This is a genomic window from Mesorhizobium sp. P3_A2, assembly GCF_056403115.1.
In genome coordinates this window covers 391,142-501,801 of the sequence record NZ_JBFUGC010000004.1, presented here as the reverse complement: position 1 = coordinate 501,801, position 110,660 = coordinate 391,142, and the positions used below count along the sequence as shown (strand labels likewise).

The window sequence follows — 110,660 nt, the reverse complement described above, 5'->3', positions numbered from 1 at the left end:
GCGGCGATGGTTGATCTCGACCACGAGCTGGTAGGTGAGCCCCTCATAGCCCTTGGAGATGACCTTCAGGCCCGGCACTTTCGAGATGCGGTCGAGGTCGGCCAGTGGCACCGCGGAGAAGGCGGCAAGCTGGATCTCTTCGGCCTCGAGCGCGGCCGCGGCCGACGTGCGGTCGGGCAGCACCTGGTAAATGATCTCGTCGAGATAGGGCTCGTCCTTGGCCCAGTAGTCCGCGTTCTTCGTCAGCTTGTAATACTGGCCGGCCTTGTACTCCCCGAACTTGAATGGGCCGGTGCCGATGGGCGCATTGTTCGCCGGGTTTTCCTCGATCTTGCCGACCTCATAGATGTGCTTCGGTACCACGCTCGACAGCGCCGGCAAGGCGTTGCGGATCAGCTGGAACGGCGTCGGCTTGGCGAATTTGAACACGGCGGTGAGATCGTCCGGGGTGTCGACGGCGGCTAGGTCCTTGAACACGGTGCGGCCGAGATTCTGCAGCGGCTTCCAGATCTGCAGCGCCGAGAAGGCGACGTCGGCCGAGGTGAACGGCTTGCCGTCATGCCATTTGACGCCGTCGCGCAGTTTGAACGTCACGGAGAGCCCATCGGCGGCGCCTTCCCAGGAGAGCGCCAGACGCGGCTCGAGCCCATCCTTGCCGTCAAACGAGGCTTCGGCCAGCGTCTCGACGATCTTGCTGGAGATGAAGAAGACGCCATTGGAGGCGACGATCGCCGGATTGAGATTGCGCGGTTCGGAATCAGCAGCGAGCACGAGGCGGCCGCCCTTCTTCGGCGTCTGCGCCCAGCCAATCGCCGGCATGGCCGTGGAGGCCAGCAGCAAGGCCGACCCCGAAAGCAGCGTGCGTCTGGAAATATCTGACATGATCAACCCTCCGTCCTCTCCGCGACCCTGCCGGGCGCGCCAATCTCCCTCGGATACCAGCGGGTCCGCCGGCCTCCTTGTAGCGCCGATTATGGGCCTTGTGCGGGGTTTCGCCAGAGACGGATTTGGCGCATCGTTGCTTGGCTTTGAAATTTTCGTCCGCTGGACCAGTTAGAAGCGGTGGCCCCAACCGATCATCCTGGTAGGACCAGATAGGCTGGGTAGTCGACGAATGACGGCTTGGTGACTGGCCCGGTACGCCATTTCCCTGTTTCTGGCTGGACCAGAGTGAGCAAAATGGTGCAGATTTGATCGACAGCCAAGGGATCGGGCGCAACGCGACCGACGATCCCAAGCAATCAGGGAGAGAGAGAGATGAACATTGCCCCGGGCAAAACTGCCGTCAGCAATATCCCGTTCGACCAAGCACGGGTCGACCGGCTGATGGAGGAAGCCGGCATCGATGTGCTGCTGGCGACGTCCAAGCACAACACGCAATATCTGCTCGGCGGCTACAAGTTCATCTTCTTCGCCGCCATGGATGCGATCGGCCACAGCCGCTATCTGCCCGTTGTCGTCTACGAAAAGGGCGGGCCGGAGCATGCCGCCTATATAGGCAACCGCATGGAGGGTGCGGAACACCAGAACAACCCGTTCTGGACGCCGACGCTGCATGTCGCCTGCTGGGGCACGCTCGATGCCGCCAATCTTGCGGTGGAGCATATCGGCAAGATCGGCAAGGCGGGCGCGCGCATCGGCATCGAGCCGGCCTTCCTGCCATCGGACGCCTATGCGCTGATCCGCAAGGCGTTGCCGGACGCCAAGCTGATCGACGCGACCGACATGCTGGAGCGCATGCGTGCCGTCAAGACAGAGGCCGAGCTGGAGAAGCTGCGCATCGCCTCCGAGCTGATCACCGATTCCATGCTGGCAACCATCCAATGGGCGCGCGAAGGCACCACCAAGGCCGATATTATCGAACATCTGCGGCGCGAGGAAACCAATCGCGGCGCGCATTTCGAATATTGCCTGCTGACGCTCGGCTCCAGCCACAATCGGGCGGCGTCACCGCAGGCGTGGAAGAAGGGCGAGGTGCTGTCGATCGATTCCGGCGGCAATTACCATGGCTATATTGGCGATCTCTGCCGCATGGGCATTCTCGGTGAACCCGATGCCGAACTGGAAGATCTGTTGGCCGAGGTCGAGACGGTGCAGCAGGCGGCCTTCTCCAAGGTCAAGGCAGGCACCATCGGCGGCGACATGATTTCGCATGCGGAGGCCGTGCTGAAGAAATCAAAGGTCGCGCCCTACACGGATTTCTTCGCACACGGCATGGGATTGATCACGCATGAGGCGCCGTTCCTGATGACCAACCATCCGGTCACCTATGAAGGCACCTATGCGGCCAAGCCGCTGGAGACGAACATGGTGCTCTCGGTGGAGACGACCATGCTCCACCCGACGCGGGGGTTCATCAAGCTGGAGGATACGCTGGCGGTGACGGACACCGGTTACGTGATGTTCGGGGATAGGGCGCGGGGATGGAATAGGGGTGGGATTTCACAGGGCCGAAAGTAGGCGCCGCTCCTCATCCGCCTGCCGGCACCTTCTCCCCGTAGAACGGGGAGAAGAGAGCAGCTTTGGCGATTTGCGAAATCGTTGATGAAGGCATCTTTCTCCCCGTTCTACGGGGAGAAATGTCCGGCAGGACAATGAGGGGCTGCGCAACCCTATAAGAAGTTCATCACTGCCCCGCCGGAATCAGCCTGAAATCCGGCAGCTCCCGCAGCACCAGCTCCGGCCCGGCCGGCGAATAGACGACGAACAGTTGCATCGGGCCGTCACCGGTGTTCAGCGTCGAATGGAAACGGCTCTCCGGCACATAGATGGTGCAGCCGGGGCCGACCTTGGCGACGACCGGGTTGCCGCTCTCGTCCTCGACCATCTGCTCGCCATTCCCCGAAATGACAAAGATGATCTCCTCCGCGCCGGGATGGTTGTGGCGGGTGTGGCCCTTGCCTGAGGGCAGGTCGACGACGCCGCCGGAAAAACGCTCGGCACCATTCACTTCAGGTGCGACCGTCAGCGCCAGCTTGCCCCAGTCGAAGCCGAAGGCGCTGACGTCCTTCGGGTAGACAAACACCTTGCTCTTGTCGGTCATCTCTCATCCCTTCTTTTTCTTCTGGTCGTGCAGCGTCACGGCCTTGAAATCCGCCGTCTGCCTGGCAATCGCGGCTTCGGCCGGCAGCCGTTCCATCGAGCTTGCGCCATAGAAGCCGTGCAGGCCTTTGCAGCGGTCGAGTATGTAGCGGGCGTCGTCCGGCATCGAGATCGGGCCGCCGTGGCAAAGCAGGATGACATCCTTGCGTGCCGAGCGGGCGGCATTGGCGATGGCGTCGATCTGGACCACGCAGTCGTCCAGCGACTTCGCAGACGTCGCGCCGATCGAGCCGCCGGTCGTCACGCCCATATGGGCGACGATGATGTCGGCGCCGGCTCGTGTCATGGCGCGGGCCTCGTCCGGGTTGAAGACGTAGGGCGTGGTCAACAGGTCGAGCTTGTGCGCCTCGGCGATCATGTCGACCTCAAGGCCGAAGCCCATGCCGGTTTCTTCAAAACTTTGCCGCATGCTGCCATCGAACAGGCCGATCGTTGGAAAATTCTGCACGCCGGAAAAACCCATCGTCTTCAGCTCGGTGAGAAGCAGCGGCATGATGACGAAGGGATCGGTGCCGTTGACGCCGGCCAGCACCGGCGTCTTCTTCACCACCGGCAGCACCTCATAGGCCATTTCCTTGACGATCTCGTTGGCATTGCCGTAGGCGAGCAGGCCGGCGGCCGAGCCGCGTCCCGCCATGCGGTAACGTCCGGAATTGTAGATGATGATGAGGTCGATGCCGCCGGCTTCCTCGGCCTTGGCCGACAGGCCGGTGCCGGCGCCGCCGCCGACGATGGGCACGCCGTCGGCGATCATCGCCTTAAACTTCTTCAGTATGTCCTTGCGCGGTATGGCGGCCATGTCTGGGCTCTCACTGTCTGGCGATGTCGAGGAAGGCCACCGTCGCGGCCTTGGCAAATTCCGGGTCGTTGATGTGCAGCGGCAGCCGTGTCACGCGGCGCGTGGCGTTCGGCTTGATGGTGCGCTCGATGGCGTCGAACAGGACGGCGTCGGCTTCAGGATCGAAAAACGCGCCGCCCTCGATGTCGAGCGCCGAGACGCCTTTCTCCGGGATCAGGAAATGCACGGGACCGTCGCAACGGCTGAGCCTCTCGCCGATCCATTCGCCGATGCTGCGGCATTCGTCGGCTGTGGTGCGCATCAGCGTGACGTTGGGATTGTGCTCGTAAAACAGCCGGCCCCGATATTTCTCGGGAATGGTCGGCGGTGCCCAGAAATTGACCATGTCGAGCGCGCCGACAGAACCGACATAGGGGAGCTTGGTGCGAGCAATGGCGCCGAAGCGATCCTCGGTTGCCGGCAGCACGCCGCCGAACAGCAGGTCGCAGACCTCCGTCGTGGTGATGTCGATGACACCGGCGAGCAGGCCACTGTCGGCGAGCTTCTCCATCGAGCGGCCGCCGGTGCCGGTGGCGTGGAAAACCATGCAGTCGTAATTCGCGCGCAGCTGGTCGGCGATGGCTGTCACGCAAGACGTGGTGACGCCGAACATGGTGAGCCCGAGCGCCGGTTTGCCGGTGGCAGTCGGCGCCGGTTTCGCCGCCATGCCGGCGATGGCCTGCGCCGCATTGTGCAGCACCGTGCGGGAGAGCCGGTTCAGTCCCGCCATATCGGTCACCGAGGGCATCATGACGATGTCGGAGACGTCGACATAGGGTGCGGTGTCACCGGAGGCCAGCGTCGAGACCATGATCTTCGGGACGCCCAGCGGCAGTGCGCGCATGCCTGAGGTGACGATCGAGGTACCGCCGCCGCCACCGATGCCGATCACGCCGGATATGTCGTCGCGCGACTGGATGAAGTTGCTAAAGGCGACGCCCATGCCGGCCACTGCCGTACCGCGATCGTCGATGCCGAGCACGGCGCCGGCTCCGCCCGGGTGATGCGCGGCGACCTCGCTGGCTGGAACATCGACCGGCACGGTGGCGCCGCGCGTGCCGATGTCGACGCGGGCAACCGAACTGCCGGTGGCGGCAATCGTGTCGGCCAGGAAGGCAAGTTCCTCGCCCTTGGTGTCGGCGGTGCCCACCACATAGATGCGCTTCATCGCGTTCCCCGTCTTCGGTGTGCTGGGTCTGGCCGCGAAGGCCATTGCAATTTTTTGAGACGCGCGTATCGTATTGACATGGATGTCTCACGTCAACAAGCTGCAGCAGGCGACGACGCCAAAGAGGCTGCCGAACGCGGCCCGCGCGCCCGCACGAGACGGCTGATGCTGGAGACGGCGACGCGGCTGATGCAGGCGGGCGTCACGCCCTCGGTCAGCGAGGTCGCGGAGGCAGCTGAAGTCTCGCGCGCCACCGCTTATCGCTATTTCCCGAGCCAGGCAGCCTTGGTGCATGCCGTGGTCGACGAGGGGCTCGGGCCGATCCTGACCTGGCAATCGGCTTCGAAAGATCCGCAACGCCGCGTCGCCGAATTGTTCGACACGGCCATGCCGCGCATCGAGGCTTTCGAGGCAACCTTCAAGGCAGCGTTGAAACTGTCGCTCGACCAGTGGGCGCAGCGCCAGGCGGGCACGCTGGGAGGCGAGCCGCAGTTCACCCGAGGCCATCGCGTCCAGCTGTTGAAGGATGCTATCGCTCCGCTCAAGGGCCAGTTGCCGCCGCGCGAATTCAAGCGCCTGGCGCAGGCGCTGTCGATGATGTTCGGCGTCGAAGTGCTGATTGTGCTGAAGGACATATGGGGGCTCGACAGCCGCGGCATGCGGTCGGTAGCGCAATGGGCGTCGGGCGCCCTGGTGCGCGCCGCGATATCGGAATCGATGACAGAAGCGGATGCGGTTCGGCCGGCGGCAGCGGCGAAATAGCGCCAATCTGGTTCGACCAGATTTGGGCAACTATTGGTGATGTTAACCAGGATGTGGGTACCGAAACAAGGCTCTCCTATATCAAGGAGTAGGAAAATTAAGGGAAAACAGTCAGATACATGAGAAATCCGGTTATGCAAGCTCCGGCAGTGGTCCAAGAAAGAGCTTGACGGCTATCCAAAATTGGTAATACCAGATCAAGACAGAAAAAGCGGATCGAAAGTGAGTGCTGCGGTCCATTTTCCGGCAAAGCGAGGAGGCTTGAAACCGGAAAGGTGCGATCTCGGGAGGAACTACCAGGGTCGGCCCCGTTGCCGGCTCGCATGATACGGTAGAATGCGCACAAGGGAGGAAACATTATGCGCAAGACAATGACCAGCCTGCTTGCTGGTATCGGCTTAGTGCTTGCCTGCGGAACGTCCGTTTACGCGCAGGATAAATCGCTCACCATCTTCTGGGCGGAATGGGATCCGGCCAATTACCTGCAGGAACTCGGCAACGAGTACGAGAAGGAAACCGGGGTCAAGATCACGGTGGAAACCACGCCATGGTCCGACTTCCAGACCAAGGCCTTCACCGAGTTCAACGCCCATGGCGATGCCTACGATATGGTCGTCGGCGACTCGCAATGGCTCGGCGCCGGCTCCACCGGCGGCCACTATGTCGACCTGACCGACTTCTTCAACAAGCACAAGCTCGGCGAAGTGATGGCACCGGCGACGGTGAAGTACTATGCCGAATATCCGGGCGGTAGCAGCAAATACTGGGCGATCCCGCTCGAAGGCGACGCGGTCGGCTGGTCCTATCGCAAGGACTGGTTCGAGGACCCCAAGGAGAAAGAAGCCTTCAAAGCCAAGTATGGCTATGATCTCGACGTGCCGAAGGATTTCAAGGCGCTGCGCGACATCGCCGAATTCTTCTACCGGCCCGACCAGAAGAAGTATGGCATCGCCATCTACACCGACAATTCCTATGACGCGATGGCGATGGGCTTCGAGAACGCGCTGTTCTCGTATGGCGGGGAACTGGGTGACTATTCGACCTACAAGGTCGATGGCCACATCAATTCCGACAAGGCGATCGCCGCGCTCGATGCCTATCGCGAACTCTACACGTTCACGCCTCCGGGTTGGGCCAAGTCGTTCTTCGTCGAGGACAACCAGGCCATCACCGAGAACCTGGCGGCGATGAGCATGAACTACTTCGCGTTCTTCCCCTCGCTGATCAACGAGGCGTCGAACCCGAACGCCAAGAATACCGGCTTCTTCGCCAACCCCCCGGGCCCGAACGGCGATCAGTTCGCCGCACTCGGCGGCCAGGGTATCTCCATCGTCTCCTACTCGCAGAAGCAGGACGAGGCGGTGAAATTCCTTGAATGGTTCATCAAGGACGAGACCCAGAAGAAGTGGGCAGCCCTCGGCGGCTACACCTGCAGCGCCGCGGTGCTGAAGTCGCCCGAGTTCCAGAACGCCACGCCCTACAACAAGGCCTTCTATGAGACCATGTTCAAGGTGAAGGACTTCTGGGCGGTGCCCGAATATGCCGAACTGCTGCAGCAGCTCAACCAGCGCATCTATCCCTATGTGATCGGTGGTCCCGGCACCGCCAAGGAGACGCTGGACGCGCTTGCCGGCGACTGGAACGCGACCTTCAAGAAATACGGCCGCGGGCAGTAATCGACTTCTTCACGGAGGGGGCGATTGGTGCCTCCTCCGTTTTCTTTTTCAGAACCGGGAGCAGGGTCTTGGCGACCACGATGATCACCACGCTGGACAGGTCCTCGCGAGCCGCCGCACGCGGCCTCAGCGACATTTCGATCCGCAATCTCTTCATCATTCCGACGATCCTGTTCCTGATCGTCTTCAATATTTTCCCGCTGATCTATTCGCTGGGTTATTCCTTCACCGATTTTCGCGCCTCGACCAATGCGCCGGCGAATTTCGTCGGGCTGCAGAATTATCGCGACCTGCTCAACGATCCCTATGTCTGGTCGAATTTCGCCATCACGGCCAAATACGTCATTGTCTCGGTCACCGGCCAGCTGCTGGTCGGCTTCGGCGTGGCGATGCTGCTCAACCGGGATATCCCGCTCAAGGGCCTGATCACCACGCTCCTGCTGCTGCCGATGATGCTGTCGATGGCCGTTGTCGGCCTGTTCTGGAAGCTGCTCTACGACCCATCATGGGGCGTCATCAACTATGCGCTCGGGCTCGGCAATTTCGAGTGGCTGGCAGATCCCAAGATGGCACTCTACGCCGTAGCGCTGACCGACATCTGGATGTGGTCGCCCTTCGTCATGCTGTTGTCGCTGGCCGGCCTGTCGGCGGTGCCGAAGCATCTTTATGAGGCCGCCGCGATCGACCGCGCCGGACCGTTCTACACCTTCTTCCGCATCACCCTGCCGCTGGTGGCGCCGATCCTGATGATCGCGGTCATCTTCCGCACCATGGAAGCGTTCAAGACGTTCGACCTCGCCTACATCCTGACCAGCCAGCCGACGGCCGAGCTGATCTCGATCCGGCTCTACAAGATGGCCTTCCAGGAATGGCAGACCGGGCGCTCCTGCGCGATGGCCTACATCGTGCTGATCATGGTGCTGGCAATCACCAACATCTACGTCAAGTATCTGAACAAAGTGAAGGAGCGCTGAGATGGCAGCTGTGCGCACTTCTTCCGAAGTCGCCTTCAACCGCGCCGCAATCGTCGTTGTGCTGGTGGTGACGATCATCTTCCTGGCGCCGATTTACTGGATCGCCTCGACGGCCTTCAAGCCGCGCAATCTCGCCACCACGATCCCGCCGACCGTGGTCTTCCAGCCGGAGATATCGCCCTTCGTCAAGCTGTTCACCAAGCGCTCGCAGCTGCGCACGCCACCGACGCCCGAAGAATACGCAGCCGCCCCGTGGTGGGAGCGGGTCGTCTTCGACGGCGGCGAAAAGATCGTACGTGACGGCAAGGGCCAGGTGCAGTGGTCGGGCTATCCGAACCGCTTCATGAACTCGCTGATCATCGCCATCACGTCGACGGTGCTGGCGGTCGGTATGGGCACCTTCACCGCCTACGGCTTCTCGCGCTTCAAGGTGAAGGGGGAGGCGGACCTGCTCTTCTTCATCCTGTCGACGCGCATGCTGCCGCCGGTCGTCGTCGCCATTCCAATGTTCCTGATGTACCGCGCAGTTGGCCTCAACGATTCCCATGTCGGCCTGATCATCCTCTACACCGCCTTCAACCTCTCCTTCTCGGTCTGGCTGATGAAAGGCTTCATGGACGAAATCCCGAAGGAGTATGAGGAAGCAGCCCTCGTCGACGGCTACACCCGCATGGAAGCCTTCTTCAAGATCGTGCTGCCCGAGGCCGCCACCGGCATCGCCGCAACGGCCGTGTTCTGCTTCATCACGGCGTGGAACGAATATGCCTTCGCGCTGATCATGACCAACCGCCGCGCCCAGACGGCGCCGCCCTTCATCCCCAGCCAGGTCGGCTCCGGCCTGCCGGACTGGACGGTGATTGCAGCGGGAACCTTCCTGTTCCTGCTGCCGGTCGCGATCTTCACCTTCCTGCTCCGCAATCATTTGTTGCGCGGCATGTCGTTCGGAGCGATCCGCAAATGAGCTTTCGCGCCATCAACCAGAAATATCTCGAACCCGGCTCGCAGATCCTGATGGTGCTCGGCATCATCGCGCTTTGCCAGCCCTGGAACATGCTGTTGCATAGTTATGGCGTGACCATCATCCTGATCGGCCTGATCGGCTTCAACATCACTTCGAAGATCGCGCCGGAAGAGGAAGCCGGCACAGGCCATGGCGCGGACGAGCCGACGCGAAATCCGGGAGCACCGCATTGACCCAGATCGAGCTTCGCGGCGTCCAGAAATTCTTCGGCGCCGTCCAGGTCATCAAGGACCTCAACCTCAAAATCGATGACAACGAATTCATCGTGCTGCTCGGCCAGTCCGGCTGCGGCAAGACGACGACGCTGCGCGCCATTGCCGGGCTGGAGACGATCGATGGCGGCGATATCCTGATCGACGGCAAGCCGGTGCAGCACCTCAAGGCCGCCGACCGCGACATCGCCATGGTGTTCCAGTCATTCTCGCTCTATCCGCATATGAGCGTCTACGAGAATGTTGCTTTCCCCTTGAGGGCAACGCGCAAGAGCAAGGCTGAGATCGACCAGGAAGTGCGCTCGGTCGCCAAGACGCTGCAGATCACCGACCTCCTGGCCAAGAAGCCGTCGGCGCTGTCGGGCGGCGACATGCAGCGCGTCGCCATCGGAAGGGCGCTGGTGCGGCGCCCCAAGGCGATGCTGATGGACGAACCGATCGGCGCGCTCGACGCCAAATTGCGCGAGGAGATGCGGGCCGAGATCAAGCGGCTGCACATCAAGCAGGGCTCGACCACCATCTATGTCACGCATGACCAGATCGAGGCGATGAGCCTCGCCGACCGCATCGTCATCATGCATGAGGGCGTGTTGCAGCAGGTCGGCTCGCCAGACGAGGTCTATTCGCATCCGGCCAATCTGTTCGTGGCGCAGTTCGTCGGCAGCCCGGTGATGAATGTCGCCGATGCGTCGGTCGCAGAAACAGCGTCCTCGGCCTCGGTCACCGTCGGTGGTGCTGCCGCCGGCTTCGAATTCCCGCGGGCGCTTTTGTCCAAGCTCAATGGCCATGCCGGCGGCCAGCTGGCGCTCGGCATACGGCCCGAAGGCGTGCTGGTGCGCCATGAAGCGGCGGAGGGCTTCCTGCCGGTCGAGACGCAGATCGTCGAGCCGCTCGGTTCCTTCGACATTGTCGACCTCAAGGTCGGCTCCGAGATGCTGCGCGCCCGCACCAAGAGCGGCTTTGTCGGCGGCCCCGGCGAAAAGGTCTTCGCCAGGATCGATCCGACGCAGGCGCATTTCTTCGACACGGCAAGCGGCAAGTCGCTCGAGGTGAGGCTCTGATGGCGCATATCCAGCTCAAGAATATATCCAAGAGCTTCGGCAACCATACCGCGCTGACCGGGCTCAATCTCGAGATCGCCGATGGCGAGTTCTTCGTGCTGCTCGGCGAGACGGGAGCCGGCAAGACGACGACGCTGCGCATGGTCGCCGGCCTCGAAAAGCCGACGGAAGGCCAGGTGTTCATCGACGGCGTCGATGTCGCCGACTGGGGTGCGGCCGAGCGCGACGTGGCGCTGGTGCTGCAGCAGTATTCGCTCTACCCGCGCTATACCGTGCGCGAGAACCTCGAATTCCCGCTGAAGCCGAAGATCCGCCGGCTGCCGGATGCCGAGATCAAGGATCGCGTTGCTCGGGCGGCCAAGACACTGCGGATCGAGCATCTTCTCGACCGCAAGACCGATCGCCTTTCGGGCGGCGAGATGCAGCGCGTCTCGATCGGCCGCGCCATCGTGCGCAAGCCGCGCGTGTTCCTGATGGACGAGCCACTTTCGGCGCTCGACGCCAAATTGCGCGAGGCGCTACGGACGGAGCTGAAGAACCTGCAGATACAGCTCGGCGCCACCTTCCTGTTCGTCACCCACGACCAGATCGAGGCGATGTCGATGGGCGACAAGGTCGGCGTGTTGAACCACGGCCGCATCGTCCAGACCGGCACGCCGCACGAGATCTATAACAATCCGCGCGATACCTATGTGGCGAGCTTCGTCGGCTCGCCGCCGATGAACCTCATCGACGGCCGGCTGGTGGATAATCGCGCGGTGATGGCGCCGATGAATTTCGAGCTGCCGCTTTCAGGGGGAGCCAAGACGGGCAGTGCGACCGACGGACGCCCGCTCGTCTTCGGCATCCGTCCGGAAGACGTCTATCTGGAGAGTGGTGCACCGGTCGAGGCGCGCGTCCACGATGTCGAGAACCATGGCGTGGAAAAGATCCTGACCCTGCGGGTCGGCGACACGACGCTACGCGCCACCGTGCCGGCCAGGACCGATGTGGCGATCGAGCAATCGGTGCGTTTCGCCTGGAATGCAGACAAGGTCGTGCTGTTCGACAAGGGCAGCGGCGTAAGCCTGCGGCACGCCAGCTAGGTTCTCCTGCAGACTTAAGCCGGCGCTAATCCGCTGGCGGAAATCTGCAGGCGCCTTCTATTTCTGGAAATAGGTCTCGTAGGGCGTGTCGTTGATCAGCAGGATCACGCACTCCGTCTCCGACAGGCAGGCGTCGTCGTGCATCTCATTGGTCTTTTGGGTCCAGTTGGACCCTGGCGGCAGTTCGACCTTGGTCGCTTCGCCGCCCTCCATCTGCCAATGCGCCCACAGTCCCTTGATGACCACCGCGCGGTAGTCGGCGGTGTGCGCATGGACCGGCGCGCGCCAGTTGCCGGGAACTTTCAGCAACGTGCCCGCCGGGCCTTTGGCCCGCTCGCCCCATAATGGGCCAAGGCGATGCGGCTGGCTGGCAGCGGCCCGACGGTCATCACGGTTGTCGGGCCGTTGTTGTGATGAGAGGTAACCCACTGTTCAGACCGAGCGGCCGTCGAAGTCGAAGATCGACAGGGAGGATGGGTCGATATCGGCGACGCAGTTGATGTTGATATAGGCACTGCGTTCACTGCCTTCGCGAAGATCCTCGGCAAAGGGATGAATGCCGCAGGTGCGGCAGAAGCGATGCGCCATTGCGTGATTGCCGAATGTATAGGTGCCGAGATCGTCGCCCCACGCCAGCACCGTCAGGCTGTCATGCGGGATGGCGGCCAACAGCGCACCCTTGCGCGAGCAGATCGAGCAATTGCACCGCACCGCGCCGGTCAGCTCCGCCTTGAATTCGAACGCCACCTTGCCGCAGTGGCAGCTGCCTTTGTACAGCATCAGTCTCTTCCTATCGCTGGCAGGTGCAAAGGCACGCTGGCCGGGTTATCCCTTCCGCAGGCCTAACCGGCCGCTTGAACTCTCTGTGCTTGCTTTAAAGACGTTGCATCCTGGCGGAGTCCGACATCGACATGCAATCAATCCGCGATCATCTCGACATCATCCTGTCACGTCTTGCCAATCGCGCGGCAGACGAGAGGGTCTACACCAAAGTCTATGCCGAGGCGGCTCGGGCGGCGGCCGATGCCAGCGATGCGCGCAAACGGGCCGGTGTGAGCCTCGGGCCGCTCGATGGCACCATTGTCTCGATCAAAGATCTGTTCGATGTCGCGGGCGAGCCGACCACGGCCGGTTCGCTGATGCTGAAGAATGCGGCACCTCCCCTGTGGGACGCGGCAATCGTCAGCCGGCTGCGGCAGGCCGGCGCTATCATCATCGGCAAGACCAATATGACCGAATTCGCCTTCACCGCGATCGGCGACAACCTGCACTACGGCACACCCGGCAATGCGGCCGACGCCAGCCGCATTCCCGGCGGTTCGTCATCTGGCGCCGGCGTCTCCGTGGCCGAGGGCACGTGCGACATCGCCATCGGCTCCGACACCGGCGGCTCGGTGCGCATACCGGCATCGCTGAATGGCGTCGTCGGCTTCAAGCCGACGGCGCGGCGCGTGCCGCTGACCGGCGCCTATCCCCTGTCCGCGACGCTGGATTCGATCGGGCCGCTCGCGCTGAGCGTCGCCGCCTGCGTGGTCGCCGATGCCGTCATGTCCGGGGACGAACTCCCGCCGCTGCATCTGCCGCTGTCACTTGCCGGGCTCCGCGTTGGCGTCCCGCGCGGTGTGCTGTTCGACGAGACGGAGCCGGAGGTCGCGGCAGGCTTCGAGCGATGCTTGCGTGCGCTGGAGCAAAGCGGCGTGCGCGTCGTCGACCTGCCGATCGACGATCTTATTGCCGAGATGCGCACGGCGACCAAACGCGCCTCGATCGCGTCGATGGAAGGTGCCGAGGTTCATGCCGACTGGCTGTCCATCGGTGCATCGGTGCCGGTGGACCCGCATGTCAGCGGACCGCTTTCGCGGGCACTCGCCATTCCTGCCTCAGTCTATATCAGGACCATCCGCCGCCGTGGCGAACTCGCCGCTGCCATGGCTGAACGGCTGGCGTCGATCGATGTCCTTGCCCTGCCGACCGTGCCGATTGTCGCGCCCTTGATCGCCACCATGGCCGGCGACGAAGCGTTGCGCAACAAGGCCGAAGGCCTGCTGTTGCGCAACACCCAGGTCGCCAACCAGTTCGACCTCTGCGCCATCTCGCTGCCGATGCCTGATATGACGTTGCCGGCCGGGCTGATGCTGGTGGCGCCCGGCCATGACCATCATTTGCTGCGCATCGCGGCTGAGGTCGAAAGGCTGCTCGGGTCGTGACTGGCGTCAGCGCGCCGCGCAGCGCTTGCGCTCGGTTTTCCTGGAAGCGCGTTCGATGTTGGTAGCGACCAGCATCGGCAGATCGTTCGCCTCACCGCGATGCTGGATCGATCCTCGAACGACGAGCTTTCCTGCATGGAGCTTGTCCGAGAGGTCAGGTGCCGATCTGTCCAGTGGCGGCAATTCGGTGGTGTTGAGAGAAACGCCTTTAATGATCTTGCCGGTGGTCAGATCGAGCGCATTGCCCGACGGGCAGGGCGCCATCATGCAGACGATCCTATTGCTGCAATAGACATAACTGCTGTCGGCCCGAGCGATCGACGGCAATGCCGTGATCGAAGATGTGACGATAGCGAGGAGGGTGGGGCGAAGACTGGACATGGTTCAACGTCGCGGAGAATTGGGGCGAAAGCGCGATACGGTTCACGTGTCGGCCGGAAACCGCCTGCGGTAGTGCTCGACCACGTCGGGATTGCGTAGATTGACCGGCAGCCGGTTGGCCAGCACCAGCAGCGTTTCGCCGGCAGCACCAACGCCCATGCGCATCATCGACTGCTCGGTAATGCCCGCCATATGCGGGGTGACGATGACATTGTCGAAGCCGAAATAGGGGTGATTTGCCGGCAGCGGCTGCGTGGCAAAGACGTCGAGCGCGGCGCCGCCAATGCGGTCCTTGCGCAAGGCCTCGATCAGCGCGTCGTCATCGATCACGGGCCCGCGCGAAATGTTGATCAGCAGCGCATCCGGCTTCATGCGGGCGATGCGTTCGCGGTTGATCAGACCGCGCGTTTCCGGCGTCAGCGGGCAGCACAACACGATGATATCGCTCTGTTCGACCAGCGCGTCGATCGACAGGAAGCCGATCCTGTCGGGGGCCGGCTGCATGCTGCGCGTCGTCGCCACCACGTTGAGACCGAAGCCGTGCGCGGCGATATGGCCGACCGCCTGGCCGATGGCGCCGAAGCCGATAATGCCGATGGTCTTGCCGGCGAGTTCGCTGGCATGGCTGGCGTGGTCGCGGCCGGCATTCCAGCCTTTGGCGCGCAAGTCGCGGTCGACCGAACGGAAGCGGCGAAGCAAAGCAAGCGCCGCGAACATCACATATTCGGCGACCGAGCGCGCATTGACCGCCGGCACATTGGCGACCAGCACGCCGGCCGCGGCGGCGGCCTCCATCGGCACCATGTCGAGGCCGGCGCCGTGACGGACTGCCGCCCGAAGTTTGGTCGCGTTTTCGAACAGCGCCGGCGGCAGTGGCGCGCGCACGATGATGACGTCGGCGTTCTTCGCTTCCGCGGTCAGTGTTTCGGCGTCAAGCGCGGAGGCGACGACGAGTTCGCCGGCGCCGACCAGCATGGCGGAGGCACGCGGATGCAGCGTGTGCGTCGACAGGATTCTGGGCATGGAGCTCTCGTTCTTAGTCGCAATTCCCAAGGGAAAGCGCTGCCCGCTTTTCCCGGGAAAACCGTTTCACACTTTTCCTGGAATTGCTCTAGACCTTTTCGAGCGTGGAGTTTTTCTGCTCCACGCCGCGGCCCTCGATGATCCCCTTCCAGTAGCTTTCCGCGCCTTGCAGATGGGCGCTCATCAGCGCCTGGGCGAGATTGCCGTCGCGGCGCAGCAGCGCCTCGTAGATCTGGATGTGCTCGGCATGCGAGCGCACTGAGCGCTCGGGGTCGTTGAAGTAGATCGGCAGGCGCAACTCGCCCATCAGATAGTAGACGCTGCAGATGTTGTGGAAGACGCCGTTCTTGGTTGCCCGCACGATTTCGAGATGGAATTCACGGTCCTCCTTGGCGAGACCCTCGCCGGCGGCGATGCGCTCCTCCGAGGCTTTCAGGATCTCGCGCAGGCGTTCGAAATTCTCCTCTGTGGCGCGCGAACAGGCGAGTTCGGCGGCCTTGATCTCGTGGATCTTGCGCAGTTCGACGGTCTCGTAGATCTGCACCGGATCGAGCGGCAAGCCCGCGCGGGCGAAAAGGGCCAAGGCTTCTACGCTGGCCTGCCTGGTGTCGACATAGATGCCGGATTTGGCGCGGCGCTCGACGATGCGCATGGCTTCGAGAATGGCCAGCGCCTCGCGGATCTGGCCGCGGCTGACGCTGAAATGCTCCGCCAGTTCGCGCTCCGAGGGCGTGCGGCCGGTCTCCTTGTCCGAATGGGAGAACAGATAGGCGGCGAGTTCGGCGAGAAGGTTCTTTTCTTTCATCGTCAACTGCGTTGCGCGTGCGCCTCCAGGAACCGCTCCGAAATGGTGAATCCCAGACCCGGCTTTTCAGGGATCGCTATCATACCGTCTTTTGCTTCGACAGTCTCTTCGACAAGATCGTGGATCATCGGGTTGGCGCCGAGCGAATATTCGACGGTGAAGCTAGCCGGCGAAGCAGCGCAGACATGCAGGCCGGCAAAGAAGCAGGGCGCGCCGGCCCACAGATGCGGGGCAAAGCGCAGATTGAAGGCGCTGGCGATGGTGCCGATCTTCATCGCCTCGCTGATGCCGCCGCAAAAGGCCGGATCGGGCTGGAAGATGTCGGCCGATTTCAGCACGGCGAGATCGCGGAAGGCGTAGCGTGTCGCCTCGCTTTCGCCGGTGGCGATCGGGATCGAACCCGAAGCGCGCACCTCGGCCATGCCTGCTTTGTCGTCCGCGATGACCGGCTCCTCGAACCAGGCGAGATCGAGATCGCTGGCGAGGTGGATGAACCGCTTGGCTTCGGCCACCGTATAAGTGCCGTGCGCATCGACCATCAGTTCGACATCCGGGCCGAGCGCTTGTCTGGCGGCACGGACACGGGCAGCCGAGATATGCGGGGCGCCGTCCATGGCGCCGACGCGCATCTTCAGCGCCTTGAAGCCACCCTTGGCGATGTACGATTTGAGCTGCTCGCCGATGGCGTCAGCCGCGGCCCAGCCGCCGGAGGCGTAGGCCTGCATGCGATCGAGCTTGCGGCCGCCGATAAGCCGCCACACGGGCTGTCCGAGCGACTTGCCGAGGATATCCCACAGCGCAATGTCGACGGCGCTGATTGCCGCCACGCTCATGCCGCGCCGCGCCAGTTGCGGCATGGCGTGGCCGGCATGCGCGGCTGTCTCGTGGCGCACGCCGTTGTAGAGCATCTCCCAGATGATACCGATGTCGGCGGGGTCGCGGCCGATCAGCTGCGGCCCGACCTCATGATTCAGCATGTGGACCAGCGCACCATAGCTGCCGGCGCTGCCGGCGGCGTTCTTGCCTTCGCCCCAGCCGACCAGCCCGTCATCGGTCTCGATGCGCAGGATGGCGGCGTCGAAAGTCGTCACCTGGCCGAAGTCGCTGCGATGCTGCTTCGCGACTTCGATCGGTATGCGGACCCACCAGGCCTGGACATTTCTGATGCGCATGGTCATCCCCGGCCCCGCCGCCGGCAGGCGGAAGGGCGCCTCCAAATCGGATCGGCTACTTGATCAGCGGCAACAGCGTTTCGGCGGTGATGCGCATCTGGTCGGTGTAGAATTTCTCCGTCAGCACGCTGGAGCCGTGATCCTGGATGAACTTCAGCTGTTCGGGAGAAATGTCGACCGGGTGGCGCTCGACCATGTCGGGATAGGGCGCGGCCGGCGTGCGGTCGACTGGCGCGACGAACTCGTTGGTCAGCGCGCCGTCATAGCCGACTTCCTTCAGCGTCTGCACGATCCGTGGCCAGTCGATCTGGCCGAGGCCGGCGGCGAAGCGGTTGTTGTCGGCGACGTGGAAATCGAACAGGCGCTTGCCGACCTGGCGGATGGCGTCATAGACGTTAAATTCTTCCATGTGGATGTGGTAGGCGTCGAGGCAGACGCCACATTCGGGGCTCACCGCATCGGCCAGGGCGAGGGCCTGCGCGCCGCGGTTGAACAGATAGGTCTCGAAGCGGTTGAGCGGCTCGACGGCTATCTTGACGCCGACTTTCTTGGCATGGGTGAAGCATTCGCGGGTGGCGTCGACCACCCACTTCCACTCCTCTTCCTCTGTGCCGTCCGGCACCACCTTGCCGACGGTGGCGGGCACAAGCGTAATGATCTCGCCGTCGAGCTCGCTGATCATGGTCAGCACGTCCTTGACGTACTGCACCGAGCGTTCGCGCTGACCCTGGTCCCTGGCGGCCAGGTTGCGTTCGCCAAGCATCAGCGTCACAGCACCCCAGCAGCGGATGCCGTGTTCTTTCAGCAGCGCGCGGGTCTCGTTGGTCTTGTACTGCTCGGGCTCGCCGGAAATCTCGATCGACTCGTAGCCGAATTTCTTGATGCGCTTCAGCGTCACCTCCAACGGCTCCGCGCGCATCCAGTTGTGCGTCGAAAGATGCATGGTCTATCCTTCCCAGAATTCGTCTGTGCCAGTTCGCCTGCGACGCGCCTTGCCGAAGCGCGTCTCATGATTCCTCCCCAAGGCGCTCCAGCATTTTTATGCAAACTGGTTCGACCAATTGGGCCTGAATGGAGGTCTACAGCAATTTTTGTCACGCGGCAAGAACTGCCGCTGTGCGATCGCGACATCCATTTACTGTATTGATTATGCTTGCATATGTTCCCCATTTTGGGGTGCGTCGGCTGCTGCTCTTGCGAGTCAAATGGCTTGACCCATTTCCGGTATTTGGTAATACCAGAATGGCAAGTCGAGAATGCACATCACAAAAGACCAAAGAGGCTGGCCCTGCTTTCATCAGGCGCTATGCTTGGTCCCTGGAAAAATGAATTGGGAGGATGCCGATGCCGTCGACAATGAAGGGTCCGGGGCTGTTTCTGGCGCAGTTCGCGGGCGATGCCGCGCCATTCAATTCGCTGGCTTCGATCACCAAATGGGCGGCCGGTCTCGGCTACAAGGGCGTGCAGATCCCGACCTGGGACGCACGCCTGTTCGACCTCAAGAAGGCGGCGTCTTCCAAGGCCTATTGCGACGAGGTGAAAGGCATCTGCGCTGACGCTGGCGTCGAGATCACCGAGCTGTCGACGCATCTTCAGGGACAGTTGGTGGCGGTTCATCCCGCCTATGACGCGCAGTTCGACGGCTTCGCGCCGGCCTCGGTGCACAACAACCCGAAGGCGCGGCAGAAATGGGCGGTCGAGCAGATGGAGTTCGGCGCCAAGGCGTCGAAGAATCTGGGCCTCAAGGCCTCGGTGACATTTTCCGGGGCGCTGGCCTTCCCTTACCTTTACCCGTGGCCACAGCGGCCGGCCGGGTTGATCGAGGAGGCCTTCGCCGAACTTGGCAAGCGCTGGAAGCCGATCCTCGACGTCTATGACGAGAATGGCGTCGATGTCGGATACGAGATCCATCCGGGTGAAGATATCTTCGACGGCGCGACCTTCGAGATGTTCCTCGACGCGGTCGGCGGCCACAAGCGCTGCAACATCAATTACGACCCGTCGCACTTCCTTTTGCAGCAGCTCGACTATCTCGAATTCATCGACATCTATCACGAGCGGATCAAGGCGTTCCACGCCAAGGACGCCGAGTTCAATCCGACGGGGCGGCAAGGCGTCTATTCCGGCTACCAGAGCTGGACCAACCGCGCCGGCCGCTTCCGCTCACTGGGCGACGGACAGGTCGATTTTAGCGGCATATTCTCCAAGCTCACCCAGTATGGCTACGATTCCTGGGCGGTGTTGGAATGGGAATGCTGCCTCAAGCATCCGGAAGACGGCGCGGCCGAAGGTGCGCCCTTCATCCAGCACCACATCATCCGCGTGACGGAAAAGGCATTCGACGATTTCGCCGGCGGCACAACCGACAAGAAGATGCTGCGTGCGATGATGGGAATCTGACCGGCTTCGCCGGCAGTGGCAGACGCCAAAAGCAGAACGCACAAGACGAGGGAGACGATCATGGTCGGCGCATCGAAAGCTGAAACGGGAGGCGGCCCGATCCGCTATGGCATGGTCGGTGGCGGCCAGGGCGCCTTCATCGGCGCGGTGCATCGGATCGCGGCGCGCATGGACAATGACTTCGTGCTGGTGGCCGGCGCACTGTCGGCCAATCCCGAGCGCGCCAAGGCATCGGCCGCCGAACTCGGTCTCGACCCGGCGCGTTCTTATGCGTCCTATGCCGAGATGGCCAAGGCCGAGGCAAAGCGTCCCGACGGCATCGAGGCGGTGGCGATCGTCACCCCCAACAATGTGCACGTGCCGGCGGCGAAAGCTTTCCTCGAAGCCGGCATCCACGTGATCTGCGACAAGCCGTTGGCGACGACTTTGGCTGAGGCCAAGAAGCTTGCCGCGCTGGTCGAAAAGACCGGCAAGGTGTTCGTGCTGACGCACAATTACACCGCCTATCCGATGATCCGGCAGGCGCGCGAGATGGTGGCCAAGGGCCAGCTTGGCGATATCCGCATCGTGCAGTCGGAATATCCGCAGGATTGGCTGACCGAAGACCTTGCCGCCACCGGCCAGAAGCAGGCGGCGTGGCGCTCCGATCCCAAGCAGGCAGGGGCGGGCGGCGCGCTCGGCGACATCGGCACCCATGCCTACAATCTCGCCCGCTTCGTCTCGGGGCTGGAACTCGATTCCTTGTCGGCCGATCTCGATGCCTTTGTGCCGGGGCGGCAGCTCGACGACAATGTCAACGTCATGCTGCGCTTCAAACCGGTCGGCAAGATGCACCCGGCCAAGGGCATGATCTGGGCAAGCCAGGTGGCGCCCGGCCATGAGAATGGGCTGAAGTTGCGCATCTATGGCTCGAAGGGCGGGCTGGAATGGGTTCAGGCCGACCCGAACTATCTCTGGTACACGCCGTTCGGCCAGCCCAAGCAGCTGCTGACCCGCAATGGCGCCGGCGCGCTGCCGGTCGCCGGCCGCGTCAGCCGCGTGCCGTCGGGGCATCCGGAAGGCTATCTCGAAGGCTTCGCCAACATCTACCAGGAAGCCGCGCGGGCGATCCGGGCTGCACGCAAGAAGGGCGGCAAGCCGGGCAAGGATGTGGTGTTCCCGACCATCGAGGACGGCGTCGAAGGCATGGCGTTTATCGAAGCCTGCGTGAAGTCGTCGAAGAAGAATGGGGCGTGGACGAAACTTTAGGCGGCGCCTCCCCCTCACCCGGATTGCCAGCCGAATCGCAAAGGGCAATTCGGGGCAATCCGACCTCTCCCCGAGGGGAGAGGAGGAGGTGGCGCCGACGCCAAGTCTCTTCTCCCCTAGGGGAGAAGGTGGCCGCGAAGCGGCCGGATGAGGGGCAAGGCGAAGCTGGACGAGTGAGACCAGCGCGCCGTCACATGGGGAGGGAATGTCGATGAAAATCGGCATGTGTATGTTCTTGTGGACGACCACCGTCTCGAAGAAGCATGAGGCGCTGCTCAGGGACATCAAGGCGACAGGCTTCGACGGCGTCGAAATCCCGGTCTTTGCCGGTGTGCCTGACGACTACAAGAAGCTTGGCGATTTGCTCGACCGCATCGGGCTGGAACGCACGGCTGTCACGGCGATGGGCGATCCGGCGATGAATCTGATCTCGCCGGACGCGGCGACCCGCAAGGCTGGCATCGACTACATGAAATGGGCGATCGACTGCAGCGTGGCACTCGGTTCCGACAAGCTGAGCGGACCGCTGCATTCGACGCTCGGCGCCTTTTCCGGCAGTGGGCCGACCGCCGCGGAGAAAAAACGCTCTGTCGCCTCGCAGCGCGCCATCGGTGACCATGCCGGCAAGAGGAACGTCACCATCGGGCTGGAGGCGCTCAACCGTTTCGAGTGCTACCTGCTCAACACGATGGCCGACCTGTCAGAGCACATCGACGCCATCGACCGGCCGCACATAAAGGCGATGTACGATACCTTCCACGCCAATATCGAGGAGGCCGACCCGATCGGCGCCTATACCAAGCACCGGCGGAACGTCGTGCATATCCATATTTCGGAGAACGATCGCGGCGTACCGGGGCGCGGCAACATTCCCTGGGCCGAGACGTTTTCGGCGATCCGCAAGAGCGGCTATGACGACTGGCTGACGATCGAGGCGTTCGGGCGTTCGCTGAAGGATCTCGCGGCGGCGACCAAGGTGTGGCGGGATTTTTCGGAGAGCCCGGAAGCGGTGTATCGCGAGGGGTACAGGCATATCCGGGATGGGTGGAGGAAGGCGGCGTAGGGTGTGCCGATATTCAGGTGAGGCCGGCCTGCAAATGGCGGCTTCCTGCGCTTCCGGTGCTCACGTACTTTGAGTACGCTCCGCTCCGGTTCTCGGAAGCCACCATTTTCGACTCGGCCTGACCTGAATCTCAACACACCCTGAGGCGCTGCACCGATCAACCCTGATCGGCCTGGATCCTGTTGTAATCATGGATCGTCCGGCTGAGCCTGCGGCGCAGGAAGTTCGAGATGTTGTCGAAGACGAAGACGACGAACAGCGTCAACAGCACCATGTAGAAGACGTTGGCCCAGTTGGAATTGGTGCGCATCGCTTCCCACAGTTTCAGGCCGATGCCGCCGGCGCCGACGGCGCCGATGATGGTGGCGCCTCTTGTGTTGGATTCCCACTGGTAGAGCGTCTGGCTGATGAAGACCGGGATCACTTCCGGCATGACGCCGTAGCGCTGCACCAGCAGGCCATTGGCGCCGGTCGACTTGATGCCTTCGCGCGGCTTGTCGTCGATGTTTTCCAGGCTTTCCGAATAGGTTTTGCCGAGCGTGCCGATCTCGGTGAAGAAGATCGCGGCGCTGCCGGCGAGCGGGCCGGGGCCGAAGGCGCGAGTAAAGAACAGCGCCCAGATCAGCATGTCGACCGAGCGCATGAAGTCGAAGAAACGTTTGAGCACCTGGCTGAGCAGCCCGCTCGGCGTGATGTTGCGTGCGGCGAAGAAGGCCAGCGGAAAGGCGACGAAAGCGCCGAGCAAGGTGCCGAGAAACGCCATGACGATGGTCTGCAGCAGTTTCGTCCAGACGTCGCCGTGCTGCCACTGCGCATTGTTCCAGATGTTGTCGCCCGCCAGAGCGAGGTTCGAGGTGCCGGGCTTCAGTTCGGGTCCCGACCAGATCAGCGAGATCACTTCACCGGCCGATTTGCCGAAGAAGGGCGAGCGCGTGTCGAAGACGAAATTCGCCCAGCCGAGGAAGCGCTTGCGCACCTTCACGCGATCGACGGTGACGCGCACCTCGCCGACAAAGCCCATCTTGGCGACGATCTCGTCGTCATGCGCGGTGATCCAGTCGGGCACCGGCCCCGAAATCACCGGCTTGCCGCTGGTCAGCGCGACCGGCACCGTCTGGCCATTGGCGACAATCGTCGCCCTGGTTTTGTCGAAGGTGACGGATTTGGCCCGGCCGTCGATCAGGACCGTGAAGGTGCCGTCCGCATTCCGGACGACCCAGTCGGGATTGGGGTTGTCGCCAAGGGCGGAAAAGCGCGGATATTTCGGCGTGATCACGGGCTGGTCGAGTCGGAATTCCGGCTGCAGATCGTAGCTGATCCATTGCGACAGGAAGAGCGGCAGGCGCTCCCAATGCGATTCCCGCATCACTTGCGGCAGGTTGAAGAACCACAAGGCGTAAATGAGGTAAAGCACGGTGCCGGCGACCAGGAACAGCGGCCAGAAGCGCTGGTGGAACGGGCGATGGAACACGTGCGGATAGCGATCCTCGATGGCTTTGATCTCGTCGACAGTCATCGCCATAGTCAGGCCCCGCCCATCAAAAAGGCTTGCTCGCCAACCAGCTTGCGGCGCAACCAGGCGGAAAACTGGTCGATGATGAAGATGGTCGTGAACAGGAGCAGCACCAGCGCCAGCGTCTTGGCGCCGAAGCCGCGCGAGATGGAGAGCTTCAATTCCTCGCCGATGCCGCCGCCGCCGACGGCGCCGATGATGGTCGAGGCTCGTACGTTAATTTCGACGCGCAGCAGCGTGTAGGACATGAAATTGGGCAGCACCTGCGGCAGGTCGGCGAAACGCACCCGCTCGAACCAGTTGGCGCCGACCGCTTTCAGGCCTTCCTCGGCGCGCATGTCGATGTTCTCGTTGATTTCGTAGAACAGCTTGCCGAGCGCGCCGATCGAGTGCAGGCCGATGGCGATGATGGCGGCGATCGGCCCGGTCGAGACGATGGCCGCGAACAGGCCGGCAATGACGATCTCCGGAAAGGCGCGCAGCAATTCCATGAAGCGCTTGACGACGAGCCGCAGCACGGGATGCGGCGTCAGGTTGCGCGCGGCGATGAAAGAAAACGGCACCGCGAAGATGAAGCCGATGAAGGTCGAGACCAGCGCCACGTTGACCGTGGTCAGCATCAGCTCGAAATATTCGGGGATGTAGAAGCCGCCCCAGATGTAGACGCGACCGAGCGGGAAGTTGAATTCCTGGGTGCCGGTGTCATGTGGGGAGGCAATGTCGAACAGCGCCCGCCAGACGTCGTTCCAGTCCTTGGGGATCAGCCAGCTGAGGAAATCGAGGATGTGCGGCAGCCGGTCCCAGAAGTGGCCGGCGTTGGCCTCGTCGGCGAACCACATGCTGGAAAGCATCGCGGCAAGCAGCAGGCCGACGCCGAGCACGGTGTAGAGCCGGCGCAGCGATGTCTGGCGTCGCCAGGCATCGGCCGTCTGGTGAGGGGCGCCGGAGGGGGCTGTCACGGAAAGGGTCATGATCGGAGATGCAAAAAGGGCGGTGCTTTGAGCACCGCCCTTTCGATTTCGCCGTTAGCCGCCGATGGCTGCCTTACGGGCTTCGACGATGACGCTGTAGAAGTCAGGCTTGACCGGGACGTAGCCGGTGAAATCGCCGCCCTCGACGCCTTCGAAGCAGGCCTTGTCCTTCATCGGCAGGTCGGTGAAGAACGCGGTCAGCTTGGCGGTCATGTCGTCACCGAGTGCGGTGCGCACGACCAGCGGGCCGTTCGGGATCAGGCCCGAGCGCCAGACTTCGACGAAGTCGTTGGGGTCGACGGCGCCCTTGGCGACTTCCTTGTGGAAGGTGCCGGAGGTGTAGCCGTTCTTGAAGTCGCCGATGCCCGAGGAATCGTCCACCGCCACGTCGACCTTGCCGTCGCGGACAGCGAGGATGTTGTTCTCATGGCCGCCATTGAACTGGGTCGAGGCGAAGAAGGTTTCGTTCGAGGCGCCGGTGTCCTTCGGGATCTGGGTCAGCGGGATCAGGTAGCCCGAGGTCGAATCCGGATCGGCGTAACCGAGCTTCTTGCCCTTGGCCGACTTGATGTCGGTGATGCCGGAGGACTTCAGCGCCAAGCCGATCGAATAATAGCCAGTGGCGCCGTCGGTCTGCTGGGTGGTGAGGATCGGGGTGACCGCCTTCGGGTCCTTGATGTAGACGCTGGCGTAACCGGAAGCGCCGAGTTCGGCGAAGTCGAGCGTGCCGCCGAGCAGGCCCTGGATGACGCCGTCATAGTCGGCGGCCGGGAACAGCGACACTTTTTCGAAGCCGAATTCGGTCTTCAGGTGGTCGGCCAGGCACTGGTAGTTGCGCAGACGGTCGGTTTCGTTTTCACCGCCGAGGATGCCGACGCGGAATTCCTTGAGGTCGGCCGCGTGGGCCATGCTGGTTGCCATGGCGAGCACCGATACGGCGCTGAATACCATCTTCCTGAACATTTTATCTCTCCTGTAAGTTCCGGCCCCGCGCCGGCAGCGTTCTTAATTTTTGCAGGTGCCCTTGACGCGGGCTGACGATCCCAGTCGCTCAGTTCTTGTCCATGATCTTTTCCGAAAACCGGTATCCACTTTTCGGGATCATGGATCAGTACCCGGGGAATGCCGGCTCGAGCGGGCTGGCGGATGCTTCGATCTTTTGCTTGTAGGCGATGCTGGTCGAGGTGATGGCCTCGGAGATTTCAGCGCCATTGCTGTCGGCGCCATAGACCTGGCGCACCGCTTCGCGGTTGAGCTCTTCCGGCGCGCCGTCGAAGACGACCTTGCCGGCGGCCATGCCGATGATGCGGTTGCAATAGGCCCGCGCAGTGTCCAGCGTGTGCAGGTTGGTGACGACGGTGATGCCCTCGCGCAGATTGATGTCCTGCAACGAGTCCATCACCACCTTGGCGTTGAGCGGGTCGAGCGAAGCGATCGGCTCGTCGGCGAGCAGCACCTTCGGTTGCTGCATCATGGCGCGGGCAATGGCGACACGCTGCTGCTGGCCGCCGGACAGCGTGCCGGCGGGCTGAAGTGCGGTGCGGGCGATGTCGAGGCGCTCGAGCGCTGCGACCGCCTCGGCGCATTCGGCGCGGGTAAACATGCCCAGCAGGTTGGAGACGGTCGAGCGGTGATTGAGCCGGCCGAGCAGAACGTTGGTCAGGACGTCAAGGCGCGGCACAAGGTTGAACTGCTGGAAGATCATGGCGCAATCGCGCTGCCAGCGCCTGAGCGGCGAGCCGCGCAGCCGGGAAACCTCGGCGCCGTCAAAAAAAATCGACCCCTGGCTGGGGTCGATGAGACGGTTGATCATGCGAAGAAGAGTGGACTTGCCGGCGCCGGAGCGACCGATGATGCCGACCATCTGGCCCTGCGGGATCGACAGGTCGATGGCGCTGACGGCGGTGTTCTTGCCAAATCGGCGGGACACGCCGCAGATTTCGAGCGTTGCTGACATGGCTTAACTTTCAGTCCGGTCGCAGTTTGAAGGTCTGTTAACCCTCGCTAGCGCAGCCGCATGAACCTGCGGTGTCGGATTGATGTCAGTTTTGTTACCGCCCACAGACCCGTGCGCCGGTGGTGCTGCCGCTGGTCAGCCAAGCACCAGCAACTCCTCGAAATGGTTCATGTCCTTGAAGTTGCAGAAGGCCGGCGGCTGCAACTCGATCATCGGCGCCTTGCGGGCGAACTCGGCGAGACTGTCGTCGAAGAAGTCCTGCCAAGCGGTGGCCCTGTCGTCGGCGAGGCGCTGGGTCGGGTAGGCAAAGGTGATGTGGAAGGCGTAAGTGTCGTGATCGGGGTGGCGGTAGCCGAACGGTACTGACAGCGCGTCGCGCCAGGCGCTCATGACGCGCCGGTCCTCCTCGGTCGCGCCGGCAACGGTGAGTCCGGTCGGCACGACCTCGATGACTTCGACCTTGAACGGGCCGCGGCTCCGGAAGCCCTTCAAGCGCTCCAGATAGAGGCTGGTCATGGCGTCGATGCTGGTGTCGAGCGGCACGTCCTGCGGCCAGTAAGGCAGGCGGCGGCGATATTCGATTATGCCCTGGAACAGCGTCATGTGCAGGCTGGAGATGGGCGTGAAGGCGAGCCGGTCGGCATCCGGCATGGCGCGCATGCGCTCGCGCACCTCGATGACCACCGCTTCGGAAGGCGACCCCTTCACGAGATGGCTGACCACCGTGTTGCCGGGTTCGAGGAGGAAGTTGCCCGATGTGTCGTAACGGGTGCCGAGATGCACCGGTGGCGCCGGATTGGTGCCTTCGAAGAATCCGGCAAGCGAGGGTTTGACTGTGGCGAGCATGAGCGATCTCCTTGGGGAGATGGCGTCCTGTCCGAGTCATGTGTCAAGGGTATGAAACCCGCACACCTCTACTACAGCATGCGGTGCATCACGAAAGCGTCGACATATCCCAGCCGCGGATGGTCGAATGTTTGCGGTATCGTTCCGACAATGTCGAAGCCCAGCCGACGCCACAGCTTCACAGCGCGCTCGTTGCTGCTGATGACGAAGTTGAACTGAATGGCGCGGAAGCCGCGCTCGGCAGCCTGCTGCAACGAATGCAGGCACATCGCCGTGGCGACGCCTCGACCGCTCGAAGCCGCCGACGTGACGTAGCCGCAATTGGCGACGTGTGCGCCGCCGCCGCGCTGGTTGGCGTGGAGATAGTAGCAGCCAATCACGTCGCCGGCTTCCTCCGCGACGAACACATCGTGCCCATCGGAAAACCAGTAGCCCAGCGCTTGGTCGCGGTTCCAGTCGCGGGGCAGTGCATAAGTTTCGCCGGCCCGCAGGACGGGTTCGAGAATGGACCAGATCGCATCAGCGTCTGCCGGTGTTGCGGGACGAATGGTTGGCACGGTCAAGAACCCGTGTGGGATGGATCAAAGCCAGGTTGCGGCTAGGATGCCGAAAAAGATCAGAACAACAAAGGCTGTCACGATTCCGGGCTGCATGCCAGAGGCCGGAGGTGCGGGAATGTCCCTTCGCAAGGGCTGCATGAAACCCTCAAACATCCCGTATATTAGCATTGGCGCTTTTTCCTGAACACCGGCGAAAACGCGCGAAGGGTCGGCGCTAACCGCCGTATTTTTCCAGGAACGCCTCAGCCTCTAGCTCGCGAAAATCGTCGAGCGCGGCGCGCAGCCTGGCATGGTCCCAATCCCACCAGGCGAGTGCCTGGTAGCGCTCCGCCGTGCGGCGGTCGAAGCGCTCGCGGATCGGCTTTGCCGGCACGCCGCCGACGATGGTGTAGGGCGCGACATCCTTCGACACCACTGCACCGGCGCCGACCGCCGCGCCATCGCCGACCGTCACGCCGGGCAGGATGGTCGAGCCGTGGCCGAGCCAGGTGTCGTGGCCGATGGTGACGCGCTTGGCACGCCGCTGGGCGAAGAATTCGCTCTCATGCTCAGCGTCGTCCCAATAGTCGGAGGCGCGGTAGGTGAAGTGATGCAGCGTCGGGCGCCAGGTCGGGTGGTTGGTGGCGTTGATGCGCACGCTTGCTGCAATGTTGGAAAACTTGCCGATCGTCGCGCACCAGACGGCGCAGTCCTGCATCATGTAGGAATAGTCGCCGAGGATGCTCTCGGACACCCGGCTGCGGTCGGCAATCTCGGTCCAGCGTCCCAGTGTCGAGTTCTCGACCTGGGCTGTTGCGTGGATCAGCGGCGCCTCCGACAATTTCCTGCTCATGCGGCGATTTTTCCGGCGGCGAAAGAGGTGACGTCGATGATGCGATCGGCGACCGCGTCACGCACATCCAGGTCGTGGAAGATGCCGAGCAAAGCGACGCCCGCCGCCTTTTTGGCGGCGATGAGCGCAACAACGACATCGCGGTTTTTGGCATCGAGCGAAGCGGTCGGCTCGTCGAGCAGCAGCACCGGATGCTCGGTGATGAAACCGCGCGCGATGTTAACGCGCTGCTGTTCGCCGCCGGAGAAGGTCGCCGGCGGCAGCGCCCAGAGTTTTTCTGGCAGATTGAGCTGCGCCAAAAGCGACCGCGCCTTCGTCCGCGCGACCTCGCGCTCCTCGCCGCGCTCGACCAGTGGCTCCGCCACGACGTCCAGCGCCGAGACGCGCGGTACTGTGCGCAGGAACTGGCTGACATAGCCGATCGTCTGGCGGCGTACCGAGAGCACCGTGCGCGGGCTGGCCGTGGCGAGATCGATCAGGCCGCCCTCGTGCTGGACGATGATCTGGCCTTCATCGACGGCATAGTTGCCATAGAGCATTTTCAGGATCGAACTCTTTCCGGCGCCCGAGGGGCCGCCGAGCACGGCGCATTCGCCGGCCCTGATCGAGAACGAGACCCCGGCGACAACCGGCAGCTTGATGCCGTCGCGCAGATGCATGGTGAAGCTCTTGGCGACGTCGGAGACAACGAGGGGCGTCGGCATGGTCACACCTGGAGGATCGAGGAAACGAGAAGCTGGGTGTAGGGCGCGCGCGGGTCGTCGAGGACGCGGTCGGTGAGACCGCTTTCGACGACGCGGCCGTCCTTCATCACCATCATGCGCTGCGACAGAAGCCGGGCCACGGCGAGGTCATGGGTGACGACGATGGCCGCCAGGCCGAGATCGGTGACCAGGCCGCGCAACAGGTCGAGCAGGCGCGCCTGCACGGAGACATCGAGGCCGCCGGTCGGCTCGTCCATGAACACCAGGCGCGGGCCGGTGACGAGGTTGCGGGCGATCTGCAGGCGCTGACGCATGCCGCCGGAAAAGGCGCGCGGCTCATCGTCGATACGGTCCTCGTCGATCTCGACCCGAGACAGCCAGTCGACAGCGGTGGCGCGGATCATGCCGTAATGGCGGTCGCCGACCGCCATCAGCCGCTCGCCGACATTGGCGCCGGCCGACACCGTCATGCGCAATCCGTCGGCCGGGTTCTGATGGACGAAGCCCCAGTCGGTGCGCATCAGGAAGCGGCGCTCGGCCTCGCTCATGCGGTAGAGCTCACGGAACTGGCCGTCACGCATGCGGTAGCTGGCGGTGCCGGAAGAGGGCAACAGCCGCGTCGACAGGCAGTTAAGCAGCGTCGTCTTGCCGGAGCCGGACTCACCGACGACAGCCAGCACTTCACCCGGCCACAGGTCGAAGGTGACGTTCTCGCAGCCGACGCGCGAGCCGTAGAATTTGGACAGCGCCGAGACGCGCAGCAGCGGTTCGTCGGTCATTGCACCGGCTCCATGGTTTCCGAGGCGAGATGGGTGTCAGGGGCAAGGTGGCCGCGATGGCCATCAGCGCGCCGCTTCTCGCAATGGTCGGTGTCGGAGCAGACGAACATGTGGCCGCCATGGTCGTCGAGGATGACCTCGTCGAGATAGACATTCTCGGCCGCGCACAGCGCACAGGGCTGGTCGAAGGTCTGCACCTCGAACGGATGGTCCTCGAAGTCGAGGCTGACGACATCGGTGAAGGGCGGCACCGCGTAGATGCGCTTTTCACGGCCGGCGCCGAACAATTGCAAGGCCGGCGAGCGGTGCATCTTGGGATTGTCGAATTTCGGCGTCGGCGACGGGTCCATGACATAGCGGCCCTCGACCTTGACCGGATAGGCATAGGTGGTGGCGATGCGGCCGTGCTTTGCGATGTCCTCGTAGAGTTTCACATGCATGAGGCCGTACTCCTCCAGCGCATGCATCTTGCGGGTCTCGGTCTCACGCGGCTCGAGGAAGCGCAGCGGCTCGGGGATCGGCACCTGATAGACCAGAACCTGCACGGCGCTCAGAGGGTGTTCGGGGATGCGGTGGCGGGTCTGGATGATGGAGGCGCTGGCAGTATCGGTAGTGACAGCGACATTGGCGACCTTCTTGAAGAAGGCACGGATCGAGACGGCATTGGTGGTGTCGTCGGCGCCCTGGTCGATGACCTTCAGCACATCGTCGGGGCCGATGATCGAGGCGGTGACCTGGACGCCGCCAGTGCCCCAGCCATAGGGCATCGGCATTTCGCGCGAGGCGAACGGCACCTGATAGCCGGGGATGGCGATGCCCTTGAGGATCGCCCGGCGGATCATCCGTTTGGTCTGCTCGTCGAGATAGGCGAAGTTGTAGGTGGCGATGTCGGTCATGGCGATCACATCCACATTGTGCTATCGGATTGGCGTCCAGGACGCGGAAACAGCGGCGAAATCGGATGACCCAGACCGGTTGGATACATCTCGGAATTCTGTTGCTGGCGTTCGTTGGCGTGGTTGCCTTTGTCCTTCGGCGTGCGATCTTTCCGGTGGCAAGCGAAGGTTCCGACAATTCCGCCAACTGGTATGGCGGCGGTGGCTACGATGGACATAGTGGACACCACGATGGGAGTGGGCACGCGGGGCACGGCAGCGGAGACAGCTGAAATCATTCGGCGGCCTCCTTCTTTTCGTCCACGATGCCCGGGTTTTCACGCGCCTCGTATTCGGCGCGCATGCGGCGCACGAGGTCGAGTTCGGCCTGGAAGTCGACATAATGCGGCAGCTTCAGGTGCTCGACGAATCCGGTCGCCTGGACATTGTCGGAGTGCGAGATAACAAATTCCTCGTCCTGCGCGGCCGCGACAACATCCTCACCGAGTTCGGTGGCACGAAGCGCGCGGTCGCAGAGCGCCATGGCCATCGCCTTGCGCTCGCTCTGGCCGAACACCAGGCCGTAGCCGCGGGTGAATTGCGGCGGCGCCTTGGCCGAGCCCTTGAACTGATTGACCATCTGGCATTCGGTGACGCGAACACGGCCGAGCGGCACGGCGAAAGGCAGTTCCGGCACGTCGAGCTCCAACTCGACCTCGCCGATGCGGATCTCGCCGACAAAGGGATGGTTGCGGGCATAGCCGCGCTGGGTGGAATAGCCGAGCGCCAGCAGGAAACCTTCATCGCCACGCGACAGCGCCTGCAGCCGGATGTCGCGCGCCATCGGGAATTCCAGCGGCTCACGGGTGATGTCGCCGGGAACATGGTCCTGCGGCATCTCGCCGTCCGGCTCGATCAGGCCTTCGCGGGCAAGGATCGCCGAAACGCGCGGCATCGCCTCCGCTTCACCAACGCGCTGCAACGGCTCGGCGACATCGGCGCCGGCGGCAAGCTCGGGGTCGAGCAGCCGGTGGGTGTAGTCGAAGGTCGGCCCAAGCAACTGGCCGCCGGGCAAATCCTTGTAGGTCGCCGACACGCGCCGCTCGACCAGCATGGCGCCGGTGTCGATAGGATTGCTGTAGCCGAAGCGCGGCAGCGTCGTGCGATAGGCGCGCACCAGGAAGATCGCCTCGATCATGTCACCGCGCGCCTGGACGATGGCGAGCGCGGCCAGTTCGCGGTCATAGAGCGAGCCTTCGCTCATCACCCGGTCGACGCCGAGCGCCAGCTGTTCGACGATCTGGTCGAGGCGCAGTGCCGGCACCGAACGGTCGCCGCGCCGGCGGTCGGCGAGCAGGCTGTGGGCATTGGCAATGGCAGCTTCGCCGCCTTTTACCGCGACATACATCTACGCCTCCATCGTCTTGATGCGCGTCGTGCGCGGCAGGCAGGCGACACCGTCGGGCGCCGCCAGGACGATGTCGACGCCGCGCGGAAAGCGCTGGCCGTTCTGCTTCCACTGTTCGACGAAATGCCGCGGCATCTGCGCCGGCGCGATGGTCGCCGTCTTTTCGATGCCGGGGCCTTCGAGCAGCAGCGGCGCGCCAGAGACGAGATTGCCGACCTGCAGGATCAGCGTCGTCGAGCGATCGGGGTAGTCCTGCGTGCCTTGCGAAAAACCGTCGAGCGCCGCCATCTCTGCCGGGTTGGCGATCAAGGCGAAATGCGCATCGGCCGGCGTGTTGGCAAGTGGCGCACCCGTGTGGAAGCCGAGCCAGGATTTGACCGCCGCGGACGCCTGCAGAGCGGGGTCGAGCCAGAGCGGCGTGTCGTTGTCGCACAGCGCCAGCGCGATGGCGCCGGCGGTGGCCGACAGCGGCGCCGGCGGGCGCGCGAAGACCGGCAGAGGCTGCACGCTGCCAGGCCGCGCCATGGCGTCCATGACGGCGCGGAAGACGGTCTGGGCGTTGAACACCGGATCGGCGAAACCGCCGTCGATTGCTTGTGTTGCGATGTCCATCAGTCCTCTCCGCGCACCATGGTGAAGAAATCCACTTTCGTTGCCGCCGTCTCGGCGCGGCGCTTTTCGCGCGCTTCGCCTTGGGCGGCCCGCAATGGCGCCACCAGCGCGGTCTCGACCGTCCGGCGCTGGGCTGGGTCTTGCCAGAGCGCGTCGGCGATCGCCGCCAGCTTCGCCTTCTTCCGGTCGCGGCCGAGCATGTAACTGTGGCCGACCTGCCCGGTCGGCAGCCGCACGGTGGCGCGGGTGACCGTGGTCTCGCCGACATTGAAGGGCGCGCCGCCGCCGCCGATGCGGCCGCGTACGGTGACCAGGCCGGTTTCCGGCCCGCGCAAAAGCTCGGCTTCCGAGATCAGGCCGGCTTCGTTCCAGAGCCGGACGATGTCGTCGCCGCTCGCCTGCGCCAGCGTCGCCATGACGGCTTTGCGCTCGGCCTGGTCGCGGGCTTCCTGTCCTCGCATGCAGCAACTCCCTGAATGTGTAAAATTTATATAGTGATATAGACAACTATACAAATTATACCTATTATCTAACCTGTGTCCATGACGGGTGGATGACAGGGGCGTGATCGGGCAAAAATGGCCGGGCAGCAGATGGCGAGCAGCATTGAACGGCGTAGCGGCGTCTCATTGTGGCGGCAGATCGCCGACCAGATCCTGCACTCGATCGCCGCCGGCGATTTTGCCGAGAATGCCGCGCTGCCGCCAGAGGTGGCGCTGGCCGAACGCTACGGCGTCAACCGCCACACGGTTCGCAGCGCCATATCGGCGCTGGTTCAGGAAGGCGTGCTGCGAGCCGAACAGGGGCGCGGCACCTTCGTCTTGTCGCGCAAGCGGCTGTCCTACCCGATCGGCGCCCGCACACGGTTTTCGACGGGCCTGCAAGGGCAGACATCGGAACGGCATATCGTGCTGCTCACATCAGCGGTCGAACCGGCCAGCCAGCGCGTCGCCGACGGGCTTGGGCTTGTGAGGGGCACTGAGGTGATCCGGCTGGAGACGCGCGGCGAAGCCGACGGACGGCCGGTGTCGCGCGCCGCCAGCTGGTACGAGGCCAGGCGTTTCGCAGGCATCGATTCCGTGATAGCGGAGACCGGTTCGATCACCGCCTCGCTCCGGCGTTTCGGCGTGGATGATTATCTCAGGCAATCGACGGTGCTGTCGGCACGCCATGCCGATGCCGCCGACCTTGCCGACCTCAACCTGCAGCCGGGGGCCATCGTGCTGGTCGCCGTCGCCGTCAACGTCACGCCGGATGGCCGACCGGTCCAGTTCTCCGAAACGCGGTTTCCGGCGGAGCGGGTGGAACTGAAACTTTCAGCCCTGTAAGCCGCCTGCTGGCCTTATGCGATCTCTATCACAGCTTTGATCAGCCCGGATTTCTCGTGCGCCCAGCGGGCGAGATCGTGCGGCGTGCCGGCCAGCGTGGTGCGATGGGTGACGAGTTTCGGCAGCGGCACGGCGCCGTTGCGGATGGAGGCGGCGACGTGGTCGAAGTCGGCCTTGAGCGCATTGCGGCTGCCGACCAAGGTCATCTCGCGCTTGTGGAATTCGGGATCGGAAAAGACGATGTCGTCCTTGACGACGCTGACCAGAACCAGCGTGCCGCCATGCGCGACATGGGCGAAGGCCGATTGCACCGAGGCGGTGTTGCCGGTGGCGTCGAAGACGACGTCGAAGCCTTCGGTGCCGGTTGCATCGCGCACCAGTTCGGCTGCCGCCTTTTGCGAGCCGTCGAGCGTGGCGAAGCCGAGTTCGCCTTTGGCAAAATCCAGCCGCTCCGTGCTCATGTCGAGCAGGCTGACATCGAGCCCGGCAATGCGGGCGAAGATCGCCGTGCCAAGCCCGATCGGCCCTGCGCCGATGACCAGCGTGCGGGCGCCTGGTTCAGCGCGGGCACGGCGCACGGCATGGGCGCCGATGGCCAGGAATTCGACCGCCGCGGCGTCGGCCAGCGACAGGCCGTTTGCCGGATAAAGATTTTGCGCCGGCACCAGGATCTGCTCGGCCATGGCGCCGTCGCGATGGACGCCGAGCACTTCGATCCGCACACAACAATTCGGCTTGCCCTGCCGGCAGGCGATGCATTTGCCGCAAGCGAGATAGGGGTTGATGATGACGGGCTCGCCGACGGCGAGTTCGACGCCTTCACCGGCCTCGACGATGGTGCCCGACACTTCGTGGCCCATGATGCGGGGATAGGCGAGGAAGGGGTGCTTGCCCTCGAAGATGTGGTAGTCGGTACCGCATATGCCGACATGGCTGACCGCGACCAGCGCCCAGCCGGCAGGCGGTGCGCCTGGTGCGGCGCGGTCTTCCAGGACAAGGTCGCCGGGCGAGCGGCAAACGACGGCTTTCATTCAGCAATTCCAGTGTTCAAAAAAGGCGCCGGTCCGTCGAGCGGGCCGGCGAAAAGGTCAGGGAGGATTATTTGCCGCGACGGCGCAGGCCGTCGAAATAGACGATGATGATGATCAGCGCGCCGGTGATGATGCGCTGCCAGAACGAGTTGACGTTGAGCAGATTGGCGCCGTTGTTGATGGTGGCCAGGATGAAGGCGCCGAGCAGCGGTCCATGCACCGAGCCGACGGCGCCGAACAGCGAGGTGCCGCCGATCACCGACGAGGCGATGGCCTGCAGTTCCCAGCCCTCGGCCTGGGTCGGATTGCCGATGCCGATGCGAGCGGCGAGCAGCACGCCGACGAAGGCCGCGCACAGGCCGGACAGCGTATAGGCCATGTAGATGGTGCGCTGGACATTGACGCCGGACAGGCGCGAGGCCTCGGCATTGGAGCCGACCGAGAAGAGATAGCGGCCCCATCGGCTGTGGTGCAGGAAGATGTAGGCCGGGATGCCGACCAGGATCACCATCCAGAACAGATTGGGGATGCCGATAAAGGAATTGCGTGAGAACGCCGTGAAGGTATCGCTTTTGATGTTGATCGAATTGCCGTTGGTCATCAGCAGGCCGATACCGCGTAGCGAGGTCAACGTCGCCAGCGTGATGATGAACGGCGGCAAGCCCATCTTGACGATGCCGAAGCCGTGGAAAAGGCCAATGGCGACGCCGACCAGCAAGGTCACCAGAATGGCGATCCAGATGGGAAAGCCGGCATTGATCATCATGGCGACGATGACGGTGGCGAAGCCGACGACGGCGCCGACCGAGAGGTCGATACCGCCAGTGATAATGACGAAGGTCTGGCCGACCGCCATAATGGCGATCATCGAGCCCTGCCGCAGGAGGTTAGAGATGTTGTTGGCGGAGGCGAAGCTCGTTGTCGAAACGGAAAGCAAGATCCAGAGCACAACCAGCAACGCCAGAAGCGTCAGTCCGAACAGGACATTGTAGTTGCGTTTCGGTTTCTCGGCAGCAATCGCCTCGGTGCTCATATCTGTCCTCCCAGCTTTTCTTGTTTCTCGGCGAGGGCCTGCGTGAGAATGTCCTCATGATTGGCGGTGCGGAACCCATGCGTGGCTACCAGCTTGCCGCGCCGGAACACATGAAGCGTGTCGGCCAGTTCGTAGACTTCCGGCAGATAGGATGAGATCAGGATGATCCCGGCGCCCTTGGACAACAGCGCACCGAACAGGCGGTAGATCTCGGCCTTGGTGCCGACATCGACGCCGACCGTCGGCTCGTCGAAGATGAACAGCTTGGCGCCGTGCGCCAGCCATTTGCCGATGACGATCTTCTGCTGGTTGCCGCCAGACAGGCTGGAGGCCAGCGCACCACGCGTCGGCGTCTTGATCCGGAGGCCGGCGATCTGCCGATCGGCCTCGGCCTTCTCCTTCGCGCCGGAAATCAGCAGATTGCTGGAGATGCGCTTGTAGATCGGCAGGTTGAGATTGAGGGCGACCGGCAAATTGAGGCACAGGCCCTGATCGCGACGGCTTTCCGGCGCCAGCGCCATGCCGAGCTTGATCGCGTCGTGCTCGGAGTTGATCAGGACCGGCTTGCCCTCCCACAGGATCTGGCCGGCCGATTTGCGATGGCGGCCATAGAGCGTGGTGACGAATTCGCTGCGCCCGGCGCCGATCAGGCCGTAGAGGCCCACGATCTCTCCCGCGCGGACACTCATCGAAACGTTCTCGAACCCTTTGCCGGAGAGGTTCTTCGTTTCGACGATGGTCGCACCCGGCGTGAAATGCTCCTTGTGATAGACCTGCTCGATCGAGCGGTTGATCATCAACTTGACCAGTTCGGCGTCGTTGGTCTCGGCAATGTTGCGGGTGCCGACCAGCGTGCCGTCGCGCAACACCGAGACCCGGTCGGCGAGTTCGAACACCTCTTCCATGCGATGGCTGATGTAGATGATGGTGACGCCTTCGCCCTTGAGCCTTCGGATCAGCGTGAACAGCTGGTCGGCCTCCTTGCGGGTGAGATAGGCTGTCGGTTCGTCGAAGATCAGGAATTTGGTGCCGCGCACGGTGGCGCGGGCCGCGGCGATCAATTGCTGTTGGCCGATGGTGAGATCGCCCAGCGTGACATGCGCCGGCAGGTCGAAGCCGAGATCGTCGATGATCTTCTGCGCTTCCTTGACCATGGCGCGCTGCTGCAGGATGCCGAAGCGCGAATTCTCCTCGCCGAGGAACATGTTGGCGGCGACGGTAAGATGGCGGCAAAGCACCACTTCCTGGTGCACGGCATTGATGCCGAGCGCCATCGCCTCGTGCGGGGTGGCGAGTGCCGCCGGCTTGCCTTCCCAGATGACATCGCCGGAGGTGCGCGGCATGACGCCGGTCAGAAGCTTAATGAGGGTCGATTTGCCGGCGCCGTTCTCGCCGACGATGGCGTGGATCTCACCGGCCTTGAAGGCGAGATTCACCGGCTTCAGGGCATGCGTGCCAGGATAGCGCTTTTCCAGACCGTGCAGTTCGAGGATCGTCCTGCCGGGCTCCAGCGTTGGGTGCGGATGCAGTTCCTGCGCCGTCGACGTCATGACAATCCTCCCAGATTGGCCTCCTAGATCGGCCTTACGATTGTTTCCGGGGCAACGAGGCCCCGGAAACACTGCGCCTGTGACGATGCTCAGTCGAGCTTCGGGTTGAGCAGCGCGTCGATCTTCGGATCCTTCATGTTGGCCTTGGTGACCAGGTTGGCGCCGGTGTCGACATTGGCTTCGACCTTCTCGCCCTTCGAGGCGGCGAGTGCGGTCTTGATGCCGTCATAGCCCATCCGGTAGGGATCCTGGACGACGAGCGCGGAGATGACGCCGTCGTTGAGGAACTTGATCAGATTCTCGTCGCTGTCGAAGCCGACCAGCGCCAGCTTGCCGCCAAGGTTGTTTTCGGCGACAGCCTGACCAACGCCTTGCGCCATGATCAGGTTGGACGCGAAGATGCCCTTGAGGTTCGGGTTGGCGGTGATCAGGTCGGTGGCGATGTTGAGACCGGTCGTTGCCTGGCCGTCGGCATATTTGTCGGCGACGAGCTTGAGGCCCGGATATTTTGCGGCCAGCTGCTCGGTGAAGCCCTGCTTGCGCTGCTCCAGCGAACCGGCGCCCGGCGCGTTGGTGATCAGGGCGACGTCGCCCTCGATCTTGCCGCCATTGGCGGCGCCGATGGCTGCTGCGAGACCGTCGGCGGCGACGCGTCCGCCCTGCACGTTGTCGGTGGTCAGGAACGAGGTGAAGGCCTTGGAGTCGGCGCCGGAGTCGATGCCGATGACCTTGACCTTGCTGGCTGCTTCATCGATCGGCTTGCCGAGCGCCTTGAATTCGGTCGGGGCGATGACGATCGCGGCCGGGTTGCCGGCGACGGCGTTCTCGAGGATGGAGACCTGGCCGTTGACGTCGGTTTCAGCCTGGGCGCCGAGTTCCGGCACATTGACGCCGAGATCCTTGCCGGCCTTGCGGGCGCCGGCCAGAACGATCTGCCAGTAGAAGGACGTGGTGTCCTTGACGATGATCGGAATGGTCACATCCGCCGCCGAAGCCGGCGCCGTGTGCAGCGCGCCGGCAAGCATCGAGGCGGCAGCGAGCGCGACGAGTGAGCGGCGGTTGAGAATGCTGGTCATGAATTTCATTAGGAATCCTCCCTAGATCGCCCGGTGAAGGTTACGGAAGCTCCATTCGGATAGGCGCGGCCCAAACAGAACTTTATCAATAAAAAACAGTTGCCGCTTTTTGATAGTGCATCGATCCAGCCGACGCAAGCGGTGTTTCATATCGGCCTGCACATGGCTCGGCGGAGAAGCCTCCTTGCCGATCCTCAATGCCACGTCCAGAAGCTCCCGATCCTCCTTGATTGCGATGGAATATTAATTCCACCATCTAGTCAATATGGAATGTTCATTCTTTCTTGAGAATCACGTGATCGTCGTCATCCGAGTTCCTGAACGACGGTGTAAGGAGCATATTTTGCGAATTCCGTTTGCGGCACCTCGACGTCGAACAGGTCGAGATTGCGTGTCAGATTGGCGGCTTTGGCTGTTCCGGTCAGTACGCTGGCCACGACCGGTTCGTGCAACGGGAACTGCAGCGCGGCCGCCGCCAGCGGATAGCCACCCTCGGTGGCGATTTTCTCCATCGCGCCGACGCGCTCCAAGATGTCCTCCGTCGCCGGCAGATAGTCGAAATGCGCGCCATGTACGGGGCCGGTCGCCAGGATGCCGGAGTTGAAGACGCCGCCGATGATCAGCGAAGTCTGCCGCTGCCTGCAGAGCGGCAAAAGATCGGCCTCGGCCGAGCGATCGAGCAGCGAATAGCGGCTGGCGAGCAGGATGCAGTCGAGCGGGGCTTCGCGCAGCACGTCGAGGCAGATTTGCACCTCGTTGACGCCGAGCCCATAGGCTGAAATGACGCCGGACGATTTCAGCTCTTCCAGAGCCTTCAAGCCGCCATCCATCAACTGGCGAAAGTGCACTTTCGTCTTCTCGACACCATGCGTGTAGGTGCCGATGTCGTGAACAAACAGGATGTCTATCCGGTTTAGCCCGAGCCGCGCATAGGAGAACTCGACCGAGCGCATGATGCCGTCATAGGAATAGTCGTAGTCGAGCGCGAAAGGCAGCGGGTCGACATAGGAATGATCGGGAACCTGATCTTCCGGCACGGGGCGAAACAGGCGCCCGACCTTGGTCGACAGCACATAGGAGTCTCGCGGCTTGTAGCGCAGGAAATCACCGGTCCGCCGTTCCGACAGCCCGAAGCCATAGAAGGGCGCGGTGTCGAAATAGCGCAGGCCGGCTTCCCAGGCGGTCTGCAGCGTCTCCATCGCCGCCTCGCGCGGGCAGGCCCGGTAGAGGCCGCCGATCGCCGCGCCGCCGAAGCTTATCTCAGTGACCTCGAGCGCAGTCGTGCCGATGCGGCGTTTGTCCATCCAAAGCCTCCCCTTGCGGACTCACTTTTGCAGCCCGTAGTTTTTTGGTCAGTGTTTTAGAGCGTTGCGCCGAGGTGCCACGGCACGAACTCGTTGTCGCCGTAGCCGAACGCCTCGCTCTTGGTCTTGCGGCCCGACGCCGTCTCGACGATCAGTTCGAACAGCTCACGGCCCATGCCGGCGATGGTCTTTTCGCCGGAGGCGATGACGCCGCAATTGACGTCCATGTCCTCTTCCATCTGGTGGTACATGGTCGAGTTGGTGGCGACCTTGATCGACGGCGTCGGCCGGCAGCCAAAGCAGGAGCCGCGGCCGGTGGTGAAGACTATGATGTTGGCACCGCCTGCCACCTGGCCGGTCGCCGAGACCGGGTCGTAGCCGGGCGTGTCCATGAACACCAGGCCACTGCCGGTGACCTTCTCGGCATAGCCGAAGACGCCGTTGAGCGGCGTCTGTCCACCCTTGGCAACGGCGCCCAGCGACTTCTCCAAAATGGTGGTCAGGCCGCCGCGCTTGTTGCCGGGCGAAGGGTTGTTGTCGATCGAGGCGCCATGCTTGGCGACATGGTCCTCCCACCACTTGACGAAACCGTCGAGCTTCTTGGCGATCTCCGGCGTCGCCGCGCGATAGGCGAGCAGATGCTCGGCGCCATAGATCTCCGTCGTCTCGGACAGAATGCCGATGCCGCCGACGCCGGCCAGGATGTCGACGGCTGCACCCAGCGCCGGGTTGGCCGTGATGCCCGACATGCCGTCGGAGCCGCCGCATTGCAGGCCGACGACGATCTCGCTGACCGGGATCGGCTCACGCTGCAACTGGCCGACTTCCTCGGCGATCTCGGCGAGCACGCCCATCGCCTTCTCCACCGATTTGCGCGAACCACCGGCGTCCTGGATGTTGAAATGGCGTTTTCCGGCGGCCGCACCCTTTTGGCCATAAAGGGTGAGCTGATTGACCTCGCAGCCGAGGCCGACCATCAGCACGCCGCCGAAATTCGGGTGGCGGGTATAGCCGGCGAGAGTGCGGTGCAGCACCATCATGCCGTCGCCGGTGCCGCTCATGCCGCAGCCCTGGCCGTGGACGATCGGTACGAAGCCGTCGATCCCCGGATATTTCGGCAACAGCACGCGGTTGGCCTCGTCGGCAATGGCGTGGCAGACGGTGGCCGAACAATTAACGCTGGCAATGATGCCGACGAAGTTGCGGGTGCCGGCACGGCCGTCGGCGCGGCGGTAGCCCATGAAGGTGCGGGCGCGGTCGGCTTCCGTCGCGTGCTCGGCCTCACTCGGCGGCACCACCGGCAGGCGGCCGCTCTCGAAAACCAGATTGTGCGAATGGACGTGCTCGCCGGGCGCGATGTCCTGCGTGGCGCGGCCGATCGCCTGCGCATACTTGACCACCGCCTCGCCGGCGGCGATAGGCTTGATCGCCACCTTGTGGCCGGGCTCGATCAAGGCCGTGGCGACGGCGCCGCCGGGCAGGGCGGTGCCGATCTCGATGCGGCCATTGGCGACCGCGACATTGTCGGCGGGAGACAGAAGAATGCTGTTCGAGGCGTTCACGGGCAGTTTCCTGGGTCTGTTCCTGGGGGATGCGCGGATTGACACGCGTCTGTTTCCATATAATGTCTTTTATCGGGAAAAAACATTTGTGCGTCAATTGTTTTTTCAGGAGGAGACCATGCATCCGATGGACGCGTGGGTTGTAGGGAGCCGCGTCTGACACGCAAAGCGTTTTGCTTTGCCGGGTCATGCGCTAGGAAACATCTGTGATATCGCGCTTCAAGCCAGCCACAGCAAGCGCCGGCGCGCAACGGGGCAGGGATGTCGAAGAGCAACAACGTCTACAAGGACGCTTACAACAGGGGTCTGCGGCTGCTCGATGAAACACAGAGCCTGCCGTCGGAGCCGGAGCTTGGCACTCTGCTCGGCGTCAGCCGCACCACGGTGCGCACCATTCTGGCGCGTATGGAAGAGACCGGGCTTATCGCCTGGAATAAGCGCAGCAAGACCGTGCTCAGGGCGCCGAAGCCTGACGATTTCTTCCCCGAAGAGGAGACCGACACGCTGGCGCAGATCATCGAGCGCTCGTTCATGCGCAGGTTGCTCGCCGGCGGCGCCGAGGCCGGCATGCAGATCAACGAGCTCGAACTGGCGCGCGAGATCGGCGTCGGCACCACCAGCGTGCGCGAATTCCTGATCCGATTCTCCCGCTTCGGCCTGATCGAGAAGCGGCGCAACAGCCACTGGGTGCTGAAGGGTTTTACGCGCGCCTTTGCGCTGGAACTCACCGAGATCCGCGAGATGTTCGAGATACGCTCTGCGGCAGCCTTTGCCGCCTTGCCGCAGGACAGCCCGGTGTGGGCCGATCTCGACCGCCTGGAGGACGAGCACCGGCTACTGGCCAGCGAGATCGCCACCCGCTTCAACGAATTCTCCGAGCTGGACGAGCGCTTCCACCGGCTGATCCACCGCGCCTCGCACAATCGCTTCATTGTCGATTTCTACGACGTCATCGCCATGATCTTCCACTACCACTACCAGTGGAACAAGGCGCAGGAGCGCGAGCGCAACGAAGTCGCGGTTGGCGAGCATCTCGCCTATATCGCAGCGCTGAAATCGCGCGATCTCGGCAAGGTCGATGTCGCCTGCCGCAAACATCTGAAGTCGGCGCGCAACACGCTGCTGACCTCGATTCCGGAAACCGGTCGGATCGCTTCATTAACGCGCGCCGCGTTGCCGCAGCGATGATTTGGCGATTTTCCGGCTGCCTGCCGCGTGCTAGACATCTGCCGTTGCTGCGTGAAGAGGCAGGTTTTTGAACATCCGGCGCCAAAGATGGAGCATAACGGCCGCGTTTGTCGCGGCTTGTGTATTGCTGCTCCAGTCGACGCTCGGCGCCTTTGCTTTCGGCACGGCGCAGAATGCCTCGCAGCTCGACGCATTCGGCAACGTTATCTGCACCCATGAGGGAGCGGTCCAGCTTCCCGGAGGCGATCCGCACCAGCAGCACATGCCGGCATGCTGCATGCTTGGCTGCAGCATGGCCTCGGTTGCCTATGCGCCGCCGCCCGGTGTCGGCATAGGGCCGGTCAGCCTGTCCTTCGAGACCGTCGCCTTCGTGCTTGCCTCTGTCAGGCATCCCGATGTCACGCGCGAGCGTTCTCCGGCCAATCCGCGCGCGCCGCCGGTTACGGCCTGAAACTGCGGCATCTCGCGTAACCTGCGCGAGCGCCAATCATCCAATCACCGACATCGTTTGCGACCGGCAACGGCGCGACCTCACTTTCATGGAGCTTCCCCATGTCCCGTTTACTTCGTGCCGCCGCGTTGCGCCGCAGCACGCCTTTCTTCCGCACGATCGAGCAGCGTCTCGGCAGCGTGGTCTTCGCCTTCGCGCTGTTGTTCGTCGGCGCCCATTCTGTCCTTGCGCATGAGTTCAAGGCCGGCGACATCGAGATCGAGCATCCCTGGTCGCGCGCCACGCCGGCCGGCGCCAAGGTCGCCGGTGGCTATTTCACCATCGTCAACAAGGGCAGCGCGCCGGACCGGCTGCTGTCGATTGCCTCCGACATTTCGGGCAAGGCCGAACTGCACGAAATGGGGGTGAAGGATGGTGTCATGACCATGCGCCCGGTCGACGGCGGCCTGGACATCCCGGCGGGCGGCAAGGTGACGCTGGGACCCGGCGCCTACCACATAATGTTCATGGATCTGAAGCAGCCGCCCAAAGAGGGCCAGATGTTTGCCGCCACGCTGACCTTCGAAAAGGCCGGAGCGGTGACTGTCGAGTTCGCCGTGCAAGCCAAAGGCAGCGCACCGCCTCAGGAAGACAACGACTGACCAATTATTGCCAACCGATTTTTCGGAGAGAGAGCATCATGAACAAGTATCTTTTGCCGGTCGCTGTATTCCTTGTCCTGGGGACAAATGCCGCCTTCGCCCATATCACGCTCGAGACACAGGAGGCCGCGGTCGGCTCGACCTACAAGGCCGTGCTGCGGGTGCCGCACGGCTGCGACGGCAAGGCGACGATTGCCGTGCGCGTGCAGATCCCGGAAGGGGTGATAGGGGTGAAGCCGATGCCCAAGCCCGGCTGGACGCTGCAGGTCAAGAACGGCAAATACGAGAAATCCTACCAGCTCTATGACGAGGCGGTGACCTCGGGCGTCAAGGAAGTCGACTGGAGTGGCGGCAGCCTGCCGGACGAATTCTACGACGAGTTCGTCTTCCGCGGCACGCTGGCCGCCGATCTGCCGGCCGGTCAGAAGATCTATTTTCCGGTGGTGCAGGAATGCGATGGCGCCACGACGCGTTGGATAGAGATTCCGGCTGCTGGCCAGGATGAGGACGCGCTGGAAGATCCGGCGCCCGGCCTCAACCTGCTGCCCAAGAAGTGATGCATTGGCGGCGCGCTGCTTCGAAGCGGCGCGCCACTGTTTTGGTGGATGGCATGAGCGCGGCCTGTTTCCAGCGGATAGAACGGACAGTCGGCAGGTGCTTTGGCCTGCTGGCCACGATCCTGTTGCTTGCCGTCCTCGCCACGCCAAACGTGGCCTTTGCCCATGCGGCGCTGATCAAGGCCGACCCGGCCGACGGCGTTGTGCTGGCGCAAACGCCTACTCAATTTTCGCTGACCTTCAGCGAGCCGGTGTCGCCGCTGGTGCTGACGCTGGTGCGGCCCGACGGTACGCCTGTCGCGCTGACCTCTTTCCGGCTCAGCGACCAGACGGTCGAGATCGACAATCCGCAAAAGCTTGGGCCGGGCACGCATGTCTTGAGCTGGCGGGTGATTTCCGCCGACGGCCATCCGGTCGGCGGCTCGGTGCTGTTTTCCGTCGGCGCGCCAAGCGCGGCGCCGGCGGTGGCGGAAGCCGCCGACATGGATTTGCGGTCGGCGATCTGGACCGGCAAGGTTCTTCTCTACATCGGCCTTTTCCTCGGCGTCGGCGGCGCCTTCGCGCTGACGTGGCTGGCGCAAGGCCAGCGCCGGGGCCAGCGTTTCGTCATTGCCGCAATCCTGTGCGGTCTGGCAGCCGCCCCACTGTCGCTCGGGTTCCAGGGGCTGGATGCGCTGGGCGCGCCGCTCGCCCGGCTGGGGCAACCGGTGGTCTGGCGGACCGGGCTCGCCCCCAGTTTCGGCTGGACGGTGCTGATCGCACTGGTGGCGCTTGGGCTTGGCCTTTTGTCGCTGGCCGGGTCGCGCACCGGTGCCAGGCCGCTGGCGCTTGCCGGACTTGTGGGTGTCGGCGCCGCCCTTGCGGCCAGCGGCCATGCGAGTGCTGCCGAGCCGCAATGGCTGACGCGGCCGATGGTTTTCCTGCATGGCGCCGGCATCGCCTTCTGGGCCGGAGCGCTGCTGCCGCTCGGCCTGGCGCTGAACAGCCAATCGGCGGAGGCGAGTTTATTCCTGCGGCGGTTTTCACGCACGATCATGCCTGTGGTGGCGGTGCTTGCAGCCGCGGGCATCGTGCTCGCAATCATCCAGGTGCAGACGCCGGCGGCACTCGTCAACACCGCCTATGGCCGGCTGCTGCTGATCAAGCTGGCGCTGTTGGTGTTTCTGTTCACGCTGGCAGCGGTCAATCGCTGGCGGCTTACCGCCTTGGCCGAGGCCGGAGCGACGGAGGTGCGGCGCCGGCTCAGCCGCTCGATATCAGTCGAAATGCTGATCGTGCTCCTGATCTTCGGCGTTGCCGCTGGCTGGCGCTTCACGCCGCCGCCACGGGCGCTGGCCATCGCCGCGGCACAGCCAGCGTCGATCCACATCCACACGCTGAAGGCAATGGCCGACATCGACATCACGCCCGGCCACACCGGGGAGGTCACCGCCTCCATCGTCATCATGACAGGCGATTTCGGACCGCTCGACGCCAAGGAGGTGACGCTGGTGCTGTCGAAGCCCGATTCCGGCATCGAACCGATCAAGCGTCCGGCGACCAAGCCCGGCGACGGCACCTGGCGCGTCGACAATCTCGTCATCCCGATACCCGGCCGCTGGACGGCGCGGCTCGATATCCTGGTTTCGGACTTCGACATTGTGAAGATAGAGGCGCCGATCGATATCCGCGCTGAGTAATACCTGCGCTCAGCCGAGTTCCTGGGCTAGTCCGATGAGATGCCCTTCAGGCCCACGGATGTAGCAGAGCCGATACACGTCCTTGTACTGCACGACTTCACCGACAAGCTGCGCGCCGCGCTTGTGGAGCCTTTCAAGCGTGTCGTCGATGTCATCCACGGTAAACATGACGCGAAGGTAGCCCAGCGCGGTCACCGGGGCGTTGCGGTGATCGGCGACGACAGGCGGCGTAAGGAAGCGGGAGAGCTCGAGCCGGCTGTGGCCATCCGGCGTGCGCATCATGGCAATCTCGACGCGCTGATCGCCCAGTCCAGTGACACGTCCGGCCCATTCTCCTTCGATCGTCGCCCGCCCTTCGAGCTCGAGGCCGAGTTCGCGAAAGAAGGCAACCGTCTCTTCGAGGTCCTCGACGACGATTCCTACATTGTCCATCCGTTTGACTGCCATACGTCCAATCTACCGCCCCATGTCCAATCGACAAGGCGTTGCCGGATCTGTCTACAGACCTTCCTGACTCGGCCTGACCTGAATCTCACACAGCGTGGACGCAACACAATTCGGCGAGGCGGTTGACGCGGCGCGAAAGGCCCGTCAATCATCTCGCCGAAAAATGGGCATCCCGAAAAACGCGGCCTCAACAAAATTCGAAAGCAGGGAAGAAACGATGGAAAAAGCCGAAATCGGCCTGATCGGCCTTGGCACGATGGGCTCCAACCTGGCGCTCAACATTGCCGAGCACGGGCACCGCATCGCCGTCTTCAACCGCACCAAGGCGCGCACCGATGCCTTCCTCGAAAGCGCCGGTGCGCTACGCGACAGGGTGGTGCCTTGCTATAGCCTGGAGGAGCTCGCCGAAGCCATCCGGCCGCCGCGGCCGATCATCATCATGGTGCTGGCCGGCAAGCCGGTCGACGAGCAGATCGAAGCGCTGCGCGGCGTGCTGTCGGCCAACGACATCGTCATCGATGCCGGCAACGCCAATTTCCGCGACACAATGCGGCGCTTTTCCGAGCTGTCGGGCTCGGGCCTCACCTTCATTGGCATGGGTGTGTCCGGTGGCGAGGAGGGGGCGCGCCACGGGCCGTCGATCATGGTCGGTGGCACCGAAGAGTCCTGGAAGCGCGTCGAAAGCGTGCTGACCGCTATCTCGGCCAAGTTCAAGGACGAACCGTGCGCTGCCTGGCTCGGCACCGACGGCGCCGGGCATTTCGTGAAGACCATTCACAACGGCATCGAATATGCCGACATGCAGATGATCGCCGAGATCTACGGCATCCTGCGTGACGGTCTCGGCATGGGGCCGAAGGAGATCGGCAAGGTCTTCGAAGACTGGAACAAGGGCCGGCTCGATTCGTACCTGATCGAGATCACCGCCAAGGTGCTGGCCGCCGACGATCCGAAGACCAGCAAGCCGGTGGTCGATATCATCCTCGACCGCGCCGGCCAGAAAGGCACGGGCAAATGGTCGGTCATCGAGGCGCAGCAGCTCGGCATTCCGGCGACGGCGATCGAGGCGGCAGTGGCGGCACGTGTGCTGTCGTCGATCAAGGATGAGCGCCAGGCGGCGGAAAAGGCCTATGGCAATATGGGCGTGACCAAGATTTCCGGCGACAAGGCGGCACTTCTGAAAGACCTGGAGCTGGCGCTGCTCGCCGGCAAGATCGCTGCCTATGCGCAAGGTTTCGCGGTAATGAGCGGCGCCTCGAAGGAGTTCAACTGGAACCTGCCGATGCCGACCATCGCCAAGATCTGGCGCGCCGGCTGCATCATCCGCTCGCAAATGCTGGACACGATGGCGGAAGCCTTCGGCTCCGGCGGCGCCTCCACCAACCTTTTGATGGCGCCGGCCTTCATCGCCATGATGCAGGAGGCGCATCCGTCGCTCCGGCGCATCGTCGCCAAGGCATCGGAAGCGGGATCGCCGGTGCCGGCGCTGGCGTCGGCACTCGCCTATTTCGACAGCTATCGCCAGGGCCGCGGCACCTCGAACCTGATCCAGGCGCAGCGCGATTTCTTCGGCGCGCATGGCTTCGAGCGCATCGGCGAGCAGGGGGCTTTCCACGGCCCATGGGGCAGCGGCGCGGCCGTCTAGAGACAGGTGAGGCCGGCCTGCAAATGGCTGATACCTGCGCTTCCGGTGCTCACGTACAAAAAGTACGCTCCGCTCCGGTTCTCGGTATCAGTCATGTTCGACTCGGCCTGACCTGCCTCTCAGGTAGCGCCAGTCAGCCTCGATAAGCGACCACGTCGCCCGGCTTGACCACGGTCTGCAGGGAGCCGGGTGCCGCGCCCCCTATCCAGCCCAGCACGGCGCGGGCAAGCTCGGTGCCTGCCAGGCGGAAGTCTTCGTTGACGATCAGCAACTCCCGGCGGAACAAATGCAGCAGTTCCGACGACTGTTTCGAAACCACATCGACGTCGCGGCCGAGTTTCAGGCCGGCATCCTCGATGCCGGCGACGACGGCCAGCGTTGCCGCGGCGGCGCTGCTGACGAACCCGTCCGGCCTGACCTCGCGGCGCATCAGCTGCGCAGTCCGCGTCCTGATCTGATCGATCGACTGGTCGATTGAAACGGTGTTGAACGGCACTTCGCTGGCGTCGACCTCGCCCAGCGCATCGACAAAGCCGTTCACCGTGTGGCCGTAATAGGTGAGCCCCACAGGCGGTGTCACCAGCGCCAGCCGGCGCCGGCCGATGCCGGCCAGATGGCGCACCGCCTCGGCGGCGAAGGCGTAATTGTCGAAGTCATGATAGGGGTGGACGAGCCCCATATCGGTGCGGCCATGCGTGGCAAAGGGAATTCCGCGCTCCAGCATGTAGCGGGCGCGTGGGTCATTGGGCTGAGTGCGCGAAATGATGACGCCGTCGGCCGATCCCGTCTCGACCAGATACTTCACCGGATCCAGCGGATCCTGCGAGCGCGAATAGGGCGTGACGATCAGGTGATAGGGCGTGTCGGCAATGACCTCCGAGACACCGTAGATGATGTCCGAGACAAAGCTCATGATCTCGCGCTCGGTGTTGAGCACGAGGCTGATGACATTGGTCTTGCCGGTCCGCAGGCGCACGCCGGCACGGTTTGGCCGGTAGCCGATCTGCCTGGCGACGAGCTGGACGCGCCGCCTGGTCTCGGCGCCGATCTCGGGCGCATCCTTCAACGCACGCGAGACGGTGGTGACGCCGAGCCCGGTCATGAAGGCAAGCGTCTTCAACGTCGGGCGCTCATGCGCCGACGCGTCGTCGTCCTTGTCCGTCTGGTCCCTGTCCATTCGTCCCGCCCCGTCAGGCGCATAGCAGCCGCCGGCTCTGCCGACAATCGCTTCCATGACGATGTGGCACGGCAGTTCACTCGTTGAGCGTCAGTATACTGAAACGTTACAGATTGCCAATATTGCCACCGCACGCCGCCTAATTCATGGTTCTGGCCGGGATTTCAGGCCAGGACCAAGTCGCGCGAGAAACGAGGCTCGAAGTGGATTTCTTGCACTGCAGCATGAATTCGCAGCGCAACAACCGCTTTTGCACAGAGTTTGCCGGCTTGCACGCAAGGAATTTGTTCGCGCCTCGAAAAAATATTGAACCGCTTTTCTCCGAGGGGTTGCGCGCATCGCACAATTGCCGTATCGAAAATCTGTAACGTTTCAGATTCTGGGAGGAACCGAAATGCGCTATAAACTTTTGACCGCTGCTTTTGCCGCGACTGCCGCTCTGCAGTTTGCCGGCCCGGCAGCCGCGACCGACCTGGAAGTCACCCATTGGTGGACGTCGGGCGGCGAGGCGGCAGCGGTTGCAGAATTCGCCAAGGCGTTCGATGCCACCGGCAACCACTGGGTCGACGGCGCCATCGCCGGGTCCGGCGGCACGGCGCGGCCAATCATGATCAGTCGCATCACCGGCGGCGATCCGATGGGCGCCACCCAGTTCAATCACGGCCGGCAGGCGGAAGAACTGGTGCAGGCCGGCCTGATGCGCGACCTCACCGATGTCGCCACCAAGGGCAAGTGGACGGAAATCGTGCGGCCGAAGAGCCTGCTCGACAGCTGCACCATCGACGGCAAGATCTATTGCGTACCGGTCAACATCCATTCCTGGCAGTGGCTGTGGCTGTCGAACGAGGCCTTCGAAAAGGCCGGCGTGCCACTGCCGAAGGACTGGAATGAATTCGTCGCGGCGGCGCCCGCGCTGGAAAAGGCCGGCATCATTCCGCTCGCCGTCGGCGGACAGGCATGGCAATCCTCCGGCGCCTTCGACGTGCTGCTGGCGGCCGTGGGCGGCACGGACGCGTTCCTCAAGGTCTACAAGGACAAGGACGCCAAATTCGCCGCCGGACCCGAGATCGCCAAGGTCTTCAAGGCCGCCGACGATGCCCGCAAGATGGCCAAGAACACCAATGTCCAGGACTGGAACCAGGCGACCAATCTGGTCATCACCGGCAAGGCCGGCGGCCAGATCATGGGCGACTGGGCGCAGGGCGAATTCCAGGTTGCCGGCAAGGTCGCCGGCAAGGACTACACCTGCCTGCCGGGCCTCGGCCTGAACGAAGTCATCGCCACCGGCGGCGACGCTTTCTACTTCCCGCTGCTCAAGGATGCCGACAAGTCCAAGGCACAGGAAGTGCTGGCCGAAACGCTGCTCGATCCCAAGACGCAGGTCGCCTTCAACCTCAAGAAGGGTTCGCTGCCGGTACGCGGCGACGTCGACTTGAACGCCGCCAATGACTGCATGAAGAAGGGCCTCGCCATCCTCGCCAAGGGTGCCGTCATCCCATGGACGGACCAGTTGATGTCGCAGGACACCCAGAAGCAGAAGGAAGATCTCTTCGCCGAATTCTTCGCCAAGCCGGACATGACGGTGGAAGAGGCGCAGAAGCGCTTCGCCGACCTCATCGCGGCGGCAGACTGACGTTGGAGGCAATTCCCCTCGCTCCCGGCCCTGCCGCAAGCAGGGCCGGGACTGTACCGCCCTTACCCAGCCGGCTGACGAGATGAGCAAGAGCGAACGCCCCAACCCGCTGTTCCGCAACCTCAATGCGAAGGTCGCCTCGATCCCGATGATCCTCACCGCGTCGGTGGTCTTCGTTGGCGGCACGTTGTGGACGGTGCTCTATTCCTTCACCAATTCGAAGCTCTTGCCGCGGCTGAATTTCGTCGGGCTCGATCAGTATTACCGGCTGTGGTCGACGCCGCGCTGGCTGATCTCGATCGAGAATCTGTTGATCTACGGCGCGATCTCGCTGGTGTTTTCGCTGGTCATCGGCTTCCTGCTTGCCGCACTTCTCGATCAGAAGATCCGCTTCGAGGACACGTTCCGCACCATCTTCCTCTATCCGTTCGCGCTCTCCTTCATCGTCACCGGCCTGGTCTGGCAGTGGCTGCTCAATCCGGATTTCGGCATCCAGCATGTGGTGCGGGACCTCGGCTGGACGAGCTTCAGCTTCGACCCGCTCTATAATTCCAGCATCGTCATCTACGGCATTTCGATCGCGGCGCTGTGGCAAGGCACCGGTCTCATCATGTGTCTGATGCTGGCCGGCCTGCGCGGCATTGATGAGGACATATGGAAGGCTGCGCGCGTCGACGGGATCCCGATGTGGAAGACCTATCTGTTCATCGTCATTCCGATGATGCGTCCGGTCTTCATCACCACGCTGGTCATCATCGCCTCGGGCATCGTCAAGGTCTACGACCTCGTCGTCGCCCAGACCAGCGGCGGCCCGGGCATCGCCTCCGAAGTGCCGGCGAAGTACGTCTATGACTACATGTTCTTCGCCCAGAATCTTGGCCAGGGCTTTGCCGCCTCGACCATGATGCTGCTCTCGGTGGTGATCGTCGTCGTGCCGTGGGCCTATCTCGAATTCGGAGGCCGGAAGCGTGGCTGACCAGGTCGTCTCCTTGCCCGCCGGCGCGGGCGCCGTCGGGCGCGAAGCCTTGGGGCCGAGCGGACCAAAGCCGCGGCATGTCTTCTCGCGCCGCAACATCTTCCTCTATGGCACGCTGTTCGTGATGGCGGTCTACTATTTGCTGCCGCTCTACGTGATGGTTGTCACCTCGCTCAAAGGCATGCCCGAGATAAGGCTCGGCAACATTTTCTCGCCGCCGCTCGAAATCACCTTCGAGCCGTGGGTCAAGGCGTGGGCGACGGCCTGCACCGGCCTCAATTGCGACGGGCTTTCGCGCGGCTTCTGGAATTCGGTGCGCATCACCGTGCCGTCGGTGCTGCTGTCGATCGCGATTGCCTCGGTCAACGGCTATGCGCTCGCCAACTGGCGCTTCAAGGGCGCCGACACATTCTTCGTCATCCTGATCGTCGGCGCCTTCATCCCCTACCAGGTGATGATCTATCCGATCGTCATCATTCTGCGCGAGATCGGCCTCTATGGCAGCCTGAGCGGTCTGGTGATCGTCCATTCCATTTTCGGCATGCCGATCCTGACGCTTCTGTTCCGCAACTATTTCGCCTCGATGCCGGAAGAACTGTTCCGGGCGGCGCGCGTCGACGGCGCCGGCTTCTGGGGCATCTTCCTGCGCATCATGGCGCCGATGTCGCTGCCGATCTTCGTCGTCGCCATCATCCTGCAGGTCACCGGCATCTGGAACGACTTCCTGTTCGGCGTCGTCTACACCCGCCCCGACACCTATCCGATGACGGTGCAGCTCAACAACATCGTCAATTCGGTGCAAGGCGTGAAGGAGTACAACGTCAACATGGCCGCAACCATCCTGACCGGCCTCGTGCCACTCATCGTCTACTTCATCTCCGGCAAGCTTTTCGTGCGCGGCATCGCCGCCGGCGCGGTGAAAGGGTGATGGCGATGACGGCAGCCAACGGCACCAGCGTTTCGATTCAGGACCTGTCGCTCAATTTCGGCTCTGTGTCGGTGCTGCAGACGCTCAACCTCGATGTCGCCGAGGGCGAGTTCATCGTGCTGCTCGGTCCCTCGGGCTGCGGCAAGTCGACCTTGCTCAACTGCATCGCCGGCCTGCTCGACATTTCCGATGGCCGCATCTTCATCAAGGGCAAGAACGTCACCTGGGAGGAGCCAAAGGACCGCGGCATCGGCATGGTGTTCCAGTCCTACGCGCTCTACCCGCAAATGACGGTGGAGAAGAACCTGTCCTTCGGCCTGCGCGTTGCCGGCGTGCCAAAGGACGAGATCGCCAAGCGCATCGCGCGCGCGGCCGAGATCCTGCAGATCGAGCCGCTCTTGCAGCGCAAGCCGGCCGCCTTGTCCGGCGGTCAGCGCCAGCGCGTGGCGATCGGGCGGGCGCTGGTGCGCGACGTCGACGTCTTCCTGTTCGACGAGCCGCTGTCCAATCTCGATGCCAAGCTGCGCGCCGAGCTGCGGGTCGAGATCAAGCTTCTGCACCGCAATCTGCAGAACACCATGATCTACGTCACCCACGACCAGATCGAGGCAATGACGCTGGCCGATCGCATTGCGGTGATGAAAGGCGGCGTCATCCAGCAGCTCGACGCGCCGCAGACGATCTACAACCGGCCGGTCAACCGCTTCGTCGCCGGCTTCCTCGGCTCCCCGGCGATGAATTTCCTTGAAGGGGAACTGGAGGCCGGTCCGACGTTCAAGACGGACGGTGTTTCGGTGCCGCTTGAGCGCTACGCCTTTGACGGCACGGAGCGTCCCACCGGCGCCTGCGTGCTCGGCATCCGGCCCGAACATATCGCGTTCGGTGACGCGGCGAAGTCGATGCCGTTTTCCGCCAGCGGTTCCGTCGAGATCGTCGAGCCGATGGGGTCCGACACGCTGGTATGGACCAAGCTCGGCGGCCATAACCTTTCATTCCGCGTCGAGGCGGAACGGACGCTGCGCAGCGGCGACCCGGTCCAGTTCGGTTTCGATCCGGCGCGCGCCTCGTTGTTCGATGCCGCCACCGGCAACCGCCTGTAATTTTTGAAAATCATTCCAATCACACCTCGAGAACGATCCCCCAAGACCCACCACCCAAGAAACGGACAAAGACGATGAACTGGTCATTCCAACTCTACAGCGCCCGCAATTTTCTGCCCTGGGACGGCATCCTCAAAATGCTGGGCAAGGTCGGCTACAAGGAAGTCGAAGGCTTCGGCGGCGTCTATGAGGACCCCAAGGCGTTCCGTGCCGAACTCGACAAGAACGGGCTTGCTATGCCGACCGGGCATTTCTCGATCGATGCGCTGGAGAACGACTTCGACGGCGTGCGTAAAACAGCCGACGCGCTCGGCATCACGCTGGTCATCTGTCCCTATCTCATGGCCGAACAGCGGCCGGCCGATGCCGCCGGCTGGCGCGGCTTTGGCGAGCGCCTTGCCAAGGTCGGCGAAACCGCAAAAAAAGCCGGCTACGGCTTTGCCTGGCACAACCATGATTTCGAGTTCAAGAAACTCGCCGACAGCTCAGTGCCGCAGGACCATATCCTGTCGGCCGCACCCGATATCGGCTGGGAGATGGACGTCGCCTGGGTGGTCCGCGGCGGCGTCGATCCGTTGCCGTGGATCGAAAAGCACGGCAAGCGCATCAGCGCCGTCCATGTCAAGGACATGGCCAAAGCAGGCGAAGGGCTTGACGAGGATGGCTGGGCCGATGTCGGCCACGGCACGATTGACTGGGCCGGCCTGATCAAGACACTGCGCGCCAAAAGCGCGGCCAAATATTACGTCATGGAACAGGACAACCCCAACGACATCGAGCGCTTCGCCAGCCGCTCGCTCGCTTCCGTCAAGGCTTACTAGGACAATCATCATGGCAAAGAAACTGGGTATCGGCGTCATCGGCTGCGGCAACATCTCGAAGGCGTATTTCTCGCTGGCGCCGCTGTTTCGCGGCATCGAGATGGGCGCCTGCGCCGACATCAACATGGACGCGGCGAAGGCACGGGCGAAAGAGTTCAAGCTGCGCGCCGAGACTGTCGACGAACTGCTCAAGGACGACGAGATCGACATCATCGTCAACCTGACCATCCCGGCGGTGCATTACGAGGTGTCGAAGCAGATACTCGACGCCGGCAAGCATGTCTATTCGGAAAAGCCGTTCGTGCTGTCGATCAAGGAAGGGCTCGACCTGAAGAGCCGCGCCGAGAAGAAGGGTCTCCGCATCGGCTCGGCTCCGGACACTTTCCTCGGTGGCGCGCACCAGCTGGTGCGCAACCTCATCGACAATGGCGCGCTGGGCAAGATCACCAGCGGCACCTGCCACGTGATGGGTCACGGCATGGAGCACTGGCACCCCAATCCGGATTTCTTCTTCCAGCCGGGTGCGGGTCCGGTGCTCGACATCGGACCGTATTACATCACCAACCTGATCCAGTTGATCGGCCCGGTGAAACAGGTGGCGGCCGTTGCGACGACCCCTGCCAAGGAACGCACCATCAGCTCAAAGCCGCGTGCGGGAGAAAGGATCCCGGTCAACACGCCGACGACCATCCACGGTCTGCTCGAGTTCGAGAATGGCGCGGTGATTACACTCAACACCAGCTGGGATGTCTGGAGCCATGGCCATGCGCCGATGGAACTCTATGGCGAGGCCGGCACGGTCTATGTGCCGGATCCGAATTTCTTCGGCGGCGACGTGCGCATCACCGAGGCGGCCAAGCCGGTGAAGAAACTGCCGAAATGGAAGCATCCGTTCGGCGTGCCGAACGAAATGCACGGTCAGGGCATGATGGCCAATTACCGCACCGCAGGCCTTGCCGACATGGCGCTGGCGATCGCCGAGGGCCGCCCACATCGCTGCTCGATGGAGCTCGCGCTGCATGCCGTCGATGTCATGACCGGCCTGTTGCGGTCGGGCGAGACCGGCAAGTTCGTCGCCATGCAGACCACCTGCGAGCGGCCGGCTGCACTCGGCGTCAAGGACGCAAAAGGGCTGTTGGCGAAGCAGAAATGAGGTTAGAAGGGTGTCGGCGCGCTCGCGCCGACATCCATTCAATCCAGGATATGTACCCATGCGCTGGCAGCCGGCTGAAAACCGCTATGAGAAAATGGTCTACAACAGGTGCGGGCGATCCGGCCTGAAGCTGCCGGCGATCTCGCTCGGTCTGTGGCACAATTTCGGCAACGACACGCCGCACAAGACCAAGCAGGCAATTGCGCGCAAGGCCTTCGATCTCGGCATCACCCATTTCGATCTCGCCAACAATTACGGTCCACCGCCCGGCTCGGCCGAGATCGCCTTCGGCGACATATTGCGCACCGATTTCGCCGGCTATCGCGACGAGCTGATCATCTCGACCAAGGCCGGCTACGAGATGTGGGCCGGTCCCTACGGTGAATGGGGCAGCCGCAAATATGTGCTGGCCAGCCTCGACCAGAGCCTCAAGCGGATGGGGCTCGACTATGTCGACATCTTCTACTCGCACCGCTTCGATCCGGATACGCCGCTGGAAGAAACGATGGGCGCGCTTGACCATGCGGTCCGTTCGGGCAAGGCGCTCTATGCCGGCATCTCGTCCTACAATTCGCAGCGCACGCGCGAGGCGGCCGACATCTTGAAGCAGCTCGGCACGCCCTGCATCATCCATCAGCCGAGCTATTCAATGCTCAACCGCTGGGTCGAAGAGGATGGGCTGCTCGATACGCTGGAAGGGCTGGGCGTCGGCTCGATCGTGTTCTCGCCGCTGGCGCAAGGCATGCTGACCGACAAATATCTTGGCGGCATTCCCGAGGGCAGCCGCGCTGCCCAAGGCAAGTCGCTGCGGCCCGCCTTCATCAACGACAAGACCATCGCCAACATCAAGGCGCTGAACGCGATCGCCGGCCGCCGCGGCCAGACGCTGGCGCAGATGGCTTTGGCCTGGGTGCTGCGCAAGGGCCGGGTGACCTCGGCTCTGATCGGCGCCAGCAGGCCGGAGCAGGTCGAGGACTGCGTGGGTGCGCTCAAGGTGCTCGAGTTCAGAGATGCCGAGCTCGCCGAGATCGACACTTATGCCCGCGAGTCCGACATCAATCTGTGGGCGGCTTCGGCGGAACGCAAGGGACCGCCGCGCAAGTGAGCTAAAAACACAGCCGGCAAACGATACGAGTCAAAACGGCGGGAGGATCCCGCCGTTTTGCGTTTTCATGAAACGATGAACCGTTCTTGCCTCAGGGCTTCTTGGCGGTGCCGAGACCAGCCTTAGGCGCTGCCGCGGCGGCCGGAGCCGGGGTCTTCATCTTGGCTTCGATCCAGCCGGTGTAGTTGGCCAGCCGCGTGTAGATGCCATAGGCGTTCTTGTGGCCGCAGGCGGCGGTGCCGTCGGACGGACCTTCGCCCCAGCTGACGACGCCGACCTGGACCGGACCGTCGGCGCCGGTCATGAACAGCGGACCGCCGCTGTCGCCGTTGCACGCGTCGCGTTCGCCGCTGTCGGTGCCGGCGCAGATCATATTGTCGGTCAGCGGATCCGACATGTCGGCGGCAATCGCATTGGCGGCGGCATCGATGCCTTTTTCCGAATAACGCATGCGGTGCGAGAGGTCGCTAAGCGCCGCCTTGAGGTCATGCGCATAGATCGACTTGATGCCGCTGTTGCAGGCAGCGCTCGGCTCGAGATCGAGATCGGCGATCATCAGTGCGGTCGGGAAAGTCCCGTCCTGCATCTTGCCCCAGCCGATAACCGTGGTCTTGCCGCTGTCGGGCGTCGGCTCACGCGTGATCTTGATGGCCGGTGCGTCAGCCGGCTCGGCCAGCCGGAGCAGGCCGAGGTCGTTGTCCAGCGTCTGTTCGCTGTAGTTCTCGTTGACGATGACCTCGACCACCTTGTAGCGCTTGCCTTCGGTGAGATCGGTGGCGCCGGTCAGCACGGTGACCGTCTCGGGCGAAATCGGCCGACCCTTGTCGTTGAGGCAATGCGCGGCCGTCAGCACCCATTGCGGCGCGATCAGGCTGCCGCCGCAGAACTGCGCGTTCGGCTGCGAGGCCGGGCTGGGATCCAGCCGCGCGGTGGTCAGCAGCGCCACCTGGAACGGATAGGCGCCCTTGTCGGCTTCCTTGCCGCCATAGACGCGGTCGGCACCGTCGGGGTTCTCGGCCTTGGCCTTGTCCCGGGCTTCCGCGACGCGTTGCATCGGCGAGACCGCCGCTTCCGGCCTGACGGCGGCGTCTGCCGCATGCAGCGCGTTGAAGGCGGGAAAAGCAGCCGCGATGCCCAACAGCGATGCAGCGGCGAGCGGCCTGAACCGATGGAACATGTTCACCTTGAAACCTCCTGAGATGAAAATTGGCGGGCGATGCCAAGCTAGCGCAAAATCAGCCTGAGCGAACCGGTACGCCGCTCGCACCTTGCGCCATATCGAACGGCGCGCGAGCGGTCATAAAACCGAAACACCACTTTTGCTAATCGTGCCCCGTCGGGCAGAACCCACCCAAACCCTATAGCCCCCCACGGGCTACGTGGAAGCGATTTGTCATTGCCAATGTTGGATTATTTTAGGCAGTATATCGACGCGGATGCGTTTGGCGGAGGGCTTTAACGAGGCCGTCCGGAACGATGATCTGACACGGGCGGGTAACCAAACTGATTCTTTAACGCCACCACGATCTCGACAATATTTCTGTATTTTGATCCACTCCTTGCTGACTTTTGGGAGAGTCTCACCATGACAAAACTGACAAGCACTATCATTGTGTCCGCATTGCTATCCACCGCAATGTGGACGATGCCCGCCTTCGCCGCCGATCCCGGCTCCGCGAATGCCGGCAACGGCGAAAGCATGCGCGATGTCGGGGCTGGCGACTACCAGCCTGGCCGGGCAAAGCCGATCGCCCCGCCGAAACTGACCGAAGATGAAGCCAGCCGGGCAGCGCCGCTGACCGACGAGGCGACGGCGGTCAAATCCTATGGCATCGTCGGCCGTTCCGCCGATGGCAAGGACATCAAGATCGATGCCGGCGAGACGCTGAAGGACCTTGTCATCAAGGAACTGAATGCGCCTGCCAACGCACCGGCCGCCGACAAGACCGGGCTGACGGGTGGCGACGAAGCCGGCCGTCAGGTGTTCGGCGAAGACGACCGCGAGCAGATCAAGAACACAAAGACCTATCCGTTCACCGCGATCGGCTATCTCGAAGGCAAAGCCAAGAGCGGCTATGGCAGTTGCTCGGCGACGCTGATCGGCCCGCGCACGGTGCTCACCGCCGCGCATTGCCTCTACAGCAATGAAGACAAGGCCTGGCTCGACGACGTCATCTTCGTGCCGTCGCTCAACGGCAATACCGCAGACGATGCACCGTTCGGCGCTTTCAGCTATGAGAGCGTCTATATCCTGCAGGGCTTCATCGACAATTATCAGGGCTACTACGGCTCGGTCATTCCGTGGGACCTCGGCATCATCACGCTGAAGCAGGATATCGGCACCAATCTCGGCTGGCTGGGTTATGCCAACTACGAGAACCTGGGCGATTTCACCGCCAATATTATCGGGTATCCCGGCGACAAGCCGATGGGGACGATGTGGAAGGCGACCTGCGAAGTGCACGCCGAAAACATCGGCGTGGAGTATTTCCAATACGACTGCGACACCTATCCGGGGTCGAGCGGCAGCTCGGTCTACGCCTATGACAATGGCGCCAAGCAGCGCGTCGTCACCGGCGTAAACGTGGCTGAAAGCCCGAATGCCAACACCGCCGTGCGCCTGAACGCCGCCAACGTGCAGTGGATCAACAGCCTGTACAAATAAGGCCCGATCTTTCGCCGGCAAACAGCGGCGAGAACCGGCAATACCAAACCGGCGACGGGACCTCCCCGTCGCCGGTTTTTTTGCATCGAATCGCTCCCTTGCACAGTTTTGCGGCGGCGCTTACGCTAGGCGATCCAAGGGGTTGGGAACCATGGTGCGGGCAAGAATGATCTGCGGGGTCAGGGCGATGGCGGCTGCATCCATGCTGGCCGCGCTGACGTGCTTTTCCGCCATGGTCGATCAAGCTGGTGCATCGCCTGATGGCGCCTGGGCCGAGCGGGTGCAAATTCTCTACCAGAGCCAGACGCGTTCGGTGCTGCGCAAGACCCTCCGGGTCTGGAATTTCCATCCCGAGTTGGGCCTGGATTTCGTCTGGGAGCCGGCAGCCGGCCAGTCACCGGACCGGACGGTCGCGGCCGACGGCACCGTCAACGGCAAGGGCAGGCTGGTCTGGCGCGTGCGCGGCTCCGCCAGCTATGACCCCAAGACCATCTATTCCAGCTATTTCGGCGAGATCAGGAATGGCCGGCCCGATGGGCAGGGCCGACTGGAACTGCGCTCAGGCGAGATACTCGACGGCCATTGGGTCGCCGGCCAGCTCGACGGCCATGGCATCCATATCGACGCCGACGGCAATCGCTATGAAGGGCAATTCAGGGCCGGTGTGCCGAATGGTAGCGGCCGGCTGGAGACGAAAACGGGCGAAATATTCGTCGGCTCATTTACCGATGGGCTGAAGAACGGGAAGGGCCGCACCCGGCTGCCGGGCGGCACCGTCTACTGGTCGCAATGGGCGATGGGCAAGGAGATCGGCGGCGCGCGTCCCGACGTGCTGGCCGATGCCCGAGTGGGCGGGCTGCTGAAGGCGCAAACCGGCGGCGGCGCCGCAGACAAGGTCGAGATCGGCATTGCCGTCGACCAGCGCATGACGCAGCAGGCCGACATGCAGTACCAGCATCTGGTGCGCGACGAAGACATCGCGATCTATCCAGTGTCGGACGAATACAACGATGCCTGGAACGGCACCGGGCAGGTTCGTGCCGGCAATGTCTATGACGGCATGGATTGGGAGCAGGCGCCGGCCTTCGCCGAAGTCGACCTCAAGACCACCAATCAGTCGCGGGTCAAGCTTGACAGCCTGGAAATGAAAGTTGCTTCCAGCGAAGCCTATCGCAAACCAATGCTGTCGATCAGCGAGCACTATGGCTGTGTCGGATTCCGCCCCGATTTTTCGATCGTCAACAATGGCTGGGGCGACGTCAAGGACATGAAGATGTCGATCCAGTTCACCAGGACCGACGAGGAAGACATCGTGACCGGCGAGCCGAGCCGCATGTTCACGAAGGACATCGGCAACTTCGGCGACGGCGTGGACGTCTCAGTCAAGAATGTGCTGGCCGAGGCCGGCGTCGATACGACCACGCTCGAGACCCAGCGCTTCACTTGCCCGTCGAGGGACGCGCTTGACGTCTGCCGCGCCCAGGTGGCCAACAAGGTCAAGTTCGGCGATGTTGCCGATTATATCAGCGGCAGCGTCGACAAGATGAGCGTCACCGGGATCGGCAAGCTCGATTATTCCTGGGCCGACGATCAGGGCAATGTCTCTCAGCAGAGCGAGCCGTTTCGCGTCGTCGTCTCGCTGGTCAGCATCGAGGTCCCGGAATCGCTCGCCGAGTGCGGCGATGGCGGCGGCGCTTCGCCTGAAGCGCTGCGCTACCAGAACATCGAATTTCCGATCGGCAAGACCGATTACAGCATCCCCATGCCGGTACGTGGCAACAAGAATCTCAGCGCGTACACGGCGCGGCTGAAGATGTGGTCGTCGATGTCGTCGATCCATCGCTTCAGCATCGCCGCCCATTTCGCCGACGGCAGCACCCGCGAGAGCATGCCCGCCACATTCTTCTATTTCAAGCCGAAGGAGTCCTTGTTCGAGACCAAGACCAAGCCGGCCGTGTGCTATTTGCCGGAAGACCTGCAGGGCTGCTGATTACTTCGAGCCCATCTCGAAATAGTTGGGCAGCGGGATCAGCCGGGCAAAGATCGTGCCCTGGCTGAACACCCTGAGTTCCAGCATTGACCCGGACGATCGCTCGGCCTTCTGGTCGAACAGGAAATTCCCGAGCGAATAAATCTCGGCCACATCGCCGCCGGCGAGCGGCAGGATCGCTTCGCTCGACACATGCGGATGGCCGCCGACGATGGCGGTGACACCGCGCAGCCGCATCTGGTCGGCAAGCATCTCCTCGCGTGGTGACGGCTCGGTCTTGTACTCACGGCCCCAATGGACAAAGGCGACCACCGGCCGCTCGGCATTGTCGTGTAGCAGCCGGTCGAGCAATGCAGGCGTCAAAAGGTCGGTGTTGCTGGAGCCATTGGTATCGATGTCGGTCAGTCCAACAATGTCGAGATCGGCAAGCGCCTCGGTCTCGCCCTGGCCGAAATGGGCGATACCGGCCGCATCGAGTGCGGCCAGAGTCTCGGCATAGCCGGAAGGGCCGAGGTCGTAGGCGTGATTGTTGGCAAGGCTAACGGCGGCGACCTGCAATTTCTTCAGCATGCCGATGGCGAGGTCCGTTGGCATTGCCAGTGTCATGTCGTCGATCGCTTCGGGAACGTTGGGCAGGATGACGCCTTCGAGGTTGACGATCAGCGGCCTGGATCGGGTCAAAGCCAGCACGCTGTCGACGATTTTCTCAGCAACGCCGTCGCGGACCAGGACCTTTTTCATGGCGCGGCCGAAATTCACGTCACCGGCGAAATAATAGAGCTTGTCGTCGGGCCGGGCAGGGTTGTTGAAACCGGGGCCGAAGGCGCCGAATAATGCCACGACATAGCTGGTGGTGCGCTCGACATAGTCGCTCGAATGCGCCTGCGAATTCTCGTTGGCGACGACCAGCGGCGCGGCGCCGAACAGTTCGCGCTGCAGCCTGGTCTGGATGTAGAGCGCGCCGACGGAATCGGCGTGCGCCGGCTGCTGCAGCGCCGCGATGCCGTCGAGCGATCCGGCGGCCAGCATGTTCAGCGTCTGCTGGTCGAAACGCCTGGCCTCATGCTGCGGCAGATAGTGCGAGAAATCGGTGGATTCGACGATCAGCGTGTCCTTGTCGACGATCGCCTTCAGCGCCTCCGCCAGCCGGTCCCAATCACCGCGCTTGGCTTTGACCGACATCGCAACGGGCACGATTTCGGCCTCGGGAAAATAATGGTGCAGGAAGGGCAGCATGGCCTGCACGCCATGCTCCTTGGCAAACAGGCAGGACTCCTCGACCATGTCGCTGTTTATTTCGAGAAGGCGAGCGGCCGCCGTGTCGGCCGAGACCGGACCAAGCACCGTGTCGAAGCCGTGCGTGGCGGTGGCGAAGAGTTTCTGCGTCTTGTGGAAATGGTCGGGCGACAGGATGACGATGCGCTTGTAGCGAAAGCCGGATGCGGCGTGGAAACCGAGCGCGACGAGATCGGTGGCGAGCAGATGGTGCGGCACGGTGATGCCGGTGAGACGTTGGTTGGACGGGTCGATTTTGGCGACCGCAGAGATGGCGTCGTTGAAGAGCGCGGCGTCGTCATAGAAGGATGGGAAATTGGCGTCGCCTGGCGGGCAGGCGACGGGGGCTGCGAAGGCTTGGAGCGGAAATAGGAAGGCGACAGCGAAGATCAGCAAAACAACGGTCTGCGCCCAGACACTCCCTTCTGTACTGCCGGACATCTCCCCCGCAAGGGGGGAGATTACTCGCCTCGTCGCCGGCGCTTCCTTTGAGACGTCGATGATTGGCGAAACCCGAGGCGATAGCTGATCTCCCCCCTTGCGGGGGAGATGCCCGGCAGGGCAGAGGGGGGTGTCGTGGCGCAAACCTCTCACGGCTCCGCCAGCACGATGTTTTCGACGCCGCCGACATAATAGAACGGCTTCTGCTTCGCTGCGGTCAGCCGCACCACTTCGCGCGAAATGTAGTCGGCGAGGCCGAACAGCGTCACGCCGCCATCCGATGTCTTTGCCCGGCCGCGCAGGCCTTCGAGGATCGAATAGGTGAAGACGCCATGGCCGAGCTCGGGCAGTTCCGCGGCAGTGCTGTTGGCGGCGGTGGCCGAGAAGACGACGATGCGCGCGTCCTGCGCATCCTTTTCCAGGCGCGGATTGAAGGCATTGGCGGCATGGCAGGTGTCGAGCAGCATGAAGCGCATGCCCTTGGCGCGCTCGACCGATTTCTGGATGTCGCCCCAATCGACCAGCGAGGAGCGCTTCCAGCGGTCGGCGTCCTGTTTGCGGCCGTCGGTCGGGATGAAATAGTAGTCCTCGTCGATGTTGATGCCGTGACCGGCGACGAAAATGATTGTGGTGTCGTTCTCGCCGGGCTTGTCGAGGAAATCGGCAAGCTGGTCATCAATGGTGTCGGAATCCGGCTCCAGGATGCTGTCGGCGCTGGCCACCTTGAACACGTCCTTGCCGGAGTCGGGCGCCTCATCCAGCGCTTCGCGGTTGACCAGCACCAGCGTCTCCATCGACGAGAACAGAGGTGCGGATTTCTGCGAGATCACCTTGAGGAATTCGGTGGCGTCGTCGACGGGGTAGCGCAGATCGCAGGCGCGGCCGGTGCAGGCGTCGGTCAGGAAGGGATATTTGTCGACGCCGATCACGGCGACGTAGAGCTTGCCCTTGTTTGCGGGCTTCTCTGTTTTCCGGGCCAGTGCTGTGACGCTGCGCTCGGTCAGGTAGCCGAATTCATTGGTCCCGGTGATGCGGATGGTGTTTTCGCCATTCTCGACCGGCACCTCAACGATGGTGCTTTTGCCGCCATCGGCCGAGCGCGCCGTGACATCGCCGACATTGCGGCTGTTCGACAGGATCGAAAAGCCTGCGACATCAGCGCCGGCTTCCTGCGCGCCTGTGATCTCGACGGCGACGTAGCCCTCGCGGACATTGCTCTGGTCGTCAGCTAGCTTGATGCCGAATTCCGGCGGCTTGCGCGAAAGCAGCCTTTCCAACTCGCGGTCGACGCCGGGCCGCATTTCCTGGACCGCCTGTTCGGCGCTGCGCAGGACAATGGCCCGGCGCACCATTTCCGGGCTCCAGAGGTATTTCTTCAACTGGCCGGCGCTGATGAAACGTCCCTCATGATCGCGGCTCTGATTGACCTGCCAGCCGATCAATTTGTCGCCGTCGGCGGAGGAATAATAGTAACCCTGCGGCATCCAGACGATCCATTCGGAGCCGGCAAAGAACATCGAGACGATCAGTTTGTGCGTCTTCAAGTTCCACAGCCGCACGGTCTGGTCGGCGCTGCCGGTGATCAGCAGCCCTTCCTTCTCGGAGGCGGCAATAGCGTTGATTTCGCCGGTGTGGCCGGTGAATTCGCCTGACACCGCGGCGGTCGCGGTCTTGTACTCCAGCAGCGTGCCGTCGCTGCCGCCGGTGACCAGGCCAAGACCGTTGCTAATCAGGGTGTAGGCCGAATGGACGAAACCATTGGTGGCGGCGTTCTCGATGCTGTGCACCACCTTGCCGCCGTTCGCGATTTCCAGCACGGCATTTTCCGGGCCGTCCTTGCCGCCGGGGACGGCGCGAAGCGACCACTGACCGTCGGCCAATGCGGCGCGGGCAAAGGCGCCCTGTTCCGACGACGCTTCGGGGTCCTCGAAGAACCGCTCGGCCGTCGGCAGCGCCAGCGTCTTATCCAGCGTGCCCTGAAGCTCGGGACAGGACACGCGCTCGGGGCAGGGGTTGGCATTGCCCCAGGCGATGGAGTTGCTCACCGCATCGATGCCGACCGCCGTCACCGGTTCGCCGACCCCTTGCAACAGCGCCTTGCGCTCGCCGGTCGCGGGGTCCCAGACCTGGATGGCATTGCGGGTGCCGCCGGCGGTCGCCACCAGCGAACCGTCGGCATTGCCGGCGCCGGCAAAGACCGTGCCGTCATGGCCGCTATAGTCGAGCACCTGCTCGCCGCTGTCCGTATTCCAGATCACCGTGCGGTGCTTGTCGGCGCAGCGATAGCTGCACGACGCCACAAGCCGCGAACCTGTAGCGAAGCTCAGCGCGCCGATCTGGAAATCCTGCTTCGGCATGGCGCGAACGAACTTGCCGTCGCTGGCCTGCCAAAGCTGGACATCGCCATCCTTGCTGCCGGTGGCGAACAACTGGCCATCAAGCGAGACGGCGAGGGCGGCGACGCTGACGTCGCGAAGCGGTTCGGCCTCGGCGGGCAGCGGGATTTCCTCTGACTTGGCGACGTCCCAGAGCCTTATGCCATTGTCGGTGGTCGTCGCTGCCAGCCGGGTTCCCGCTGCGGCGAAGGCGAGCTTTTCGACACGCCAGGAATCGGCATCGAGCTTTCCAGCCAGCATCCAGCCCGTTGCGGATTTGTCATCAACGCGCCAGAGATAGACGAAGCCATCGCCACCGCCGGCGGCCAGCATGCTTCCGTCCGGCGAGAAGGCGACATCATAGATCGCGTAGTCGGCGCCCTTGAGCACGGCCTTGATCTTGCCGGTGGCGAAATCGAACAGCCTGACATCGCCATAGGGCGGCTTGTCGCCGATGCCGGCGCCGAAATAGCCGCCGGCGGCGATGGTCTTGCCATCCGGCGACACTGCGATCGCAAAGATCTTGCCGTCATTGCCGTTACCGAGATAGCCGCGAATGGTGCGCAGCGTCACCCCACTCTGCCAGTCCCAGATGCGGATGGTCTTGTCGTCGGAGGCGGAGGCCAGTTCCTGGCCGTCCGGCGTGAAGGCAAGGTCGGTGACCCTCGCGCTGTGACCGCCGGTGTTGAGATCGAGATGGAAATCGAGGTCTTCGGCACGGGCTGCTGACGCCAGCGCCAGAAGACCGACCACGATCAGCAACCGGAAAGCACGCAAGGGATGGGAGCGGCCCGGCACGTTCGTTGCGCCGCTATTTGGATTCGGCGGGAGGCGAGCCGAGGCGCACATAGTTTTCGATCGCCTGGGCATAGTTCGCGGAACCGGTCTTGCGTTCCTTTTCTATGTAGCCGGCAAAGTAGCTCCAGAACGACACGGCATAGTCGCGGAAATAGGCGTCGGCGACGTCGCGCGAGCAGAGCTTGCCCTCTACACAGATGGAGAGACGGTTGAGGAAATAGACGATGCGGTCGAAACTGTCGTTGAAATCGGCGATCGGCATCGTGCCGCCCCCGGCCGTCATTGCCTCTATGCCGACGCGTTGCCGGAACACCTGTTCCTCGGTTGGCGACGGCGTGGCGCTGAGCAGATTGTCATATTTGGCGTTGAGCGCCGCCAGCCGCTCCTTGAGCGCGCGTTGTGCCTGCTGAAAATCCTTGCTTTCCCAGAGTTCGACCAGCGACATCGTCTGCTCGACGCGCTTCTGTTCCTGGTTTGCCAGAAACTGGAAGACCGAGAAGGCGAGGGTGAAGATGATCGCCAGCCGCACGGCGAGGCCCGACCAGGCATAGGCCAGCATGCGCCAGTCGCGGTCGGTGAACGGGTTGGATTCCTTCTTGATCTCGTGGCTGCTCGGCCACGGAAAACCTTCGGTGGTTTCCGGCAAGGTCTCCGGCTTCTTGTTCGATGCCGGCACCGGCAGGGCCGGCCGTTTTTGTGTTGCAGTGCCCCCCGGTTTTTTCATCCGCAGCTGTCCAGTTGGATGGTGGCGGACGGATCGAGCACGATGCCGGGCGCCTCCAGTTTCTTTTTCAGGCAATCGAGCTGCGTGCGCGAAATCATGAACTGCACGTCCGGTTCGGCAGCCGCCTTGTTGGGTGACGGCAAGGGCTCGACCACGCCGCGCGAGGCGCAGTTGGAGAGATCGACGACGACGGCCGTGCTGCCGGTCTTGGCGATCTGGTCGTACTGGTCGAGAAAGCAGGTGGCGAGCTCGGAATTGGTGACGACCTGCTTGACGCACAAGCCGCAGGTTTCGTCCGCCGAGGCATTGGCGGCCAGCAACAGGCCGGCGGCAAGGCCGGCAGTCGCTGCACGCCAGGAAAGCACGGGGATAGTCACTGATGTCCTCATCTTTTGCATCCCGCCGCGGCACATCGAGGCGCAGCGAGCCGGGAAATGTTCATATATCATGGCCTTGGCGCAAGAGCCGACAACGGATGTCGGTCCGTTGCAGCTCAGGCGCGCGGCACCGTCTCCATCGGGAAGATCATCACCGCGCCCTTCGGACCGCTCTTGTCGGCAAGTCGCATCACCGAGCGCGTCGCCGGCGCCATGCCGATGTCGGCCAGCATGTCGGAGAAGCCCGGTGTTCCCGAGGCGGCTCGCGTCACAGCGCGCACGCCCTCCTGGGCAAGGAAGCTCAGATCCTCCCTTTCGCTTTGCGGCGGCGCCTCGGTCAGCACGGCAATCATGCGCTCCATGCCGAAGCTGGTGTCGGTGAAGGCGAGCAGCCCTTCCTTAAGGCCTTGGTCAGCCTGCTGGTTGATCGGCGCCAGCCGCTCGGAGACGATGTGAGTGATCGAATAGTCGCTGCCGATATAGAGCACGTTGATGTCGACGAATTCGTCGGACTCGTTCCTGGCCGCAATGTGCACCTGGTCGCCCGGCGAAGCGCGCGGCACAGTCGACGATTCGATCGGCTCCATCGCGCCGCTGTCCTGGCGCTTGATCAGGAACTGGACGCTGACCTCGTCCGGCCGGTAGTCGGAGGCAGCGGCGAGCCGCGACAGGCCGGTGGCGCGGAAGATGGTGGTCAGGTTCTTGGCGGTGGCCTCAGTGAGCTTATCGCGGCCATCCTGATGGATGACGATGCGCGGCGGCTTGCTGCCGTCCTTCAAGCTGATGTCGCCTGACGCCGGCAGGAACCATAGCGCCGGCTCGTCGGTCGCATCTGCGGCGGCGCCGGCAATGGACTTTTCGCGCAGCACCGCCAGACGCAGATCGGCGCTCTTGCCGGGCTCAACCAGCGCGATGTGGAAGCCGGAATTGGGCTTTGCCGCCAGTTCATCCAGAACCGAATTGACGAGTTCGGTTTCCTTTTCGAGCCCTGCGGTCGGCGCCGGCTTCGCCACCAGGAGCTTGTAGTCGACGGCGAGTTCGGCGACGCGCGCATAGGCGCCGGCAGGTACCGTCGTTGCCGCGAGTGCCGGCTTGCCGTCGAACTCGACTGACTTGAGGTTGCTTTCCAGGTTCCTGGCCGATTGCACTTCGAGATAGCCGACCGCGTCGGACAGTCTCGACAGCGCCGAAGGCAGGATGGCGAGCTTGCTGCCGGGGGTAAGCCCCTGCAGCAGCCCTGCGCCGATCGCGACATCGCCATCCTTGACGGCAATTGGCCATTGCATGACGGCATCGGTCTTGTCGGTGCCGAACACGCGGGCATCGAGTTCGCCCTCGAACAAAGGCGTCGGCCTTGTGCGGCCGTCGGCAGAATATTGCTGCAGAACGGCCTGGCCGAGCTGGCGATAAGTGACGTTGGGGTTCTCGGCCAGTTTCGACAGGATGGTGAAGGTGAACAGGCCGAAACGCGGCGCGTCGGGGGTACCTTTGGGCAGCGGCATTTCCGGCGTCGTCTCCACCGTCTGCGCGGCATAGAAGGCAACCAGCTCGCCCCGGGCGATCGGCTCGGCGCCGGTCGGTGTCAGGTTGAAGGCCGGCTTGCGGGCGCCGTTCTCGTCGAAACCGCGCGATGCGGTGGCCGAGATGTCGTCATAGACCTTCACGGCTGCAGCCTTGGCCGCGTCATCGCCACCGACGAGATCGGCGAATTCGACCTTGCGCTCCAGTTCGTCGTCGACTTCCGCGGCGCGCGTTGCGGTGCCGGAATGGCAGCAGTCGAACACGACCCAGACAAAGGCGCCCTTGTCGCGGATGGCGTCGAGTGCCGCGCCGACCTCATTGTCGACCAGCGCGTTCGGCACGCCCTGTGCTCGGTTGATCCATTTGTCGATGTCGGAGGGCAGGAAAATCTCGTCGAGGCCGTCGGTCTCGTCGCCGGCCTTGGCCTGCGGCTGCTGGGCGCCGTGGCCGGAGAGGTGCAGGTAGACGAAGTCGTCGCGTTGCACCTTGCCGGCGAGATCGGCAAGGGCGGCCTTGATCGCCGCATGGGTCGGCGGACCGTTGGCGCCTTCGACATCCTTGGCGAGCAAGGTGACGTTCTCGGCCGAGAATTTCACCGGATCGGGCGTGTTCTTCAGGAGATAGTCGCGGACCAGGCCGGCATCGTTCTTCGGACCGATCAGCCAGTTCTTCTGCGGCAGGTTGGGATAGTCGGTGCAGGCAACCAGCAGCGCATGGTAGGTGCGCGAGGCGGCGAGGGCGCGGAACGAGACCGTACCGGCGGCCACAAGCGCCGACGTGCCGACGAGCAGCGTCCGTCGTGTCAATTTGATCATGATTGCTTCCCCAAGCCCGATCGAATTTCCAACTGCGCTACCCCTCGTTGGGAATTTTGTCAGTATTTTGAATGTGGTCTGTGCCGTCAACCGGGGGTGGCGGTCATGGTGTCGATGGCGATAACGGAAACAGTGGCAAAAAGCCCGGTTCATCGCTATCTCAAGGGGATAGAGACTGCGCATGACAGAAATGCCGTGCAGGCGGTGCGGAAAGATCGGAAACAGGATCATGGCGGCAAGGGATGTGCTGACGAAGAATCAGTTGAGCGTGCTCGAGAAGCTCGAGGCCGCCAGCGGACCGCTCAGCGCCTATACGCTGCTCGACCAGCTGCGCGAGCGCGGTTTCCGTGCACCGCTGCAGGTCTACCGGGCGCTCGACAGCCTGGTGAAGTCAGGTTTCGTGCACAGGCTGGAGAGCCTCAATTCCTTCGTCGCCTGCGCCGAGCCGCACGATCACAGCCACTCGATGACCGCCTTTGCCATCTGCGATACCTGCGGGCAGGTGACGGAGATGTCGGATCACGATGTCGACCATCGGCTGGATGAGTGGGTGCGCTCGACGGGGTTTGCCGCCAAGAAGGCGGTGATCGAATTTCGCGGGACGTGTGCGAAGTGCCGGGCTGAGGCTGCTTAAACCCTTCGCTTCGTCATCCTAGGGCGGAGTGAACGCGAAGCGGAACGGCGACCCTAGGATCCATTCCGTTACATTTCCGACGATTGCAGCGGTGCAGAACAAATCTCCACAGCCTCGACGCTCAAGCGTCACGGCATGGATCCTAGGGTCTGCGCCGCGTCGCTTCGCTCCTTGCTTCGCCCTAGGATGACGAAGCGGCGGAGTGCTAATGCGCCTCGTCCCAGTTGTTGGCCGCCCGTGCATCGACATGCAGTGGCACGGACATCGAGATTGCCGGCATCGGGGCGTTTTCCATGACGCGGCGCACCACCGGGATCGTCGCCTCGACTTCGGCCTCCACCGTCTCGAAGATCAGTTCGTCATGCACCTGCAAGAGCATGCGGGCGGACAGGCCGGCCTTTTCCAGCGCCTCGTCCATATGCACCATGGCGCGGCGGATGATGTCGGCGGCGGTGCCTTGCAGCCTGGCGTTGATCGAGGCGCGCTCGTTGAAGGCGCGGATCGACGGGTTTGACGACCGGATCTCCGGATAGTGAATGCGGCGGCCGAAGATGGTTTCGACGAAGCCATGTTCGCGGGCATAGGCCTTGGTCGCCTCGATATAGTCGCGAATGCCGGGGAAGCGTTCGAAATACTTCTTGATGTAGGCGCCGGCCTCCTCGCGCGGGATCGACAGCTGGTTGGCGAGACCAAACGCCGAAATGCCGTAGATGATGCCGAAATTGATCGCCTTGGCGCGGCGGCGCACCTCTGAAGGCATGCCTTCGACCGGCACGGAAAACATTTCCGAGGCGGTGACGGCATGGATGTCGACGCCGTCGGCAAAAGCTTGCGTCAGCTGCGGGATCTCGGCGACATGGGCAAGCACGCGGAGTTCGATCTGGCTGTAGTCGGCCGAGACCAGCTTCTGACCCTTGTCGGCGATGAAGGCCGTCCGGATCTTTCGTCCTTCGGCGGTGCGCACCGGGATGTTCTGCAGATTGGGATCGGACGAGGACAGCCGGCCCGTCGTCGTCGCCGCCAGCGCATAGGAGGTGTGCACGCGCTTGGTGTCGGGATGGATGAAGCCGGGCAGGGCGTCGGTGTAGGTCGATTTCAGCTTGGTCAGCTGGCGCCAGTCGACGATTTTGCGCGGCAGTTCGTGGCCTTCGGCGGCAAGGTCTTCTAGAAGCTGCGCCGAGGTCGACCATTGCCCGGTCTTGGTCTTGGAACCACCGGGCAGGCCCATGCGGCCGAACAGGATGTCGCCGAGCTGCTTTGGCGAACCGATGTTGATGCGCTCGCCGATGAGGCCGTAGATTTCCTCTTCCAGCCGCGCCGCACCTTGCGCCAGCTCGCCGGAGAGCCGCGACAGGATCTGGCGGTCGACCGAGATGCCGCGTTGTTCCATGCGGGCCAAAACCGGCACCAGCGGCCGCTCCAGCCGCTCATAGACCGATACCAGCCCCTTGGCGGCCAGCCGCGGCTTCAACACCTGCCATAGCCGCAATGCGACATCGGCATGGCCGGCGGCGTAGGCGGTCGCCCTGTCGATATCGACCTGCTCGAAACCGACGGAGCTTCTGCCGGAACCGGCGAGATCCTTGAGCGGGGTCGTCGCATGGCCAAGCCATTTGTCGGCAAGCGACGACAAAGTGTGGTGGCCGGTGCCGGCGTCGAGCACATAGGAGATCAGCATGGTGTCGTCGAAGGGCGCGATGTCGATGCCGTGGCGGCTCATCACGACGATGTCGTATTTGGCGTCCTGGGCGATCTTGAGCACCGATCTGTCCTCGAGCAGCGGCTTCAGCAGCGCCAGCGCCTCGCGGACCGGAATCTGGTTCTCCAGCGCCCCGCCGCCGAGCAGGTCGCCTGCGCCGGTTCTGTGGGCGAGCGGCACATAGGCGGCGCGGCCGGGTCCGGTCGCCAGGGAGAAACCGATGAGGTCGGCCAGCATCGGGTCGGAAGACGTCGTCTCGGTGTCGAAAGCGACGATGCCGGTCTCCTTGGCCTGGGCCAGCCATGTCTTGAGCGTTGCCGTGTCGCGGATCGCGACATAGGCGGCCGGGTCGATCCTGGCGGCGGATGCCGCTTCGAGACGGAGTGCTGAAAGCAAGGACGGGGTATCGCCGGCCTTGGCGGTATCGGCCTTGGCTTCAGCTTGTGCTGCTTCGTTGGTTCCGCCGCCGCGAGCAACAGGCGGTGCGCCGGACCCGACATCGGGGCCGTGCGCGGTGTCGGCGCGCTCGACCGTGACGGCAACGGCCTGGACATCGCCGGCTTCGGTGCTGGTCGCTTCGGCCACACGGCGGGTCAGCGAGGTGAATTCCATGGTCTTGAGGAAGCCGATCAGCTTCGGCCCATCTGGCGCGTGCAGCACGAAATCGTCGAGCCCGTCGGTGACCGGTACATCGTTCTTCAGCGTCACCAACTGGCGCGATATGCGCGCCTTGTCGGCATTGGCGATGATGGATTCACGCCTCTTGTCCTGCTTGATCTCGCTGGCGCGCGCAAGCAGCCCGTCGAGGTCGCCGAACTGTTCCAGCAATTGCGCTGCCGTCTTCGGCCCGATGCCGGGCACGCCAGGGACATTGTCGACGGAGTCGCCGGTGAGCGCCTGCAGGTCGATCATCTTTTCCGGCGGCACGCCCCATTTCTCGATGACCTCGGGGACGCCGATCTGGCGATCCTTCATCGGGTCGTACATGCCGACCGTGGGGCCGACCAGCTGCATCAGATCCTTGTCCGAGGAGATGATGGTGGTGTCGCCGCCGGCCTCGCACGCAAGCTTGCAATAGGTGGCGATGAGGTCGTCGGCCTCGAACCCTTCCATCTCGATGCAGGGCAGGTTGAAGGCGATGGTCGCCTGGCGGATCAGGCCGAATTGCGGGATCAGGTCTTCGGGCGGGGCCGAGCGGTTGGCCTTGTATTCGGGGTAGAGCTCGTTGCGGAAGGTTTTCGACGAATAATCGAAAATGACCGCGAAATGCGTCGGCACAATGCCTACATCGGTGTTGCGGGCATCCTGCATCAGCTTCCACAGCATGTTGCAGAAGCCCGAGACGGCGCCGACCGGCAGGCCATCGGATTTGCGGGTCAGCGGCGGCAGCGCATGGTAGGCACGAAAAATGTAGCCGGAGCCGTCGATAAGGAAGAGATGATCGCCTTTTTTCATGCGGGCAGGGATAGCGCGGCAGGGCGGCGCGGTCCATGGCAAAGGCACGCTTCCAACAGGCGTTGCGGCGCCATCCTGACAGAGGCTGCCTGTGAATGCCTCGGTATGGACCTCGGCCGCTCACAACCATGTTACAAAAGTGTAATTTTCGTGCCCTTGAAACGCCACGTTCGAAGACACAAATACATGTCATCGGCAGTTTTCGCCGAGTCCGGAGCAAGGCCCGTCCCCCGCCTATCCCGGACAACTGCGGCAGCCTATCCCCCCTCTCCGGGCTGCCGCAACGTTTCGAGTAAAGGCCGCCGTGGTTCCCCCTCCACCACGGCGGCTCTTTTTTGCCTTTCAACAAGAAAATTCCAGCCATGGTCCAACGATCGCGGGCTTTTCGTTTTGATGCGCTGCCTTTACGGTCCCGGCACCGAAAAGAAAGGCCTCGCAATAATGTCCACCATTTCCCCCGTCCTCGACCGTCTCGATAAAAATCTCGACCAGAGTCTGGAGCGCCTGTTCGGCCTGCTCCGCATCAAGTCGATCTCCACCGATTCCGACTATGCCGCCGACTGCCGCAAAGCCGCCGAATGGCTGGTGTCGGAGCTCAAGCTGATCGGCTTCGACGCTTCGGTGCGCGACACCCCCGGACACCCTATGGTGGTTGCGCATCATGAAGGCCCCGCCGGTTCGCCGCATGTGCTGTTTTATGGCCATTACGACGTGCAGCCGGTCGATCCGATCGAGCTTTGGGAGAGCGATCCGTTCGCGCCGGCGGTCAAGGAGATCGAGCCCGGCCACAAGGTAATCACCGGGCGTGGTTCGGCCGACGACAAGGGGCAGCTGATGACGTTCGTCGAGGCCTGCCGCGCCTGGAAGCAGGTGCATGGCAATCTGCCGTGCCGCATCACCATCCTGTTCGAGGGCGAGGAAGAGTCCGGCTCGCCGTCGCTGAAGCCGTTCCTCGAGGCCAATGCCGAAGAACTCAAGGCCGATTTCGCATTGGTTTGCGATACCGGCATGTGGGACCGCGAGACGCCATCGATCTGCGTTGGCTTGCGCGGAATGGTTGGTGAAGAGATCACCGTGAAGGCCGCCGATCGCGACCTGCATTCGGGCCTCTATGGCGGCGCCGCCGCCAATCCGATCCGCATCTTGGCGAAAATCCTGGCCGACATCCATGACGAGAATGGCCATATCACCATTCCCGGCTTCTATGACGGGGTCGAGGAGACGCCGTCGCAGATCCTGAAATCGTGGGAGACGCTCGGCGAGACCGCCGAGACCTTTCTCGGGCCTGTCGGCCTTTCGATCCCGTCGGGCGAAAAGGGCCGCTCGGTGCTGGAACTGACCTGGGCGCGGCCGACGGCCGAGTTCAACGGCATTATCGGCGGCTATACCGGCAAAGGGTTCAAGACGGTGATCGCGGCGGAGGCGTCGTCGAAGATCTCGTTCCGCCTTGTCCACAAGCAAAACCCCGAGAAGATCCGCGCGGCTTTCCAGAAATTCGTCAGGGAGCGGATTCCTGGGGACTGTTCGGTCGAGTTCCATCCCCATGGCGGTTCGCCGGCGATCCAGCTCTCCTATGACTCGCCGTTCCTGGTCAAGGCCAAGAACGCGCTGTCGGATGAATGGCCCAAGCCCGCGGTAACCACGGGCGGCGGCGGCTCCATTCCCGTCGTCGGTGATTTCCAGACCTATCTCGGCATGGAATCGCTGCTTGTCGGGTTCGGCCTCGACGACGACCGCATCCACTCGCCCAACGAGAAATACGAGCTGACCTCCTTCCACAAGGGCCAGCGCTCCTGGGCGCGCATTCTCGGTGCGCTGACGCGCTGAAGCAGCGGGAAACCAGTTTCTGGTTGATTTTTCAGCGGATCGCGGCGAGGACGACCGACGACTTCAATATGCTGCAGCGTCCTTTGCGCATCTCAAGAGATGCGCGGCGCTGCAGGCCGCGATCCGGAGAAGACAATGAGCGACATCCGCTTCCACAAGAACGATCTGCCCGACCTGTCCCACTACAATGTCGACGCGGTGGCCATCGACACCGAGACGCTGGGGCTGAACCCGCACCGCGACCGGCTGTGCGTGGTGCAGATCTCGCCGGGCGATGGCTCCGCCGACGTGGTTCAGATCGCGCCCGGCCAGAAGAAGGCGCCGAACCTTGTCAGCCTGCTCAGGAACCGCGGCATCACCAAACTGTTCCACTATGGCCGTTTCGACCTCGCCGTGCTCTACAATGCCTTCGGCGTCATGCCGGAGCCGGTGTTCTGCACCAAGATCGCCTCGCGGCTGACCCGCACCTATACCGACCGGCACGGGCTGAAGGACATCTGCTTCGAACTGCTCGGCGTCGGACTTTCCAAGGTGCAGCAATCGTCGGATTGGGCGGCAGAGACCTTGTCGCCTGAACAGCTCGAATATGCTGCGTCCGATGTGCTCTATCTGCACCGTCTTCGCGATGTGCTGGCCGGACGGCTGGCGCGGGACGGGCGCGCCAAGGAAGCCGACGCCTGCTTCCGCTTCCTGCCGACGCGTGCCAAGCTCGATCTGATGGGCTGGGACGAAGAGGATATTTTTGCGCACAGCTGATGGTTCGGCCCTTCGTTCCGCTGGAACCGGATGGGGATGGCGGCGTTGTTCTGCGCATTCCGGACGGAAGTGCGACGAGAGGGGATGACATGGCAGACCGAAAGCCGATAGCAACCGCCCCGACGGACGGGTCCAAGGTCACTGTCCTGTGGAAGGACGCCGCCGGTGTCGTCAGCGAATCCGTCGGGCAGTACCGCGACGGCGCCTGGTGGGTCTACACCGACAGCGACACCCAGAAGAAGGTCGACCCGACCAGCTGGCGGCCTGCCGCCAGTGACGATGACGACGATCAGTGACCCCGCTAGCGGGTTGATGTGCTTTCGCATAGCGTGAAGCCGTTGAAAATGAGGCCGATTCGGGGCCGTCCGCTCCGCAGCCGCCTCTCATCCTGGAGGGACTCGCCATGGGCATCGAAAGCCTTCTCATCTTCCTGATCATCGGCGCCATTGCCGGCTGGCTCGCCGGCCTCATCGTCTCGGGCTTCGGCTTCGGCCTGATCGGCAACATCGTCGTCGGCATTATCGGCGCCTTGATCGCCGGCTGGCTGTTCCCAAGGCTCGGCTTTGCCATCGGCGGCGGCATTCTCGCTGCCATCATCAACGCCACGATCGGCGCCGTTATCCTGCTGGTGCTGGTCAAGGTCCTTAAGCGGGCATGAGGCTCGGATTTTTATCTAACGCAATCCCATGGGAAAGCGCTGCGCGCTTTCCCATGGGATTTTCCCAAAGGAGCGCGCCGTGAAGCAGAATACACTCTACCTTCTCGTCGGCGCGCTCGTTGTCGTGGTCATCGCGCTCGGTGGGTATGTCTATCACGAACAGACCAAGCCAAAGGGCGTCGAACTGAAGATCGACGACAAGGGCATTTCGATCCAGCAGAATTGAGCCTGCCGTCGACGGCGGCGGGGCGCCGGCTGGCTGCATGTAAAAAGGCATTGGCGAGGTCTCCCGCGATTGCCCCGACATGGAATTCGAATGACGGATCGACGCTTCGGCGCTATGATGTCGATATAGGGCGTTTGGGGTCAACCAACCTATTACTAGGAGGTTGCCATGAAACACCAAACACTGGACCAACTGCATGCAGTGGCCGAGGTCAACACACAGCCGGTAATGAGCCGAACCCAACGTCTCGTACGTTGGGCCGAGCTTCTTGAACGTGAGCCCAGCCGGCTCCTGACCGCGCTCGCCGGGACTGAATACCGTGCCCCGCCGGAGCGCGATGTCATGCGAGGCGATGGCTCGCCGATAGCGGTTGCCTTCACGGACCCCATATTGCACGACGAAGGTCTGAAAGACGACAGCTATGGCGAAGCCAAGCGCTTCTTCGAGCTGACCGACCACCAACTGCACGAGATCGTCTGCTACTGCCATGTCGGCGAGGTTATGCAATCGTCCAGGGCAGCGCTCTCGGTTCGTGCGGCGATCGGCTGACGCATGTCCACCAGGTGATTACCTGGTGACGGATGATTTTGGGGCGCGGTCGAACGCGAGGCTGCGACCATTTGCGATCGCGCCCCAACGCGGATCATGTCCGCGACTGCCTGGTCGCGGCTGAGAATGGCTCAGGCCTTGGCGCCCGGACAAAATGCCACGCGAGGATTGTTCCTTCGCGGCGGGCGCGACTGCTTGCCAGCGCCAAAATCAGGGGCTCGAACAGCGCGATCACTGCCGGAATAGGGCCGTCGAAATAGCGATCACTGCGTGACCGCGATTGGCACCTCTTTGCCGACGAACTAAGCTATCCGTGCGCCGGTCATTTCTGGCCGTTTATGGGTTCACGGCCTAGGCCGATCCTATCAATGATGTCGGGCGTGTTGTTGCGCGGGCTGCCGACCTTGCTGTCGATCGGCCACATCGTCATCAGGTCGGACGGGAACGGCTTCATCAGGTCACGCGGATCCGGCTCCGGCCCAAGCCACCGCATGTAATCTTCCGGCGCCAGATGGACAGCGGCGGTTAGCCAAAATGGAAGGCCATCTCGAAACTATGGGCGTCCACCCCGTCTATATTCGCCGGGGTCGATAAATTCCCCTGCCCACAAGTTGCGTTTGGCACTGCGGGCTTCGCGCTCTTCGGCAAGGTATCGAGGCGCTTGTTTGTCGGCGACCGCCAATCCGTGTTTTACCAGGTCGCGCGCGAGATCGATGCTCCCAACGAAGCAGACGCCGACATCGTCGTCATTGCGGTCCTTGCCTTCGATGGTGCAGGATACATCCCCAGAGGCAATGAGATGGCGAATGTGGTCACGCGCATACCTGCCGCAGGGCCAGATCTTGTCAGCGGCATCAAAACACGGCTGGGAAAGTTCGGGGGCATCGATACCGAGTAACTGAACTCGTTTCTTGTCATGCCACAGCGTGTCGCCGTCATGAGCAAACCAATGCTCTACTGCGGACACGGGGCCACAGGTCAGCACTAAGGCGAGAGCGAGGGTCAACCTGCACATGGCCGATGGACCGTTTCGAAATTTCCCCTTCCGCGATCACACCATACCCCTATGAAGCTGGCCGGCCAATAGCGGGGAACCGTTGAGCCGGCCAGAGAAAAGGCCGACCTAGCTTTTTGGCAAAACGGCCCGCTGCTCTCCTACGGCAGCGGGCCTGTCCTTGGCCGGAAAGGAGCGCTAGCGGGGGGCGCCAGCATTCCGGCCGGCGTATAATGCGCCAGACCGGCGGGCTGTATGGTCAAAAGAGAACACGTGGCAGCGCAACCGGCGACGCGTTGAAATATCTATTTATGTCAGATGATGCCTCCCTACGTTAACGGAAAAACGATTTTGCGCAACGGCAGCAGCTCTGTCCGTGTTGCGGTCATTCAAGATCCTGCCCGGACGCGGGTCTGGAGCGTCCGAGTCATACCCTAGAGCGGGATGAAATTATCCGGAGTCGTAGGGACAGCTCTTCACGGATGATGATCGGATAGATCAGGCTCGGCGCCAGATGGGGGCTTGTGGGCGGCCGACGGCTTCGTCGTCGGCGTCGCCTTCACCGCCTTTGTCGCTTGGAAGGTGTTCCTATGAACGGCCGCAGCACCTTCCACGCCTACCGCGCAACCGCAGCCAATGTCCGGCTTGTCAGTACCGGCAAACCCGAACGCGTTCCAGCACCCGGTGGTGATGGTGCCAGTGCCTCACCCACTTCACGTGGCAATGACGATGATGCCGGTAATAGTAGCGATGTGGGTAGCGGGCCACGTAGCCGGGATAATAATCGTGATACCGGGGGCCGTAATAGCGGCCGCCATAGTCGTAAAAGGGGCCGCCGCCGTAGAAGGGGCCACCGCCGAACGGGCCGAAGCCGCCGAACGGACCAAAAAAGCCGATGCCAGGACCGAAGAATCGTGCATCCGCAGGCACGACCGTGGCGGCGGAGGCGATGGCAATCACCGAAGCAAGTAACAGTTTTCTCATAGCAACCTCCCAGAGGGCCGATCACCCGATAAACGCCCGCAGGAGCCGTATGTTCCCGATCGCTAATATGCAGGCGCTCCCGCGCTTCCGGTGGGTTTGCTGGTGTGGTTATTGTGATAGTATTCTTTTCTTCAAAGGGTAGGCCCAGTCGACCTCGATTGCGGTCGATTACACTCGGGCACCCCCGCTTGGGAGGAGCCTTGCGATGGCGCGCTTTGCCCACCTTGCCTTCGCCTTGGGATTGTTGCCTGGATTTGCACTGGCTGGGGAGCCTTTCGTCCCGAGCTGGATCAAAAACGATCCCGCAGCCAAGATGGTGGCTATAGAGATTGTTGCCGATTGGAACCAACTCGAGCGGTACCGCAGGGACAACATCCGGACCGACATTATCGACTTCAACGGCTACTGGGGCGGCAATCTCACGATCGTCGTGCCAGAAAAATGGTCGGTACAGATCGAGTTCATCAATGGCTCCTCGAATTTCTGGCACGGCCTGATGCTGACCAGGGTCTATGCTCAGTCAGAGATGCCGGTGAAGTTGAAGGCTGAGGATGCGATCTGGGGAGCGTACACCACTCCGCTGGAGGGGATCAAAGTTAATGAGAGGAGACAACTCAACTTTGTTGCGCAGCAGGCGGGGAACTATTTCCTGGCCTGTCCAAGACAAACGCACATGATGGACGGACACTGGATCGGTTTCGAGGTGAGAGGCAACCTTGAGCAGGCCGTGGCAATCGTCCATAATGACAAGTTTCCGCAGGAGCAGCCCCCAGGACGTCCATAGGTCTGCGCGAGCAAGCCTGCGCGCCATGGCGTAGGTTAGAACGCGCGCGTTCAATGAAGCGGTGGCGCTGCGGCATAAGCAATGGCAACGCGACTGATCAAGAAATCTATTCCTCCCTGATGTCCTGCACCGAGCATGACGCAGTTTCGCCTCACCTCGCAGGTGACGGACCCTAGCGATGATGCCGGGCTTCACCCATTCGACGTCGCCATCGGCCACCGCGGTCGGGATGCCGGCCGGCTGAGCGGTGCGATCGCGCTCTATCCGGTGCCAAAGCCGTTCCTTGATTGCGCGCCCGGTGGCGATAACGGCCTTGCCGACATATTTGCCGTCCCGGGCGAACAGGCCCTCGGTCTGCTTGCCGGCCTCGCGCTTGACGCCGATGAGGTCGAGATCATCGACATCAGGCCGCCGACCGCTTTGCTGACGCGCGCGTCAAGGGCAGTGAACAGAGCGGTAACGGCAGCGGTAACGCGCGGTAACGGATTAAGAATTTCGTAAGGAATTTCAACGGCCTGCACGAGCCCTGTTTTAACCCGCCCTTAAATCGCCGCATCTACTCTGCAACCGGAGCGCCATAGGCACCGGGGACAGCAAGCGCAGGCATGGCGAACCGCAGAGACAGCCGCATCGAGCCCAGTTTCGAGGGACCGCCGCAGGCGCGATCCCGGCCGGGTCTTTCGGTGAGCGAGGAGGATCGCGTCGTGCCGAGCAACCGCAAAGCCTCCGCCAAACGCAAATCGTCGAAGGCGAAGTCGTCGCGCGGCAGGCGCGGCAAACCCCGGCGCGGCCTGTTCGGCATTATGGCCCGGATGCTCTACTGGTGCTTCGTGCTCTGCATCTGGGGCGGCATCGCGGTGGCCGGCATTGTCGTCTATTACGGCGCCAAGATGCCGGCGGCCACTACCTGGTCGATCCCCGACCGCGCCCCCAACATCAAGATCGTCTCGGTCGACGGCCAGCTGCTCGCCAACAGAGGTATGAGCGGCGGCGAGGCGGTCGGCCTGCACGAAATGTCGCCCTACATTCCCGAGGCCGTCATCGCCATCGAGGACCGCCGCTTCTATTCGCATTTCGGCATCGATCCGATCGGCCTGTCGCGCGCCATGGTGACCAATGTGCTCGGCGGCCATTTCTCGCAAGGCGGCTCGACGCTGACCCAGCAGCTGGCCAAGAACCTGTTCCTGAAGCCCGACCGCACGCTGGAGCGCAAGGTGCAGGAGGTGTTGCTGTCGCTGTGGCTGGAGCATAAGCATACCAAGGACCAGATCCTCGAAATGTACCTCAACCGGGTCTATTTCGGCTCTGGCGCCTATGGCGTCGAGGCGGCCTCGCGCCGCTATTTCGGCAAGAGCGCGCGCGATGTCACGCTTTCGGAGGCGGCCCTTCTCGCCGGCCTGTTGAAGGCGCCGTCGCGGCTGTCGCCGGCGCGCGACCCGAAGGCGGCGGAACAGCGCTCGCAGCTGGTGCTCGCCGCCATGCGCGACGAAGGCAAGATCAGCGCCAAGGAACTGACCTCGGCGATGAGCGCGCCGGCAACGCGCGCGCCGTCTTACTGGACCGGCTCGGAAAACTATGTCGCCGACACCATCATGGAAGAACTGCCCGATCTGATCGGTGATGTGCGCAGCGATATCGTCGTCGACACCACTGTCGACCTCAACCTGCAGAAGCTCGCCGAACAGTCGATCCGCCGGCTGATCGACGACAGCGGTAAAAAACTCAATGTCAGCCAGGGCGCGCTGGTGTCGATCGACAATTCCGGCGCGGTGCGCGCCATGGTCGGCGGCTACGATTATTCGACCAGCCAGTTCGACCGCGCCTCGGAAGCGCGCCGCCAGCCCGGCTCGGCGTTCAAGCCGTTCGTCTATATGGCCGCGCTCGAGGCCGGCCGCACGCCCGACAGCGTGCGCAACGACGCGCCGATCAAGATCGGCAAGTGGACGCCGGACAATTACGGCGGCAAGTATTTCGGCAAGGTGACGCTGGCGACTGCTTTGGCGAAGTCGCTGAATTCGGTCGCGGCACAGCTGACCATGGAGGTCGGCCCCGACGCGGTGGTCGAGGCGGCGCACCGCATGGGCATCCAGTCGGAACTGACGGCCAACACCTCGATCGCGCTCGGCACGTCGGAAGTGACGCCGCTCGAGCTGACATCGGCCTACGTGCCGTTCGCCAATGGCGGCTACAAGCCTGACATCCATTTCATCCGCCGCATCACCACCACCGAAGGCAAGGTGCTCTATGACGACAGTGGTGGCGGTGCGCCGCGCGTCGTCAAGCAGGACATTGTCGGGATGATGAACTCGATGATGACCGGTACGGTCGAGATCGGTACGGCAAAGAAAGCGGCCTTCGCCTGGCCGTCGGCCGGCAAGACCGGAACCAGCCAGAACTCGCGCGACGCCTGGTTCGTCGGCTACACCGCAAACCTCACCACTGGCGTGTGGTTCGGCAATGATGACGGCAGCCCGATGAAGAAGGTCACCGGCGGCGCGCTGCCGGCACAGGCCTGGCACGAGTTCATGGTTGCCGCGCATGAAGGCGTGCCGGTCAGGCCGCTGCCCGGCACCTGGAAGTCGACGCCGCCCGATACCATCGTCCCCGACGATATCCCGTCAGTCGACAACAACCAGGCGGCGCCGTTGCCTGCCGTGGCCGTCGGCCGTTCGGAGCCTGCCCCGGCGCCAGCTGCTGCCCCGGCACAGGCGCCGGTCCGCCGTCCGGCCGAGACCGTCGATGCTGATGGTTTCGACATGCCCGGCGACGGCGGCACTACAGCTTCGATCAAGCACCCGGTGCCGCCAGGCAGCGTCGGCGGCCCGACCAAGAAGCGGAAGACGTCGATCCTCGACATTCTCGGCGGCGGCTGAGCGTCAACTCGCCACTCGCCACGCCAACCGCGTTCCGCTACATGTCCGGCTGGAGACAGCGACATGGCCGAGACCGACACCAGAAAAACCATCGTGCTCACCGGCGCCAGCCGCGGCATCGGCCATGCGACGGTCAAGCGCTTTTCGCGCGAGGGCTGGCGGGTCATCACTTGTTCGCGCCAGGCCTTTGCCGAGGACTGCCCGTGGCCGGCCGGCCCGGAAGATCACATCAAGGTCGATCTGGCCGACCAGCAAGATGTCGGCATCGCCGTGTCGGAGATCCGCCATCGGCTCGAAGCGCATGGCGGTCAGCTGCACGCGCTGGTCAACAATGCCGGCATCTCGCCGAAGCTCAAGGACGGCAATAGCCGCATGAACTCGATCGATACGCCGATGCATGTCTGGCGCGATGTGTTCCAGGTCAATTTTTTCGCACCGATCATACTGGCGCGGGGCTTGTTCAAGGAGCTGGCTGCGGCCAAGGGCTCGATCGTCAACGTCACCTCGATCGCCGGCACGCGCGTGCATCCCTTCGCCGGCACCGCCTATGCGACCTCGAAGGCGGCACTTGGCTCGCTGACGCGCGAGATGGCGCATGATTTCGGCCCGCATGGCATTCGGGTCAACGCCATTGCGCCGGGCGAGATCGACACGGCGATCCTGTCACCGGGCACCGACAAGATCGTCGAGACGATCCCGCTCAGGCGCCTCGGCACCACGGCGGAAGTCGCCGACATCATCTTCTTCCTGTGCTCGCAGCAGGCGTCCTATGTGACGGGCTCGGAAATCCACATCAATGGCGGCCAGCACGTCTGAGCGCTGATTTCAGGCTATGGTGAGGACAGCCTTGCCGCTGAAGCTGCGCTGTCGCAGGGCGTCCAGGGCCTGAGCGATGTCTGTCCACGGCAGGGTCAGGGACACGCGGGTTTCCAGCCGGCCAGCCGCGACCAGAGCGAGCAGCGAGGCGATATCGGCGCCAATGGCTGGACCTGATGTGTAGTAGGCGAAGGTCTGAAGCCGCGCGCCCTCGTGGCCGGGAACGAACTGCCTGAAGCCAATTGGCGTCAGCTCGCCGCTGCTCGAACCAAACATGACGATGGTGCCCCCCGGTGCGACGCGTTCGATGGCGTGGGCGAGGCTTTGGCCACCGACCGACTCTGTGACCAGCGAGAACGGCCCACTGGACAGCTCGATCGAGTCGACGACCTGCTGGGCACCAAGGCCGCGGAGATCCTCGGCATGCCTTGCGGCGGCAATCGCGGTCACGGTGGCACCTTGCTCGCGGGCGATCTGGATCTGGAAACGGCCGACCGCACCGCTGGCGCCGGTGATCAGGACTTGCTGGCCGGCAAGGTCACCGCCATGGCGCAAGACCCTCAGCGCCGTCGTGCCCGCAACCGGAAGCGTGGCGGCGGAGACGAAGCTGACCTCATCCGGGATGACGGCGAGGCGGTCGGTTGGAACTGCGACCCGTTCGGCCCAGCCGGCCTCGTCGACCAAAGCCACAACCCGGGCGCCGACCGCTGGCCCGGAGCCATCAGCAGCTGCCCGCGCGACAATTCCAACCACGTCCTGACCGGGTATCCAGCCCACCGGACGTATGGTGAGCAGGCGCAACTCGCCACGGTTCAACGAGTTTGCGTGGACCGAGACAAGTGCCTCGTTCGCGAACGGCTGGGGTTCATCGACCTCGGCGAATTTGAGCCCGGTGGTGCTGTCGGGAGATATGACAAGGGCGCGCATGGGTCGTACCTTCCTGTTGGTTGTGGGCCGGAGCCTAGCGACTTCCCTCACTAAAGAATTTAGCTATCATGGCGAATAGTCGCTAAAAGCCGTCAATCATGAGACAGCCTCTCCACTACCCTTGGGTCGACTTCGATGTCGATGATGTGCTGACGCCAGCCATTGCCGTGCGCGTCGATGTCACCGAAACCAAAGCTGAAGCGGGCGCCCATTGGCACCGCAAGGGCCAGCTCGTTTTCGCGCTCGGCGGTGGCGTCACCTGCCGCGTCCCGAGCGGCCTGTGGATGGTGCCGCCGCATTGCGGGGTGTGGATTCCCGGCGGCATGGAACACAGCAACCTCGCCACCGCCAATGCGCGGATTTTCTTCGTCTACATCGAGCCGGGCGCTGCCGATCTGCCGGATCGCTGCTGCACGCTGTCGATCTCGCCGCTGCTGCGCGAGTTGATCATCGAACTGTCGGACTGCGCGCCGGACGATGCAAGGTGCGCCTTCCTAGGAAGCGTCCTGCTTGCCGAACTGCCTGATATGCCGGTTCAGCAGCTGCATCTGCCGATCTCCGCCGAGCCGCGTTTGCAGCGGATCGCCGAAGCGTTGGCGCAGGACCCTGCCGACCGCAGCACGCTGGCGGAATGGGCCAGCCGCGTCGCGCTCTCAGAGAGCAGCCTCGCCCGTCTCGTGGTAAAGGAGACCGGCCTGAGCTTCGGTCGCTGGCGCCAGCAATTGCACCTGATCGTCGCCATAAGGGAGCTGGCCTCGGGTGCCAGCGTGCAGCAGGTTGCGGGCGATCTCGGCTATGGCTCCGTCACCGCCTTCATCACCATGTTCAAGAAGGCCCTTGGCAAGCCCCCGGCAAAGTACCTCAGCAGCGTCGCGCAAAATGGCGGCTCTGCTTTCGTGGCGTAATTAACACGCCTATGGGCAAACCTCAGGCCGGAGAGGGTTCAAGGGCTTCGGGTCGTGGCATTGGCTTTTGCCCCAGCACCTCTTCCACAATCCCGCGGGCGATTTCGCGTTCGCCCATGATGACGGTGTCGGCGCCGAGCCCCTTGAGATGCTCGACCTCGGCATCGGAATGGGCGCGGGCGATGACGTTGATGGCGGGATTGGCGGCGCGTGCCCTGAGCACGATCTGCCCGGCCTCGAAGGCGTTGGGAATGGCAAGGATCAGTCGTTTGGCCTCCTGCGGATTGGCGGCGGCAAACACGCCTGCATTGGCCGCATTGCCGGAGACGGTTTCGACGCCGTCGTCTCTCAACCTGGCCAGTGTCTTGTCGGCGTCCTCGATCACCAGGAAGGGCAGGGATGCCTGTTTCAGCGCGGCACCCACCAGGCTGCCGACGCGGCCGTAGCCGATCAGGATGGTGTGGCCTGAAAGCGTCGTGCATGGCGGCGGGCCATCCTCTTTGGCTGCGGTGGCTACAGAGGCCACTTGCCCGGGTTGCATCGCCGGCCCGATCGGCTTGACCTCTTCCGGCGGCGTAGTCTTGGCGCTCCGTGCGTCCAGCCAAGGTTTCATCCAGTCGAGGGCGAGGAACATCAGCGGATTGACGAGGATCGACAGGATGGCGCCGGCCAGGATCAGGTCGCGGCCCTGTTCGGGCAACAGTTTCAGCCCGACGCCGAGCTCGGCTAGGATGAAGGAAAATTCGCCGATCTGGGCAAGACTGGCCGAGATCATCAAGGCGGTCGCCAGCGGATAGCGGAAGGCGATGACGATGACGAAGGCGGCCAGCGACTTGCCGATGACGATGATGGCCAGCGTCGCCAGGATCGGCCAGCCATTGCTCATCAGGCTGAACGGGTCGAACAGCATGCCGACCGAGACGAAGAACAGCACCGAGAAGGCGTCGCGCAACGGCAGCGATTCCTCCGCAGCGCGGTGGCTGAGTTCGGATTCGCTCATGATCATGCCGGCGAAGAAAGCGCCCAGCGCCAGCGAGACGCCGAACAGCTTGGCCGCTCCGAAAGCGACACCGAGCGCGATCGCCAGCACGGCCAGCCGGAACAGTTCGCGCGAGCCGGCATGGGCGACATAGTGCAGGATCCACGGAATGACCCGGCGGCCGACAACCAGCATGACGACGACGAAGGCAACGACCTTGGCCAGGGTGAGGCCGACGACACCCCAGATGCCGTAGCTGGCAGGCAGCGACAACAGGCTCGCATGGTCATCGATCTGCGGCTGGCCGCCGAGCACGCCGGCAAGCGCAGGCAGCAGCACCAGCGCCAGCACCATGGCCAGATCCTCGACGATCAGCCAGCCGACGGCGATGCGGCCGCGCTCGGTCTCGATCAGCCGCCGCTCCTGCAGCGCGCGCAGCAGCACCACGGTGGACGCCACCGAAAGCGCCAGGCCGAAGACCAGGCCGGCGCCCATCGACCAGCCGAGCATCCAGGCAAGACCGGCGCCGAGCGCGGTGGCAAAGCCGATCTGGACGATGGCGCCGGGCACGGCGATGGCGCGGACGGAGAGAAGATCCTTCAGCGAGAAATGCAGGCCGACGCCGAACATGAGCAGGATGACGCCGATTTCGGCCAGCTCATTTGCAAGGCCAGCATCGGCGACGAAGCCGGGCGTGTTCGGCCCGACCAGCACGCCGGCGACGAGATAGCCGACCAGCGGCGGGATGCGGAAGCGGTTGGCAAGTGCCCCGAAGATGAATGCCAGCCCCAGACCGGCGACGATGGTGGCGATAAGGGGCGTGTCATGCGGCATTGTCTATGGAGCGCCTTTCAAGAACCGTGATGTCGGGTGTGCGCCGCCCGAAGCCGCCGCCTTTCTAATATGGTGGAGGGTGCGCCGGCGATGCAACCCGCAAGCCGGAAATTGCTGGCGCGAGGGACTGAAAAACCAAAGGCGCACGCAGCAGAATCGCTGCGCGCGCCTGATAGCGGCGGATGTCGGAGGGGAACCCGGTTGGGTGTCAGGCCGCTTGCAGCATGGCCTCGATGTCGATCACGGCATGGTTGGTCAGTGTTTTTGGAATTTCGGCCTGCACCTTGTCGGTGACTTCCTTGTGCAATTTCTTGCGCATCGTGCCGAGCACCAGGGGCGGCGCAATCAGCACGATGTCGTCGAAGATGCCGTTATGGGCGAACTTGTAGAGGCGGTCGGCGATCTCCTCGGCGAAGCGTTCCTTGCCCTGCCGGTGCCAGTCGGTATCCTCGCCGGTGCTGCGGTTGCCGGATACGCCGTTATTGTAGCGGCCGGGGCTGTCGCTGCCTTGCTCGCGCGTCGCCGGATTATCCTGTTTCATCTCCTGGAAGAGCTGCAGGTTCGGGTAGAGGTTGTCGCCCTCATTCTTGAGGAACAGCGCTTTCTCGCCATCGGCCACCATGACCAGAAGGCCGTGTTTCAGGTTGATCTTGTTCATTGCGCGCTCCTGCTTGAAGGGTTTCAAATCCAGCCGACGATTGTCTGCTTCGGCAGGGTCAGAACGCACGGCGGAGCGGGAACGTTCCACTGTTCGACGGGAGGCCAGCAGCTGCCCCTGTCTGCGGCAACTCAACGGCCTCAGCGAAGGGCTGTACCACCGACGGCTTTAATCTACTAAATTGGTAGAATTTAGAAAAAACAATTTTGCGGCCCGCCCGGGTCAGGGATAAAAGAGCCGCATAACAAGGCCTGCGGCAGCAGCTTCAATCCGCTCGATGTGCGGATATGGAATATTTTTCTCTTGGTCTTCTGGCTTGCGGAAAACCGATTGCCTCCCGTCAGGGGATGCGCGAGTGGGTTCCTTCAGCTTTTTCGCGCCCGCGCGTAAAACTGCCACCTTGTTCCGGAATCTGTTCGTCATGCCTCAGGCCAATCCCAAGCTCAACGCTTTCCCCGTCTTCCTGCGGGTCGAAGGCGAAGCAGTGGCCATCGTCGGCGGCGGCGCCGAGGCTTTGGCCAAGGCGCGGCTGCTCGATCAGTCGAGCGCGATACTGCGCATTATCGCTGAGATCGCCGACGCCGAACTGCTGAGCTTCATCGCCGCGACCGGCGCCACCCACATCTCAGCGCCTTACGATGCCGCACATCTCGAAGGCACGGTCATGGTGTTTGCCGCCAGCGGCGACGAGACGCTCGATCGCCCCGTCGCCGAAGATGCGCGTCGGCTTGGCATCCCGGTCAATGCTGTCGACCGGCCGGAGCTCTGCGATTTCTTTACCCCGGCGCTGGTCAACCGCGCGCCCATCGCCATCGCCATCGGCACCGAGGGCGCCGGCCCGGTGCTGGCGCAGATGCTGCGCAGCCGCATCGACCGCATGCTGTCGCCGTCGCTCGGGCCGCTGGCAACGCTTGCCGCCTCGTTCCGTGGCGCTGCCGAAAAGCTGCTGCCGAAAGGCAATGCCCGCCGCCAGTTCTGGGGCAGTTTTTTCCAAGGCGCGCCGGCGCGCGCCGTCGAAGCCGGCGAACTGTCGCAGGCGCATGATGCCGCCGTCGATCTGTTGCTGTCGAAGGCTCCGGCTTCGGGGCACATCGCCCTGGTTGGCGCCGGCCCCGGCGCCGAGGATCTTCTGACGCTGCGCGCGCATCGCTTGCTGATGGAAGCCGACGTCATCGTCTATGACGCGCTGGTGCCTGAAGCGATCGTCGCCATGGGCCGCCGCGACGCCGAGCGGCTGCCTGTTGGAAAACGCAAGGGCTGCCACACCAAGAGCCAGGCCGAGATCAATGCGTTGCTGGTCGAGCTTGGCGGGCAGGGCAAGCGCGTCGTGCGGCTGAAGTCGGGCGACCCGCTGGTGTTCGGCCGCGCCGGCGAAGAGATGGCTGCGCTTCGCGATGCCGGTATCGCCTATGACGTGGTCCCGGGCGTCACCGCCGCTTTCGCTGCTGCCGCCGATTTCGAACTGCCGCTGACGCTGCGTGGCGTGTCTTCGTCGATGGTGTTCACCACCGGCCATGATCTGAAGGGCAATTCGCTGCCGGATTGGGCCAAGCTCGCCATCTCCGGCGCCACCGTAGCCGTCTATATGGGGCGCTCGGTTGCGGCCGAGGTTGCGGGGCGGCTGATCGAGGCCGGCCTGTCGCCGGATACGGCGGTCGCCGTGGTCGAGAATGCCAGCCTGCAGAACCGCCGCCGTTTCCACGGCACGCTGGCCGACCTGCCGTCGCTGGAGGCGCGCGCCGATCTGACCGGCCCGGTGATGACCATCATTGGTGACGCGGTTGCCGGCGCCAACTTTGAACGTTCCGAGCCGCTCGCGGCACATAGTCATAAGAGCGCCGCCAGCGCGGCCGCCGCAGAGGTCGAACCATGAAGATACTGACCGCAAACCGCCTCACCGACGGCATCGCCGTCTGGTACGCCGATGGTGGCTGGGCCGAGACGGTGGACCACGCCGATCTCGCCCATGACAAGGCGGCCGAGGATCGCCTCGAGGCGATCGGCGCAAAGGCCTATGCCGACAATGAAGTGGTCGACGTCAATCTGATCGACGCTGAGGTCGTCAATGGCGTCGTCGAGCCGGTGCGGCTGCGCGAAAAGATCCGCGCCGCCGGCCCCACCATCCGCGAAGACCTGGGCAAGCAGGCTGCGCGGGCGGCATAGCCAGGAATTGAGTGAAACGGGCGGACGCGCCCTGAAAGACGAAGCATGTACCGTTACGATGAGTTCGACCACGATTTTGTCCAGGCCCGCGTCGCCGAGTTCAGCGACCAGGTCGAGCGCCGGCTGTCCGGCGAGATCACCGAGGACCAGTTCCGGCCGCTCAGGCTGATGAACGGCGTCTACCTGCAGCTGCACGCCTACATGCTACGCATCGCGGTGCCCTATGGCACGCTGAACGGCAAGCAGTTGCGCATGCTCGGTCACATCGCGCGCAAATACGACAAGGGCTACGGCCACTTCACCACGCGCCAGAACATCCAGTTCAACTGGCCGGCGCTGTCGGACATTCCGGCGATCCTGGCCGATCTCGCCAGTGTCGAGATGCACGCCATCCAGACCAGCGGCAATTGCATCCGCAATGTCACCGCCGACCATTTTGCCGGCGCTGCCGCTGACGAGGTCGCCGATCCGCGCCCCTATGCCGAGATCCTGCGGCAATGGTCGTCGGTGCACCCGGAATTCTCGTTCCTGCCGCGCAAGTTCAAGATCGCGGTGACCGGGGCCGAGCGCGATCGCGCCGCTATCCAGACGCATGACATCGGCTTGCACCTGAAGAAGAACGCTGCCGGCGAGCTTGGCTTTGCCGTCTATGTCGGTGGCGGCCAGGGCCGCACGCCGATGGTGGCGAAAAAGATCCGCGACTTCCTGCCGGAAGCCGATCTTCTGTCCTACTGCACAGCGATCCTGCGCGTTTACAACCTCTATGGCCGCCGCGACAACAAGTACAAGGCGCGCATCAAGATCCTGGTGCATGAGACCGGCGTCGAGGAAATCACCCGCCAGGTCGAGGCCGAATGGCAGGAGTTGAAGGACGCCGAGCTGAAGCTGCCGGATGCCGACATCCGCGCCATCGACGCCTATTTCGCGCCGCCTCAGCTGGTGGATCGGCCGGAAGGCGACGCGGCGGTCAAGCTTGCACGGCTCGATTCCAAGAGCTTCTCGGACTGGCTCGACCAGAATGTCGTGACGCATCGCCATCCCGACTATGCGGCGGTGACGATTTCGCTGAAAGGCATTGGCGAGGTGCCGGGCGACGCCACCGACAGCCAGATGGAAGCGGTTGCCGACATCGCCGAGAAATACGCTTTCGAAGAGCTGCGCGTCAGTCATGAGCAGAACCTCATCCTGCCGCATGTGGCGCGCGCCGATCTGAAGGCGGTCTATGACGCGCTGGTCGATATTGGTCTGGCGACGGCCAATTCCAACCTGATCAGCGACATCATTTCCTGCCCCGGCCTCGACTATTGTGCGCTGGCGACGGCGCGCTCGATCCCGATCGCGCAGGAAATCTCGCTTCGCTTCGCTTCGCTGGAGCGGCAGCGCGAAATCGGCGAGCTGAAGCTCAAGATTTCCGGCTGCATCAATGCCTGCGGCCACCACCATGTCGGCCATATCGGCATTCTCGGTGTCGAGAAGAAAGGCTCCGAGCTGTATCAGGTGACGCTTGGCGGCTCGGCCGACGAGAACACCTCGGTCGGCGAGATCATCGGCCGCGGCTTTTCCTCGGAAGAGATCACCGACGCCATCGAGCAGATCGTCGACACCTATCTCGGCCTTCGGCTCAGTCCCAGTGAAAGATTCATCGACGCCTACCGCCGTGTCGGTCCCGCGCCGTTCAAGGAGGCGCTCTATGCTGGCGAAACCAAGGCCGCTTGACCGTATAGTCGACGTCGATGACAGCATCGCCGCCAAGGCGGCGGGCTTCGATGCGCTGTACGGACATCTGAAGCCGCTTGAGATCATCGAACGCGCGGCCCGCGAGCTGTTTCACGACGAAATCGCCGCCGTCTCGTCCTTCGGCGCGGATTCGGCGGTGCTGCTGCACATGATCGCCGAGGTCGACCGCACGCTGCCGGTGATCTTCCTCGACACCGGCAAGCATTTCGAGGAAACGCTCGGCTATCGCGACGCACTCGCCGCCGATTTCGGGCTGACCAACATCAGGGTGATCAAGCCGGAAGAGGCTGCGCTCGAACGGATCGACCCGACCGGCAATCTGCACCAGAGCAACACCGACGCCTGCTGCGATGTGCGCAAAGTCGAGCCGCTGGCGCGCGGCGTGGCGCCCTTCCGCGCCTGGTTCACCGGCCGCAAGCGCTTCCAGGCCTCGACGCGGGCAGCGCTGCCGGTGTTCGAGGCGGTCGGTCCGCGCGTGCGCATCAATCCGCTGGCGCACTGGACGACGTCCGACCAGGCCGACTACATGCGCGCGCATGCGCTGCGCGAAAATCCGCTGGTCGCCTACGGCTATCTGTCGATCGGTTGCTTCCCGTGCACGCAGCCGGTGCAGCCGGGCGAGGATGCGCGCAGCGGCCGCTGGGCCGGTCATGCCAAGACCGAGTGCGGCATCCATCTGTCGGGGCTGGAGAAGTCGCTGACCGACGCATCGCTATAGGATATGTTGATATTCAGGTGAGACCGGCCTGCACACGGCGGCTTCCACTCGGACGCCGCCGGTTTCTTGTGGGCTGGCCTTCAGCGGACTTTTGATTTTTTGGGCTTTAGGAATTTCTGATGACTGAACCGACGACACCGGAGACCCGGCTCTGGACCCCGGAGGGTTTTCGCGAGGACGAGTGGAGCCATGCCGAAAGTGCTGACGCGCTGGCGGGCAATGGCCGCTTCATCCTGCCGCTGCAGGCGTTTCTCGATCTCGATCCCGAGGTGCGCCGTTCGGCCAAGGAGCGGCTTGGCGTGATGCTGCAGCCAGGCGACCAGCTGGAGAAGATCGCCGATCTGCTTGACCAGCTGTCGCTGGTGGCGCTGGCCTTCCCGGCCTTCAATGACGGCCGCTCCTTCTCCAAGGGTGAGCTGCTGCGCAGCCGTTACCAGTTCGAGGGCGCCGTCCGGGCCACCGGGCAGGTTCTCGTTGACCAGCTGCCGCATATGCTGCGGCTCGGCTTCGACGAATTCGAGATTTCCAACCCGGTGCTGTTGAAACGGCTCGAAGAAGGTCGCATCGGCGGGCTGGGGCTGTATTACCAGCCGACCGAAGCGTCTGAGCCGAAGGGGCCGAAATACTCCTGGCGACGGCTGCGGGGCAGCTGACGCAGCGGTAATTCCCTACGTCTTTACATCAGACTTGATCGGGCCTTCTCTTGGTTGTCCGGACGGAAATATCCGCCGGGTGAACCCGGAGGGTCACCATGGATTTCGACTATGTCATAGCAGGCGGTGGCTCCGCCGGCTGCACGCTTGCCGCACGGTTGTCGGAAGATCCATCCGTTACCGTCTGCCTGATCGAAGCCGGCGGCGAGGGCAGGAATCTGCTCATCCGGGCGCCGGCAGGCATCATTGCGCTGCTGCCCGGCCGGCCGAAGATCAACAATTGGGGATTGCAGACGGTGCCGCAGCAAGGGCTCGGCGGCCGCAAGGGCTACCAGCCGCGCGGCAAGGCGCTTGGCGGCTCCAGCGCCATCAATGCCATGCTTTACACGCGAGGGCATCGCGGCGATTACGACGAATGGGCCGGTCTCGGCTGCCAGGGCTGGTCGTGGGACGAGGTGCTGCCCTATTTCAAGCGCGCCGAAGGCAATCAACGCGGCGCCGACGCGCTGCATGGCGGCGATGGGCCGCTCAGGGTCGGCGAACAGCAGGAGCCGCGCCCGATCGCGCGCGCCTTTGTCGAGGCCTGCGGTGAAAACCAGATCCGCCGCAATGACGATTTCAACGGGCCGGAACAGGAAGGGGCGGGGCTTTATCAGGTCACGCAATTCTGGGGTGGAGACCGAAATGGCGAACGCTGCTCGGCAGCCGCCGCCTATCTGCATCCGGCAATGAGCCGGCCGAACCTCACCGTGATCACCGGCGCGCATGCCACCGGCATTGTGCTCGACGGCAAGCGCGCCACCGGGGTTCGGTACTGCAAGGGCAATAGCGAGGCCGTGGCCAAGGCCAGGCGCGAGGTCATCGTCTGCGGCGGCGCCTTCGGTTCGCCGCAGCTCCTGCTCCTATCCGGCATTGGTCCGGCCCACGAGCTTGCCGCGCACGGCATTGTCGTTGCCCATGAGCTGCCCGGCGTCGGCAAGAACCTGCAGGACCATCTCGATTTCATCCTGGCCTGGACATCGAAGGATGCCGACATGATGGGCATCGGCCTGCGCGGTCTGCCCGGCCTTCTCAGGCACATAGTGCGCTGGCGCAGAAACGGCACCGGCATGATCGCCACGCCCTATGCGGAAGGCGGCGCTTTCCTCAAATCCGATCCGGCGATCGACAGGCCCGATCTGCAATTGCATTTCTGCATCGCCATCGTCGACGATCATGGCCGCAAGCTGCATCTGGGCTACGGCTTTTCCTGCCACGTCTGCGTGCTTCGGCCGCATTCGCGCGGCGAGGTCGGACTGTCGAGCCCGGACCCGCTGGCGCCGCCGCGCATCGATCCGCGCTTTCTATCCGACGAACGGGACGGCGCCTTGCTGCTCAAGGGTGCCAGGATGATGCGCGCCATATTGGAGGCGCCGGCGCTGGCAAAGTACCGCGACAGGGAGATCTATACCGCCGGCGTTTCCAGCGATGCCGAGCTGATGGCCCATATCCGCGCTCGCGCCGACACGATCTATCATCCCCTCGGCACCTGCAAGATGGGTGTCGATGCGATGGCCGTCGTTGATCCACAGCTTAAGGTGCGCGGACTACAGGGGCTGCGTGTCGTCGACGCCTCGGTGATGCCGACACTGATCGGCGGCAATACCAATGCGCCGACCATCATGATCGCCGAGAAGGCGGCTGATATGATCAGGGCTGCTGCCTGATTTCTCGCCTCGTGGTCGGACCAACTTTGCCGTTTCCCCCTGAATGCGCTGATGAGCCGCCCAACTCACGTCTAGCAAACTCAATCTGGTCAGACCAATTGTGCGATTTGGGCTTTTCCTTTCGCGAGCCTGCCCTTAGGATAGGGCCATTATTTCGTGATCCGAAATAATGGCCAGCAAGGGAGGAGACCGGCATGGCAGGCAAGAAGATATTGATGCTCGTTGGCGAGTTCAGCGAGGAGTATGAGATTTTCGTCTTTGAACAGGCCATGCATGCGGTTGGCCACACCGTCCACGTCGTCTGTCCCGACAAGAAGGCCGGCGACATATTGAAGACCTCGCTGCATGATTTCGAGGGCCACCAGACCTACACGGAAAAGCTCGGCCACGATTACATCCTCAACAAGACGTTTTCCGAGGTCGATCCGGCGCAATATGATGCCGTCTATGCCGCCGGCGGGCGTGGTCCCGAATATATCCGCATCGACAAAAGGGTGCAGGCGCTGGTCAGGCATTTCCACGAGACCGGCAAGCCGATCTTCACCATCTGCCATGGCGTGCAGATCCTGATCGCGGTCGACGGCGTGGTGCGCGGCCGGGAAGTCGCGGCGCTGCAATATTGCGAGCCGGAGGTGACGCTTGCCGGCGGCATCTACATCGATGTCGCGCCGACCGGCGCCCATGTCGACGGCAATCTGGTGTCGGCCAAGGGCTGGCCCGGCCTCGCCGCCTTCATGCGCGAATGCCTGAAGGTGCTCGGCACCGAGATCCGCGATGGCAAGGCTCTGATGCGCGACGAGCGCAAGGCCGCCTGAGCAGCTTTTGGAAATAGCCGGTTCTGGAAATCCGCCGCGCCTTGGCGCGGCGGTTTATTTCAGGCCATAGCCCGCGCCTCGCGAAACGAGATCAGCTTGCGGCGCTTCTCGTCCCAAAGCGCCAGCTTGACGCAGCGCAGGCTGTCGAGAAGCGTGACGCGGCCGATGCCGCGCAGTTCCGGATAATCGCGCAGCACTTCCTGCAGCCGGTAGCCCGGCACCTTGGCCGAGAGATGGTGGACGTGGTGGACGCCGATATTGCCGGTGAACCAGTTCAGCACCGGCGGCAAGTCGTAATAGGACGAGCCGTGCAGCGCGGCATGCTGGAACTCCCACTCTTCGTCTTTCGCCCATTCCGTCTCCTCGAACTGGTGCTGGACGTAGAATAGCCAGATACCGGCGGAACCGGCGAGGACAACGATGGGCAGATGGACGACCAGGAAAGCGCCGGGGCCGATCCACCAGATGAGGAGGGCTGCGGCAATCGCAATGGCGAGGTTTGTCGTCATCGACGACACCCAGGGCGTCAGCCCGCCGCGCATCATGCCGATCGGCAGCCTTTGTTCGAAAATGAACAGCCAGATCGGCCCGAGGCCGAACATCACCAGCGGATGGCGGTAAAGACGATAGGCAAGGCGCCCGCGCCATGACAGGCGCCGGTACTCGGCCAGGGTCAGCGTGCGGATGTCGCCCATGCCGCGCTCGTCGAGATTACCGGCGCTGGCATGATGCACCGCGTGGGCGCGCCGCCAGCAATCATAAGGCGTCAGCGTCAGCACGCCGAGCGCACGGCCGATCCAGTCGTCGGCGGTGCGGTTGGCGAAGAAGGAGCCGTGGCCGCAATCGTGCTGGATCATGAAGATCCGCACCAGAAAGCCGGCGGCAGGAAGGATGAGGATCAGGCCCCACCAGTGGCCGTAGGAATAGGCGGCCGAAGAGAGCGCCCACAGCGTGGCGAAAGGGATGAGGGTGATGGCCAGTTCTAGGGTACTGCGCCGCCGGTCAGGCTTCTTGTAGCGCGCCAGAATCTTCAACCAGGCGCGCTTGCTGTTGGCGGCCGTCTCGGGGGAAATCATGTTCATCAGGAAGCATAGGCGTGGCTTGCCGTTGCCGCAAGGTACAGCTCACGCAAAATTACTGCGCGTAATTGTCGCGCGATAGCGTCGCTATTGCCGGCGTTGCCCGCCTGCCACGCTGGCTTCTATGCCGTCCAGACGGTCGAGCAGGTCCCGAAAATGCTCCGGAATGTCGGCCTCGGTGCGGAATGCCGGCAAGCTGCGCAGGAAGCGCTTCGTTGCCTCGGTGCCGAACTGGCGCTTGATATCGCCGGCGAGCTCTTCGCTCCTGTTGCCATTGTTGCCTGTCATTGTCCCAAAATCCTGTGTTGGCTTCGAAACTCTTCCAGCCACGGAATGGTTCCCCCATAGCGGGGTATTGGCAAGCAAAGCCGGCAATCACGGTAAAATTTGAATTAATTTCGAAAGACCTTCGCGATCCGTGCCAAGGTCCTCCGAACGGCCCCGAGCATCGCTTGCCCCTTGATTTTTGACCGCCAAACCTCGATATCGGGCGCAAATCCAAACCATTCGAATGACGGGAAACGGCGATGAGCGACCAGGCAAAAGACGAACGCGCGCCCGAGGATATCGAAACGGCCGAGGCCGAGCGGACGCAAGGCGGCATCGACGGCGACTATGAAGCGCTGGTGCGGCTGCTGAAGGAAAATGAAGAGCTGAAGGACCGCGCGCTGCGCGTGGCGGCCGAGATGGAGAATCTGCGCCGCCGCACCGCCCGCGACGTGCATGACGCGCGCGCCTATGCGGTGGCCAATTTTGCCCGCGACATGCTGTCGGTGTCGGACAATCTGCGCCGCGCGCTCGATGCCATCCCGGCCGAGGCCAAGGCAGCCGGAGATGCCGGCTTCAAGGCGCTGATCGACGGCGTCGAGATCACCGAGCGCGCCATGCTGTCGGCGCTGGAACGGCACGGGGTTAAGAAGCTCGAGCCGGAAGGCGAGAAGTTCGACCCGAATTTCCATCAGGCGATGTTCGAGGTGCCCAATCCCGACGTGCCAGCCAACACCGTGGTCCAGGTCGTGCAGCCGGGCTATTCGATCGGCGAGCGCGTGCTGCGGCCCGCCATGGTCGGCGTCGCCAAGGGCGGCCCCAAGATCGCGGCAGCCGAGGCCCCTGTCGAGCCAGGCCCGGTGAACGAGCAGGCCGAGAAGGATGCGTAGCTAAGGCAATAGGGCAGTAGGGCAGTAGGGAAAGGCAGCCGTACCAACGGTGCGGCTTCGTGCTAAACATACTGCCCTACTGCCCTATTCCCTTACTCCCTGGCCTGCCATGAACGCCATCGACCTGCTCGACTATGCTGGCGTCGCCGTCTTTGCGGCGACCGGGGCGCTGGCGGCTTCGCGCAAGCAGCTCGACATTATCGGCTTCCTGTTCCTTGCCAGCGTCACCGGCATCGGCGGCGGCACACTGCGCGACGTCATCCTCAACCTGCCCGTCTTTTGGGTCAGCAACTCAGGCTATGTGCTGATCTGCGCGGCGGTTGCGGTGCTGGTCTTCTTCTTCGCCCATCGCGTCGACTCGCGCTGGAAATGGCTGCTCTGGCTCGACGCCATCGGATTGGCGGCCTTTTCCGTGATGGGCGCGGCCAAGGGGCTGGCTATCACCGGTTCCCCGGTCGTCGCCGTCATTATGGGCGTGCTGACCGCCACATTCGGCGGCATTCTGCGCGATCTGCTGGCCGGCGAGCCGTCGGTGCTGCTGAGGCCCGAAATCTACGTCAGCGCGGCGCTGGCGGGTGCAGGCCTTTATACGCTGGGCGATCTTGCCGGACTGCCGCCGCTCGCCTCGGACCTTGCCGGCTTTGTCGCGGCTTTCCTGGTGCGTGGCGGCGCGCTCAAATTCGGCTGGACGTTTCCGTCCTACAAGAGCCGGCCGGGACGGCGGCCGGAGGATATTCCGTGAAAAGAGGGAATAGCGAATAGGGAGTAGCGAATAGGGAGTAGCGAATAGGGTGGCAGTCCGCAGGTTGGCGGCACAGCTCTCGCTATTCGCTCAGCGTCAAGCGGCAAACCGTTGCGCTTCGCCGCCATAATAGTTGACGTAGCGGGCGCCGATTTCCTTGACCGGCATCACCACGAACACATCGACGGTGGAGAATTCGCGGTCGATGACGCAGCCGTCGCCGATGCGGGCGCCGACGCGCAGATAGCCCTTGACCAGCGGCGGCATGGCCGCGATCGCCGCCTTGGCGTTTACCGCCTCGATCGGCATCAGGTCCATCGAGCAATAGCGCCCGGACACAGCCCGCACATCCCAGGCTGAGTTGGTGCGGCAGTGATGGGCAAGATAGGTAAGCGCCTCGGCATGCGCCGCCGGCACCGTGCCGTGGAACGACGCACAGCCGGTCATCACACCGATCTCATAGTGCTTGATATAGGCCCAGATGCCTTGCCACAGCGCCTCGATGGTGCGCTTGGAGCGGTATTCCTTAAGAACGCAGGAGCGGCCGAGCTCAAGGAAGCGCTGTCCGGGATGACGGGCAATCAGCTTTGTCAGCTCGAACTCGCCTTCGGAATAGAAGCCGCCGGCGGTCGCCGCGATTTCTTGCCGCAGCAGCCGATAAGTGCCGACGATGCGGCGATGCTCGGGTCCGGAAATCGAGGTGTCCAGCACCAGCAGATGGTCGCAGAGCGGGTCGAAACGGTCGGCGTCGCGCCGATCCTGTGCCTGGAACAGGTCCTTCCTGGCGCCAAGCTCGTCATAAAATACCCGGTAGCGCACTTCCTGCGCGGCAGCGATCTCGGCTTCGTTGCGGGCAAGCCGCACTTCGAGATTGCCGATCCGGCCCAGCGGTGCGCCTGTTGCGACGGCACCGGCGTTACGCGCGGCGAGCAAAGCACCGCCTGCGTTGGGCCGAGTGTCACATTCCGGCATAACTGTATGCACGAGTGATTCTCCTTCGAGCCATCCCTCTTGGCACGGGGATACGGTGTAGGTGCAACAGGATTGTGACAGTACCGTGATACGGCGCAGCGGGCAATACTTCGTCGGCTGGCGAAAACCCTCAACCGGCTACCTTACGTGACAGCATAGAGCACGTTGGAGCGGCCTCAGGCGGCCACCTGGCCTTCGACGGCATGGACCAGCGCGTCGGGGTCCAGCGGCTTGGTGACGAAGCCGCTGGCGCCATGGGCAAGCACTGTGTGGCGGGTCTTTTCCTGGCTGTCGGCCGAAAGCACCATGATCGGAACCGGCGGCACGGCCATTTCTTCCTCGTGGCGGCGGATGGCCGCGATTGCGTCCAGCCCGTCCATGACCGGCATGTGCAGATCCATCAGCACCACGTCGAAACGGTGTTTCAGCCCGGCTTCGGTGATTGCCTCGACCGCGGCCTTGCCGTTGCCGACGACTTTGACCCGATGCCCTGCCTTCAAGAGGGTGGCGCGGGCCAGCATGGCGTTGATGTCGTTGTCTTCGGCAATCAGCACCGACAGGCCTTGATGGCGCGCGCCAGCGGCGCGAAGCGACGACGCGCCGCTTTTTTCCGGGTTCTTGGGCAGGGGTAAAGCAGGAGCATGGCTGGTCAACAACACGCGCAGCAGCGTTTCGCCGCGCACCGGCCTTGCCAGGAAGGTGGCGTAGCCGCTGGCGCGGAATTCGCCAAGCATGCCGCGGTCGGTCGGCGCGATCAGCGTGATCGCCTCGCAATCGGCAAAGCCGCTCTGGCGCAGGCGCTTGAGCAGCCTGCCGTCGCTATCTTCCATGGCGGCGTCGATCAACAGCGCGTCGCAATGTTCGGCGAAAGGCGTCGCCTGGGACGCGGTCGCGGCAACATCGACGGCGCCGCCATGGGCGCGGATGGCACGGGCGATAGCATCGGCCTCTACAGCGTTCTTCGACACGATGACGGCGCGCCGGCCGGCGAGGATATTCTGCCGGTTCTGCGGCGCTTCGGTGGCTCCTGTGGCCGGGAGTTCGAAGACGAATTCCGATCCCTCGCCAAGCCGGCTCGACACTGAAATGGCGCCGCCCATGGCGGTCACCAGGCGCCTCGATATGGCAAGGCCGAGGCCGGCGCCGCCATGGGTGCGGGTCGAGGTGCCGTCGGACTGTTCGAATTCCTCGAAGATGCGCTCCATGTCTTCTTCGCGCAGGCCAGGGCCGGTGTCGGCGACGGTGAAGCAGATGCGGTCGCTGGTCTCGGTGCGGGCCCGTGCAACGGAAACCAGCACGCCGCCGGCGTCGGTGAACTTGATCGCGTTTCCGATGAGGTTGAGCAGCACTTGCCTCACTCTTCCCGGATCGGCCATGATCATCTGCGGCACGTCGGGCTCGACATGACAGCCCAGGCCGATGTTCTTGGCGAAGGCTTTCGCCGCCATCAGTTCGATGATGTTGTCGGCGATCTCGCGCAAAGATGTCGGCTGCGGCTCCGGGTCGAAGCGGCCGGCCTCGATCTTGGAATAGTCGAGCAGGTCCTCGATGAGCGCCAAAAGCGCGCTGGCCGAGGTCGAGACGGCGCTGACATAGGTGCGCTGCTCCGGCGACAGATTGGTGTCGGCCAGTAGCTTGGCCATCCCCATGATGCCGTTCATCGGCGTGCGTATCTCATGGCTGACGGTGGCGAGGAAGCGCGACTTTGCCTGGCTGGCATATTCGGCGCGCTCGCGCGCGGTGATGAGCGAGGATTCGGCGCGCTTGCGGGCGGTGATGTCGCGGGCAATCGCCCGGTGCGAAACGGCGCCGCTGTCCTTGTCGCGCACCGACAGTTCGATCCACGAAAACCAGCGCGGACCGTTCGGCGTGCGGATGGAGACGTCGGTGGAACTCAGGCATTCGTGATCCGAAAAGGCGGCGTCGGGAACGATCCCGACATCGATGCCGAGGTCAGCCAGCGTCCTGCCGGCAAGATCGCGCTGATCGATTCCGACGAGGCTGGCGAAAACCTTGTTGGCATAGACGACGTGGCCGTCGCGGTCGCGATGGACGACGAGATCGCCGAGCGCATCGATCAAGCCGCGAAAACGCTCCTCGCTCTCCTGCATCTCCCACATGCGGTCGGCCAGCGTCTCGATCTCGGCGCGGCTGCGGGCGGCGGTTTCGTCGAGCAAGGCCGTCGCGCGGTGGACGGTGTGGCGGCTGCGCAGGTGCATGGCGACGCCGCCAAGGCCGGTCGCCAGCAGGCAGAGCGTGATGAAGATCGGCGCGCCGGTGAGGTGGGACAGGCCCGCCAGCACGATACTGGCGACGACGGTCAGGAACAGCAGGCCCTCGTGCGTGGCGCGCGGAAAATCCGGCGCCAGCGGCGGCGGGACAACATGCTGCCGCTTCGGCGTCGCCGGGCTCGGCCCGTCGACGCTCTCGGCACGGTTCTTCTCTTTCCTGGCGGACTCCGCGATCATGCGAAAATCCTTACCAGATAGAGATTATGGAAAAGCGCGGCGGATCGTTCGAATTTTAGCGGTCGTGCATTTTTGGCGGTTTTCCGCATCGCAGGATCTTTTCCGAAAACCGGATTCCACTTTTCGGGATCATGCTTCGGAGCCTCACATATCCACGACCACGCGCCCCCTGATCTTACCCTCGACGATGTCGTGAGCGGCGGCGATGATGCCGTCGAAGCCGATGGTCGTCGACAGGCCGGCGAGCTTTTCCAGATCGAGATCGCTGCCGATGCGGCGCCAGGCTTCGAGGCGCACCGCCTTGGGCGCCATTACCGAATCGATGCCGAGCAGCGAGACGCCGCGCAGGATGAAGGGTGCGACGCTCGACGGCAGGTCCATGCCACCGGCCAGGCCGCAGGCGGCAACCGCGCCGCCATAGGCGGTCATCGACAGCACATTGGCCAGAGTGTGGCTGCCGACGGCATCGATGCCGCCGGCCCAGCGCTCCTTGGCCAGCGGCTTGGCCGGCTGGGAGAGTTCGTCGCGCGAAATCACTTCGGCGGCACCGAGGTCGATCAGATAGGGGCTCTCGGCGTTGCGGCCCGTCGAAGCGATGACATGGTAGCCGAGGCTGGACAGGATCGAGACCGCGACCGAGCCGACGCCGCCGGCGGCACCCGTCACCACCACCGGACCGCGATCCGGCAGGATGCCGTGCCGCTCCAGCGCCATGACGCACAGCATCGCCGTATAGCCGGCGGTGCCGACCGCCATCGCATCATGCGCGCTGATGCCGTCGGGCAACGGCACCAGCCAGTCGCCCTTGACGCGCGCGCGCCCGGCATAGGCGCCGAAATGCGTTTCGCCGACACCCCAGCCGTTGAGGATTACCTTGTCGCCCTTGCGCCAGTCGGCGTGCGATGAGGAGATCACGGTGCCGGCGAAGTCGATGCCCGGCACCAGCGGCCAGCTGCGGATCACCGGCGCCTTGCCCGTGATGGCCAGCCCGTCCTTGTAGTTGACCGTCGTCGCCTCGACCGCGACGGTGACATCGCCTTCCATCAGATCGGCTTCGCCGAGGTCGACGATCTCGACCGACTGCTTCTTTTCGGCGTCGCGCGAAACGAGGATGGCTTTGAAGGTTTCGGACACTTTTTTCTCCTCGGTCAGGCAAAGTCTCGCCGGACTGTGCGGCGACCGTCCGGCGCGGTCAATTGGTCAAAAGAGGCGGCCGTTCAAGCGTCGGGGCTTTGCGGCTTGGCCTCGCGCCACCAGCCGATGAACTCGTCGAAGACGACCAGTGCTGCACCCACCGAAATGAAGGCGTCGGCGAGGTTGAAGACGGCGAAGGACCAGACCGGCGTGTGGAACAGTATGTAGTCGATGACGTGGCCGTAGACGGCGCGGTCGATCAGATTGCCGATGGCGCCGCCGATGATCAGCGCAAAGCCGATGCGGGACAGCACATGGCCTGCGGGGGTGCGCGTCGCCAAATAGAGCACGAAGGCAACGACCACGACGGCGATGACGACCAGTCCGGTGTCGCCGAAGGAGGAGAACATCGAGAAAGCGATGCCGGTGTTGTAGGTGCGAAACAGCGCCAGGAACGGCACCAGATCGAGCTTTTCCTGGAAAGCGAGGCCGGTCTCGACCAGATGCTTTATCCACTGGTCAAGCGCGATTGCCACCACCACCAGCAGCGCATAGGGGGACCATGATTTCACGATTTGGCGTCCTCGGGAGCAAGCTTCAGGGCGCCGCGCCGGATCTCGAACAGCATGATGCCGGTGGCGACCGCTAGGTTGAGTGAATCGGCGCGGCCGGCCTGCGGAATCCGGAGCAGCCGGTCGCAGCTTTCGGCCAGATTGTCGGGCAGGCCCTGCTGCTCGTTGCCCATCATCAGCAGCACCGGACCCCTGGAGAAATCGACCGAGCGGTAATCGACGGCACCCTTAAGATGGGTGCCGACAACCAGGCCTGAAAAACTGTTGCGCCAGGCCAGGAACGCTTCCGGCGTGGCCTTGGTCACCGGCACAGCGAAGATCGAGCCCATGGTGGCGCGCACGGTTTCGACGGAAAAAGGGTCGGTGGTCTCGCCGACCAGGATGACGCCCTTGGCGCCGACGGCGTCGACAGTGCGGATGACGGTGCCTAGATTGCCGGGATCGCGCACCCGGTCGAGCGCCACCCAGACATCGCCGTCGTGGGCGCGGATGTCCTTCAGCGGCAGAAGTTTCTGCTGGAAAACGCCGACCACCATTTGCGGATTGTCGCGGCGGGTGATGGCGACGAGCACCTTTTCCGACACTTCGAGCACGGTGCCGCCGGCGGCAACCGTGCGCGCCGCCACCTTCTCGACCACGGCATTGCCGCGTCCGGCCTTGGCGAACACCAGCGTCCTGATCGACCAGCCGAGGTCGAGCGCGTCGATGACCAGCTTCAGCCCTTCGGCCATGAAGGCGTTCTGCTGGTCGCGGAATTTCTTCTGCGCCAGCGCCTTGATGTCCTTGATCAGCGGGTTGGCAAGGCTGGTGACTTCCTTCACCTGCCCCGGCGCGCCGGCATGCCGCTCATTCATTCATGACTCCCGGGCATTCAGGCCACCCAGCGCGAAAAAAGCGACGTCGACAGCGCCCGTCCAGCGGATTGCTCGCGGATGATCAATTCGCCTGATTCAACCGTGCCGCCCATGCCCGCGAAGGTGTCACGCATCAGGGCGTGGATGGCGAAGAAAGAGGCGCGGATCGAATAGGCGGTCAGCACCACCGCCAGCGGCTTCGGCGTCAGGATCGCGCGGCAAAGGTCGGTCAGGCCGGGCAGGTCCTCGAACAATTGCCAGACCTCGCCCTTGGGGCCGCGGCCATAGGCGGGCGGGTCGAACAGGATGATGTCGTAGCGGCTGCCGCGGCGCTCCTCGCGCTCGGCAAATTTTACCGCATCGTCGACGATCCAGCGGATCGGCTTGCTGCCGAGGCCGGCCATTTCCTGGTTTTCGCGGGCCCAGCCGATCGCCTTCTTCGAGGCATCGACATGGGTGACTTCGGCGCCGGCTCGGGCTGCTACGAGAGAAGCGAGCCCGGTGTAGCCGAACAGGTTCAGCACCTTGACCGGGCGCTTCGCCGCCGCGATCAGGCTGGCCATATGGTCCCAGTGCGAGGCCTGCTCGGGGAAGACGCCGACGTGGCGAAACGAGGTGAAGCGGCCGAGATAATCGATGCCGTCATGCTTCATCGGCCAGGTCTCGCCAAGCGGCATTTTTGGAAAACGCCAGCGGCCGATGCCCTCCTCGTCGGTGTCGCCGGTGAAGACGGCGTCGGCGCGGTCCCAGTCCCGGGCCGGCAAGGCCTTTTGCCAGATCGCCTGGCCTTCGGGCCGCACGATACGGTAGGGGCCGTATTGTTCGAGTTTTTCGCCGGCACCGCTGTCGAGCAGCGCATAATCCTGATTGGGCGCCACTTCGAGGATCACCGGCAGGCGCTCGGCGGGCAGGGCGCCGTCGCGGCGCGCAAGGATGCGCGGCGCCGGCTTCGGATCAGACCGGTCGTCCGGTTTTGTTTCGTGACGCTTGGCTTCCGGTCGGACTGGCGCAGCGGCTGGCTGCGGCCGCACGTGTTCGGTCCTGCCCTTTGCGGGCGGACGGTTGTCGCGGCGTTTGTCGCGAAAAGACTTCAAGCAGGAGCGTCTCCGGAGGCGGCAGGCCGCTTTTGACATAGGGTCACCGGCTGCGCAAACAAAATGGTCCAGCACACGAATGTCCGAGGTGGTGGACCTCGCCTGAGGAAACAGGCAAATCTGGGCGATGTCCCGTTCCGAACGCCTGCTTGACCTGATCCAGATCCTGCGCCGGCATCGCCGGCCGGTCAGCGGCCGCACGCTTGCCGGCGAGATCGGCGTTTCGATCCGCACGCTCTACCGCGACATCGCCACGCTGCAGGGGCAAGGCGCGCCGATCGAGGGTGAGGCGGGGCTGGGCTATGTGCTGAAGCCCGGCTTCATGCTGCCGCCGCTGATGTTCACCGATGAGGAGATCGAGGCCATTGTGCTGGGATCGCGTTGGGTTGCCAGACAACCGGACAAGCGTCTGTCGGCCGCCGCGACCGACGCGCTTGCCAAGGTCGCTGCGGTATTGCCGGACGATCTGCGCGAGGACCTCGATGCAAACGCGCTGCTGGTCGGGCCGCGCGGTGAATTGGTCGAAAGAATCGACCTCGGCGTGGTGCGGCAGGCGATCCGCAATGAGCGAAAACTCGGCTTTGTCTACCGCGATGCCGGTGGCGCCGCGTCCGAGCGCATGGTCTGGCCGTTTGCGATCGGCTTCTTCGACAAGGTGCGGGTGGTGGCGGCCTGGTGCGAGACGCGTCAGGATTTCCGCCACTTTCGCGCCGACCGCATGTCCGATCTCAACACCACCGATATCCGCTATCCACGCCGCCGGCAGGTGCTGCTGAAGGAATGGCGGGTGACATTGGATGCGCAGAAGCGTCAGCCCGGCGCCTGATGCTTCTTTTCGCCTGCTTGTCGATCGCTGCTGCCAGAATCTGACAGTAGGGCCGCCTATGCTCCTCCAATCGAAACCTTGGAGAGCAGGCATGAACACCCCCAATTTCGTCATCCTTTATGTCGACAGCCCGGAGCAGAGCGGCGCTTTTTACAGCGCGCTGCTCGGACGCCAGCCGGTGGAGACGTCGCCGACCTTCGTGCTGTTCGTGCTGGACAACGGCTTCAAGCTTGGCCTGTGGTCGCGCCACACCGTGGAGCCGTCGGCCGCGGCCGCGGGCGGCGGTGCGGAGTTGGTCTTCGCACTGGACCGGCCCGATGCGGTGGACGCCGCCCACAAGGACTGGGCAGGACGCGGCCTGGCCATCCTGCAAACGCCGACCGACATGGATTTCGGCCGCACCTTCGTTGCGCTCGATCCCGACAACCACCGGCTGCGCGTCTATTGGATGAACAACGGAGAACAGGGATGAGCGCCCATTGGATCGCGGTGGCCTCGGCGCAGCATGTGCGGCGCGGCCGCGCGGCCGGCTTCATGCAGGTCAATCACGGCAAGGCGGCACCGCTGCGCCGCATCAAGCCGGGCGACGGTGTGGTCTATTATTCGCCGACCACCATTCTGCGCGAGAAGGACGGGCTGCAGGCCTTCACCGCCATCGGCACGGTGCGCGAAGGCGAACCCTATCAGGGCGACATGGGCGCTGGCTTCACGCCGTTTCGTAGGGATGTCGCATGGGTCAAGGCGGAGGAAGTGTCGATCAAGCCGCTGCTCGAACAGCTCGATTTCACCAAGGGCAAGTCGAACTGGGGCTATCAGCTGCGCTTTGGCCTGTTCGAAATCACCGCGCATGATTTCTCGCTGATCGCCGAGGCGATGGGCGCCGAAACCACGAAGGCAGCCTAGGTCTTCAGCTCCCCGGATTGGCACGGCCATGGTGACAAGGCTGCTGACGCCAAGCTGTCAGCAGCCTTGTGCGACAAGCGCATCGTCACCTGATCCGCCGCGCCTCCCCAAGGAGAATAGTATGGACTTCGTCTCGATCCGCATCATCACCGACCAGATCAAACCTCTGGTGGCATTCTACGAGACGATCACCGGGCTTAGCGCAACCTGGTTCACCGACGATTTCGCCGAGCTGGCAACGCCCTCCTGCACGCTGGCGATCGGCAGCACACGCACTCTGGCCCTGTTCGGGGCGGATGTGGCGCAGCCGGCCGCCAATCGCTCAGTGATCATCGAATTTCGCGTCGGCGATGTCGATGCGGAGTACGGCAGGCTGAGGGAAACCATCGGCGAGTTCGTGCAGACGCCGACAACGATGCCGTGGGGCAACCGATCGCTGATGCTGCGCGATCCCGATGGCAATTTGGTGAACTTCTTCACCCCGGTCAGCGCGGAAGCAATCCGGAAGTTCGATCGCAAGGCTGGCGCCGTAGCGCCGGCCGACGCTACGGCTTGAGCGCGTTGTAGACGGCGATGCCGGCGGCGAGGTCCTCGAGCGCCGCGCCGACCGACTTGAACAGCGTGATCTCACCGGGGCTTTGCCGGCCCTGTTTTTCGCCGCGCGCCAGTTCATGCAGATCGGCGACGATGGCTTCCGGCTTCAGCACGCCGGAGGCGAGCGGCTGGACGATGTCGCCGGCTTCCTTGGTGGCGCCGGCGCGGGTGTCGACATAGATGCGGGCGCGCGCGATCGCATCGTCATCGCTTTCGCGCATGGTCGGCGTGAAGCCGCCGACCAGATCGACATGCGCGCCCGGTTTCAAGAGAGCACCCTTGACGAGCGGCGTCGTCGTGATGGTCGCCGACGAGACGATGTCGGCCTGAGCAAGCTCGGCGTCGAGATCGCTGGCGGCTTCAGCGTTGAAACCTTGCTCGCGCAAATCGGCCGCAACCTTTTCGGCATTGGCCGGCGTGCGGTTCCAGATGCGGATGGTCTTGATCGGCCGAACCGCCGAATGCGCCTTGGCCAGGAATGGCGACAGCGCGCCGGCGCCTACCACCAAGAGCCGCGAGGCGTCCTCGCGGGCGAGATAGGAGGCGGCCAGCGCCGAGGCGCAAGCGGTGCGCCACTGCGTCAGCCGCTGGCCGTCGATCAGCGCCTCGGGCTCGCCGGTGGCGCCGTTGAGCAGGAGGTAGAGCCCCATGACAGCCGGTTTGCCGATGGCGTTGTTGTCGGGCGATACGGTGACGATCTTGACGCCGATATGACCGCCCGCCGAGGTGCCGGCGGCATGGAAGTCGGTCCAGGCCGGCATCAAAAGCAGCGTCGACGTGGCACCGTCGGGCCGCTCGACCCCGTGGTGATGGCGGACGGGCTGCACAGCACCCTCGCGGAAGGCCGTGCGCAATGTCTCGACCAGTCCGGGAAAGCTCAGCGCCTGGTCGACAGCGTCGGCCGAAATGGTCAGCATGCAAAACTCCGCGAAGGTAAAAGCGCCGGCTTCAGGCCGTTGGCTTCGGCAGCGCCGTCCCCGGGGCAGAACCTTGCGGCGCGGCCGGCACGCGGCTGACCGCCTGGCGCAAATTCTCGGCCTCGACGCCGCGCTGGCGCGCCAGCTTGCGGTAGCGGCCCTGCTTGACCCAGGTCGCCAGGCTGCCGACGACCATGCCGATGGCGAGCGCCACGAACAGGAAGATGAACAGCGGCAAGTTCAGCGTCAGCTTCGGATTGCCCGGGTTGAACGGATCGAGCGTGAAGGCGACGAGCTCGCGGTTAGCGACGGCCAGTGCAATAAGAATGACGGCCAGCGGCACGAAGACCACGATAAGTATGAAGCGGTTGAACATA

The 110,660-nt window shown here is 63.4% G+C and carries 109 protein-coding genes and 2 pseudogenes (1 of these 111 cut by a window edge); 54 read left to right on the top strand and 57 right to left on the bottom strand.

Annotation, left to right across the window (positions count from 1 at the left end; all coding sequences use genetic code 11):
* Positions 1-882 carry the 5' portion of an ABC transporter substrate-binding protein gene (locus AC1DXM_RS12805; RefSeq protein WP_477233368.1) on the bottom strand. 723 nt of this gene lie to the left of the window's left edge, so only the first 882 of its 1,605 coding nucleotides appear in the window; the start codon lies at positions 880-882; the stop codon falls past the left edge of the window.
* A 375-nt stretch (positions 883-1,257) separates the two neighbouring features.
* Between AC1DXM_RS12805 and AC1DXM_RS12800 the strand changes: the two genes are divergently transcribed.
* Positions 1,258-2,460, top strand: coding sequence for a M24 family metallopeptidase (locus AC1DXM_RS12800; RefSeq protein WP_477233367.1), 1,203 nt, complete (start codon positions 1,258-1,260; stop codon positions 2,458-2,460).
* Between the two features lie 166 nt (positions 2,461-2,626).
* Here AC1DXM_RS12800 and AC1DXM_RS12795 read toward each other — a convergent pair whose 3' ends face one another.
* Genes AC1DXM_RS12795 through AC1DXM_RS12785 form a run of 3 tightly spaced genes read right to left on the bottom strand, consistent with a single transcriptional unit; the run spans position 2,627 to position 5,108 of the window.
* Complete coding sequence (locus AC1DXM_RS12795) at positions 2,627-3,043, bottom strand: cupin domain-containing protein (protein ID WP_477233366.1); 417 nt, start codon at positions 3,041-3,043, stop codon at positions 2,627-2,629.
* A 3-nt stretch (positions 3,044-3,046) separates the two neighbouring features.
* Positions 3,047-3,901: a phosphoenolpyruvate hydrolase family protein gene (locus AC1DXM_RS12790; RefSeq protein ID WP_477233365.1), complete on the bottom strand. Its 855-nt coding sequence runs from the start codon at positions 3,899-3,901 to the stop codon at positions 3,047-3,049.
* A 10-nt stretch (positions 3,902-3,911) separates the two neighbouring features.
* Positions 3,912-5,108: a Tm-1-like ATP-binding domain-containing protein gene (locus AC1DXM_RS12785; protein ID WP_477233364.1), complete on the bottom strand. Its 1,197-nt coding sequence runs from the start codon at positions 5,106-5,108 to the stop codon at positions 3,912-3,914.
* Positions 5,109-5,186: 78 nt separating this feature from the next.
* On the opposite strand from AC1DXM_RS12785, the gene AC1DXM_RS12780 reads away from it, so the two are divergent.
* The 7 genes from AC1DXM_RS12780 (at position 5,187) to AC1DXM_RS12750 (ending at position 11,899) form a co-directional block, all read left to right on the top strand.
* Positions 5,187-5,870 (top strand): TetR/AcrR family transcriptional regulator, encoded by a 684-nt coding sequence (locus AC1DXM_RS12780; RefSeq protein WP_477233363.1) that lies wholly within the window; start codon positions 5,187-5,189, stop codon positions 5,868-5,870.
* Between the two features lie 359 nt (positions 5,871-6,229).
* Complete coding sequence (locus AC1DXM_RS12775; protein WP_477233362.1) at positions 6,230-7,546, top strand: ABC transporter substrate-binding protein; 1,317 nt, start codon at positions 6,230-6,232, stop codon at positions 7,544-7,546.
* 68 nt (positions 7,547-7,614) lie between these two features.
* Complete coding sequence (locus tag AC1DXM_RS12770) at positions 7,615-8,520, top strand: carbohydrate ABC transporter permease (RefSeq protein ID WP_352585596.1); 906 nt, start codon at positions 7,615-7,617, stop codon at positions 8,518-8,520.
* A 1-nt stretch (position 8,521) separates the two neighbouring features.
* The gene (locus tag AC1DXM_RS12765; protein ID WP_477233361.1) at positions 8,522-9,481 is read left to right on the top strand and encodes a carbohydrate ABC transporter permease; all 960 of its coding nucleotides are present in this window, start codon (positions 8,522-8,524) and stop codon (positions 9,479-9,481) included.
* A complete protein-coding gene (locus tag AC1DXM_RS12760) occupies positions 9,478-9,714 on the top strand; it encodes a hypothetical protein (RefSeq protein WP_477233360.1) in 237 nt (78 codons plus the stop codon). The genes AC1DXM_RS12765 and AC1DXM_RS12760 overlap by 4 nt, the downstream gene beginning before the upstream one ends.
* Positions 9,711-10,814, top strand: a complete 1,104-nt coding sequence (locus tag AC1DXM_RS12755) for an ABC transporter ATP-binding protein (RefSeq protein WP_192259238.1) — start codon at positions 9,711-9,713, stop codon at positions 10,812-10,814. Before AC1DXM_RS12760 ends, AC1DXM_RS12755 begins: the two co-directional genes overlap by 4 nt.
* Complete coding sequence (locus AC1DXM_RS12750) at positions 10,814-11,899, top strand: ABC transporter ATP-binding protein (RefSeq protein ID WP_477233359.1); 1,086 nt, start codon at positions 10,814-10,816, stop codon at positions 11,897-11,899. Before AC1DXM_RS12755 ends, AC1DXM_RS12750 begins: the two co-directional genes overlap by 1 nt.
* Positions 11,900-11,956: 57 nt before the next feature.
* Here AC1DXM_RS12750 and AC1DXM_RS12745 read toward each other — a convergent pair.
* Together AC1DXM_RS12745 and AC1DXM_RS12740 are read right to left on the bottom strand one after the other, a co-directional pair.
* Positions 11,957-12,265 (bottom strand): annotated as a pseudogene (locus tag AC1DXM_RS12745) (DUF4437 domain-containing protein); the annotation flags it as partial.
* A 66-nt stretch (positions 12,266-12,331) separates the two neighbouring features.
* Positions 12,332-12,679 (bottom strand): GFA family protein, encoded by a 348-nt coding sequence (locus AC1DXM_RS12740; RefSeq protein ID WP_477233358.1) that lies wholly within the window; start codon positions 12,677-12,679, stop codon positions 12,332-12,334.
* Between the two features lie 131 nt (positions 12,680-12,810).
* Here AC1DXM_RS12740 and AC1DXM_RS12735 point away from each other — a divergent pair, with 131 nt between their 5' ends.
* Positions 12,811-14,106: an amidase gene (locus tag AC1DXM_RS12735; protein WP_477233357.1), complete on the top strand. Its 1,296-nt coding sequence runs from the start codon at positions 12,811-12,813 to the stop codon at positions 14,104-14,106.
* A 6-nt stretch (positions 14,107-14,112) separates the two neighbouring features.
* Here AC1DXM_RS12735 and AC1DXM_RS12730 read toward each other — a convergent pair whose 3' ends face one another.
* From AC1DXM_RS12730 to AC1DXM_RS12710, 5 genes are all read right to left on the bottom strand, one after another.
* Positions 14,113-14,487: a hypothetical protein gene (locus AC1DXM_RS12730; RefSeq protein ID WP_477233356.1), complete on the bottom strand. Its 375-nt coding sequence runs from the start codon at positions 14,485-14,487 to the stop codon at positions 14,113-14,115.
* A 42-nt stretch (positions 14,488-14,529) separates the two neighbouring features.
* Positions 14,530-15,510 (bottom strand): NAD(P)-dependent oxidoreductase, encoded by a 981-nt coding sequence (locus AC1DXM_RS12725; protein WP_477233355.1) that lies wholly within the window; start codon positions 15,508-15,510, stop codon positions 14,530-14,532.
* An 88-nt stretch (positions 15,511-15,598) separates the two neighbouring features.
* On the bottom strand, positions 15,599-16,315 hold the full coding sequence (locus AC1DXM_RS12720; protein ID WP_477233354.1) for a FadR/GntR family transcriptional regulator: 717 nt from the start codon (positions 16,313-16,315) through the stop codon (positions 15,599-15,601).
* Positions 16,316-16,317: 2 nt separating this feature from the next.
* On the bottom strand, positions 16,318-17,487 hold the full coding sequence (locus AC1DXM_RS12715; RefSeq protein WP_477233353.1) for a mandelate racemase/muconate lactonizing enzyme family protein: 1,170 nt from the start codon (positions 17,485-17,487) through the stop codon (positions 16,318-16,320).
* A 55-nt stretch (positions 17,488-17,542) separates the two neighbouring features.
* A complete protein-coding gene (locus AC1DXM_RS12710; RefSeq protein ID WP_477233352.1) occupies positions 17,543-18,430 on the bottom strand; it encodes a sugar phosphate isomerase/epimerase family protein in 888 nt (295 codons plus the stop codon).
* Between the two features lie 401 nt (positions 18,431-18,831).
* Between AC1DXM_RS12710 and AC1DXM_RS12705 the strand changes: the two genes are divergently transcribed.
* From AC1DXM_RS12705 to AC1DXM_RS12695, 3 genes are all read left to right on the top strand, one after another.
* Positions 18,832-19,887: a sugar phosphate isomerase/epimerase family protein gene (locus tag AC1DXM_RS12705; protein WP_477233351.1), complete on the top strand. Its 1,056-nt coding sequence runs from the start codon at positions 18,832-18,834 to the stop codon at positions 19,885-19,887.
* Between the two features lie 60 nt (positions 19,888-19,947).
* Entirely contained in the window at positions 19,948-21,135 is a 1,188-nt protein-coding gene (locus AC1DXM_RS12700) for a Gfo/Idh/MocA family protein (RefSeq protein ID WP_477233350.1), read from the top strand.
* A 211-nt stretch (positions 21,136-21,346) separates the two neighbouring features.
* Entirely contained in the window at positions 21,347-22,198 is an 852-nt protein-coding gene (locus AC1DXM_RS12695; RefSeq protein ID WP_477233349.1) for a sugar phosphate isomerase/epimerase family protein, read from the top strand.
* 157 nt (positions 22,199-22,355) lie between these two features.
* Here AC1DXM_RS12695 and phnE (AC1DXM_RS12690) read toward each other — a convergent pair whose 3' ends face one another.
* The 14 genes from phnE (AC1DXM_RS12690) to phnG form a co-directional block, all read right to left on the bottom strand.
* Positions 22,356-23,720: a phosphonate ABC transporter, permease protein PhnE gene (phnE, locus tag AC1DXM_RS12690; RefSeq protein WP_477233348.1), complete on the bottom strand. Its 1,365-nt coding sequence runs from the start codon at positions 23,718-23,720 to the stop codon at positions 22,356-22,358.
* Positions 23,721-23,722: 2 nt separating this feature from the next.
* On the bottom strand, positions 23,723-24,682 hold the full coding sequence (gene phnE / locus AC1DXM_RS12685; RefSeq protein ID WP_477233347.1) for a phosphonate ABC transporter, permease protein PhnE: 960 nt from the start codon (positions 24,680-24,682) through the stop codon (positions 23,723-23,725).
* Between the two features lie 54 nt (positions 24,683-24,736).
* Positions 24,737-25,645 (bottom strand): phosphonate ABC transporter substrate-binding protein, encoded by a 909-nt coding sequence (gene phnD, locus AC1DXM_RS12680; RefSeq protein ID WP_477233346.1) that lies wholly within the window; start codon positions 25,643-25,645, stop codon positions 24,737-24,739.
* Positions 25,646-25,790: 145 nt separating this feature from the next.
* On the bottom strand, positions 25,791-26,639 hold the full coding sequence (phnC, locus tag AC1DXM_RS12675; RefSeq protein ID WP_477233345.1) for a phosphonate ABC transporter ATP-binding protein: 849 nt from the start codon (positions 26,637-26,639) through the stop codon (positions 25,791-25,793).
* Positions 26,640-26,774: 135 nt separating this feature from the next.
* Entirely contained in the window at positions 26,775-27,485 is a 711-nt protein-coding gene (locus tag AC1DXM_RS12670) for a DUF1868 domain-containing protein (protein WP_477233344.1), read from the bottom strand.
* Between the two features lie 71 nt (positions 27,486-27,556).
* Entirely contained in the window at positions 27,557-28,048 is a 492-nt protein-coding gene (locus tag AC1DXM_RS12665) for an N-acetyltransferase family protein (protein ID WP_477233343.1), read from the bottom strand.
* 211 nt (positions 28,049-28,259) lie between these two features.
* Positions 28,260-28,877 (bottom strand): DapH/DapD/GlmU-related protein, encoded by a 618-nt coding sequence (locus AC1DXM_RS12660; RefSeq protein ID WP_477233342.1) that lies wholly within the window; start codon positions 28,875-28,877, stop codon positions 28,260-28,262.
* Positions 28,874-29,581, bottom strand: coding sequence for a phosphonate C-P lyase system protein PhnL (gene phnL, locus AC1DXM_RS12655; RefSeq protein ID WP_477233341.1), 708 nt, complete (start codon positions 29,579-29,581; stop codon positions 28,874-28,876). Before phnL ends, AC1DXM_RS12660 begins: the two co-directional genes overlap by 4 nt.
* 2 nt (positions 29,582-29,583) lie before the next feature.
* Entirely contained in the window at positions 29,584-30,360 is a 777-nt protein-coding gene (gene phnK / locus AC1DXM_RS12650; RefSeq protein ID WP_477233340.1) for a phosphonate C-P lyase system protein PhnK, read from the bottom strand.
* Complete coding sequence (locus AC1DXM_RS12645) at positions 30,357-31,256, bottom strand: alpha-D-ribose 1-methylphosphonate 5-phosphate C-P-lyase PhnJ (RefSeq protein WP_477233339.1); 900 nt, start codon at positions 31,254-31,256, stop codon at positions 30,357-30,359. Before AC1DXM_RS12645 ends, phnK begins: the two co-directional genes overlap by 4 nt.
* Positions 31,257-31,261: 5 nt before the next feature.
* On the bottom strand, positions 31,262-31,534 hold the full coding sequence (locus tag AC1DXM_RS12640) for a hypothetical protein (protein WP_477233338.1): 273 nt from the start codon (positions 31,532-31,534) through the stop codon (positions 31,262-31,264).
* The gene (locus AC1DXM_RS12635) at positions 31,531-32,643 is read right to left on the bottom strand and encodes a carbon-phosphorus lyase complex subunit (RefSeq protein WP_477233337.1); all 1,113 of its coding nucleotides are present in this window, start codon (positions 32,641-32,643) and stop codon (positions 31,531-31,533) included. The genes AC1DXM_RS12640 and AC1DXM_RS12635 overlap by 4 nt, the downstream gene beginning before the upstream one ends.
* Positions 32,644-33,255: a phosphonate C-P lyase system protein PhnH gene (phnH, locus tag AC1DXM_RS12630; RefSeq protein WP_477233336.1), complete on the bottom strand. Its 612-nt coding sequence runs from the start codon at positions 33,253-33,255 to the stop codon at positions 32,644-32,646.
* The gene (gene phnG, locus AC1DXM_RS12625; protein WP_477233335.1) at positions 33,255-33,716 is read right to left on the bottom strand and encodes a phosphonate C-P lyase system protein PhnG; all 462 of its coding nucleotides are present in this window, start codon (positions 33,714-33,716) and stop codon (positions 33,255-33,257) included. The genes phnH and phnG overlap by 1 nt, the downstream gene beginning before the upstream one ends.
* 117 nt (positions 33,717-33,833) lie before the next feature.
* On the opposite strand from phnG, the gene phnF reads away from it, so the two are divergent.
* Positions 33,834-34,583 carry a phosphonate metabolism transcriptional regulator PhnF gene (phnF, locus tag AC1DXM_RS12620; RefSeq protein WP_477233334.1) on the top strand — a complete coding sequence of 250 codons (750 nt, stop codon included), beginning with the start codon at positions 33,834-33,836 and terminating at the stop codon, positions 34,581-34,583.
* A gap of 14 nt (positions 34,584-34,597) precedes the next feature.
* On the opposite strand, the gene AC1DXM_RS12615 is transcribed toward phnF, so the two are convergent.
* The 6 genes from AC1DXM_RS12615 to AC1DXM_RS12590 all read right to left on the bottom strand — a co-directional run bounded on the left by AC1DXM_RS12615 (position 34,598) and on the right by AC1DXM_RS12590 (position 42,139).
* Positions 34,598-35,614 carry a zinc-binding alcohol dehydrogenase family protein gene (locus AC1DXM_RS12615; RefSeq protein WP_477233333.1) on the bottom strand — a complete coding sequence of 339 codons (1,017 nt, stop codon included), beginning with the start codon at positions 35,612-35,614 and terminating at the stop codon, positions 34,598-34,600.
* Positions 35,615-35,681: 67 nt separating this feature from the next.
* The gene (locus AC1DXM_RS12610) at positions 35,682-36,647 is read right to left on the bottom strand and encodes an ABC transporter permease (RefSeq protein ID WP_477233332.1); all 966 of its coding nucleotides are present in this window, start codon (positions 36,645-36,647) and stop codon (positions 35,682-35,684) included.
* A complete protein-coding gene (locus tag AC1DXM_RS12605) occupies positions 36,644-38,197 on the bottom strand; it encodes a sugar ABC transporter ATP-binding protein (RefSeq protein WP_477233331.1) in 1,554 nt (517 codons plus the stop codon). Before AC1DXM_RS12605 ends, AC1DXM_RS12610 begins: the two co-directional genes overlap by 4 nt.
* Before the next feature lie 89 nt (positions 38,198-38,286).
* Positions 38,287-39,282 carry a substrate-binding domain-containing protein gene (locus AC1DXM_RS12600; RefSeq protein WP_477233330.1) on the bottom strand — a complete coding sequence of 332 codons (996 nt, stop codon included), beginning with the start codon at positions 39,280-39,282 and terminating at the stop codon, positions 38,287-38,289.
* Positions 39,283-39,578: 296 nt separating this feature from the next.
* A complete protein-coding gene (locus AC1DXM_RS12595) occupies positions 39,579-40,577 on the bottom strand; it encodes an aldo/keto reductase (protein ID WP_477233329.1) in 999 nt (332 codons plus the stop codon).
* 56 nt (positions 40,578-40,633) lie between these two features.
* Positions 40,634-42,139 (bottom strand): UxaA family hydrolase, encoded by a 1,506-nt coding sequence (locus tag AC1DXM_RS12590; protein WP_477233328.1) that lies wholly within the window; start codon positions 42,137-42,139, stop codon positions 40,634-40,636.
* Between AC1DXM_RS12590 and AC1DXM_RS12585 the strand changes: the two genes are divergently transcribed.
* The 6 genes from AC1DXM_RS12585 to AC1DXM_RS12560 all read left to right on the top strand — a co-directional run bounded on the left by AC1DXM_RS12585 (position 42,120) and on the right by AC1DXM_RS12560 (position 46,655).
* Positions 42,120-42,299 (top strand): hypothetical protein, encoded by a 180-nt coding sequence (locus tag AC1DXM_RS12585; protein ID WP_203280941.1) that lies wholly within the window; start codon positions 42,120-42,122, stop codon positions 42,297-42,299. The two genes, AC1DXM_RS12590 and AC1DXM_RS12585, sit on opposite strands and share 20 nt — an antisense overlap.
* Before the next feature lie 101 nt (positions 42,300-42,400).
* Positions 42,401-43,327 carry a GntR family transcriptional regulator gene (locus AC1DXM_RS12580; protein ID WP_477233327.1) on the top strand — a complete coding sequence of 309 codons (927 nt, stop codon included), beginning with the start codon at positions 42,401-42,403 and terminating at the stop codon, positions 43,325-43,327.
* 94 nt (positions 43,328-43,421) lie between these two features.
* Complete coding sequence (locus AC1DXM_RS12575; protein WP_477233407.1) at positions 43,422-43,778, top strand: DUF2946 family protein; 357 nt, start codon at positions 43,422-43,424, stop codon at positions 43,776-43,778.
* Positions 43,779-43,879: 101 nt separating this feature from the next.
* Complete coding sequence (locus tag AC1DXM_RS12570) at positions 43,880-44,419, top strand: copper chaperone PCu(A)C (protein ID WP_477233326.1); 540 nt, start codon at positions 43,880-43,882, stop codon at positions 44,417-44,419.
* Positions 44,420-44,457: 38 nt separating this feature from the next.
* On the top strand, positions 44,458-44,976 hold the full coding sequence (locus tag AC1DXM_RS12565; protein WP_477233325.1) for a YcnI family copper-binding membrane protein: 519 nt from the start codon (positions 44,458-44,460) through the stop codon (positions 44,974-44,976).
* A 53-nt stretch (positions 44,977-45,029) separates the two neighbouring features.
* Complete coding sequence (locus tag AC1DXM_RS12560) at positions 45,030-46,655, top strand: copper resistance CopC/CopD family protein (protein ID WP_477233324.1); 1,626 nt, start codon at positions 45,030-45,032, stop codon at positions 46,653-46,655.
* Positions 46,656-46,664: 9 nt separating this feature from the next.
* On the opposite strand, the gene AC1DXM_RS12555 is transcribed toward AC1DXM_RS12560, so the two are convergent.
* The gene (locus AC1DXM_RS12555) at positions 46,665-47,102 is read right to left on the bottom strand and encodes a VOC family protein (RefSeq protein WP_477233323.1); all 438 of its coding nucleotides are present in this window, start codon (positions 47,100-47,102) and stop codon (positions 46,665-46,667) included.
* A 217-nt stretch (positions 47,103-47,319) separates the two neighbouring features.
* Between AC1DXM_RS12555 and gndA the strand changes: the two genes are divergently transcribed.
* Positions 47,320-48,747 carry an NADP-dependent phosphogluconate dehydrogenase gene (gene gndA / locus AC1DXM_RS12550; protein ID WP_477233322.1) on the top strand — a complete coding sequence of 476 codons (1,428 nt, stop codon included), beginning with the start codon at positions 47,320-47,322 and terminating at the stop codon, positions 48,745-48,747.
* Positions 48,748-48,880: 133 nt separating this feature from the next.
* Here the strand turns inward: gndA and AC1DXM_RS12545 are convergent, their stop codons facing one another.
* Positions 48,881-49,924, bottom strand: a complete 1,044-nt coding sequence (locus tag AC1DXM_RS12545; protein WP_477233321.1) for a LacI family transcriptional regulator — start codon at positions 49,922-49,924, stop codon at positions 48,881-48,883.
* A 394-nt stretch (positions 49,925-50,318) separates the two neighbouring features.
* On the opposite strand from AC1DXM_RS12545, the gene AC1DXM_RS12540 reads away from it, so the two are divergent.
* From AC1DXM_RS12540 to mgrA, 7 genes are all read left to right on the top strand, one after another.
* Complete coding sequence (locus AC1DXM_RS12540) at positions 50,319-51,557, top strand: ABC transporter substrate-binding protein (protein ID WP_477233320.1); 1,239 nt, start codon at positions 50,319-50,321, stop codon at positions 51,555-51,557.
* Between the two features lie 82 nt (positions 51,558-51,639).
* On the top strand, positions 51,640-52,533 hold the full coding sequence (locus tag AC1DXM_RS12535) for a carbohydrate ABC transporter permease (RefSeq protein ID WP_112562776.1): 894 nt from the start codon (positions 51,640-51,642) through the stop codon (positions 52,531-52,533).
* Entirely contained in the window at positions 52,526-53,461 is a 936-nt protein-coding gene (locus AC1DXM_RS12530; protein WP_477233319.1) for a carbohydrate ABC transporter permease, read from the top strand. Before AC1DXM_RS12535 ends, AC1DXM_RS12530 begins: the two co-directional genes overlap by 8 nt.
* Positions 53,462-53,466: 5 nt before the next feature.
* Positions 53,467-54,561, top strand: coding sequence for an ABC transporter ATP-binding protein (locus AC1DXM_RS12525; RefSeq protein WP_477233318.1), 1,095 nt, complete (start codon positions 53,467-53,469; stop codon positions 54,559-54,561).
* Between the two features lie 74 nt (positions 54,562-54,635).
* Positions 54,636-55,382 carry a sugar phosphate isomerase/epimerase family protein gene (locus AC1DXM_RS12520; protein ID WP_477233317.1) on the top strand — a complete coding sequence of 249 codons (747 nt, stop codon included), beginning with the start codon at positions 54,636-54,638 and terminating at the stop codon, positions 55,380-55,382.
* A 10-nt stretch (positions 55,383-55,392) separates the two neighbouring features.
* On the top strand, positions 55,393-56,535 hold the full coding sequence (locus AC1DXM_RS12515) for a Gfo/Idh/MocA family protein (RefSeq protein ID WP_477233316.1): 1,143 nt from the start codon (positions 55,393-55,395) through the stop codon (positions 56,533-56,535).
* A 58-nt stretch (positions 56,536-56,593) separates the two neighbouring features.
* A complete protein-coding gene (gene mgrA, locus AC1DXM_RS12510) occupies positions 56,594-57,640 on the top strand; it encodes an L-glyceraldehyde 3-phosphate reductase (RefSeq protein ID WP_477233315.1) in 1,047 nt (348 codons plus the stop codon).
* 91 nt (positions 57,641-57,731) lie between these two features.
* Here mgrA and AC1DXM_RS12505 read toward each other — a convergent pair whose 3' ends face one another.
* Positions 57,732-58,817 (bottom strand): S1 family serine peptidase, encoded by a 1,086-nt coding sequence (locus AC1DXM_RS12505; protein WP_477233406.1) that lies wholly within the window; start codon positions 58,815-58,817, stop codon positions 57,732-57,734.
* Between the two features lie 408 nt (positions 58,818-59,225).
* Between AC1DXM_RS12505 and AC1DXM_RS12500 the strand changes: the two genes are divergently transcribed.
* Positions 59,226-60,305, top strand: coding sequence for a trypsin-like serine peptidase (locus AC1DXM_RS12500; protein ID WP_477233314.1), 1,080 nt, complete (start codon positions 59,226-59,228; stop codon positions 60,303-60,305).
* Positions 60,306-60,492: 187 nt separating this feature from the next.
* Positions 60,493-62,295, top strand: coding sequence for an MORN repeat-containing protein (locus tag AC1DXM_RS12495; protein WP_477233313.1), 1,803 nt, complete (start codon positions 60,493-60,495; stop codon positions 62,293-62,295).
* Here the strand turns inward: AC1DXM_RS12495 and amrB are convergent, their stop codons facing one another.
* From amrB to AC1DXM_RS12470, 5 genes are all read right to left on the bottom strand, one after another.
* Positions 62,296-64,011 carry an AmmeMemoRadiSam system protein B gene (amrB, locus tag AC1DXM_RS12490; RefSeq protein ID WP_477233312.1) on the bottom strand — a complete coding sequence of 572 codons (1,716 nt, stop codon included), beginning with the start codon at positions 64,009-64,011 and terminating at the stop codon, positions 62,296-62,298.
* A gap of 149 nt (positions 64,012-64,160) precedes the next feature.
* A complete protein-coding gene (locus AC1DXM_RS12485; protein WP_477233311.1) occupies positions 64,161-67,184 on the bottom strand; it encodes a caspase family protein in 3,024 nt (1,007 codons plus the stop codon).
* Positions 67,185-67,197: 13 nt separating this feature from the next.
* Positions 67,198-67,908: a DUF4760 domain-containing protein gene (locus AC1DXM_RS12480; RefSeq protein WP_477233310.1), complete on the bottom strand. Its 711-nt coding sequence runs from the start codon at positions 67,906-67,908 to the stop codon at positions 67,198-67,200.
* Positions 67,905-68,297, bottom strand: coding sequence for a hypothetical protein (locus tag AC1DXM_RS12475; RefSeq protein WP_477233309.1), 393 nt, complete (start codon positions 68,295-68,297; stop codon positions 67,905-67,907). Before AC1DXM_RS12475 ends, AC1DXM_RS12480 begins: the two co-directional genes overlap by 4 nt.
* Before the next feature lie 104 nt (positions 68,298-68,401).
* The gene (locus AC1DXM_RS12470) at positions 68,402-70,621 is read right to left on the bottom strand and encodes a caspase family protein (protein ID WP_477233308.1); all 2,220 of its coding nucleotides are present in this window, start codon (positions 70,619-70,621) and stop codon (positions 68,402-68,404) included.
* A gap of 229 nt (positions 70,622-70,850) precedes the next feature.
* On the opposite strand from AC1DXM_RS12470, the gene AC1DXM_RS12465 reads away from it, so the two are divergent.
* Entirely contained in the window at positions 70,851-71,255 is a 405-nt protein-coding gene (locus AC1DXM_RS12465; RefSeq protein WP_112562754.1) for a Fur family transcriptional regulator, read from the top strand.
* 205 nt (positions 71,256-71,460) lie between these two features.
* On the opposite strand, the gene polA is transcribed toward AC1DXM_RS12465, so the two are convergent.
* Positions 71,461-74,409, bottom strand: coding sequence for a DNA polymerase I (gene polA / locus AC1DXM_RS12460; protein ID WP_477233307.1), 2,949 nt, complete (start codon positions 74,407-74,409; stop codon positions 71,461-71,463).
* Positions 74,410-74,850: 441 nt separating this feature from the next.
* On the opposite strand from polA, the gene AC1DXM_RS12455 reads away from it, so the two are divergent.
* The 6 genes from AC1DXM_RS12455 (at position 74,851) to AC1DXM_RS12430 (ending at position 78,425) form a co-directional block, all read left to right on the top strand.
* Positions 74,851-76,236, top strand: a complete 1,386-nt coding sequence (locus AC1DXM_RS12455) for a M20/M25/M40 family metallo-hydrolase (protein WP_477233306.1) — start codon at positions 74,851-74,853, stop codon at positions 76,234-76,236.
* A gap of 135 nt (positions 76,237-76,371) precedes the next feature.
* A complete protein-coding gene (locus tag AC1DXM_RS12450; RefSeq protein ID WP_477233305.1) occupies positions 76,372-76,992 on the top strand; it encodes a ribonuclease D in 621 nt (206 codons plus the stop codon).
* 89 nt (positions 76,993-77,081) lie between these two features.
* Positions 77,082-77,288, top strand: a complete 207-nt coding sequence (locus tag AC1DXM_RS12445; protein WP_477233304.1) for a hypothetical protein — start codon at positions 77,082-77,084, stop codon at positions 77,286-77,288.
* A gap of 107 nt (positions 77,289-77,395) precedes the next feature.
* Positions 77,396-77,650 carry a GlsB/YeaQ/YmgE family stress response membrane protein gene (locus tag AC1DXM_RS12440; protein ID WP_112562748.1) on the top strand — a complete coding sequence of 85 codons (255 nt, stop codon included), beginning with the start codon at positions 77,396-77,398 and terminating at the stop codon, positions 77,648-77,650.
* Between the two features lie 79 nt (positions 77,651-77,729).
* Positions 77,730-77,876: a hypothetical protein gene (locus tag AC1DXM_RS12435; protein ID WP_477233303.1), complete on the top strand. Its 147-nt coding sequence runs from the start codon at positions 77,730-77,732 to the stop codon at positions 77,874-77,876.
* A 168-nt stretch (positions 77,877-78,044) separates the two neighbouring features.
* Positions 78,045-78,425, top strand: a complete 381-nt coding sequence (locus AC1DXM_RS12430; protein ID WP_112562746.1) for a hypothetical protein — start codon at positions 78,045-78,047, stop codon at positions 78,423-78,425.
* Positions 78,426-78,747: 322 nt separating this feature from the next.
* On the opposite strand, the pseudogene AC1DXM_RS12425 reads toward AC1DXM_RS12430, so the two are convergent.
* From AC1DXM_RS12425 to AC1DXM_RS12415, 3 genes and pseudogenes are all read right to left on the bottom strand, one after another.
* Positions 78,748-78,942: pseudogene (locus tag AC1DXM_RS12425) on the bottom strand (SOS response-associated peptidase); the annotation flags it as partial.
* A gap of 36 nt (positions 78,943-78,978) precedes the next feature.
* Positions 78,979-79,431 (bottom strand): thermonuclease family protein, encoded by a 453-nt coding sequence (locus tag AC1DXM_RS12420; RefSeq protein WP_477233302.1) that lies wholly within the window; start codon positions 79,429-79,431, stop codon positions 78,979-78,981.
* A gap of 636 nt (positions 79,432-80,067) precedes the next feature.
* Positions 80,068-80,403, bottom strand: a complete 336-nt coding sequence (locus AC1DXM_RS12415) for a hypothetical protein (protein WP_477233301.1) — start codon at positions 80,401-80,403, stop codon at positions 80,068-80,070.
* A gap of 205 nt (positions 80,404-80,608) precedes the next feature.
* Here AC1DXM_RS12415 and AC1DXM_RS12410 point away from each other — a divergent pair, with 205 nt between their 5' ends.
* The 4 genes from AC1DXM_RS12410 to AC1DXM_RS12395 all read left to right on the top strand — a co-directional run bounded on the left by AC1DXM_RS12410 (position 80,609) and on the right by AC1DXM_RS12395 (position 84,876).
* Positions 80,609-81,187, top strand: a complete 579-nt coding sequence (locus AC1DXM_RS12410) for a sulfocyanin-like copper-binding protein (RefSeq protein WP_477233300.1) — start codon at positions 80,609-80,611, stop codon at positions 81,185-81,187.
* Positions 81,188-81,322: 135 nt separating this feature from the next.
* The gene (locus tag AC1DXM_RS12405; protein ID WP_477233299.1) at positions 81,323-81,688 is read left to right on the top strand and encodes a hypothetical protein; all 366 of its coding nucleotides are present in this window, start codon (positions 81,323-81,325) and stop codon (positions 81,686-81,688) included.
* Between the two features lie 104 nt (positions 81,689-81,792).
* Positions 81,793-84,060, top strand: coding sequence for a transglycosylase domain-containing protein (locus AC1DXM_RS12400; RefSeq protein WP_477233298.1), 2,268 nt, complete (start codon positions 81,793-81,795; stop codon positions 84,058-84,060).
* A 63-nt stretch (positions 84,061-84,123) separates the two neighbouring features.
* Positions 84,124-84,876 (top strand): SDR family NAD(P)-dependent oxidoreductase, encoded by a 753-nt coding sequence (locus AC1DXM_RS12395; RefSeq protein WP_477233297.1) that lies wholly within the window; start codon positions 84,124-84,126, stop codon positions 84,874-84,876.
* A gap of 9 nt (positions 84,877-84,885) precedes the next feature.
* On the opposite strand, the gene AC1DXM_RS12390 is transcribed toward AC1DXM_RS12395, so the two are convergent.
* Positions 84,886-85,803, bottom strand: a complete 918-nt coding sequence (locus AC1DXM_RS12390) for a zinc-binding dehydrogenase (protein WP_477233296.1) — start codon at positions 85,801-85,803, stop codon at positions 84,886-84,888.
* Positions 85,804-85,901: 98 nt separating this feature from the next.
* On the opposite strand from AC1DXM_RS12390, the gene AC1DXM_RS12385 reads away from it, so the two are divergent.
* Complete coding sequence (locus tag AC1DXM_RS12385; protein WP_477233295.1) at positions 85,902-86,708, top strand: AraC family transcriptional regulator; 807 nt, start codon at positions 85,902-85,904, stop codon at positions 86,706-86,708.
* A gap of 22 nt (positions 86,709-86,730) precedes the next feature.
* Here the strand turns inward: AC1DXM_RS12385 and AC1DXM_RS12380 are convergent, their stop codons facing one another.
* The 3 genes from AC1DXM_RS12380 to AC1DXM_RS12370 form a co-directional block, all read right to left on the bottom strand.
* On the bottom strand, positions 86,731-88,521 hold the full coding sequence (locus AC1DXM_RS12380) for a cation:proton antiporter domain-containing protein (protein WP_477233294.1): 1,791 nt from the start codon (positions 88,519-88,521) through the stop codon (positions 86,731-86,733).
* A gap of 208 nt (positions 88,522-88,729) precedes the next feature.
* The gene (locus AC1DXM_RS12375) at positions 88,730-89,179 is read right to left on the bottom strand and encodes a baeRF12 domain-containing protein (RefSeq protein ID WP_477233293.1); all 450 of its coding nucleotides are present in this window, start codon (positions 89,177-89,179) and stop codon (positions 88,730-88,732) included.
* Positions 89,180-89,401: 222 nt separating this feature from the next.
* Entirely contained in the window at positions 89,402-89,602 is a 201-nt protein-coding gene (locus tag AC1DXM_RS12370) for a hypothetical protein (protein WP_477233292.1), read from the bottom strand.
* Between AC1DXM_RS12370 and cysG the strand changes: the two genes are divergently transcribed.
* The 7 genes from cysG to AC1DXM_RS12335 all read left to right on the top strand — a co-directional run bounded on the left by cysG (position 89,601) and on the right by AC1DXM_RS12335 (position 96,971).
* The gene (gene cysG / locus AC1DXM_RS12365; protein WP_477233291.1) at positions 89,601-91,052 is read left to right on the top strand and encodes a siroheme synthase CysG; all 1,452 of its coding nucleotides are present in this window, start codon (positions 89,601-89,603) and stop codon (positions 91,050-91,052) included. The two genes, AC1DXM_RS12370 and cysG, sit on opposite strands and share 2 nt — an antisense overlap.
* On the top strand, positions 91,049-91,342 hold the full coding sequence (locus AC1DXM_RS12360; RefSeq protein WP_112562730.1) for a DUF2849 domain-containing protein: 294 nt from the start codon (positions 91,049-91,051) through the stop codon (positions 91,340-91,342). Before cysG ends, AC1DXM_RS12360 begins: the two co-directional genes overlap by 4 nt.
* Positions 91,343-91,387: 45 nt before the next feature.
* Positions 91,388-93,058 (top strand): nitrite/sulfite reductase, encoded by a 1,671-nt coding sequence (locus AC1DXM_RS12355; protein WP_477233290.1) that lies wholly within the window; start codon positions 91,388-91,390, stop codon positions 93,056-93,058.
* Positions 93,033-93,797, top strand: a complete 765-nt coding sequence (locus AC1DXM_RS12350) for a phosphoadenylyl-sulfate reductase (RefSeq protein WP_477233289.1) — start codon at positions 93,033-93,035, stop codon at positions 93,795-93,797. The genes AC1DXM_RS12355 and AC1DXM_RS12350 overlap by 26 nt, the downstream gene beginning before the upstream one ends.
* 119 nt (positions 93,798-93,916) lie before the next feature.
* Positions 93,917-94,450: a DUF934 domain-containing protein gene (locus AC1DXM_RS12345; protein WP_477233288.1), complete on the top strand. Its 534-nt coding sequence runs from the start codon at positions 93,917-93,919 to the stop codon at positions 94,448-94,450.
* A 98-nt stretch (positions 94,451-94,548) separates the two neighbouring features.
* Complete coding sequence (locus AC1DXM_RS12340) at positions 94,549-96,156, top strand: GMC family oxidoreductase (protein WP_477233287.1); 1,608 nt, start codon at positions 94,549-94,551, stop codon at positions 96,154-96,156.
* Positions 96,157-96,350: 194 nt separating this feature from the next.
* Positions 96,351-96,971: a DJ-1/PfpI family protein gene (locus tag AC1DXM_RS12335; RefSeq protein ID WP_142868981.1), complete on the top strand. Its 621-nt coding sequence runs from the start codon at positions 96,351-96,353 to the stop codon at positions 96,969-96,971.
* Between the two features lie 59 nt (positions 96,972-97,030).
* Here the strand turns inward: AC1DXM_RS12335 and AC1DXM_RS12330 are convergent, their stop codons facing one another.
* Positions 97,031-98,053 carry a fatty acid desaturase gene (locus tag AC1DXM_RS12330; RefSeq protein ID WP_477233286.1) on the bottom strand — a complete coding sequence of 341 codons (1,023 nt, stop codon included), beginning with the start codon at positions 98,051-98,053 and terminating at the stop codon, positions 97,031-97,033.
* An 84-nt stretch (positions 98,054-98,137) separates the two neighbouring features.
* Positions 98,138-98,338, bottom strand: coding sequence for a hypothetical protein (locus AC1DXM_RS12325; protein WP_477233285.1), 201 nt, complete (start codon positions 98,336-98,338; stop codon positions 98,138-98,140).
* Between the two features lie 239 nt (positions 98,339-98,577).
* Between AC1DXM_RS12325 and grpE the strand changes: the two genes are divergently transcribed.
* Positions 98,578-99,207, top strand: a complete 630-nt coding sequence (gene grpE / locus AC1DXM_RS12320; RefSeq protein ID WP_112562714.1) for a nucleotide exchange factor GrpE — start codon at positions 98,578-98,580, stop codon at positions 99,205-99,207.
* A gap of 109 nt (positions 99,208-99,316) precedes the next feature.
* The gene (locus AC1DXM_RS12315; RefSeq protein WP_477233284.1) at positions 99,317-99,949 is read left to right on the top strand and encodes a trimeric intracellular cation channel family protein; all 633 of its coding nucleotides are present in this window, start codon (positions 99,317-99,319) and stop codon (positions 99,947-99,949) included.
* Positions 99,950-100,045: 96 nt separating this feature from the next.
* Here AC1DXM_RS12315 and olsB read toward each other — a convergent pair whose 3' ends face one another.
* The 6 genes from olsB to AC1DXM_RS12285 form a co-directional block, all read right to left on the bottom strand.
* The gene (olsB, locus tag AC1DXM_RS12310; protein ID WP_477233405.1) at positions 100,046-100,921 is read right to left on the bottom strand and encodes a l-ornithine N(alpha)-acyltransferase; all 876 of its coding nucleotides are present in this window, start codon (positions 100,919-100,921) and stop codon (positions 100,046-100,048) included.
* A 176-nt stretch (positions 100,922-101,097) separates the two neighbouring features.
* Entirely contained in the window at positions 101,098-103,389 is a 2,292-nt protein-coding gene (locus AC1DXM_RS12305) for a response regulator (protein WP_477233283.1), read from the bottom strand.
* A gap of 144 nt (positions 103,390-103,533) precedes the next feature.
* Positions 103,534-104,523, bottom strand: a complete 990-nt coding sequence (acuI, locus tag AC1DXM_RS12300; protein WP_477233282.1) for an acrylyl-CoA reductase (NADPH) — start codon at positions 104,521-104,523, stop codon at positions 103,534-103,536.
* Positions 104,524-104,606: 83 nt separating this feature from the next.
* Positions 104,607-105,095 carry a signal peptidase II gene (gene lspA / locus AC1DXM_RS12295; RefSeq protein WP_477233281.1) on the bottom strand — a complete coding sequence of 163 codons (489 nt, stop codon included), beginning with the start codon at positions 105,093-105,095 and terminating at the stop codon, positions 104,607-104,609.
* Positions 105,092-105,949: a TrmH family RNA methyltransferase gene (locus AC1DXM_RS12290; protein WP_477233280.1), complete on the bottom strand. Its 858-nt coding sequence runs from the start codon at positions 105,947-105,949 to the stop codon at positions 105,092-105,094. Before AC1DXM_RS12290 ends, lspA begins: the two co-directional genes overlap by 4 nt.
* Before the next feature lie 17 nt (positions 105,950-105,966).
* Complete coding sequence (locus tag AC1DXM_RS12285) at positions 105,967-107,043, bottom strand: RsmD family RNA methyltransferase (RefSeq protein ID WP_477233279.1); 1,077 nt, start codon at positions 107,041-107,043, stop codon at positions 105,967-105,969.
* Positions 107,044-107,170: 127 nt separating this feature from the next.
* Here AC1DXM_RS12285 and AC1DXM_RS12280 point away from each other — a divergent pair, with 127 nt between their 5' ends.
* The 4 genes from AC1DXM_RS12280 (at position 107,171) to AC1DXM_RS12265 (ending at position 109,328) form a co-directional block, all read left to right on the top strand.
* A complete protein-coding gene (locus tag AC1DXM_RS12280; RefSeq protein ID WP_477233278.1) occupies positions 107,171-107,869 on the top strand; it encodes a helix-turn-helix transcriptional regulator in 699 nt (232 codons plus the stop codon).
* A gap of 91 nt (positions 107,870-107,960) precedes the next feature.
* On the top strand, positions 107,961-108,341 hold the full coding sequence (locus tag AC1DXM_RS12275) for a VOC family protein (RefSeq protein ID WP_477233277.1): 381 nt from the start codon (positions 107,961-107,963) through the stop codon (positions 108,339-108,341).
* Complete coding sequence (locus AC1DXM_RS12270; protein ID WP_477233276.1) at positions 108,338-108,772, top strand: EVE domain-containing protein; 435 nt, start codon at positions 108,338-108,340, stop codon at positions 108,770-108,772. The genes AC1DXM_RS12275 and AC1DXM_RS12270 overlap by 4 nt, the downstream gene beginning before the upstream one ends.
* Before the next feature lie 121 nt (positions 108,773-108,893).
* Entirely contained in the window at positions 108,894-109,328 is a 435-nt protein-coding gene (locus AC1DXM_RS12265) for a VOC family protein (RefSeq protein ID WP_477233275.1), read from the top strand.
* Here AC1DXM_RS12265 and lhpI read toward each other — a convergent pair.
* Together lhpI and AC1DXM_RS12255 are read right to left on the bottom strand one after the other, a co-directional pair.
* Complete coding sequence (lhpI, locus tag AC1DXM_RS12260; RefSeq protein WP_477233274.1) at positions 109,318-110,283, bottom strand: bifunctional Delta(1)-pyrroline-2-carboxylate/Delta(1)-piperideine-2-carboxylate reductase; 966 nt, start codon at positions 110,281-110,283, stop codon at positions 109,318-109,320. The genes AC1DXM_RS12265 and lhpI overlap by 11 nt on opposite strands.
* A 31-nt stretch (positions 110,284-110,314) precedes the next feature.
* Positions 110,315-110,659, bottom strand: coding sequence for a lipopolysaccharide assembly protein LapA domain-containing protein (locus AC1DXM_RS12255; RefSeq protein WP_112562691.1), 345 nt, complete (start codon positions 110,657-110,659; stop codon positions 110,315-110,317).
* Position 110,660 lies beyond the last annotated feature (1 nt).

Excerpts from the sequence above, each read along its gene's own strand:
- AC1DXM_RS12525 (WP_477233318.1), top strand. The coding sequence starts at position 53,467 with ATGACGGCAGCCAACGGCACCAGCGTTTCGATTCAGGACCTGTCGCTC.
- AC1DXM_RS12340 (WP_477233287.1), top strand. The coding sequence starts at position 94,549 with ATGGATTTCGACTATGTCATAGCAGGCGGTGGCTCCGCCGGCTGCACG.
- phnL (WP_477233341.1), bottom strand. The coding sequence starts at position 29,581 with ATGCCGACGCCCCTCGTTGTCTCCGACGTCGCCAAGAGCTTCACCATG.
- phnG (WP_477233335.1), bottom strand. The coding sequence starts at position 33,716 with ATGCGAGGACAGGAAGCCCGCGACCAGGCCGAGCGCAAAGCCGTCATG.
- amrB (WP_477233312.1), bottom strand. The coding sequence starts at position 64,011 with ATGTCCGGCAGTACAGAAGGGAGTGTCTGGGCGCAGACCGTTGTTTTG.
- AC1DXM_RS12785 (WP_477233364.1), bottom strand. The coding sequence starts at position 5,108 with ATGAAGCGCATCTATGTGGTGGGCACCGCCGACACCAAGGGCGAGGAA.
- phnC (WP_477233345.1), bottom strand. The coding sequence starts at position 26,639 with ATGTCAGCAACGCTCGAAATCTGCGGCGTGTCCCGCCGATTTGGCAAG.
- phnH (WP_477233336.1), bottom strand. The coding sequence starts at position 33,255 with ATGGACATCGCAACACAAGCAATCGACGGCGGTTTCGCCGATCCGGTG.
- AC1DXM_RS12380 (WP_477233294.1), bottom strand. The coding sequence starts at position 88,521 with ATGCCGCATGACACGCCCCTTATCGCCACCATCGTCGCCGGTCTGGGG.
- AC1DXM_RS12545 (WP_477233321.1), bottom strand. The coding sequence starts at position 49,924 with ATGGACAGGGACCAGACGGACAAGGACGACGACGCGTCGGCGCATGAG.
- AC1DXM_RS12315 (WP_477233284.1), top strand. The coding sequence starts at position 99,317 with ATGAACGCCATCGACCTGCTCGACTATGCTGGCGTCGCCGTCTTTGCG.
- AC1DXM_RS12615 (WP_477233333.1), bottom strand. The coding sequence starts at position 35,614 with ATGAAAGCCGTCGTTTGCCGCTCGCCCGGCGACCTTGTCCTGGAAGAC.
- AC1DXM_RS12515 (WP_477233316.1), top strand. The coding sequence starts at position 55,393 with ATGGCAAAGAAACTGGGTATCGGCGTCATCGGCTGCGGCAACATCTCG.
- AC1DXM_RS12305 (WP_477233283.1), bottom strand. The coding sequence starts at position 103,389 with ATGATCGCGGAGTCCGCCAGGAAAGAGAAGAACCGTGCCGAGAGCGTC.
- AC1DXM_RS12790 (WP_477233365.1), bottom strand. The coding sequence starts at position 3,901 with ATGGCCGCCATACCGCGCAAGGACATACTGAAGAAGTTTAAGGCGATG.
- AC1DXM_RS12505 (WP_477233406.1), bottom strand. The coding sequence starts at position 58,817 with ATGTTCCATCGGTTCAGGCCGCTCGCCGCTGCATCGCTGTTGGGCATC.
- AC1DXM_RS12760 (WP_477233360.1), top strand. The coding sequence starts at position 9,478 with ATGAGCTTTCGCGCCATCAACCAGAAATATCTCGAACCCGGCTCGCAG.
- AC1DXM_RS12645 (WP_477233339.1), bottom strand. The coding sequence starts at position 31,256 with ATGACCGACATCGCCACCTACAACTTCGCCTATCTCGACGAGCAGACC.
- phnK (WP_477233340.1), bottom strand. The coding sequence starts at position 30,360 with ATGACCGACGAACCGCTGCTGCGCGTCTCGGCGCTGTCCAAATTCTAC.
- AC1DXM_RS12385 (WP_477233295.1), top strand. The coding sequence starts at position 85,902 with ATGAGACAGCCTCTCCACTACCCTTGGGTCGACTTCGATGTCGATGAT.
- AC1DXM_RS12735 (WP_477233357.1), top strand. The coding sequence starts at position 12,811 with ATGCAATCAATCCGCGATCATCTCGACATCATCCTGTCACGTCTTGCC.
- AC1DXM_RS12265 (WP_477233275.1), top strand. The coding sequence starts at position 108,894 with ATGGACTTCGTCTCGATCCGCATCATCACCGACCAGATCAAACCTCTG.
- AC1DXM_RS12580 (WP_477233327.1), top strand. The coding sequence starts at position 42,401 with ATGTCGAAGAGCAACAACGTCTACAAGGACGCTTACAACAGGGGTCTG.
- AC1DXM_RS12595 (WP_477233329.1), bottom strand. The coding sequence starts at position 40,577 with ATGGACAAACGCCGCATCGGCACGACTGCGCTCGAGGTCACTGAGATA.
- AC1DXM_RS12290 (WP_477233280.1), bottom strand. The coding sequence starts at position 105,949 with ATGAATGAGCGGCATGCCGGCGCGCCGGGGCAGGTGAAGGAAGTCACC.
- AC1DXM_RS12780 (WP_477233363.1), top strand. The coding sequence starts at position 5,187 with ATGGATGTCTCACGTCAACAAGCTGCAGCAGGCGACGACGCCAAAGAG.
- AC1DXM_RS12720 (WP_477233354.1), bottom strand. The coding sequence starts at position 16,315 with ATGAAAGAAAAGAACCTTCTCGCCGAACTCGCCGCCTATCTGTTCTCC.
- AC1DXM_RS12480 (WP_477233310.1), bottom strand. The coding sequence starts at position 67,908 with ATGAAAAAACCGGGGGGCACTGCAACACAAAAACGGCCGGCCCTGCCG.
- AC1DXM_RS12555 (WP_477233323.1), bottom strand. The coding sequence starts at position 47,102 with ATGGCAGTCAAACGGATGGACAATGTAGGAATCGTCGTCGAGGACCTC.
- AC1DXM_RS12775 (WP_477233362.1), top strand. The coding sequence starts at position 6,230 with ATGCGCAAGACAATGACCAGCCTGCTTGCTGGTATCGGCTTAGTGCTT.
- AC1DXM_RS12475 (WP_477233309.1), bottom strand. The coding sequence starts at position 68,297 with ATGAGGACATCAGTGACTATCCCCGTGCTTTCCTGGCGTGCAGCGACT.
- AC1DXM_RS12270 (WP_477233276.1), top strand. The coding sequence starts at position 108,338 with ATGAGCGCCCATTGGATCGCGGTGGCCTCGGCGCAGCATGTGCGGCGC.
- AC1DXM_RS12705 (WP_477233351.1), top strand. The coding sequence starts at position 18,832 with ATGCCGTCGACAATGAAGGGTCCGGGGCTGTTTCTGGCGCAGTTCGCG.
- AC1DXM_RS12560 (WP_477233324.1), top strand. The coding sequence starts at position 45,030 with ATGAGCGCGGCCTGTTTCCAGCGGATAGAACGGACAGTCGGCAGGTGC.
- polA (WP_477233307.1), bottom strand. The coding sequence starts at position 74,409 with ATGAAAAAAGGCGATCATCTCTTCCTTATCGACGGCTCCGGCTACATT.
- AC1DXM_RS12330 (WP_477233286.1), bottom strand. The coding sequence starts at position 98,053 with ATGAACATGATTTCCCCCGAGACGGCCGCCAACAGCAAGCGCGCCTGG.
- AC1DXM_RS12255 (WP_112562691.1), bottom strand. The coding sequence starts at position 110,659 with ATGTTCAACCGCTTCATACTTATCGTGGTCTTCGTGCCGCTGGCCGTC.
- AC1DXM_RS12450 (WP_477233305.1), top strand. The coding sequence starts at position 76,372 with ATGAGCGACATCCGCTTCCACAAGAACGATCTGCCCGACCTGTCCCAC.
- AC1DXM_RS12535 (WP_112562776.1), top strand. The coding sequence starts at position 51,640 with ATGAGCAAGAGCGAACGCCCCAACCCGCTGTTCCGCAACCTCAATGCG.
- AC1DXM_RS12395 (WP_477233297.1), top strand. The coding sequence starts at position 84,124 with ATGGCCGAGACCGACACCAGAAAAACCATCGTGCTCACCGGCGCCAGC.
- AC1DXM_RS12635 (WP_477233337.1), bottom strand. The coding sequence starts at position 32,643 with ATGTATGTCGCGGTAAAAGGCGGCGAAGCTGCCATTGCCAATGCCCAC.
- AC1DXM_RS12750 (WP_477233359.1), top strand. The coding sequence starts at position 10,814 with ATGGCGCATATCCAGCTCAAGAATATATCCAAGAGCTTCGGCAACCAT.
- AC1DXM_RS12370 (WP_477233292.1), bottom strand. The coding sequence starts at position 89,602 with ATGACGAACAGATTCCGGAACAAGGTGGCAGTTTTACGCGCGGGCGCG.
- AC1DXM_RS12345 (WP_477233288.1), top strand. The coding sequence starts at position 93,917 with ATGACTGAACCGACGACACCGGAGACCCGGCTCTGGACCCCGGAGGGT.
- cysG (WP_477233291.1), top strand. The coding sequence starts at position 89,601 with ATGCCTCAGGCCAATCCCAAGCTCAACGCTTTCCCCGTCTTCCTGCGG.
- AC1DXM_RS12700 (WP_477233350.1), top strand. The coding sequence starts at position 19,948 with ATGGTCGGCGCATCGAAAGCTGAAACGGGAGGCGGCCCGATCCGCTAT.
- AC1DXM_RS12350 (WP_477233289.1), top strand. The coding sequence starts at position 93,033 with ATGCTGGCGAAACCAAGGCCGCTTGACCGTATAGTCGACGTCGATGAC.
- AC1DXM_RS12470 (WP_477233308.1), bottom strand. The coding sequence starts at position 70,621 with ATGATCAAATTGACACGACGGACGCTGCTCGTCGGCACGTCGGCGCTT.
- AC1DXM_RS12585 (WP_203280941.1), top strand. The coding sequence starts at position 42,120 with ATGCTGTTCGAGGCGTTCACGGGCAGTTTCCTGGGTCTGTTCCTGGGG.
- AC1DXM_RS12360 (WP_112562730.1), top strand. The coding sequence starts at position 91,049 with ATGAAGATACTGACCGCAAACCGCCTCACCGACGGCATCGCCGTCTGG.
- AC1DXM_RS12730 (WP_477233356.1), bottom strand. The coding sequence starts at position 14,487 with ATGTCCAGTCTTCGCCCCACCCTCCTCGCTATCGTCACATCTTCGATC.
- phnD (WP_477233346.1), bottom strand. The coding sequence starts at position 25,645 with ATGTTCAGGAAGATGGTATTCAGCGCCGTATCGGTGCTCGCCATGGCA.
- AC1DXM_RS12640 (WP_477233338.1), bottom strand. The coding sequence starts at position 31,534 with ATGATTTCAGCTGTCTCCGCTGCCGTGCCCCGCGTGCCCACTCCCATC.
- AC1DXM_RS12430 (WP_112562746.1), top strand. The coding sequence starts at position 78,045 with ATGAAACACCAAACACTGGACCAACTGCATGCAGTGGCCGAGGTCAAC.
- phnF (WP_477233334.1), top strand. The coding sequence starts at position 33,834 with ATGGCCGGGCAGCAGATGGCGAGCAGCATTGAACGGCGTAGCGGCGTC.
- AC1DXM_RS12605 (WP_477233331.1), bottom strand. The coding sequence starts at position 38,197 with ATGACGTCGACGGCGCAGGAACTGCATCCGCACCCAACGCTGGAGCCC.
- AC1DXM_RS12335 (WP_142868981.1), top strand. The coding sequence starts at position 96,351 with ATGGCAGGCAAGAAGATATTGATGCTCGTTGGCGAGTTCAGCGAGGAG.
- AC1DXM_RS12275 (WP_477233277.1), top strand. The coding sequence starts at position 107,961 with ATGAACACCCCCAATTTCGTCATCCTTTATGTCGACAGCCCGGAGCAG.
- AC1DXM_RS12695 (WP_477233349.1), top strand. The coding sequence starts at position 21,347 with ATGAAAATCGGCATGTGTATGTTCTTGTGGACGACCACCGTCTCGAAG.
- AC1DXM_RS12715 (WP_477233353.1), bottom strand. The coding sequence starts at position 17,487 with ATGCGCATCAGAAATGTCCAGGCCTGGTGGGTCCGCATACCGATCGAA.
- AC1DXM_RS12795 (WP_477233366.1), bottom strand. The coding sequence starts at position 3,043 with ATGACCGACAAGAGCAAGGTGTTTGTCTACCCGAAGGACGTCAGCGCC.
- AC1DXM_RS12415 (WP_477233301.1), bottom strand. The coding sequence starts at position 80,403 with ATGAGAAAACTGTTACTTGCTTCGGTGATTGCCATCGCCTCCGCCGCC.
- AC1DXM_RS12400 (WP_477233298.1), top strand. The coding sequence starts at position 81,793 with ATGGCGAACCGCAGAGACAGCCGCATCGAGCCCAGTTTCGAGGGACCG.
- AC1DXM_RS12375 (WP_477233293.1), bottom strand. The coding sequence starts at position 89,179 with ATGAACAAGATCAACCTGAAACACGGCCTTCTGGTCATGGTGGCCGAT.
- AC1DXM_RS12495 (WP_477233313.1), top strand. The coding sequence starts at position 60,493 with ATGGCGGCTGCATCCATGCTGGCCGCGCTGACGTGCTTTTCCGCCATG.
- AC1DXM_RS12500 (WP_477233314.1), top strand. The coding sequence starts at position 59,226 with ATGACAAAACTGACAAGCACTATCATTGTGTCCGCATTGCTATCCACC.
- AC1DXM_RS12540 (WP_477233320.1), top strand. The coding sequence starts at position 50,319 with ATGCGCTATAAACTTTTGACCGCTGCTTTTGCCGCGACTGCCGCTCTG.
- lhpI (WP_477233274.1), bottom strand. The coding sequence starts at position 110,283 with ATGCTGACCATTTCGGCCGACGCTGTCGACCAGGCGCTGAGCTTTCCC.
- AC1DXM_RS12325 (WP_477233285.1), bottom strand. The coding sequence starts at position 98,338 with ATGACAGGCAACAATGGCAACAGGAGCGAAGAGCTCGCCGGCGATATC.
- AC1DXM_RS12565 (WP_477233325.1), top strand. The coding sequence starts at position 44,458 with ATGAACAAGTATCTTTTGCCGGTCGCTGTATTCCTTGTCCTGGGGACA.
- phnE (WP_477233347.1), bottom strand. The coding sequence starts at position 24,682 with ATGACCCTTTCCGTGACAGCCCCCTCCGGCGCCCCTCACCAGACGGCC.
- AC1DXM_RS12445 (WP_477233304.1), top strand. The coding sequence starts at position 77,082 with ATGGCAGACCGAAAGCCGATAGCAACCGCCCCGACGGACGGGTCCAAG.
- AC1DXM_RS12710 (WP_477233352.1), bottom strand. The coding sequence starts at position 18,430 with ATGCATCTTTCGACGCACAACTGGATGCGCGCGGAGCCGTTGGAGGTG.
- AC1DXM_RS12455 (WP_477233306.1), top strand. The coding sequence starts at position 74,851 with ATGTCCACCATTTCCCCCGTCCTCGACCGTCTCGATAAAAATCTCGAC.
- AC1DXM_RS12280 (WP_477233278.1), top strand. The coding sequence starts at position 107,171 with ATGTCCCGTTCCGAACGCCTGCTTGACCTGATCCAGATCCTGCGCCGG.
- AC1DXM_RS12670 (WP_477233344.1), bottom strand. The coding sequence starts at position 27,485 with ATGCTCGCCACAGTCAAACCCTCGCTTGCCGGATTCTTCGAAGGCACC.
- AC1DXM_RS12600 (WP_477233330.1), bottom strand. The coding sequence starts at position 39,282 with ATGAAATTCATGACCAGCATTCTCAACCGCCGCTCACTCGTCGCGCTC.
- AC1DXM_RS12570 (WP_477233326.1), top strand. The coding sequence starts at position 43,880 with ATGTCCCGTTTACTTCGTGCCGCCGCGTTGCGCCGCAGCACGCCTTTC.
- mgrA (WP_477233315.1), top strand. The coding sequence starts at position 56,594 with ATGCGCTGGCAGCCGGCTGAAAACCGCTATGAGAAAATGGTCTACAAC.
- AC1DXM_RS12725 (WP_477233355.1), bottom strand. The coding sequence starts at position 15,510 with ATGCCCAGAATCCTGTCGACGCACACGCTGCATCCGCGTGCCTCCGCC.
- AC1DXM_RS12740 (WP_477233358.1), bottom strand. The coding sequence starts at position 12,679 with ATGCTGTACAAAGGCAGCTGCCACTGCGGCAAGGTGGCGTTCGAATTC.
- AC1DXM_RS12520 (WP_477233317.1), top strand. The coding sequence starts at position 54,636 with ATGAACTGGTCATTCCAACTCTACAGCGCCCGCAATTTTCTGCCCTGG.
- AC1DXM_RS12800 (WP_477233367.1), top strand. The coding sequence starts at position 1,258 with ATGAACATTGCCCCGGGCAAAACTGCCGTCAGCAATATCCCGTTCGAC.
- AC1DXM_RS12355 (WP_477233290.1), top strand. The coding sequence starts at position 91,388 with ATGTACCGTTACGATGAGTTCGACCACGATTTTGTCCAGGCCCGCGTC.
- phnE (WP_477233348.1), bottom strand. The coding sequence starts at position 23,720 with ATGGCGATGACTGTCGACGAGATCAAAGCCATCGAGGATCGCTATCCG.
- AC1DXM_RS12660 (WP_477233342.1), bottom strand. The coding sequence starts at position 28,877 with ATGAGCAGGAAATTGTCGGAGGCGCCGCTGATCCACGCAACAGCCCAG.
- AC1DXM_RS12410 (WP_477233300.1), top strand. The coding sequence starts at position 80,609 with ATGGCGCGCTTTGCCCACCTTGCCTTCGCCTTGGGATTGTTGCCTGGA.
- gndA (WP_477233322.1), top strand. The coding sequence starts at position 47,320 with ATGGAAAAAGCCGAAATCGGCCTGATCGGCCTTGGCACGATGGGCTCC.
- AC1DXM_RS12465 (WP_112562754.1), top strand. The coding sequence starts at position 70,851 with ATGGCGGCAAGGGATGTGCTGACGAAGAATCAGTTGAGCGTGCTCGAG.
- olsB (WP_477233405.1), bottom strand. The coding sequence starts at position 100,921 with ATGCCGGAATGTGACACTCGGCCCAACGCAGGCGGTGCTTTGCTCGCC.
- AC1DXM_RS12765 (WP_477233361.1), top strand. The coding sequence starts at position 8,522 with ATGGCAGCTGTGCGCACTTCTTCCGAAGTCGCCTTCAACCGCGCCGCA.
- AC1DXM_RS12440 (WP_112562748.1), top strand. The coding sequence starts at position 77,396 with ATGGGCATCGAAAGCCTTCTCATCTTCCTGATCATCGGCGCCATTGCC.
- AC1DXM_RS12390 (WP_477233296.1), bottom strand. The coding sequence starts at position 85,803 with ATGCGCGCCCTTGTCATATCTCCCGACAGCACCACCGGGCTCAAATTC.
- grpE (WP_112562714.1), top strand. The coding sequence starts at position 98,578 with ATGAGCGACCAGGCAAAAGACGAACGCGCGCCCGAGGATATCGAAACG.
- AC1DXM_RS12610 (WP_477233332.1), bottom strand. The coding sequence starts at position 36,647 with ATGAGCACCGAGGCGATTGCTGCCGAGAAACCGAAACGCAACTACAAT.
- AC1DXM_RS12405 (WP_477233299.1), top strand. The coding sequence starts at position 81,323 with ATGACGCAGTTTCGCCTCACCTCGCAGGTGACGGACCCTAGCGATGAT.